Annotated in this window: 117 protein-coding genes and 1 tRNA gene (1 of these 118 running past the window's edge); 64 read left to right on the top strand and 54 right to left on the bottom strand. The window is 68.5% G+C overall.

Annotated features, from left to right (window positions below; all coding sequences use genetic code 11):
- From lepB to OVA30_RS07635, 3 genes are all read right to left on the bottom strand, one after another.
- A protein-coding gene (gene lepB / locus OVA30_RS07645; RefSeq protein WP_003598773.1) for a signal peptidase I crosses the window boundary here: on the bottom strand, window positions 1–439 show its 5' portion. The gene continues 368 nt to the left of window position 1, outside the view; the window shows 439 of its 807 coding nt (coding positions 1–439); the start codon lies at window positions 437–439; its stop codon lies off the left edge, out of view.
- A gap of 129 nt (window positions 440–568) precedes the next feature.
- A complete protein-coding gene (gene acpS / locus OVA30_RS07640) occupies window positions 569–979 on the bottom strand; it encodes a holo-ACP synthase (protein ID WP_015822743.1) in 411 nt (136 codons plus the stop codon).
- Window positions 976–1,725: a pyridoxine 5'-phosphate synthase gene (locus OVA30_RS07635; RefSeq protein WP_268175082.1), complete on the bottom strand. Its 750-nt coding sequence runs from the start codon at window positions 1,723–1,725 to the stop codon at window positions 976–978. The genes acpS and OVA30_RS07635 overlap by 4 nt, the downstream gene beginning before the upstream one ends.
- Before the next feature lie 142 nt (window positions 1,726–1,867).
- Here OVA30_RS07635 and OVA30_RS07630 point away from each other — a divergent pair, with 142 nt between their 5' ends.
- From OVA30_RS07630 to OVA30_RS07620, 3 genes are all read left to right on the top strand, one after another.
- On the top strand, window positions 1,868–3,283 hold the full coding sequence (locus OVA30_RS07630) for a sensor histidine kinase (RefSeq protein WP_268175081.1): 1,416 nt from the start codon (window positions 1,868–1,870) through the stop codon (window positions 3,281–3,283).
- A gap of 112 nt (window positions 3,284–3,395) precedes the next feature.
- A complete protein-coding gene (locus OVA30_RS07625) occupies window positions 3,396–5,978 on the top strand; it encodes an ABC transporter permease (RefSeq protein ID WP_268175080.1) in 2,583 nt (860 codons plus the stop codon).
- Between the two features lie 217 nt (window positions 5,979–6,195).
- Window positions 6,196–6,963 carry a Bax inhibitor-1/YccA family protein gene (locus tag OVA30_RS07620; protein ID WP_003603916.1) on the top strand — a complete coding sequence of 256 codons (768 nt, stop codon included), beginning with the start codon at window positions 6,196–6,198 and terminating at the stop codon, window positions 6,961–6,963.
- Window positions 6,964–7,122: 159 nt separating this feature from the next.
- On the opposite strand, the gene yidD is transcribed toward OVA30_RS07620, so the two are convergent.
- Both yidD and OVA30_RS07610 read right to left on the bottom strand, forming a co-directional pair.
- A complete protein-coding gene (gene yidD, locus OVA30_RS07615; protein ID WP_268175079.1) occupies window positions 7,123–7,470 on the bottom strand; it encodes a membrane protein insertion efficiency factor YidD in 348 nt (115 codons plus the stop codon).
- Between the two features lie 44 nt (window positions 7,471–7,514).
- Window positions 7,515–7,988, bottom strand: a complete 474-nt coding sequence (locus OVA30_RS07610) for an iron-sulfur cluster assembly scaffold protein (protein ID WP_268175078.1) — start codon at window positions 7,986–7,988, stop codon at window positions 7,515–7,517.
- A gap of 223 nt (window positions 7,989–8,211) precedes the next feature.
- Here OVA30_RS07610 and folE point away from each other — a divergent pair, with 223 nt between their 5' ends.
- The 3 genes from folE to OVA30_RS07595 are packed head-to-tail and all read left to right on the top strand — an operon-like array spanning window position 8,212 to window position 10,518.
- A complete protein-coding gene (gene folE, locus OVA30_RS07605; RefSeq protein ID WP_003603913.1) occupies window positions 8,212–9,021 on the top strand; it encodes a GTP cyclohydrolase I FolE in 810 nt (269 codons plus the stop codon).
- Between the two features lie 19 nt (window positions 9,022–9,040).
- Window positions 9,041–9,463, top strand: a complete 423-nt coding sequence (hisI, locus tag OVA30_RS07600; protein WP_268175077.1) for a phosphoribosyl-AMP cyclohydrolase — start codon at window positions 9,041–9,043, stop codon at window positions 9,461–9,463.
- A complete protein-coding gene (locus tag OVA30_RS07595) occupies window positions 9,460–10,518 on the top strand; it encodes a patatin-like phospholipase family protein (RefSeq protein ID WP_268175076.1) in 1,059 nt (352 codons plus the stop codon). Before hisI ends, OVA30_RS07595 begins: the two co-directional genes overlap by 4 nt.
- Before the next feature lie 52 nt (window positions 10,519–10,570).
- On the opposite strand, the gene OVA30_RS07590 is transcribed toward OVA30_RS07595, so the two are convergent.
- From OVA30_RS07590 to OVA30_RS07580, 3 genes are all read right to left on the bottom strand, one after another.
- Window positions 10,571–11,002 carry a CBS domain-containing protein gene (locus OVA30_RS07590; RefSeq protein WP_056460937.1) on the bottom strand — a complete coding sequence of 144 codons (432 nt, stop codon included), beginning with the start codon at window positions 11,000–11,002 and terminating at the stop codon, window positions 10,571–10,573.
- A gap of 362 nt (window positions 11,003–11,364) precedes the next feature.
- On the bottom strand, window positions 11,365–12,252 hold the full coding sequence (locus OVA30_RS07585) for a transporter (protein ID WP_003603908.1): 888 nt from the start codon (window positions 12,250–12,252) through the stop codon (window positions 11,365–11,367).
- Window positions 12,253–12,493: 241 nt separating this feature from the next.
- Entirely contained in the window at window positions 12,494–13,318 is an 825-nt protein-coding gene (locus tag OVA30_RS07580) for a rhomboid family intramembrane serine protease (RefSeq protein WP_268175075.1), read from the bottom strand.
- Between the two features lie 240 nt (window positions 13,319–13,558).
- Here OVA30_RS07580 and OVA30_RS07575 point away from each other — a divergent pair, with 240 nt between their 5' ends.
- From OVA30_RS07575 to OVA30_RS07550, 6 genes are all read left to right on the top strand, one after another.
- The gene (locus tag OVA30_RS07575) at window positions 13,559–14,179 is read left to right on the top strand and encodes a PAS domain-containing protein (RefSeq protein ID WP_015950924.1); all 621 of its coding nucleotides are present in this window, start codon (window positions 13,559–13,561) and stop codon (window positions 14,177–14,179) included.
- Between the two features lie 208 nt (window positions 14,180–14,387).
- Window positions 14,388–15,011 (top strand): PilZ domain-containing protein, encoded by a 624-nt coding sequence (locus OVA30_RS07570; RefSeq protein WP_003603905.1) that lies wholly within the window; start codon window positions 14,388–14,390, stop codon window positions 15,009–15,011.
- A gap of 449 nt (window positions 15,012–15,460) precedes the next feature.
- Window positions 15,461–16,120, top strand: a complete 660-nt coding sequence (locus tag OVA30_RS07565) for a transglutaminase-like cysteine peptidase (protein WP_253395760.1) — start codon at window positions 15,461–15,463, stop codon at window positions 16,118–16,120.
- Window positions 16,121–16,326: 206 nt separating this feature from the next.
- The gene (locus OVA30_RS07560; RefSeq protein ID WP_268175074.1) at window positions 16,327–17,031 is read left to right on the top strand and encodes a transglutaminase-like cysteine peptidase; all 705 of its coding nucleotides are present in this window, start codon (window positions 16,327–16,329) and stop codon (window positions 17,029–17,031) included.
- Window positions 17,032–17,152: 121 nt separating this feature from the next.
- The gene (locus tag OVA30_RS07555; protein WP_268175072.1) at window positions 17,153–18,268 is read left to right on the top strand and encodes a two-component system sensor histidine kinase NtrB; all 1,116 of its coding nucleotides are present in this window, start codon (window positions 17,153–17,155) and stop codon (window positions 18,266–18,268) included.
- A gap of 200 nt (window positions 18,269–18,468) precedes the next feature.
- Entirely contained in the window at window positions 18,469–19,428 is a 960-nt protein-coding gene (locus tag OVA30_RS07550; protein WP_012253702.1) for a Tim44 domain-containing protein, read from the top strand.
- Window positions 19,429–19,581: 153 nt separating this feature from the next.
- Here the strand turns inward: OVA30_RS07550 and OVA30_RS07545 are convergent, their stop codons facing one another.
- From OVA30_RS07545 to OVA30_RS07525, 5 genes are all read right to left on the bottom strand, one after another.
- On the bottom strand, window positions 19,582–19,788 hold the full coding sequence (locus OVA30_RS07545) for a Trm112 family protein (RefSeq protein ID WP_003604638.1): 207 nt from the start codon (window positions 19,786–19,788) through the stop codon (window positions 19,582–19,584).
- A gap of 57 nt (window positions 19,789–19,845) precedes the next feature.
- Window positions 19,846–20,514, bottom strand: coding sequence for an LON peptidase substrate-binding domain-containing protein (locus tag OVA30_RS07540; protein ID WP_003604639.1), 669 nt, complete (start codon window positions 20,512–20,514; stop codon window positions 19,846–19,848).
- A gap of 85 nt (window positions 20,515–20,599) precedes the next feature.
- Window positions 20,600–21,508 carry a thioredoxin family protein gene (locus OVA30_RS07535; RefSeq protein ID WP_268175071.1) on the bottom strand — a complete coding sequence of 303 codons (909 nt, stop codon included), beginning with the start codon at window positions 21,506–21,508 and terminating at the stop codon, window positions 20,600–20,602.
- 235 nt (window positions 21,509–21,743) lie between these two features.
- Window positions 21,744–22,259 carry a hypothetical protein gene (locus OVA30_RS07530; RefSeq protein WP_268175070.1) on the bottom strand — a complete coding sequence of 172 codons (516 nt, stop codon included), beginning with the start codon at window positions 22,257–22,259 and terminating at the stop codon, window positions 21,744–21,746.
- Between the two features lie 71 nt (window positions 22,260–22,330).
- Window positions 22,331–23,320 (bottom strand): glutathione S-transferase family protein, encoded by a 990-nt coding sequence (locus tag OVA30_RS07525; protein ID WP_268175069.1) that lies wholly within the window; start codon window positions 23,318–23,320, stop codon window positions 22,331–22,333.
- 169 nt (window positions 23,321–23,489) lie between these two features.
- Here OVA30_RS07525 and OVA30_RS07520 point away from each other — a divergent pair, with 169 nt between their 5' ends.
- Entirely contained in the window at window positions 23,490–24,608 is a 1,119-nt protein-coding gene (locus OVA30_RS07520; protein ID WP_268175068.1) for an NADH:flavin oxidoreductase/NADH oxidase, read from the top strand.
- Window positions 24,609–24,762: 154 nt separating this feature from the next.
- On the opposite strand, the gene OVA30_RS07515 is transcribed toward OVA30_RS07520, so the two are convergent.
- Complete coding sequence (locus OVA30_RS07515; protein ID WP_268175067.1) at window positions 24,763–25,536, bottom strand: phosphodiester glycosidase family protein; 774 nt, start codon at window positions 25,534–25,536, stop codon at window positions 24,763–24,765.
- A 229-nt stretch (window positions 25,537–25,765) separates the two neighbouring features.
- Here OVA30_RS07515 and OVA30_RS07510 point away from each other — a divergent pair, with 229 nt between their 5' ends.
- Window positions 25,766–26,320 (top strand): hypothetical protein, encoded by a 555-nt coding sequence (locus OVA30_RS07510; RefSeq protein WP_268175066.1) that lies wholly within the window; start codon window positions 25,766–25,768, stop codon window positions 26,318–26,320.
- Window positions 26,321–26,372: 52 nt separating this feature from the next.
- Here the strand turns inward: OVA30_RS07510 and OVA30_RS07505 are convergent, their stop codons facing one another.
- A complete protein-coding gene (locus OVA30_RS07505; protein WP_268175065.1) occupies window positions 26,373–26,780 on the bottom strand; it encodes a DUF4174 domain-containing protein in 408 nt (135 codons plus the stop codon).
- Window positions 26,781–26,872: 92 nt separating this feature from the next.
- Here OVA30_RS07505 and OVA30_RS07500 point away from each other — a divergent pair, with 92 nt between their 5' ends.
- The 6 genes from OVA30_RS07500 (at window position 26,873) to OVA30_RS07475 (ending at window position 33,554) form a co-directional block, all read left to right on the top strand.
- On the top strand, window positions 26,873–27,889 hold the full coding sequence (locus OVA30_RS07500) for an NADP-dependent oxidoreductase (protein WP_238508068.1): 1,017 nt from the start codon (window positions 26,873–26,875) through the stop codon (window positions 27,887–27,889).
- Between the two features lie 234 nt (window positions 27,890–28,123).
- Window positions 28,124–28,693, top strand: coding sequence for a single-stranded DNA-binding protein (gene ssb / locus OVA30_RS07495; RefSeq protein ID WP_268175064.1), 570 nt, complete (start codon window positions 28,124–28,126; stop codon window positions 28,691–28,693).
- Between the two features lie 376 nt (window positions 28,694–29,069).
- The gene (locus OVA30_RS07490) at window positions 29,070–29,675 is read left to right on the top strand and encodes a helix-turn-helix domain-containing protein (RefSeq protein WP_003603578.1); all 606 of its coding nucleotides are present in this window, start codon (window positions 29,070–29,072) and stop codon (window positions 29,673–29,675) included.
- A gap of 72 nt (window positions 29,676–29,747) precedes the next feature.
- Window positions 29,748–30,107: a hypothetical protein gene (locus OVA30_RS07485; RefSeq protein ID WP_012253692.1), complete on the top strand. Its 360-nt coding sequence runs from the start codon at window positions 29,748–29,750 to the stop codon at window positions 30,105–30,107.
- A 76-nt stretch (window positions 30,108–30,183) separates the two neighbouring features.
- A complete protein-coding gene (gene panC, locus OVA30_RS07480) occupies window positions 30,184–31,041 on the top strand; it encodes a pantoate--beta-alanine ligase (RefSeq protein WP_268175063.1) in 858 nt (285 codons plus the stop codon).
- 410 nt (window positions 31,042–31,451) lie between these two features.
- Window positions 31,452–33,554 carry a TonB-dependent siderophore receptor gene (locus OVA30_RS07475; RefSeq protein ID WP_268175062.1) on the top strand — a complete coding sequence of 701 codons (2,103 nt, stop codon included), beginning with the start codon at window positions 31,452–31,454 and terminating at the stop codon, window positions 33,552–33,554.
- Window positions 33,555–33,617: 63 nt separating this feature from the next.
- Here the strand turns inward: OVA30_RS07475 and OVA30_RS07470 are convergent, their stop codons facing one another.
- From OVA30_RS07470 to OVA30_RS07460, 3 genes are all read right to left on the bottom strand, one after another.
- Window positions 33,618–35,456, bottom strand: a complete 1,839-nt coding sequence (locus tag OVA30_RS07470; protein ID WP_268175061.1) for an NADPH-dependent assimilatory sulfite reductase hemoprotein subunit — start codon at window positions 35,454–35,456, stop codon at window positions 33,618–33,620.
- A 191-nt stretch (window positions 35,457–35,647) separates the two neighbouring features.
- Window positions 35,648–37,423: a diflavin oxidoreductase gene (locus tag OVA30_RS07465; protein ID WP_268175060.1), complete on the bottom strand. Its 1,776-nt coding sequence runs from the start codon at window positions 37,421–37,423 to the stop codon at window positions 35,648–35,650.
- Between the two features lie 112 nt (window positions 37,424–37,535).
- Window positions 37,536–38,039 (bottom strand): Lrp/AsnC family transcriptional regulator, encoded by a 504-nt coding sequence (locus tag OVA30_RS07460; protein WP_003603570.1) that lies wholly within the window; start codon window positions 38,037–38,039, stop codon window positions 37,536–37,538.
- 264 nt (window positions 38,040–38,303) lie between these two features.
- Between OVA30_RS07460 and OVA30_RS07455 the strand changes: the two genes are divergently transcribed.
- The 4 genes from OVA30_RS07455 (at window position 38,304) to OVA30_RS07440 (ending at window position 42,733) form a co-directional block, all read left to right on the top strand.
- Window positions 38,304–39,113 (top strand): phosphoadenylyl-sulfate reductase, encoded by an 810-nt coding sequence (locus OVA30_RS07455; RefSeq protein ID WP_012752798.1) that lies wholly within the window; start codon window positions 38,304–38,306, stop codon window positions 39,111–39,113.
- Window positions 39,113–40,042, top strand: coding sequence for a sulfate adenylyltransferase subunit CysD (gene cysD / locus OVA30_RS07450; protein WP_003606413.1), 930 nt, complete (start codon window positions 39,113–39,115; stop codon window positions 40,040–40,042). The genes OVA30_RS07455 and cysD overlap by 1 nt, the downstream gene beginning before the upstream one ends.
- A complete protein-coding gene (cysN, locus tag OVA30_RS07445; protein WP_268175059.1) occupies window positions 40,042–41,448 on the top strand; it encodes a sulfate adenylyltransferase subunit CysN in 1,407 nt (468 codons plus the stop codon). The genes cysD and cysN overlap by 1 nt, the downstream gene beginning before the upstream one ends.
- Window positions 41,449–41,692: 244 nt before the next feature.
- A complete protein-coding gene (locus tag OVA30_RS07440) occupies window positions 41,693–42,733 on the top strand; it encodes an alginate O-acetyltransferase AlgX-related protein (RefSeq protein WP_268175058.1) in 1,041 nt (346 codons plus the stop codon).
- Here OVA30_RS07440 and OVA30_RS07435 read toward each other — a convergent pair.
- Window positions 42,645–43,592, bottom strand: coding sequence for a YihY/virulence factor BrkB family protein (locus OVA30_RS07435; protein WP_012253683.1), 948 nt, complete (start codon window positions 43,590–43,592; stop codon window positions 42,645–42,647). The genes OVA30_RS07440 and OVA30_RS07435 overlap by 89 nt on opposite strands.
- Before the next feature lie 107 nt (window positions 43,593–43,699).
- On the opposite strand from OVA30_RS07435, the gene OVA30_RS07430 reads away from it, so the two are divergent.
- The 3 genes from OVA30_RS07430 (at window position 43,700) to OVA30_RS07420 (ending at window position 48,999) form a co-directional block, all read left to right on the top strand.
- On the top strand, window positions 43,700–44,590 hold the full coding sequence (locus OVA30_RS07430) for a DMT family transporter (protein WP_041928995.1): 891 nt from the start codon (window positions 43,700–43,702) through the stop codon (window positions 44,588–44,590).
- Between the two features lie 162 nt (window positions 44,591–44,752).
- On the top strand, window positions 44,753–46,441 hold the full coding sequence (locus OVA30_RS07425) for an acyl-CoA dehydrogenase family protein (RefSeq protein ID WP_268175057.1): 1,689 nt from the start codon (window positions 44,753–44,755) through the stop codon (window positions 46,439–46,441).
- Between the two features lie 146 nt (window positions 46,442–46,587).
- The gene (locus tag OVA30_RS07420) at window positions 46,588–48,999 is read left to right on the top strand and encodes a putative bifunctional diguanylate cyclase/phosphodiesterase (protein WP_268175056.1); all 2,412 of its coding nucleotides are present in this window, start codon (window positions 46,588–46,590) and stop codon (window positions 48,997–48,999) included.
- A 34-nt stretch (window positions 49,000–49,033) separates the two neighbouring features.
- Here OVA30_RS07420 and OVA30_RS07415 read toward each other — a convergent pair whose 3' ends face one another.
- Both OVA30_RS07415 and OVA30_RS07410 read right to left on the bottom strand, forming a co-directional pair.
- A complete protein-coding gene (locus tag OVA30_RS07415) occupies window positions 49,034–49,213 on the bottom strand; it encodes a hypothetical protein (RefSeq protein WP_012253679.1) in 180 nt (59 codons plus the stop codon).
- A gap of 85 nt (window positions 49,214–49,298) precedes the next feature.
- Window positions 49,299–50,570 carry a glycosyltransferase family 4 protein gene (locus tag OVA30_RS07410; RefSeq protein ID WP_268175055.1) on the bottom strand — a complete coding sequence of 424 codons (1,272 nt, stop codon included), beginning with the start codon at window positions 50,568–50,570 and terminating at the stop codon, window positions 49,299–49,301.
- A gap of 214 nt (window positions 50,571–50,784) precedes the next feature.
- Between OVA30_RS07410 and OVA30_RS07405 the strand changes: the two genes are divergently transcribed.
- The 5 genes from OVA30_RS07405 to OVA30_RS07385 all read left to right on the top strand — a co-directional run bounded on the left by OVA30_RS07405 (window position 50,785) and on the right by OVA30_RS07385 (window position 55,913).
- Window positions 50,785–52,089 (top strand): glycosyltransferase, encoded by a 1,305-nt coding sequence (locus OVA30_RS07405; RefSeq protein WP_268175054.1) that lies wholly within the window; start codon window positions 50,785–50,787, stop codon window positions 52,087–52,089.
- Between the two features lie 228 nt (window positions 52,090–52,317).
- Window positions 52,318–52,674 (top strand): phasin, encoded by a 357-nt coding sequence (locus OVA30_RS07400; protein WP_003597202.1) that lies wholly within the window; start codon window positions 52,318–52,320, stop codon window positions 52,672–52,674.
- 164 nt (window positions 52,675–52,838) lie between these two features.
- Entirely contained in the window at window positions 52,839–53,579 is a 741-nt protein-coding gene (locus OVA30_RS07395; protein ID WP_268175053.1) for a phasin family protein, read from the top strand.
- Window positions 53,580–53,911: 332 nt separating this feature from the next.
- Window positions 53,912–55,378 (top strand): DegQ family serine endoprotease, encoded by a 1,467-nt coding sequence (locus OVA30_RS07390; protein ID WP_003597196.1) that lies wholly within the window; start codon window positions 53,912–53,914, stop codon window positions 55,376–55,378.
- A gap of 283 nt (window positions 55,379–55,661) precedes the next feature.
- The gene (locus OVA30_RS07385) at window positions 55,662–55,913 is read left to right on the top strand and encodes a hypothetical protein (protein ID WP_268175052.1); all 252 of its coding nucleotides are present in this window, start codon (window positions 55,662–55,664) and stop codon (window positions 55,911–55,913) included.
- Between the two features lie 122 nt (window positions 55,914–56,035).
- Here OVA30_RS07385 and OVA30_RS07380 read toward each other — a convergent pair whose 3' ends face one another.
- Window positions 56,036–56,266 (bottom strand): hypothetical protein, encoded by a 231-nt coding sequence (locus OVA30_RS07380; protein WP_003597189.1) that lies wholly within the window; start codon window positions 56,264–56,266, stop codon window positions 56,036–56,038.
- Between the two features lie 91 nt (window positions 56,267–56,357).
- Window positions 56,358–59,426, bottom strand: coding sequence for a glycosyltransferase (locus OVA30_RS07375; protein WP_268175050.1), 3,069 nt, complete (start codon window positions 59,424–59,426; stop codon window positions 56,358–56,360).
- 421 nt (window positions 59,427–59,847) lie between these two features.
- On the opposite strand from OVA30_RS07375, the gene OVA30_RS07370 reads away from it, so the two are divergent.
- Window positions 59,848–61,119, top strand: a complete 1,272-nt coding sequence (locus OVA30_RS07370; RefSeq protein ID WP_042508823.1) for a hemolysin family protein — start codon at window positions 59,848–59,850, stop codon at window positions 61,117–61,119.
- A gap of 8 nt (window positions 61,120–61,127) precedes the next feature.
- The gene (locus tag OVA30_RS07365) at window positions 61,128–61,835 is read left to right on the top strand and encodes a Sir2 family NAD-dependent protein deacetylase (protein ID WP_268175048.1); all 708 of its coding nucleotides are present in this window, start codon (window positions 61,128–61,130) and stop codon (window positions 61,833–61,835) included.
- A gap of 114 nt (window positions 61,836–61,949) precedes the next feature.
- On the opposite strand, the gene OVA30_RS07360 is transcribed toward OVA30_RS07365, so the two are convergent.
- Window positions 61,950–62,696: a peptidase gene (locus OVA30_RS07360; RefSeq protein ID WP_015950899.1), complete on the bottom strand. Its 747-nt coding sequence runs from the start codon at window positions 62,694–62,696 to the stop codon at window positions 61,950–61,952.
- Window positions 62,697–62,819: 123 nt separating this feature from the next.
- A complete protein-coding gene (locus tag OVA30_RS07355; protein ID WP_268175047.1) occupies window positions 62,820–63,716 on the bottom strand; it encodes a transglutaminase family protein in 897 nt (298 codons plus the stop codon).
- Between the two features lie 250 nt (window positions 63,717–63,966).
- On the opposite strand from OVA30_RS07355, the gene OVA30_RS07350 reads away from it, so the two are divergent.
- Window positions 63,967–64,647: a hypothetical protein gene (locus OVA30_RS07350; protein WP_268175046.1), complete on the top strand. Its 681-nt coding sequence runs from the start codon at window positions 63,967–63,969 to the stop codon at window positions 64,645–64,647.
- Between the two features lie 215 nt (window positions 64,648–64,862).
- Here OVA30_RS07350 and OVA30_RS07345 read toward each other — a convergent pair whose 3' ends face one another.
- Entirely contained in the window at window positions 64,863–65,171 is a 309-nt protein-coding gene (locus tag OVA30_RS07345) for a hypothetical protein (RefSeq protein ID WP_041357758.1), read from the bottom strand.
- A 14-nt stretch (window positions 65,172–65,185) separates the two neighbouring features.
- Between OVA30_RS07345 and OVA30_RS07340 the strand changes: the two genes are divergently transcribed.
- Both OVA30_RS07340 and OVA30_RS07335 read left to right on the top strand, forming a co-directional pair.
- Complete coding sequence (locus OVA30_RS07340) at window positions 65,186–65,635, top strand: hypothetical protein (RefSeq protein ID WP_003597179.1); 450 nt, start codon at window positions 65,186–65,188, stop codon at window positions 65,633–65,635.
- A gap of 40 nt (window positions 65,636–65,675) precedes the next feature.
- Entirely contained in the window at window positions 65,676–65,930 is a 255-nt protein-coding gene (locus tag OVA30_RS07335) for a hypothetical protein (protein ID WP_012253666.1), read from the top strand.
- Window positions 65,931–66,029: 99 nt separating this feature from the next.
- On the opposite strand, the gene OVA30_RS07330 is transcribed toward OVA30_RS07335, so the two are convergent.
- From OVA30_RS07330 to OVA30_RS07310, 5 genes are all read right to left on the bottom strand, one after another.
- Window positions 66,030–66,974 (bottom strand): alpha-E domain-containing protein, encoded by a 945-nt coding sequence (locus OVA30_RS07330; protein ID WP_003597176.1) that lies wholly within the window; start codon window positions 66,972–66,974, stop codon window positions 66,030–66,032.
- A 107-nt stretch (window positions 66,975–67,081) separates the two neighbouring features.
- Entirely contained in the window at window positions 67,082–68,521 is a 1,440-nt protein-coding gene (locus OVA30_RS07325) for a circularly permuted type 2 ATP-grasp protein (protein ID WP_003597167.1), read from the bottom strand.
- A 315-nt stretch (window positions 68,522–68,836) separates the two neighbouring features.
- Window positions 68,837–69,583 carry a RadC family protein gene (radC, locus tag OVA30_RS07320; RefSeq protein ID WP_268175045.1) on the bottom strand — a complete coding sequence of 249 codons (747 nt, stop codon included), beginning with the start codon at window positions 69,581–69,583 and terminating at the stop codon, window positions 68,837–68,839.
- 14 nt (window positions 69,584–69,597) lie between these two features.
- Window positions 69,598–70,452 carry a type I methionyl aminopeptidase gene (map, locus tag OVA30_RS07315; RefSeq protein WP_268175044.1) on the bottom strand — a complete coding sequence of 285 codons (855 nt, stop codon included), beginning with the start codon at window positions 70,450–70,452 and terminating at the stop codon, window positions 69,598–69,600.
- A 194-nt stretch (window positions 70,453–70,646) separates the two neighbouring features.
- Window positions 70,647–71,099 carry a GNAT family N-acetyltransferase gene (locus OVA30_RS07310; RefSeq protein ID WP_268175043.1) on the bottom strand — a complete coding sequence of 151 codons (453 nt, stop codon included), beginning with the start codon at window positions 71,097–71,099 and terminating at the stop codon, window positions 70,647–70,649.
- Window positions 71,100–71,231: 132 nt separating this feature from the next.
- Between OVA30_RS07310 and OVA30_RS07305 the strand changes: the two genes are divergently transcribed.
- From OVA30_RS07305 to OVA30_RS07295, 3 genes are all read left to right on the top strand, one after another.
- On the top strand, window positions 71,232–71,498 hold the full coding sequence (locus OVA30_RS07305) for a zinc-finger domain-containing protein (protein ID WP_003597164.1): 267 nt from the start codon (window positions 71,232–71,234) through the stop codon (window positions 71,496–71,498).
- A 16-nt stretch (window positions 71,499–71,514) separates the two neighbouring features.
- A complete protein-coding gene (locus OVA30_RS07300; protein ID WP_268175042.1) occupies window positions 71,515–72,702 on the top strand; it encodes an FAD-dependent oxidoreductase in 1,188 nt (395 codons plus the stop codon).
- A gap of 34 nt (window positions 72,703–72,736) precedes the next feature.
- Window positions 72,737–72,823 (top strand) — tRNA-Leu (locus OVA30_RS07295).
- Between the two features lie 201 nt (window positions 72,824–73,024).
- Here the strand turns inward: OVA30_RS07295 and OVA30_RS07290 are convergent.
- Window positions 73,025–73,294: a hypothetical protein gene (locus OVA30_RS07290; RefSeq protein ID WP_003597162.1), complete on the bottom strand. Its 270-nt coding sequence runs from the start codon at window positions 73,292–73,294 to the stop codon at window positions 73,025–73,027.
- A 269-nt stretch (window positions 73,295–73,563) separates the two neighbouring features.
- Entirely contained in the window at window positions 73,564–73,821 is a 258-nt protein-coding gene (locus OVA30_RS07285; protein ID WP_268175041.1) for a hypothetical protein, read from the bottom strand.
- 331 nt (window positions 73,822–74,152) lie between these two features.
- On the opposite strand from OVA30_RS07285, the gene OVA30_RS07280 reads away from it, so the two are divergent.
- From OVA30_RS07280 to OVA30_RS07270, 3 genes are all read left to right on the top strand, one after another.
- Window positions 74,153–74,401 carry a hypothetical protein gene (locus tag OVA30_RS07280; RefSeq protein ID WP_238508026.1) on the top strand — a complete coding sequence of 83 codons (249 nt, stop codon included), beginning with the start codon at window positions 74,153–74,155 and terminating at the stop codon, window positions 74,399–74,401.
- A gap of 48 nt (window positions 74,402–74,449) precedes the next feature.
- A complete protein-coding gene (locus tag OVA30_RS07275) occupies window positions 74,450–74,578 on the top strand; it encodes a hypothetical protein (protein WP_003597156.1) in 129 nt (42 codons plus the stop codon).
- Window positions 74,579–74,808: 230 nt separating this feature from the next.
- Complete coding sequence (locus OVA30_RS07270; RefSeq protein WP_268175040.1) at window positions 74,809–75,249, top strand: hypothetical protein; 441 nt, start codon at window positions 74,809–74,811, stop codon at window positions 75,247–75,249.
- Window positions 75,250–75,313: 64 nt separating this feature from the next.
- Here the strand turns inward: OVA30_RS07270 and OVA30_RS07265 are convergent, their stop codons facing one another.
- The 3 genes from OVA30_RS07265 to OVA30_RS07255 form a co-directional block, all read right to left on the bottom strand.
- On the bottom strand, window positions 75,314–76,384 hold the full coding sequence (locus OVA30_RS07265; RefSeq protein ID WP_268175039.1) for a phosphatase PAP2 family protein: 1,071 nt from the start codon (window positions 76,382–76,384) through the stop codon (window positions 75,314–75,316).
- A gap of 90 nt (window positions 76,385–76,474) precedes the next feature.
- Window positions 76,475–77,722, bottom strand: a complete 1,248-nt coding sequence (locus OVA30_RS07260) for a GGDEF domain-containing protein (protein ID WP_015950888.1) — start codon at window positions 77,720–77,722, stop codon at window positions 76,475–76,477.
- Between the two features lie 113 nt (window positions 77,723–77,835).
- Entirely contained in the window at window positions 77,836–78,216 is a 381-nt protein-coding gene (locus tag OVA30_RS07255; protein ID WP_015950887.1) for a hypothetical protein, read from the bottom strand.
- A 602-nt stretch (window positions 78,217–78,818) separates the two neighbouring features.
- Between OVA30_RS07255 and OVA30_RS07250 the strand changes: the two genes are divergently transcribed.
- The 21 genes from OVA30_RS07250 (at window position 78,819) to OVA30_RS07150 (ending at window position 92,219) form a co-directional block, all read left to right on the top strand.
- A complete protein-coding gene (locus OVA30_RS07250; RefSeq protein ID WP_268175038.1) occupies window positions 78,819–79,352 on the top strand; it encodes a thermonuclease family protein in 534 nt (177 codons plus the stop codon).
- Window positions 79,353–79,660: 308 nt separating this feature from the next.
- Window positions 79,661–79,942: a hypothetical protein gene (locus tag OVA30_RS07245; protein ID WP_082289311.1), complete on the top strand. Its 282-nt coding sequence runs from the start codon at window positions 79,661–79,663 to the stop codon at window positions 79,940–79,942.
- Between the two features lie 353 nt (window positions 79,943–80,295).
- Window positions 80,296–80,664 (top strand): 50S ribosomal protein L14, encoded by a 369-nt coding sequence (gene rplN, locus OVA30_RS07240; RefSeq protein ID WP_012253654.1) that lies wholly within the window; start codon window positions 80,296–80,298, stop codon window positions 80,662–80,664.
- On the top strand, window positions 80,664–80,978 hold the full coding sequence (gene rplX, locus OVA30_RS07235; RefSeq protein ID WP_003597143.1) for a 50S ribosomal protein L24: 315 nt from the start codon (window positions 80,664–80,666) through the stop codon (window positions 80,976–80,978). The genes rplN and rplX overlap by 1 nt, the downstream gene beginning before the upstream one ends.
- Window positions 80,971–81,537, top strand: coding sequence for a 50S ribosomal protein L5 (gene rplE, locus OVA30_RS07230; RefSeq protein ID WP_003597142.1), 567 nt, complete (start codon window positions 80,971–80,973; stop codon window positions 81,535–81,537). Before rplX ends, rplE begins: the two co-directional genes overlap by 8 nt.
- Window positions 81,538–81,578: 41 nt before the next feature.
- Window positions 81,579–81,884, top strand: coding sequence for a 30S ribosomal protein S14 (gene rpsN, locus OVA30_RS07225; RefSeq protein WP_003597141.1), 306 nt, complete (start codon window positions 81,579–81,581; stop codon window positions 81,882–81,884).
- Window positions 81,885–81,896: 12 nt separating this feature from the next.
- Window positions 81,897–82,292, top strand: coding sequence for a 30S ribosomal protein S8 (gene rpsH, locus OVA30_RS07220; protein ID WP_003597138.1), 396 nt, complete (start codon window positions 81,897–81,899; stop codon window positions 82,290–82,292).
- Between the two features lie 16 nt (window positions 82,293–82,308).
- Window positions 82,309–82,842, top strand: coding sequence for a 50S ribosomal protein L6 (gene rplF, locus OVA30_RS07215; protein WP_012253653.1), 534 nt, complete (start codon window positions 82,309–82,311; stop codon window positions 82,840–82,842).
- Between the two features lie 11 nt (window positions 82,843–82,853).
- Complete coding sequence (gene rplR / locus OVA30_RS07210; RefSeq protein ID WP_003597133.1) at window positions 82,854–83,216, top strand: 50S ribosomal protein L18; 363 nt, start codon at window positions 82,854–82,856, stop codon at window positions 83,214–83,216.
- A 90-nt stretch (window positions 83,217–83,306) separates the two neighbouring features.
- Window positions 83,307–83,885, top strand: coding sequence for a 30S ribosomal protein S5 (rpsE, locus tag OVA30_RS07205; RefSeq protein WP_012253652.1), 579 nt, complete (start codon window positions 83,307–83,309; stop codon window positions 83,883–83,885).
- Window positions 83,886–83,896: 11 nt separating this feature from the next.
- Window positions 83,897–84,091, top strand: a complete 195-nt coding sequence (gene rpmD, locus OVA30_RS07200; protein WP_012253651.1) for a 50S ribosomal protein L30 — start codon at window positions 83,897–83,899, stop codon at window positions 84,089–84,091.
- Window positions 84,092–84,104: 13 nt separating this feature from the next.
- Complete coding sequence (gene rplO, locus OVA30_RS07195) at window positions 84,105–84,614, top strand: 50S ribosomal protein L15 (protein ID WP_003597126.1); 510 nt, start codon at window positions 84,105–84,107, stop codon at window positions 84,612–84,614.
- A gap of 114 nt (window positions 84,615–84,728) precedes the next feature.
- Window positions 84,729–86,072: a preprotein translocase subunit SecY gene (gene secY / locus OVA30_RS07190; RefSeq protein ID WP_003597124.1), complete on the top strand. Its 1,344-nt coding sequence runs from the start codon at window positions 84,729–84,731 to the stop codon at window positions 86,070–86,072.
- Window positions 86,073–86,242: 170 nt separating this feature from the next.
- The gene (locus OVA30_RS07185) at window positions 86,243–86,845 is read left to right on the top strand and encodes an adenylate kinase (RefSeq protein ID WP_003597122.1); all 603 of its coding nucleotides are present in this window, start codon (window positions 86,243–86,245) and stop codon (window positions 86,843–86,845) included.
- A 303-nt stretch (window positions 86,846–87,148) separates the two neighbouring features.
- Entirely contained in the window at window positions 87,149–87,517 is a 369-nt protein-coding gene (rpsM, locus tag OVA30_RS07180; RefSeq protein ID WP_003597120.1) for a 30S ribosomal protein S13, read from the top strand.
- Between the two features lie 169 nt (window positions 87,518–87,686).
- On the top strand, window positions 87,687–88,076 hold the full coding sequence (gene rpsK / locus OVA30_RS07175; protein ID WP_003597118.1) for a 30S ribosomal protein S11: 390 nt from the start codon (window positions 87,687–87,689) through the stop codon (window positions 88,074–88,076).
- Window positions 88,077–88,113: 37 nt separating this feature from the next.
- Complete coding sequence (locus tag OVA30_RS07170; protein ID WP_268175036.1) at window positions 88,114–88,995, top strand: MBL fold metallo-hydrolase; 882 nt, start codon at window positions 88,114–88,116, stop codon at window positions 88,993–88,995.
- Between the two features lie 98 nt (window positions 88,996–89,093).
- The gene (locus tag OVA30_RS07165; RefSeq protein WP_003597114.1) at window positions 89,094–90,113 is read left to right on the top strand and encodes a DNA-directed RNA polymerase subunit alpha; all 1,020 of its coding nucleotides are present in this window, start codon (window positions 89,094–89,096) and stop codon (window positions 90,111–90,113) included.
- Between the two features lie 231 nt (window positions 90,114–90,344).
- Window positions 90,345–90,761, top strand: coding sequence for a 50S ribosomal protein L17 (rplQ, locus tag OVA30_RS07160; protein WP_003597112.1), 417 nt, complete (start codon window positions 90,345–90,347; stop codon window positions 90,759–90,761).
- A 289-nt stretch (window positions 90,762–91,050) separates the two neighbouring features.
- A complete protein-coding gene (locus OVA30_RS07155) occupies window positions 91,051–91,515 on the top strand; it encodes a MarR family winged helix-turn-helix transcriptional regulator (RefSeq protein WP_015822679.1) in 465 nt (154 codons plus the stop codon).
- 245 nt (window positions 91,516–91,760) lie between these two features.
- Window positions 91,761–92,219, top strand: a complete 459-nt coding sequence (locus OVA30_RS07150; RefSeq protein WP_003597110.1) for an NUDIX hydrolase — start codon at window positions 91,761–91,763, stop codon at window positions 92,217–92,219.
- Between the two features lie 210 nt (window positions 92,220–92,429).
- On the opposite strand, the gene OVA30_RS07145 is transcribed toward OVA30_RS07150, so the two are convergent.
- The 18 genes from OVA30_RS07145 to OVA30_RS07060 all read right to left on the bottom strand — a co-directional run bounded on the left by OVA30_RS07145 (window position 92,430) and on the right by OVA30_RS07060 (window position 108,785).
- Window positions 92,430–93,818 carry an AAA family ATPase gene (locus OVA30_RS07145; protein WP_268175034.1) on the bottom strand — a complete coding sequence of 463 codons (1,389 nt, stop codon included), beginning with the start codon at window positions 93,816–93,818 and terminating at the stop codon, window positions 92,430–92,432.
- Between the two features lie 657 nt (window positions 93,819–94,475).
- Window positions 94,476–94,742, bottom strand: coding sequence for a 30S ribosomal protein S17 (gene rpsQ / locus OVA30_RS07140; RefSeq protein WP_268175033.1), 267 nt, complete (start codon window positions 94,740–94,742; stop codon window positions 94,476–94,478).
- Between the two features lie 11 nt (window positions 94,743–94,753).
- The gene (rpmC, locus tag OVA30_RS07135) at window positions 94,754–94,969 is read right to left on the bottom strand and encodes a 50S ribosomal protein L29 (protein WP_003597107.1); all 216 of its coding nucleotides are present in this window, start codon (window positions 94,967–94,969) and stop codon (window positions 94,754–94,756) included.
- 12 nt (window positions 94,970–94,981) lie between these two features.
- The gene (gene rplP / locus OVA30_RS07130) at window positions 94,982–95,395 is read right to left on the bottom strand and encodes a 50S ribosomal protein L16 (RefSeq protein WP_003597105.1); all 414 of its coding nucleotides are present in this window, start codon (window positions 95,393–95,395) and stop codon (window positions 94,982–94,984) included.
- A gap of 33 nt (window positions 95,396–95,428) precedes the next feature.
- Entirely contained in the window at window positions 95,429–96,175 is a 747-nt protein-coding gene (rpsC, locus tag OVA30_RS07125) for a 30S ribosomal protein S3 (RefSeq protein WP_003597102.1), read from the bottom strand.
- An 11-nt stretch (window positions 96,176–96,186) separates the two neighbouring features.
- Entirely contained in the window at window positions 96,187–96,570 is a 384-nt protein-coding gene (gene rplV, locus OVA30_RS07120; RefSeq protein WP_003597100.1) for a 50S ribosomal protein L22, read from the bottom strand.
- Window position 96,571: 1 nt separating this feature from the next.
- Window positions 96,572–96,850, bottom strand: a complete 279-nt coding sequence (rpsS, locus tag OVA30_RS07115) for a 30S ribosomal protein S19 (protein ID WP_003597098.1) — start codon at window positions 96,848–96,850, stop codon at window positions 96,572–96,574.
- Window positions 96,851–96,855: 5 nt separating this feature from the next.
- Window positions 96,856–97,692, bottom strand: a complete 837-nt coding sequence (rplB, locus tag OVA30_RS07110; protein WP_012253645.1) for a 50S ribosomal protein L2 — start codon at window positions 97,690–97,692, stop codon at window positions 96,856–96,858.
- 25 nt (window positions 97,693–97,717) lie between these two features.
- Window positions 97,718–98,014, bottom strand: a complete 297-nt coding sequence (locus OVA30_RS07105; RefSeq protein WP_003597094.1) for a 50S ribosomal protein L23 — start codon at window positions 98,012–98,014, stop codon at window positions 97,718–97,720.
- Window positions 98,011–98,631 (bottom strand): 50S ribosomal protein L4, encoded by a 621-nt coding sequence (gene rplD / locus OVA30_RS07100; RefSeq protein ID WP_003597092.1) that lies wholly within the window; start codon window positions 98,629–98,631, stop codon window positions 98,011–98,013. The genes OVA30_RS07105 and rplD overlap by 4 nt, the downstream gene beginning before the upstream one ends.
- Entirely contained in the window at window positions 98,631–99,371 is a 741-nt protein-coding gene (gene rplC, locus OVA30_RS07095) for a 50S ribosomal protein L3 (protein ID WP_003597090.1), read from the bottom strand. Before rplC ends, rplD begins: the two co-directional genes overlap by 1 nt.
- Window positions 99,372–99,421: 50 nt before the next feature.
- The gene (gene rpsJ, locus OVA30_RS07090) at window positions 99,422–99,730 is read right to left on the bottom strand and encodes a 30S ribosomal protein S10 (RefSeq protein ID WP_003597088.1); all 309 of its coding nucleotides are present in this window, start codon (window positions 99,728–99,730) and stop codon (window positions 99,422–99,424) included.
- A 79-nt stretch (window positions 99,731–99,809) separates the two neighbouring features.
- Entirely contained in the window at window positions 99,810–101,000 is a 1,191-nt protein-coding gene (gene tuf / locus OVA30_RS07085) for an elongation factor Tu (protein ID WP_012253644.1), read from the bottom strand.
- 53 nt (window positions 101,001–101,053) lie between these two features.
- Complete coding sequence (gene fusA / locus OVA30_RS07080) at window positions 101,054–103,129, bottom strand: elongation factor G (RefSeq protein WP_004447767.1); 2,076 nt, start codon at window positions 103,127–103,129, stop codon at window positions 101,054–101,056.
- A 63-nt stretch (window positions 103,130–103,192) separates the two neighbouring features.
- Entirely contained in the window at window positions 103,193–103,663 is a 471-nt protein-coding gene (gene rpsG / locus OVA30_RS07075; protein ID WP_004447768.1) for a 30S ribosomal protein S7, read from the bottom strand.
- A gap of 106 nt (window positions 103,664–103,769) precedes the next feature.
- A complete protein-coding gene (gene rpsL / locus OVA30_RS07070) occupies window positions 103,770–104,141 on the bottom strand; it encodes a 30S ribosomal protein S12 (RefSeq protein ID WP_004447775.1) in 372 nt (123 codons plus the stop codon).
- A gap of 388 nt (window positions 104,142–104,529) precedes the next feature.
- A complete protein-coding gene (locus tag OVA30_RS07065) occupies window positions 104,530–108,009 on the bottom strand; it encodes an SbcC/MukB-like Walker B domain-containing protein (RefSeq protein ID WP_268175031.1) in 3,480 nt (1,159 codons plus the stop codon).
- Between the two features lie 548 nt (window positions 108,010–108,557).
- Window positions 108,558–108,785: a hypothetical protein gene (locus OVA30_RS07060; RefSeq protein ID WP_056460416.1), complete on the bottom strand. Its 228-nt coding sequence runs from the start codon at window positions 108,783–108,785 to the stop codon at window positions 108,558–108,560.
- Window positions 108,786–108,837: the final 52 nt, after the last annotated feature.

Genomic DNA, 108,837 nt, shown 5'->3' with positions numbered 1-108,837 from the left:
TGACCGGCTTGCCGTTGATGTTGAGCACGCCCTCGATCACCTGGATCTTGTCGCCGGGCAGGCCGATCACGCGCTTGATGTAGTCGGTCGCGTTGTCCTTCGGCAGCTTGAACACGGCGATGTCGCCGCGCTTCGGCTCGGCGGCCCAGACCCGGCCATTCGCCTGGAACGGCAGGTACTCGGAGAGCGGCAGGGAGTATTTCGAGTAGCCGTAGGTGTATTTCGAGACGAACAGGTAGTCGCCGATCAGCAGCGTCGGAATCAGCGAGCCCGAGGGGATGTTGAACGGCTGGAACAGCAGCGTCCGCACCACCAGTGCGATCAACAGCGCCTGAACGCCGACCTTCACGGTTTCCCGGATGCTCGCCCAGGTTCCGGGCTCGGCCGTCCGGATCTCCGTCTTGCCCTCGCGATCCAAGCGCGCGCGTCCCATGCTCATGATTGAAACAGCCTCCGGCCCCGCCGTAAGATCGGCAGCCGCGTCCCAGGTGGCCGTGCTGTCCTGCTGGGCGGCGGGTCTAGACTATGCTGCGCCGCCCCGCAACGCGGAGGATGTGCGGTTACAAACCTATGATGTCGCCGTGATCGGCACCGCCTCGATGATCACGAAGGCTTGCGCGAGGGGCGGTTCGTCGGTCAACGTCAGGTGGAGCCGCGCTTCGTGCCCCGCCGGCACCATGCGAGCGAGGTGTTCCCGCGCACCACCGGTCAGGTTGAGCGTCGGCTGGCCGCTGGGCAGGTTGACCACCTCCATGTCGCGCCAGAACACGCCCTGGCTCATACCGGTGCCGAGCGCCTTGGCGCAGGCCTCCTTGGCGGCGAAGCGCCGGGCGTAGGACGGACCGCGCGCGGCACGCCGGTCGCACTTGCCCCGCTCGCCGTCGGTGAAGACGCGGTGGGTAAAGCGGTCGCCGAAGCGTTCGAGCGAGGACTCGATGCGGCGGATGTCGCAGAGATCGGTGCCGATGCCGAGGATCACGGTTCGGCCTTCCGCCGCGCCCGGTCCATCGCCGCACGCATGTCGTGAACCGCCTGCCGCAGGCCGACGAAGATCGCCTCGGCGATCAGGGCATGGCCGATGTTCAGCTCGCGGATCTGCGGCAGCGCCGCCACGGGGCCGACGCTCTCCACGGTGAGGCCGTGGCCGGCATGGATCTCGAGGCCGAGCCCGGCGCCATGCGCGCTGGCCCGCACGATGCGGCCGAGTTCGTGCGCGATTCGTTTCTGATCGCCCTCGATCACCGCCTCGCAATAGGAGCCGGTATGCAGCTCGACCACCGGCGCTTGGAGGGCGTGGGCGGCCTCCATCACCGCCTCGTCGGGCTCGACGAACAGCGAGACGCGGATGCCGGCCTCCGACAGGGTGGCGATGCGCGGGGCCAGATGCGCGCGGCCGGCGATGATGTCGAGGCCGCCCTCGGTGGTGCGCTCCTCGCGCTTCTCCGGCACGAGGCAGGCGGCGTGCGGCTGCGTGGCGAGCGCGATGCGGACCATCTCGTCGGTCGCCGCCATCTCGAGGTTGAGCGGCACCGGTAGCTTCCGCAACGCCGCGATGTCGGCATCGCGGATATGGCGGCGGTCCTCGCGCAGATGCGCGGTGATGCCGTCGGCGCCCGCCGCCACGGCCTCGTGGGCGGCGCGCACCGGATCGGGCGCGAACCCGCCGCGGGCGTTGCGGACGGTGGCGACGTGATCGATGTTCACGCCCAGGCGCAGGGACGACACGGCTGGCTTTCCGATGCTCGGCGGGATCGAAGGGCTGTCGGTGTAGCGGCTGGCGCCGGTGCTTGGAAGGGTCTGGGGAAAGCTGCGGGACGGATCGCGTTTCACGTCGCCCGGACCCATCGCGGCGTGTAGCTCTGACGCGATGCACAAGTTGCTGATTCAGCTCGGCCTTCGCTTCGACGATCCCCACGAGGAGCAGTCGTTCGTGAGGAGCTTCACGCTCGACGATCTCGGCCGCACGCAGGCCGCGATGGTGCTGGGCGCTTTCGTCTTCTGCTCGTTCTCGGCCATGGACTGGATTCTCAGTCCCGATGCCTGGGCCATGGCCACCGCGCTGCGGCTTGCCGTCGCCGTCCTGGTCCTGGTGCCGGCGACCCTCCTGCTCAGCCGGCCGGACGCCCGGCCTTTCGCGGAATGGATCTACCTCGTCTACTGCGTCGTGCCGGGCTGCATGCTCAGCCTGATCTACGTCTTCCTGCGGCCGAGCTTCGATCACGGCGCAGCGGGGCTGATCGTGGTGATCCTGTTCGTCTCGACGCTGCTGCCGCTGCGGGTCTCCTCGTTCGGGGTGTTCGCCGCCCTGACCTGGACCTGCTTTGCCCTGTTCGAGACCATCGCGACACACGACAATCCCGGCTTAGCCCTCGTGAACAATGCCGAGATCGGCGCGGCCTACGCGCTCTCGCTCTACGGGGTCGGGGCACGGGAGTTTCGCGCGCGGCGCCAGTTCCGGACCACGGGGGAGCTGCAGGTCGAGAAGGAGCGCTCGGAGGCGACCCTGGCCGAACTGCGCGCCGCCCAGGCGCAGTTGGTTCAGGCCGAGAAGCTCGCCGCACTCGGCCAGCTCGTGGCGGGCGTGGCGCACGAGATCAACACGCCCATCGGCCTCGCGCTGACGACCTCGACCGCATTCGACCACGACCTCGCCGAACTGCGTCGGACCGTCGCCTCGGGGCAGATCCGCCGGTCCGACCTGACGCGGAGCGTCGATCGGCTGAGCGAGGGCGCGGGTCTGGTCTTCGCCAACCTGACGCGGGCCGCCGATCTGGTTCAGAACTTCAAGCAGGTCGCGGTCGATCAGGCGACGGAGGACCGGCGCCGCTTCGAGATGCGCCCCTGGCTCACCGAGTTGATGAGCACGCTCGATCCGATCCTGCGGCGCAAGGGCCACGAGGTTCGGCTCACCTGTCCCGACGGCATCCTCCTCGATTCCTATCCGGGCGCGCTGGCGCAGGTCGTCAGCAACCTCGCGCTGAACGCCGTGATCCACGCCTTTCCCGAAGGCCGCACCGGCACGCTTCTCGTCGACGTGAGCCGGCTCGGCGACACGCAGATCCGGATGACGGTGCGGGACGACGGACGCGGCATCCCGCCGGAGAATCGGCAGCGGATCTTCGACCCGTTCTTCACCACCGGACGCGACAAGGGCAGCACCGGACTCGGCCTGCACATCGTCTACAATCTCGTCGTCTCGACCCTGCGCGGACAGATCGCCATCGACAGCGAGGAGGGGGTCGGGACAGGGGTGACGATCGACCTTCCGGTGACGGTGCCGTGACCCTGCCCGAGCTCGCATGCATCCGATGCGGCGGTGCGAGCAGTTGCGTGCGCCGCGTCAATGCCCAGATTGGCCCCGCCGGCCCGACCGGTGGCGAAACGCTCGAGCCCGCATGCACGGCACGTTGTCCCAGCCGGATTCTTCGAAGCCGGTCCCCGCCTCCCGTCTGCCGCTGACCCTCCGGCTGGCCTTGCGCGAGCTGCGCGGCGGGCTCTCCGGCTTCCGGGTGTTCATCGCCTGCATCGCGCTCGGCGTCGCGGCGATCAGCGGCGTCACCTCGATTGCCGCCTCGCTCTCGGGCGGGCTCGGGCGCGAGGGCCGGCGGATTCTCGGCGGCGACATCACCTACAGCCTGATCAACCGCGAGGCGACCCCGGCCGAGCGCGCCGTGCTGGAGGGGCAGGCGCCGGTCTCGGAGGTGGCGAGCCTGCGCGCCATGGCGGTGGCGGGCGATGGCGGCGCGGCCCTGGTCGAGCTGAAGGCGGTCGATCCGAGCTATCCGGCGGTCGGCACGGTCGAGACGGACCCGCAGGCGCCGGTGCAGGATCTCATCGCCGAACGGGACGGCGTTTTCGGCGCGGCCGCCGATCCGGCGCTGCTGACCCGGCTCGGGCTCAAACCCGGCGACCGGGTGACGCTCGGCGGCTTTCCCATCGAGATCCGCGCCGCCCTCGTCTCCGAGCCCGACCGGATCGGCTCCGGCATCGGCTTCGGGCCGCGCCTGCTCGTCTCGCTCAGCGCGCTGCGCGCCACCGGCCTGATCCAGCCCGGCAGCCTCAACCGCTTCACCTACCGCCTGCAGATGCCCGGTGCCGACGACGCGCGCCTGACGGCCGTCAACGCGGCGGTGCAGAAGGCGCTGCCCGAGGCCGGCTTCGAAATGCGCGCGCGCGACAACGCCGATCCGCGCTTCGCCAAGGGCATCGAGCGCTTCACGCAATTCCTGACGCTCGTCGGGCTGACCGCGCTCATCGTCGGCGGGGTCGGCGTGGCGAATGCCGCGCGCGCCTTCGTCGATGGCAAGCAGGCGTCCATCGCCACCCTCAAGAGCGTCGGCGCGCCGGGCTCTCAGGTGGTCGCGCTCTACCTGATCCAGGTGATGCTGATCGCTGCGATCAGCACCGTGCTCGGTCTCGCCGTCGGCGCAGCCCTGCCGTTCCTCCTCGACATCGCACTCCGCGACCAGCTTCCGCTGCCGCTCAACCCCGAGATCGCCCCGGCCCGCCTCGCGCTCGCCGCCGCCTACGGGTTGCTGACGGCGCTCGCCTTCGCGATCCTGCCGCTCGGGCGCGCCCACGACGTCTCCGTGGCCGGGCTGTTCCGCGATGCCGTCGATCCGGCCGCGCGCCGTCCGCGCTGGCGCTATCTCGCCGTGCTCGCCGCCGCCCTGCTCGCGCTCGCGGGCCTTGCCCTCGTCACCGCCTTCGACCGGAAGGTCGCGCTGATCTTCATGGCGGCGGCCGCCCTCGCCTTCGGCGGCCTGCGCCTCGTCGCCGCGGGGCTGATGGCGCTGGCCGCGCGTCTGCCGCGGCCGAAGGGGATGGTGCCGCGCATGGCCTTGGCCAACCTCCACCGCCCCGGCGCGCTGACCCCGGCGGTGGTGCTCTCGCTCGGCCTCGGCACGACCCTGCTGGTGACGCTCAGCGCCATCGACAGCAACATCACCCGCGCGCTCGAAAGCTCGCTGCCGGGCCGCGCCCCGAGCCTGTTCTTCCTCGACGTGCCCTCGCGCGAGGCGGACGCCTTCTCCGCCTTCCTCGGCGCCCGCGCGCCCGATGCCAAGATCGAACGGGTGCCGATGATGCGCGGACGGATCACGGCGCTGGACGGCGTACCGGCCGGGCAGATCAAGCCGCCGGAGGACGCCGCCTGGGTGCTCGACGGCGACCGGGGCATCACCTACGCGGAGACCCCACCCGACGGCTCGTCGATCGTCGAGGGCGCGTGGTGGAGCGCGGACGAGGGCCGGACGCCGCTGGTCTCGTTCGATCTCGAACTGGCGCGCGCCCTCGGGCTCAAGGTCGGCAGCACCGTGACCGTCAACGTGCTCGGCCGCCCGATCACCGCGCGGGTCGCCAACCTGCGCAAGATCGAGTGGCGCTCGCTCGGCATCAACTTCGTGATGGTGTTCTCCCCCGGCACCTTCCGCGGCGCGCCGCATGCCGACCTCGCGACCCTGACGCTGCCCAACGGGCCCGACCCGAAGCTGGAGGCGGAGGTGGTTCGCGATGCCGCGAAAGCCTTCCCCTCGGTGACGAGCGTGCGGGTGAAGGACGCGCTCGATGCGGTCAACGACCTCGTGCACAAGCTGGTCCTGGCGATCCGCGGCGCCAGCGTCGTCGCGGTGCTCGCGAGCCTGCTGGTTCTGGCCGGGGCGCTCGCCGCCGGCCACCGCGCCCGGCTTTACGACGCCGTGGTGCTGAAGGTGCTCGGCGCCACGCGGATGCGCCTGCTCTCGGCCTACGCCCTGGAATACGGCGCCCTCGGGCTCATCACCGCGCTATTCGGCATCCTGGCCGGCTCGGCCGCGGGTTGGGTGATCGTGTCCCGGGTGATGCGCCTCGACTTCGCCCCCGACCCCATGGGCGCGCTTGCGGTCGCGGCCTTCGCGGTGGTCTTCGCGGTGGCCGTGGGCCTGACCGGCACATGGCGCATCCTGGGACAGAAGCCGGCTGCCTATCTCCGTCAGTTCTGAAAACGCATCGTCACGATTGAACGAAGGTTTTCATCCCGCTCGAACAACAAAAATCTTCGTTATCCAGGAAGGTTGAAAACGCGGCCGTGCGCTGAAGGCCCACTTGTTTATGGTTCTTCAAGCGAACATATTCGAGCATGAGGCGCGCCCGGTGCGCCAGGGGTCGCGCGTGGACCCCGTCACAACTCCGCGCCGAGAGGTTTCAAGGGAAACTTTCATGGCATTCGACAACAGCCCGTTCCGTGCCGGCGCCCAGCCGCAGGGGTACGCCGGCTCTCAGGTCGAAGTCGACCAGGGCCTGCGCAGCTTCATGCTGGGCGTCTACAACAACATGGTCGTCGGCCTCGGGATCTCGGGTCTCGTGGCGCTCGCCCTCAACATGGCCGCCGTCGCGCAGACCGGTGCCGGCCGTCTCGCTCTGACCCCGTTCGGGCAGTTCCTCTACACCAGCCCCTTCAAGTGGGTGCTGATGCTGGCGCCGCTCGCCTTCATCTTCGTGTTCTCGTTCCGGATGGACCGCATGTCGGCCTCGTCCGCACGGATGATGTTCTGGGCCTTCGCGGCGGTGATGGGCGCCTCGATGTCCACCCTGCTGCTCGTGTTCACGGGCGCCAGCGTGGTGCGGGTGTTCTTCATCACGGCGGCGACCTTCGCGGGCCTGAGCCTCTACGGCTACACCACGAAGCGCAGCCTGTCGGGCATGGGCTCGTTCCTGATGATGGGCCTGATCGGCATCATCATCGCCTCGCTGGTGAACCTCTTCCTGGCCTCTTCCGCGCTTCAGTTCGCGATCTCGGTGCTCGGCGTCCTCATCTTCGCCGGCCTGACCGCTTTCGACACGCAGAAGCTCAAGGAGATGTACCTCTACAGCGGCCTCGATGCCGAGGGTGCGGCCAAGATGTCCGTCAACGGCGCCCTGACGCTGTACCTGGACTTCATCAACATGTTCCAGTTCCTGCTCTCGCTGCTCGGCGACCGCCGCTAAGCGACGACGCAGCGACCGAAACGAGAGAAAGCCCCGGCCGAAAGGCCGGGGCTTTTTCGTGCGCGCATTGGCTGGGGCGCCGGCTCCGTATCCCCGCGGGCCGCACGGCTCGGGGCTAGGGGGTGGCGCGTTACGGACGAGACTCGGGATGAGAAACCGTCAGCGGCGCTCTTCCACCGCCTCGCACACCAGGGGCGGCGGCGCCTCGACACCGCGCCAGCGGCCATAGGACCAGGGCCGGTGCCAGGCGGCCCGCTCCGGCAGGTGTCCGGGAACCAGATCGATGCCGTGCGTACCGAACGGGCCGCAGCGGCAGATGCGGGCAAAGCCGATCCATCCACCGGCCCAGAGACCGTGCCGCTGGATCGCCTCGTCGGTATAGGCCGAGCAGGACGGCCAATGCCGGCACTGGCGGCCGATCAGCCCGGACAGCGTGAGCTGGTAGGCGCGGATCGCTCCGTGCGCCGCCCGGCGAACCACGCGGCTGTCGGCTCCCTCTCGTCGCATCGTCCTCTGTCCAAAAAACCGGTGCCTGCCGTCCGGGACGCGGCTCAGGCCGCCTCGGGCGAACCAGCACCCTTACCGGAATCCTTGCGGGCGGCGATCTGGTCGAGCGCGTCCACCACGGCGTCGAAGGTCAGGAGCGTGGAGGCGTGACGGGCACGAAAGTCGCGCACCGGCTCCAGCACGGCGAGATCGGCCCATTCGCCCTCCGGCGCGGGGCCGTTCTCCTTCAGCATCGCCCGCATCCGGGCGCGCACCGCGCGCAGCTCCTCGGCCGTCGCGCCGACGACGTGGCGGGCCATCAGCGAGGAGGAGGCCTGCCCGAGCGCGCAGGCTTTCACGTCGTGGGCGAAGTCGGCGACCGTGACGCCGTCCGCATCCAAACTGAGATCGACGGTGACGATCGAACCGCACAGCTTGGAATGGGCTGTGGCGGTGGCATCCGGTGTCGCCAACCGGCCGAGGCGAGGAATATCGGCGGCCAATTCCAGGATGCGGCGGTTATAAATGTCGTCGATCATCGCTGACACGCCTTTCGCGGCGCCTGTTCGAGTGAGGTCGCAGGATTCGTTGCGCCAGATACGCATGCCATGCATTGCGCGACGGCGCGATTGCGACGATATAGGCGCGACACCGCCATTCCGCGAGAATGGTACCGTCGACCCCGGTCACGCCCTGGCCCAGGATTCGGATCGTTCGAGGGCGTCGGCACTTGAACGTTTAAGACGCCCGGACGGATCGACGATGTACGCCAAGCCCGACAGCACCACCCTGAAGGCGCGTTTGGCGAAGGCCGGAGATGCCATGGATGCCGCTCTCAAATCCCTGTCCTACGGCATGAGCGACGACGAACGACGCATGAGTGCCGTGGGCCTGCAAGGAATGCGCGGCGCCAACGATCCGGGCCGTCCCGACATCACCCCCGATATCGCGCCCCTGCCCGAATCGGCCCAGCGGGTGCCGAACGAGGTGGCGCTCGGCCGTCCGAGCCGGCAGGAGGCGGAGGCCGCCGTGCGCACGCTCCTGCGCTGGGCCGGCGACGACCCGACCCGCGAAGGGCTGATCGAGACCCCCGCCCGCGTGGTGAAGGCCTACGAGCAGATCTTCGGTGGTTATCGCGCCGACGCGGACGCGCTGCTGGAGCGGGTGTTCGAGGAGGTCGAAGGCTATTCCGACGCCGTGCTGGTGCGCGACATCCCGTTCTACTCCCATTGCGAGCACCACATGGTGCCGTTCATGGGGCTCGCCCACATCGCCTACTACCCTACCAAGGGCGTGGTCGGCCTCTCCAAGCTCGCCCGCGTGGTCGATGCCTTCGCCCGTCGCCTGCAGACGCAGGAGACCATGACGGCGCAGATCGCCGACACGATCGAGAGCATCCTTCAGCCCCGCGGCTGCGCCGTGATGATCGAGGCCGAGCATCTCTGCATGGCGATGCGCGGCGTGCAGAAGGCCGGCGTTTCCACCATCACCACGCAGTTCCGCGGCGTCTACAAGAACGATGCGTCCGAGCAGGTCCGCTTCCTGACCTTCGTTCGGAACCAGAAGGGTTGAGGCCCACGAGCCTCCGACCATGACCGAACCATTCGCTTCCCCCGGCACCCGCGCCGAGGTCGAGGAGGGCGCTAGGCTGACGCCGCGCTTCGGCCCCGACGGACTCGTGGCTTGCATCGCCGTCGATGCGGGAGATGGGCGCGTGCTGATGCTCGCGCACATGAACGCCGAGGCGCTGGCCCGTACCCTGGAGACCGGCGAGGCGTGGTACTGGTCGCGCTCCCGCGGTGAACTCTGGCACAAGGGCGCGACCTCGGGGCAGATCCAACGGGTCGTGGAGATGCGGGTCGATTGCGATCAGGACGCGCTCCTGATCCGGGTCGAAGTGGGCGGCGACGGCGGCTGCTGCCATACCGGCCGCCGCTCCTGCTTCTACCGCGTGGTCGAGCGCGACCCCGCGAGCGGCGCCGTCAACCTCGCTCCGGCCGACCCGGATCGATGAGGATCGAGGCGTCCCGTTCCGCGGTGTCCCATTTTCCGGACGGGACCGTGGAACCGGTGGTGCCGCGTTTCCGCTCCCCCCGCATCGGTCTCGCCCTCGGCGGCGGCTCGGCCCGCGGCTGGTCGCATATCGGCGTGATCGAGGGATTGGAGGAGGCCGGGATCTTCCCCGAAGTGGTTGCGGGCTGCTCCATCGGTGCCGTCGTCGGCGGGGCCTACGCCGCGGGCCGCATCGGTGCCCTCAAGGCGTTCGCGCTCTCGCTCACCCGGCGCCGGGTGGTCGGCCTGCTCGACCCGCGCATCACCGGATCCGGCCTGATCGCGGGCGAGCGCCTGCGCCGCCGCCTCGCACGCGAACTCGACGGTTTCCGCATCGAGGATCTGCGCCTCGCCTTCGCCAGCGTGGCGACCGAACTCGGTACCGGCCACGAGGTGTGGCTGTCCCGCGGTCCCGTGGTCGAGGCAGTGCGGGCGTCCTACGCCATCCCCGGTATCTTCCCACCCGTCGCGCTCGAGGGGCGCCTGCTGATGGACGGGACGCTGGTGAATCCGGTGCCCGTGCGCCTCGCCCGCGAACTCGGCGCCGACCTCGTCATCTGCGTGAACCTCGCCTGCGAGACGCGCGCGCCCGCGACGGTGATCCGTCCCGAGCGGGACGATCCCCTGTTCGACGCTCCCGACGAGCCGGTCGAGCGGGCGATCGAGCAGACGCTGGAGGCCACCGTGCGCCGCCGGGGCCGTTGGGCCCTGCTCAGCGGCGCGAGCCGGCGCCTCATGGGCCGCCGCCGCAGACCGGAGCCACCGCCCTCCGTCGGCCGGCCGAGCCCCGGCGTCGCCCGCGTCATGCTCGACGCGTTCAACATTACCCAGGACCGGATCTCACGGGCACGGCTCGCGAGCGAACCGCCGGACGTCGCGATCCGGCCGCTGCTCGCCGAGTTCGGGCAGTTCGAGTTCCACCGGGCGGCCGATGGCATCGCCCTCGGCCGGCAGGCGGTGCGGGCGGCACTGCCTGAGATCCGGCGCATGATCGAGAGCGCGGCGGCGCGCGGTTGAGGCCGCCGCGGGTGGTGCAGGCGCGAGACCCGAACCGAAGTCAGGCCTGAAGTCAGGCCATCGTGATGTAGTCGCGCATCGCCTGATGCTCGGCTTCGACGGTGGCGATGCGCCGCTTCACCACGTCGCCGATCGAGACGACGCCGACGAGACGCCCTTCCTCCACCACCGGCAGGTGGCGGAAGCGGCCTTCCGTCATCGTCTCCATCACGTCCTCGATGCTGGCGCGCCGGGTGCAAGTCACGACCTTCGTGGTCATGTGATGCGAGATCGGGCGGTCGAGGGCCGAGGCCCCTTCGCTGGCCAGGGCCCGCATCACGTCGCGCTCGGACAGAATGCCGATCACGCGGCCCTCGGCATCGCCGATCACGAGGGCACCGATCCGCTTTTCGGCCAGCAGGTGGATCGCCTCGTCGATGGTGCGATGCGGCGGCAGCGTGACCACCGAGTCGCCTTTCTCTGCCAGGATACGCGCAACGGTCATGAAGTCTCCTCCCAAGGGTGACCGCACCGTCAGCCCGCGGTGCGGGAGCGGATGTGACCGGGTTGACCCCGGTTCTTCCCTGGCGAGTGTGTGGCGCCTTGGTCGCGCTGGCAAGCGTCGGACGAGGCTCTATTGTTCATGAAAGAACAAAAATTCTGAAGAAAAATTCACTTCCGCCATGCGGGGGGGCCCGACCGCAGAGCGCCTGCGATCCGGCCCCGATGCGCCGGCCGGATCGGCGAGGCGTTGCACGGCACCGACGCGTCGGCCGCGGACAGCGCGCAACAAAATAGCCGACCCCGAGGGCGGAGCGCCATCGGAGCCGGCTTCGGGTCGTGCGTTCAGCGCGCGAGAGGCGTCTCTCAGCGCCCGTCGGCCTGACGCCGGGTGATGAGGGTCCGGTTCGGCTCGGCCTCGGCCTTGTTCTGGAGGAACGGGACGATGATGCGCAGCCAGCCGCGGGTTTCCTTGCCGCCGTAATTGCGCTCGGCCACGTCGCGGGTGACGTAGCTCTGCACGTTCATGAAGCCGAAATTGTAGCCGACGAGGCCGCCGACCGCGATCTGCCCCTGCTGCCGGTAGCCGACGACGTTGGTCGCGAGATCGACCGAGCCGAAGGCCACAGGGCCGACCTGCCACTTGCCGAACTTCTTGGTCACGGTGAGGTCAAGGTTGAGGTAGTCGGGATAGAGCACGCCGTTGGGCGAGCGCGGCTCCAGGATGTGGCCGTAAAGCAGGTTGCCCGTGATGGCCCAGTCGTTGGCCGCGTAGGTGAGCGCGAAGCGGTGGCTCAGCGAGGGCGACTGGGTCAGGAAGCGGGTGTCCCAGGGAAGGTAGCCGCCGAGAAGGTAGCTGACGCCGACGCCGGCGCCGAGATCCCAGGCGAGCTGGCCCGCCAGCAGGGGCTGACCCCAGCCGCTGTTGTAGGGGTTGCCGCGCACGCTAGAGGCGGCGATGGGCGCGACGAAGACGAACTGCACCTGCCCGCCGAGAACGGAGAAGGGCGTCGCCCACAGCAGGGTCGGCAGGTTGATGTTGCTCTCGGAATCGAGCGGCGAGGTCTCGCGCACGCCGAAGCTCGAGAGGTTCACGGCGTAGAAGCCCTTCGGGAACGGCGCACCGAACGGCACGCCGACGGTCTGGCCGGGCTGCGCGGCGGAGCCGGCATGGGCGGCGATGCCGCCGAGGCCCCACGCGGTGGCAGTGAGGGCGAGCCCGAGACGGGCGATGACGGCTGCTCGATGTTTCACCGGTGTCCACTCTCCATCAAGAACGAAGCGATCATTTGATGGTTTTGTTTTAATCCGCTTCCGTTCATTTTATCGACGGTCGAGTGGCCGCTTTTATTGCCGCCTCAATTCCAGAAACCTCCAGCGTTGCACCAAAGTCACAGATCGTCTTGGCTGACCTTACAAGTGACTGACAAAACTTCGCTTTATCTCCGACTCCTACTTTCACGGCGGAGACGGCACGGGCGTTCGCGAAACGCCTTTAATGCCGCGCGTGGCGCGCGCCGCGCTCCATCAGCGGCAAGAGGAAGAACCCTGCGGCGAAGCCGCCGAGATGCGCGTCCCAGGCGATCGGCCCTTCGCTGCCCCCGAGCGGCAGGGCCAGGACGCCGAACAGCAGGTTGGTGACGAACCAGACCCCGAGGAACAGCACCGCCGGGCGGTTGCGCAGCAATTCCGGAATCGTCTGCAGCGTCGGCCGCGGCGGCAATTGCCAGGGTGCCCCGGCGACGAAGGACGGCGGAGGCTGGAACACGAAGCGGGCCGCCGCCGCCATGAGGGCCGAGATGCCGGCCGAGGCGCCGACCAGCGGCATCAGGCTGTAGGGATCGACGAAAAGGTGGACCAGGGCGCCGACCACGACGCCGGCGAGCGCCAGCAGGCCGTAGCGCAGGACGCCGTAGCGACGCGCGACCGGGGTGCCGAAGACGGCGAGCCACACCGCGTTGAAGATGAGGTGCACCCACGAGCCGTGCAGCAGGGCGTAGGTCGCGCCGGTCCAGGGCATCGCCGACGGCTCGGCGACGAGGTAGCGGGCGAATTCCTGCCGCGCCGTAGCGATGTCGGGCCTGCCCGCCCCCTCCCCCGCCGCCCGGACGATCTCGGCCGCAGATGCGGGATCGAACGCGGCGGTCCAGCGGGCGGGAATGAAGGCGAGGTTGAGGAGCACCGACAGGTCCAGTTCATCCGGCAGGACGGTGCGGACGACGTGGATCACGGCCAGAACCGCGATCGAGACCGTGACGACTCTCGGCAGGTTGAAGACGGGAACGCGGCCCTGGTGCGGCAGGTCGGGAGAAGCATCCATGCCGCACCATGTCGGGGGGAGGTGCGGCGCCGCAAGGTCCAATCGGCACAGGTTCGGTCAATTGCCGCCGAATTCGTAAATTGCCCGTTAAGGTTAAGGATGGGTTGAGCGAGCGTGCCGGGATGCGACGGCATAGGGTGTGCGGACGAGGACCACGAACGGCGCACGGTGACGCGTTTCGTCCCGTGCCGACCGAAAACCGAGCCCGTTTCAAACCGGGCCGTACCGATGCGGAACATCATGAAGCATCCGACCAGCCGTCAGCTTCACACCTACTGGGACCGGCTGCGCGGAGAGCGGTCCGCGCCCGAGCGCGGTGAGATCGAGCCCGGCGAAATCCGCAACCTGCTCGCCGACAGCTTCATTCTGGAAACCGATCCGGCGCGGCGCTCGAGCGCGGTGCGCCTGGCCGGCACCCGCCTGTGCGCCCTGTTCGGGCGCGAATTGCGGGGAAGCTCCTTCGGCGATCTGTGGGGCGAGCGGCCGCCGGCCTTCTCCGATCCGTGGCAACTCGTCGAAACCGTCACCGGCGATACGGTGGGCGTGGTGGCGGGGCTCACCGGCTTCACCGCGCGGGACGAGACCCTCGATCTCGAACTCCTGCTCCTGCCCCTGCGCCACCGCGGCAAGACCCAGGCCCGCATTCTCGGCGCCCTCAGCCCTCATTGCATCCCGACCTGGCTCGGCAGCCGCCCGATCCTGCGGCTCGAGGCGGTCTCCCTGCGGGTGCTGGAAACGGTCGCGCCGGAGCCTGCCGCGATGCGAACCTTCGTGGACGCCCTGCCCGAGCCCGCCAACGATGCCCGCCCCGTCCGCTTCGGCCACCTGCTGGTTCACGAGGGCGGGCGCAGCAACGCCTGACCATGCGCGGCGCGGAGCCTCGTCCCGGGCGCTGGGCCGGCCTGCCCGGATGGACGGCGCGGCACGACCGCGCTCCCTGTGGCCCGTCTTCGTCGCCCCATCCCGCTTTCGTGACCCGCTCACGATTCAAGTTCGGCGTGTCTGCAAGCCTTTTGTAACCGCAGCGCGGCTATTGATTCGGTTGTGACATCGAGACTGCCGAGCTGACATGACCGAGCTTTCCCGATCCGGGATGGCCCCCACCCTGTCCGACTACGCCGCCGAGCAGCGCCGGCACCAGCGGGTGCGCGCGACTCTGCTCGGTCGCTACATGCTGGCGGACCGGCGCGAATATCCATGCCAGACGGTGGACATGTCCCCCGGCGGCGTCCGCCTGACCTGCGCCGTGATCGGCGCGCTCAACGAGCGCGTGGTGCTGTATCTCGAACAGATCGGCCGGCTCGAAGGGGTGATCGTCCGCCACCCGCCGCGGGGTTTTGCCATGCGGATCAACGCGACGCCGCGCAAGCGCGACAAGATCGCGTCCCAGCTCATGTGGCTCGCCAACCGCGAGAGCCTCGGCCTGCCAGAGGGCCGGACCAACGAGCGCCTCGTGCCGAACCAGCCCGGCGTGACCCTGCGCCTGGAGAGCGGCCGGTTCATCGCCGCCCGGATCATCGACATCTCGATGTCGGGCGTGGCGCTCGCGACCGCCTCGTCGCCGCCGATCGGCGCGCATATCCTGGTCGGCTCCACGCCGGGGCGGGTGGTGCGCTACTTCGAGGGCGGCATCGGCGCCCAGTTCATGCTGCCGATCTCGCCCGACCGTTTTCACGAGGGCATCACGCTCTGACGTGACGGGGGCGACCCCATCGAAGCCCTTGCCGGACCGACACCCCCATCGCGCAGGCCGGCTCCTGAACGGAGTTTTTCGCCGCGTGCGGTCCGAGGTCTGAGGATCACCGGCCCGGGCCAAGGCGCGCGGCTGATCCTGCTCTCCCCAGCCGCCCCCCTCATCCGGATCATCCCAAGACACGTCCTGTCCGCAGCTGAGCGGCGTGACCTGCTCCTCGTCGCGCAACTGCGGGGCGCCGTGGCCGGTGCACTCGTAGGCCGGCGGCATTCAGGGTTTCCCGACCCCTAACGCGATCCCCTGCATTTGCCGCGGATCCGTGAGCCGCAATTCGCCCTCACGCGGGAGCGGATCGTTGCCGGGGCGAATCGATAAAATTGCGCGGATCGGCTTCAGCGCGGCGGAGGAGGTGCGGCGACATCCTGGCCTCGTTCGAAGGAAACGCCACGATGCGCACCACCGGGACGGGTCATTTCAAGTCGGGTCTCCAGATGGGGATGCTGGCGCTTCTGGCCCTCTGCGTCGGCTTCATCGGCGGCGCCGAGGCGCAGACCGCCACCCAGATGGCCGCCCTGCCCGCGACGACCGTCGGCCTCACCCCCGGCGCGGCGGCCAAGCCGATCCTGGCCTGGACCGAGTTCTGCCAATCCTATCCGGCGGAATGCGCCTTCAACCGGGACGAGCCCGCCCGGATCGCCCTCACCCCCGCCATCTGGTCGAGCATCGTCTCGGTCAACCGTCGCGTGAACCGGACGATCGAGCCCATCACCGATCAGGATCATTGGGGCCGCCCCGACCGCTGGGATCTGGCCGAGGACGGCGCGGGCGATTGCGAGGACTTCCAACTCCTCAAGCGCCGGATGCTCGCCGCGGCCGGCCTGCCGCGCCGGGCGATGCGGATGACGGTGGTGATCGACGAGAAGGGCGAGGGCCATGCCGTGCTCACCCTCATCACCGACCGCGGCGACTACATCCTCGACAACAAGACCAACGCCGTGATGCCCTGGCACGAGACCGGCTACGTCTTCATCAAGCGCGAGGGGCAGGACGCCCTGGCATGGGTTTCGCTCGGCGGGGCCAGCTCGCCGGTCACCACGGCGAACCGCTGATCGGCCCTCCGTTTCGCGGTTCGCTCTCGCACGTCTGACGCCGATCGGGCGGGCGGGTGTGACCGGATTACCAGCCTGATCGGGGTTGTCTCACCGTGACACGGATAAGCGGCATTCCGCCTTCATCCTTCCGTCACTTTCGTATTGAGCCGGGCGCCAGCCCGTGCAAGCTTTGCCGGGAAACAGGGGCTGCAGGACGGTCGGCCATGCGGTACGCGGTGCTTCGGAGCGTCGGCGACGGATCGGCGTTCCCCCGCGGGAACGTGAGGCGGCGCCTCCGCCGGGCGGCCCATCTGTCCCTCGTCGGCGCCACGCTGCTGCTCGGCGGCGCCGCAGCGCCGGCCCAGCCGAGCCAAGCCCGCACCGTCGCCAGCCTGCCCGAAGCGGGCACCGCCGCCGATGCCGGCGCGCCGGCCCGGCCCGTGGCCGCCTGGAACGATTTCTGCGCCCGATACCCGTCCGAATGTACGGTCGATCCCTCCGAGCCGGCGCTCGTCGCTCTGACGCCCGCTTTGTGGCACACGCTCACGACCGTGAACCGCCGGGTCAACGCCCGCATCAAGCCGATCACCGACATGGCCCATTGGGGTGTCGTCGATCGCTGGGACTTTCCCGATGACGGCTTCGGCGATTGCGAGGACATCCAGCTCCTCAAGCGCCGGATGCTGGTGGAGCGACGCCTGCCGCGCCGGGCTCTGCGCATGACGGTGGTGATCGACGAGATCGGCGAGGGCCACGCGGTGCTGATGGTGCGCACCGACCGGGGCGACCTGATCCTCGACAACAAGACCAACGCGGTGCTGCCGTGGCAGCGCACCGGCTACAGCTTCATCAAGCGCGAGGGACAGGACGGCCGGGCCTGGGTCGGCCTCGACAACGGCACCTCGCCCGTCACCACCGCCAACCGCTGATCCGGATCGACTTTCGAGCGTTGACGGCCATGCTCCTGCCGCGCTCCGGACCATCCATGAGACGTCCCATCGCCTGCCGGGCCTCGTCGCCTCCCGCCCACTCTCATGTCGGCGGCGCCGCATGACGGTGTCCGCCGCCGCTGCATCACCTGCCCCGGACGGGGGAGCCGAGACCGGCTTCCTCGCCCTGCTGCCGTTGCCCGCGCTCATCCTGGCGGGATCGGAGGCCGGGACGACGATCGCGGGCGTCAACCCCGCTTTGCTGGGGCTGACCGGCTTCGACGAGGCCGCCTTGGTCGGCAGCGGGATCGAGGTGCTCGCCTGCCACCACGGCAGTCACACCGGTTGGACGCCCTTGCGCGAGGCCCTGGCCCGCGGCGCGGCACAGAGCGCCGAGTTGCTGTTCGGCCGCAACGGCGGCGCCTCGTTCTGGGGTGAGATCCACCTCACGGTTCTCCCCGGCGAAGGCTCCCCCCGCTTCCTCGGCCAGATCGTGGACGTGACGCGGCGGCGGGATGCCGAGGACGCCCTCGCCCTGTCGCGGCAGCGGGAGGCGCTCGGCCTGCTCACCAACAGCGTCGCGCACGAGTTCAACAACTTCCTGCAGATCCTGATCGGCTACATCGACGGGCTCAAGCGGCGCCTCGGCGACCGGCCCGAGCCCTTCATCCAGCGGGCCATCATCCGCTCCACCGAGGCATCCGAGCGGGCCGCCGTGCTCACCCGCCAGCTCCTCGCCCATTCCCGGCGGATCGCGCCCGACCTGCGCCCGGTCGATCTCGCCGAGGCGGTGCGGTTCGGGCTCGACCGGCTGCGCCCCACCCTGCCGGCCGGGATCCAGCTCGACCTGTCGATCCCGGACGATCTGCCGCCGGCCCTGTGCAACCCGATCCAGCTCGAACTGGCTCTGGGCCACATCCTCGCCAATGCCTGCGAGGCGATGTCCGGTCAGGGCCGCATCCGCGTGGCGCTGTTCGCCATCGAGCCGGGCGACCGCACGCTCCAGCGCCCGGAGGCCGGGGCCGTCGGTCTCACGGTCTCGGATACCGGGCACGGCCTGTCCCCGGAGATGCTGTCGCGGGCGCTCGCGCCCTTCGCCACCACCCGCGAATCCGGCCGCGGTGCGGGGCTCGCCATCGTGCACGGGCTGATGAAGCGCCAGAACGGCACGATCTCCATCGAGAGCCGGCCCGGCGAGGGCGCGACCGTACGGCTGGTTTTCCCGGCCGCCCGGTGACGCCCGACCCCGCAGGTGCCCGTCTCGAGGCGCCTCGACGCTCGCTTTGCAACATGGGTACGGGCCGAAGCGTGGCGGTTCGTGAGACACTCTTAACTGTTCGAAACTCACCCCTGGATCGGGACTAAAAATCCCGCTCGGACGCCACCATCTTAGGGGGGCAATTGTTCCCCTTCACGCTCACCACGAGGTTTTGACCCATGGCATCCTCCCCCGCGCGCCGTCGGCGCGTCGTGACCCTCCTTGCGCTTGCGGCTTCGCTCGCCCTCGCGGCGCCCGCCGTCGATGCGCGGCCGGGCGGCGGTGGCGGCATGGGCTCGCGCGGCTCGAAGACCTTCAGCGCGCCGCCTTCCACCGCGACCTCGCCGGGCGCGATGGGACCGATCCAGCGCTCGCAGACGAGCCCGAGCCCCGGCTTCAACAATCCCGGCATGGCGGCGCAGAACCGGGGCTCACGCTTCGGCGGCGGCTTTCTCGGCGGCATGCTCGGCGCCGGCCTTCTCGGCGCCCTGCTGGGTGCCGGCTTCTCCGGTGGTCTCGGCGGCATCGGCTCGTTTATCGGCCTGATCTTCCAGATCGGCCTGATCGCCTTCCTCGTGATGATGGCGGTGCGCTTCTTCCGCCGCCGTCAGGAGGGCCAGCCCGCCATGGCCGGCAACGCGCCCCATGCCCGCTCCGGCCTGCCGCCGCAGGGCGGCATGAACCCTGGCGTGAATCCGATGGGTGGTGGTTTGGGCGGCGCCCGTCCGCAGCCCGTCCAGCCGGTCCAGGTCCAGCCGGACGACTTCCAGGCCTTCGAACGCTCCCTTCAGGAGATCCAGAGCGCCTATGGCCGTGAGGATGTGGCCGCGCTGCGGCGTCTCGCGACCCCGGAGATGGTGAGCTATTTCGAGGAAGATCTGCGCGCCAACGCCGCCCGCGGCGTGGTCAACCGGATCTCGGACGTGAAGCTTCTCCAGGGCGACCTGTCCGAGGCGTGGCGTGAGGGCCCGGCGGAGTTCGCCACCGTCGCCATGCGCTTCTCGCTGCGTGACGAGGTGTTCGAGCGCGCCTCCAACCGTCATGTCGAGAACGGCCCGCAGGAGGCCAAGGAGTTCTGGACCTTCGTGCGCGAGCCCGGCGGCCCGTGGCTGCTCTCGGCGATCCAGCAGGGACGGTAACCGTCCCGATCGGTCCAACAAAAAGGGCGTCCGGCGAAAGCCGGGCGCCCTTTTTCTTGTCCGCTCTCTCACATCGGCGGCGTCACAACATCGGCTGTCGCCGCCGAGGGATCGCTTCGCTCCGCCTGCAGCGACGGCGCGTCGCCTAGCCGATCACTCCGTCAGGGAGCGCGCCTCTTCCGGCAGCATGATCGGGATGCCGTCGCGGATCGGGTAGGCCAGCTTGGCGGAGCGGCTGATCAGCTCCTCGCGGGCGGCGTCATATTCCAGCGGCTCCTTGGTCAGCGGGCAGACCAGGAGTTCGAGCAGGCGGGGATCGACCCGGGTCGCTTCGACGGTGGGGGTGGGCGTATCGGCCATGATGTTCGCTTCCGGTGGACGGACTCCGCGACCGCCAAAAGGTCGGGAGCCCTTGTTTTACTGCAGCGTCGGCTCGGAGCCGCTGGCGCGCACCAGCTCCATTTCGGTGACGGCGACGAGCACCTCGGCCCGCGTCTTCAGGTCGGGCGCTTCCAGCATCGCCTGTTTCTCGCGCACGCCGAACGGGCTCATCATGCAGAGCGCGTTGACCAAGGCCTCGTTCGACGCCTCGTCGATGCCGGCCCAATCGACCTGAAGCTCGTTGGCATCGACGAAGTTGCGCAGGGTCTTCAGCACGCTCTCGCGATCGACCGCCTCCTCGCCCGCCCGCGCCTCGAAATCCTGGGCGAAGGCGTCGTAGGAGACTTGGCAGCGGCGATAGGCGGTGGTGACGGAGAGTTCGTTCTCGACCCGGAAGCGGCTGACGCCGGTGAGCGAGATCAGGTAGCGCCCGTCGCCGGTCTCGGCGAACTGGCTGATCCGCCCGGCACAGCCGACCCGATAGAGCCGGGGGCTGAGCAGCGAGCCGGCCCCGTCCGCATCCGGCTGGATCATGCCGATGATCCGCTCGGAGCGCAGCGCGTCATCCACCATGGCGAGATAGCGCGGCTCGAAGATGTTGAGCGGCATCTGTCCCCGCGGCAGGAGCAGCGCCCCCGGCAGCGGGAAGACCGGGATGACGGCGGGGCAATCCGCCGGAGACTTGCAGCTCGGCTGCGGACTCATGCGCGGCTTTCCTGCTGTGGGACCGGATGGGGAGCCCCGCATCCGGCCGCTTCGGTCGCCCCGGCGTTCGCGCGGCGCGTGTGACTCACGAGAACAGCAGCGTCGAGAGCTGGCGGCGTCCCCGGATCGCGGCCGGGTCCATCAGGCCCCAGGCCTCGAAGAACTGGAGCAGTTGCTTGCGCGCCGCATCCTCGTTCCAGCTCCGGTCGGCGCGGGCGATGGCCACGAGCTGATCGACCGCCTCCTCGCGCTTGCCCGCCGCGTTGAGGCCCAGCGCGAGATCGAACCGGGCCTGGAAGTCGTTCGGGTCGGCCTCGATGCGCCTCTGCAGCGCGGCAAGGTCGCCCAGGGTCCCGGCCTGTTCGGCGAGTTCGAGGGCCGCGCGCACGCCCGCGAAGAGCGGGTCGTCGGCCTTGTCCGCCGGCGCCATGGCGAGAACCTGCTTGGCGCTCTCGGTCTCACCGAGTTCGAGCTGAGTCTTGGCCAGCCCGGCGATGGCCTTCAGGTTCTCCGGCTCCTCGCGCAGGACCGCGGCGTAGAGTTCGGAGGCGGCGGGGAGATCGCCCGCGGAGGCGACCGCGGCGGCCTCCTCCAGCACCTGATCGATCTCGGACGGGCCGGCGAGGCGATCGACGAAGGCGCGCACCTCGGATTCCGGCACGGCGCCCATGAAGGCATCCACCGGACGGCCGCGGTCGATCGCGATCACGGCGGGGATCGATTGCAGGCCGAGCTGCTGGCCGATCTGCTGCCAGACGCCGGGATGCTCGTCGATGTTGAGCTTGGCGAGCTTCACCCGGCCGCCCGACGCCCGCACGACCTTCTCGAGGACCGGCGTGAGCTGCTTGCACGGGCCGCACCACGGCGCCCAGAAATCGACGATCACCGGCTGGTTCATCGACTCGGCGATGACATCCTGCCGGAACCCCGCCGTGGTGGTGTCCTTGATGAGGCCGTCGACGGGGGCGCCGGCGGCGGCGTTGGCTTCGAGCATGGAGCCCTCGGAAATTCACAGAACGCACGTCGATGCGGGCAGCGCAGGTTCGTGCGGCGCATCGTTCCGTTACATGGGGCTTGGCGGCGCGGCTGACCAGACGTTTTCGCGTTCGCCGGAGCGCTCTTGCGCCGGACCGGGGCCGGCTCGGCGAAAGAGCGCGTGTCATCACGCGGACGACGCCGCGTGTCCGGTCACCGCACGGCCGGCACGCGCGTCGGGCAGGACCGGCCGTTCAGGGCTTCGGCGGATTAGCCGGGCCGTCCTTCACCCCATCCTTGCCCGGCTCGGCGTCGGCTTTGGTCTCGGTGACGAACACGCCCGCATAGGTCTTGCCCTGCGAGGTCGCCTCGCAGGTGATCATGGTCTTGCCGGGCTCGGGCTTCGAGAACTTGCAGGAACCGACCGCGGGCGCGGGGCTGCGGACGATGCCCTCCTTGTTCTTCATGCCCGGCACGACGAGGCTGATCGGCTGGAGCTGCTCGGTCTCCTCCGTCTGCTCGTGCTGCGTGCCCGCGCCGCTGAAGCTCAGGGATTGTCCGTCCCAGGCGGCGAAGTCGAAGGTCGTGCGCCCGCGCGAGACCGTGTTGACGAGCTGTTCCTTGCAGTTCTGCGTGATGTCGAGACCGCCGATCACCAGCCGCTCGCATCGGCCGGTGATCGTCACCTCGGCCCCCTGCTGGGCCGAGGCCGGGCCGGCGGCGAGCAGGCCGAGTAGGGCGAGAAGCGGTGCGCGCGAGCGGATCGTCATGGCGTGGTGTTCCTCCTGATCGGCATTGGCTGCCGGTTGTCGCTGGGAATATTTCCTGCGGGGGTGCGGGTTCAACCGCCGAAGCGCAGGGCGCGATCGTTGGGCGCAGCGAAATCGAGTTCGGGGCCGAGCGGCACGATCCCGGTCGGGTTGATGCCGGGATGGCTGCCGTAATAGTGGCGCTTGATCTGATCGAGATTCACCGTCTCCGCCACGCCCGGCAGGGCGTAGAGATCGCGGAGATAGTTCGAGAGGTTGGGGTAGTCGGCGATCCGGCGCCGGTTGCACTTGAAATGCCCGACATAGACCGCATCGAACCGCACCAGCGTCGTGAACAGGCGGATATCGGCCTCGGTGAGCACCGATCCGCAGAGGTAGCGCTGCCGGCCGAGCCGGTCTTCGAGCGCGTCGAGCTCCGAGAACAGGGCGGTGAAGGCGTTCTCGTAGGCGTCCTGCTTGGTGGCGAAACCCGCCTTGTAGACGCCGTTGTTGACCCGGTCGTAGACGCGCTCGTTGACGGCATCGATCTCGCCGCGAAGGGCCTCTGGGTAGAGGTCCGGCCCGCCCGCGCCGAAGGCATCGTTCAGCATGCGGATGATCTCGGCCGACTCGTTCGAGACGATGGTCTCGCGCTGCTTGTCCCACAGCACCGGCACGGTGACGCGGCCGGAATAGTCGGGCTTGGCCCGGACATAGATCTCGTAGAGCCGCTTGGCGCCGAACAGCGGATCGGCGGTCGAGCCCGGCACCCCGCCCTCCTCCTCGGCACGGAAGACCCAGCCCTCCTCGCGCATGTACGGCGAGACCACCGAGACGGTGATGGCCTCCAGCCCTTTCAGGCGCCGAACGATCAGCGTGCGGTGCGCCCAGGGGCAGGCGAGCGCGACGATGAGATGGTAGCGTTCCGCCTCACCGATGAACCCGCCCTCCCCCGTCGGGCCGGGGGTGCCGTCGGGCGTGACCCAGTTGCGGAAGGCGGCGGCCGAGCGCTCGAAGCGCCCGCCGGACTTGGCGGTGTCGTAGCCCTTGTCGTGCCACTCGCCCTCGACCAGCAATCCCATCCCGAACGGTCCTTCCGCGTTACGCAACGGGTGAGATGGAGGAGTGCACCGCCGGGGGAAGCCTGCAACACGGATCTCAGGCGTCCCATGCGCGGTTCCGGGCTGGCGGCCGGGGGCAGCGTATCCCAGATAGGCCGCCAATCGCCGTCACCGCGACCGGAGCCTGCCGATGTCCGCCCGCCTGTTCGAGCCCCTGCGCCTGGACGACCTGGAACTCGAGAACCGCATCCTCATTGCGCCGATGTGCCAGTACTCGGCGCTGGCCGGCGCGGCGACCGATTGGCACCTGATGCATCTCGGCCAGCTCGCGCAGTCGGGCGCCGGGCTCCTCACCCTGGAGGCGACGGCGGTCTCGCCCGAGGCGCGGATCTCCCCCGGCGATCTCGGCCTCTACGACGACGCCACCGAGTGGGCCCTAGCCCGCGTGCTCGACGCGGTGCGCGGCTACGCGCCGATCCCGGTGGCGATCCAGATCAACCATGCCGGCCGCAAGGCGTCGAGCCGCGCGCCCTGGGAAGGCGGCGCGCAGATCGCCCCGGACTCCGTCGATGGCTGGCAGACCGAGGCCCCCTCGGCGGTCTCCCACGCGGAGGGCGAGGTGCCGCCGCACGCCCTCGACGCGGACGGGTTGAAGCGGGTGCGCGACGGCTTCGTCGCCACGGCCAAGCGCGCCATGCGCCTCGGCATCGACGCCGTCGAGCTGCACGGCGCTCACGGCTACCTGCTGCACCAATTCCTCTCGCCGCTCTCCAACCGCCGGGACGACCAGTACGGCGGCAGCCTGGAGAACCGGATGCGGTTTCCGCTGGAATGCTTCGAGGCGGTGCGCGAGGTCGTGCCCGCGGGCAAGCCGGTCTGGATGCGGGTCTCGGCGACCGATTGGGTCGAGGACGGCTGGACCCTCGACGAGACGGTGGAACTCGCCCGCGCCCTCGGGCGCTGCGGCGCGGCCGCCATCCACGTCTCCACCGGCGGCCTCTCGACGGCGCAGAAGATCCCGGTCGGGCCGGGCTATCAAGTGCCCTTCGCCGAGCGGATCAAGGCAGAGACCGGGCTCACCACCATCGCGGTCGGCCTCATCACCGAGCCGCGCCAGGCGGAAGGCATTCTCGCCGAGGGCAAGGCCGATGCGGTCTCGCTCGCCCGGGCGATGCTCTACGATCCCCGCTGGCCCTGGCACGCCGCGGCCGAACTCGGGGCGCAGGTGCGGGCACCGAAGCAGTACTGGCGCAGCCAGCCGCACCAGTACAAGGATCTGTTCAAGAGCTCGGCCTTCGGGCAGCGATAGGGCTTTTTTCTCCCATTCTCGAACCTCATCCTGAGGTGCCGCGAAGCGGCCTCGAAGGATCCTCCAGGGATCGCGCGGCCGGCTGGAGGATCCTTCGAGGCCCGCTGACGCGGGCACCTCAGGATGAGGATGTGATGTTGGAAGGCGTTGGTGCCTACCGCCCCACCGCCCCCACCAGCGGCCCGAGCGGCCGGCTGAGGTCCGAGCGGCCGAGGCCGGGCGCGTAGAGGCTCGAGACGCTGCCGTCGAGGAATAGGGCGTTGCGGCAGCCGAAGCTGTCCTTGAACAGGCGGGCGAAGGCGCCGAAGGTCACCGGGCGCTCCGAGATCGCGAACACCGCGACGTGTCCGCCGTCGCGCACGCCGACGCCGTTGCGGATCTTCTGGCTCGGGCCGTCCGCCGAAATCTTCGGGTGGATCTTGCCGTCGATCACCAGCATCGGCCCCGATTGCGTGGCAAAATCCGGCGCCGGCCTGGCGCGCAGGTAGCGTCCGGTATCGAGCACGCCGGCCCGGTCGCCCTTCACGTAGAAGACGCCGTTCGGCTTGAGGTGGAAGTTGCCCGGCCCGTTGGTGGTGGAGGCGCCCTTCAGTTCGCGCCCGTCCTCGACATAGAGCCCGACCGGAGCCTGCCCCTTGTCGTACATGCCGGCATTCATCGCGAAACTGAGGCGCGGGCCCTGCCGATCGGCGAGACTCGACAGCGAGCCGTAGGGCAAGCCGTCGGTTCCGAGCCAGAACAGCCGCACGCGCTCGCGCCGCAGATCGACGGTGCAGACCGTGTAGGGCTGCCCCTCGAACTCGACCGCCTGGCACGGCCCCTTGGCGGCAGGCGCCGGCTGCGCCTGGACGGGTACGGGTGCGAGCGGCCCGAGAACGAAGCCGGAGACCAGGGCAGCGGCGAGAGCGGGAACGGCAAGTCGGCGCATCACGGGCGGGCGGTTCCTGAAGGGGCGGCCCCTGCGGGGCAGGCATGGCCGTATCCGCCCTCCTCGCGCGAAAGCATGGCAGCATTCAAGCCGCCCGCACGACGGGCAGCGTCGTCCGCAGCAGCATCACAGGACGTTTGGGACCAGAGGTCGCAGGGACCGATTTTTCCCGTCACACGTTCAAAGCCAACAGGGGGAGCACTTTTCTCTCTCGGGTGGAGACGATCTGATGAAACGGGTTGTTCTGGCATCGGCGGTGATGGCAAGCGCGCTGATGATGATCCCGGCCACCGCTGATGCCCGTCCGGGCTTCGGTGGCGGTGGCTTCCGCGGCGGCGGGTTCGGTGGCGGCGGGTTCGGTGGCGGCGGCTTCCGCGGTGGTGGGTTCGGCGGCGGTGGCTTCCGTGGCGGCTTCGCCGGCGGCGGTTTCCGCGGTGGTGGGTTTGGCGGCCCGCGTTTCGGCGGCGGATTCGCCGGCCGGGGCGGGTTCTATCGCGGTGCCGGCTTCGGCGGCTGGCGCGGCGGATATGGCGGATGGCGGGGCGGCGGCTGGGGCTACCGGCGCGGCATCGGCCTGGGTGGCGTCGGTCTCGGGCTGGGTCTCGGCCTCGCCGCGGGCGGCCTCTACGGCGGCTATGGTGGTTACGGCGGCTGGGGCGGACCCTACGGCTACACGACGGTCGGCTACGACCCGTATTTCGCCGGTGGCGGCTGCTACACCGTCCCGCGCCTGGCCTGGACGCCCTACGGCTACCGCCGCGTCCTGGTCGAGCGCTGCTACTGATCGCATCGACGACAAGGAAGGGGCCGCTCGCGGCCCCTTTTTCTTGTGCGGGTCAGCGCTGCTTCGCCTCGTCCTGCCGCATCGGCATGGCGTCGATGGTGGAAAACAGGCGCTGCGGCGGAATCGGCTCCTCCGAGGTCAGCTTGGCGCCGCCGTCCTTGCCGACGAGCACAGCCCGGAAAGCGTTGTCCGGGAGGCCGAGATGCCGACGCAGGGCGGAGGCCTCCGCCCCCTTCCCCACCGCCTCGACCGTGACGAGATCGCGCGCGGACGCGCCCGTCCGCCCCGATGCCATCGCCTGCCGCTGCGCCTTCAGCTGCGCATCATCGCCATCCGGCGCGGCCAGCACCAGCACCCGCGATTTCCAGCGATAGCCCGAGAGCGGATCGCCCTCGGCCGCTCCGGCGGACCCAGCCACTGCCAACATCGCCGCGGTCATAGCCGCCGTCTTCCACGCCATCGCGAACCTCCACAGTTGTACCGCCATGCATTGCCGGAACCAGCGCGCGACCCATCTGCCCGGTTCCACCCGAACGAACCCCGGAGGGCTCCATGGCAGTCGTCAACCGTCGGATCGTGCTGGCCGCGCGCCCACACGGCGAGCCGAAGCCCGAACATTTTCGCCTGGAAGAGGGGCGCACGCCCACGCCGCAACAGGGCGAGGTGCTGCTTCGGACCCGCTGGCTCTCCCTCGACCCCTATATGCGCGGGCGGATGAGTGCGGCGAAATCCTATGCCAAGCCGGTCGAGATCGGCGAGACCATGGTCGGCCAGACGGTCAGCGAGGTGGTCGTCTCCGAGAATCCGGCCTTCGCCGAGGGCGATCTCGTGCTGGCCAATGCCGGCTGGCAGGAATTCGCCGTCTCGGACGGCAAGAATCTGCAGCGCATCGACCCCGCCGACGGGCCGCCGAGCCAGTTCCTCGGAATCCTCGGCATGCCCGGCATGACCGCCTATACCGGGCTTCTGGAGATCGGCCGGCCGCAGCCGAAGGAAACCGTGGTGGTGGCCGCGGCCGCGGGGCCGGTCGGCTCCCTCGTCGGCCAGATTGCCCGTATCAAGGGCGCGCGGGCCGTCGGCATCGCCGGGGGCGCGGAAAAATGCGCCTACCTGACCGAGACCCTCGGCTTCGACGCGGCCGTCGACCACCGCGCCGCCGACTTCCCCGACGCGCTGGCCCGCGCCTGCCCCGACGGAATCGACGTGTATTTCGAGAATGTCGGAGGGGCGGTGTTCGACGCGGTGCTGCCGCTCCTCAACGATTTCGCGCGGGTGCCGGTCTGCGGCCTCGTCGCGGGCTACAATCTGAGCGAACTGCCCGCCGGGCCCGACCGCTCGCCGGTGCTGATGCGCGCCATCCTCACCAAGCGGCTGACGCTGCGCGGCTTCATCGTCTGGGATTTTGCCGCGATGCACGGCGATTTCATCAGCGACGTCGGCGGCTGGCTGCGTGCCGGGCGGGTCAAGGCGCGCGAGGACGTGGTCGAGGGCCTGGAAAACGCGCCGGCTGCCTTCGCCGGGATGCTGCGGGGCGCCAATTTCGGCAAGCTCGTCGTGAAGGTCGCCTGAGGCCGGCGCCCGCCTGCGCGGACGGTCTCGGTTCCCTAGGCTACCGCGCCGGAAAGCCGCTTGTCGGGCAACGAGAACAGAGATAGAACATTGACACTGGCCACGGCACTCGGTGGTTAGCGTGCACAAAGGCCGACGACGGCTTGCCGAGACGAGGCGGCACGCTCAAGAGTCGCGGCCATCGCGGGCGTGACCTACAATGCCCTGTGAGATCGGACCGGATGGAGAGATGAGATGGCGGGCAGCGTCAACAAGGTGATTCTGGTCGGCAATCTCGGGCGCGATCCCGAGACCCGGCGTCTGTCCTCGGGCGACCCCGTGGTGAACCTGCGCATCGCGACGTCGGAGTCCTGGAAGGACAAGGCGTCGGGCGAGCGCAAGGAAAAGACCGAGTGGCACTCGGTCGTGATCTACAACGACAACCTCGCCAAGGTGGCGGAGCAGTATCTGCGCAAGGGCTCGAAGGTCTACATCGAGGGCCAGCTTCAGACCCGCAAGTGGACCGACCAATCGGGCGCGGAGAAGTACACCACCGAAGTGGTGCTCCAGCGCTTCCGCGGCGAGATGACGATTCTCGACGGCCGTGGCGGCGGTGGCGGCGGCGACTTCGCGGGCGAGGACGACGGCGGCGGCCAGATCAGCCGCGGCGGCGACCGGAGTGGTGATCGCGGCGGCGACCGTGGCGGGCGCGACGATTACGGCTCGAGCCGCTCCGGTGGCGGTGGTGGCGGCGGCGATCGCCGGCACTCCTCGGGCGGCGGCGCCAAGCCGAACTACGACCTCGACGACGACATCCCGTTCTAGGTTTCTGATCAAGGACGGTTTTGTGAAGGGTCGGCGCGGACAGCGCCGGCCCTTTTTTGGTATCGGGTTACGCCTTGTCTGCCAGTGGCGTGACGTCGCTTCGGATCGGGGCGACGGATACGGAAAGCCGTGACAGCTGGCATCGATGCGGAACGCGCTTCTTCGAGCCAGATATCGCTCGGAATCTCGGCATCGGAGGCTAACACGGGCCGGAACAGTGACTTCGGCTCCGCCATCTCCCGACGATGTCCACCGGTGGAAAAGCTGGCACGGCCGAGCACTTGCGCTCTCGTAACGGCCGTTCCCGGTGGCGGCTTCGAAATCCTGCACCATAATCGTTTCGCGCCGGGACGGCGGAAGGAGAAGCCAGGGATCCATGCTGAACACAGCGTCGAACGCGCCGGTCGCGGAGGAGCGCCCCCTGGAAAAGGCGCTCGGCCATCAGGTCCGCCTGCTGCGGCGGGAGCGCGACCTGTCGGTGGCCGACCTCGGCAGCGCGGCCGGCATCTCGCCGGGCATGATCTCCAAGATCGAGAACGGAGCGATCTCACCCTCGCTCGCTTCGATCAACGCGATCGCCTCGGCCCTCAACGTGCCGATCACCGCCCTTTTCGCCGCCTTCGAGGAGACCCGTGATTGCAGTTACGTGAAGCGCGGCCAGGGCGTACCGATCGAGCGGCGCGGCACCAAGGTCGGGCATCTCTACGAGTTGCTCGGCGCCGGCATCCGCGGCGATGTCGTGGTGGAGCCCTATCTCATCACCCTGCAGGACGAGGCCGAGGCCTATACGAGCTTCCGCCATGTCGGGACGGAATTCATCTACATGCTCACCGGCGAGGTGATCTATCACCACTCGGGCCAGGACTATCACTTGGCGCCCGGCGACGCGCTGATGTTCGACTCGAACGGCCTGCACGGCCCGGCCAAGCTCATCAAGACGCCGATGACCTATCTCTCCGTCATCGTCTATCCGCGGACGTGAGGGCGCCGCGCGATAACGATCCGTTCACCATAAGCTGCAAGGCATCGTGCGACGGAGCGGGAGAGTGATGCGATGACGGCCGGTCGGCAGCGGGTGCGCGGCGCTCTCCTCGCCTTTTCCGGCCTCCTCGGCAGCCCCGTCTTCGCGGCCGACCTGCCGGTGTTCGAGCCCGGTCCGCCCGTGGGGGCGCCATCGGCCCCGCGCTTCTTCCCACGAGGCGACGGGGATGCCGAGGGTGACCGGCCGCCCCGCGCCCTGCCCCGTCGTCTTGTCGGCTGCGCCCCACGCATCGTGCCGGTGCCGACCAACGCGCCGTACGACCCGAGCTATGTCGGCTCGGAATACGGGCTGGGTAAGCCGAGCTATTACGGCTTCCGCCCCGGACCCGGCTACGACGATCCGTTCGACCGGCCCTTGCGCTATTGCCCGTGATGCGGGTCCGCCCCGCTGGCATCCGGCGGCGGGGGCGCTTACCTCTGCGGCGCGTTTCACTGCACCGAGCCGCCCGATGTCCGACACGACCCTCCGCTTCGATACCCTTGAGGCTCTGCGTGCGCAGGTCGATGCGTGGCGGAAGGGAGGCGACCGGATCGTGCTGGTGCCGACCATGGGTGCGCTGCATGCGGGCCATCTCGCCCTGGTGGCGCATGCCAAGGCGATCGGCCGGCGGGCCATCGTCAGCATCTTCGTGAACCCGACCCAGTTCGGCCCGAACGAGGACTTTTCGCGCTATCCGCGGGACACCGAAGCCGATCTCGCCCTGCTCGCCCAGGCCGGCGCCGACGCAGCCTGGCTCCCCTCCGTCGAGACCATGTACCCGACGGGCTTCTCCACCCGCATCGAGCCCGGCCCCGCGGCGGAGGGCCTGTGCGGCACGGTCCGGCCCGGCCATTTCTCCGGTGTCGCCACCGTCGTGACCAAGCTCATCCTTCAGGTGCGGCCCGACATCGCCCTGTTCGGCGAGAAGGACTTTCAGCAGTTGCAGGTGATCCGCTCGGTCATCCGCGACCTCGACCTGGCCGTGACGATCGAGGGCGTTCCGACCCTGCGCGAGGCGGACGGCCTCGCCCTCTCCTCGCGCAACCGCTACCTCGATCCGCGTGAGCGGCAAATCGCGCCGCGCCTGCACGCGGTGCTTGCCGACATCGCCGAGGGCCTCGCCCGCGGCGCCGAGGCGGCCCCGCTCGTCACCGAGGGCATCGCGGCGCTGGAGGCGGCGGGGTTCGGCCCGGTGCAGTATCTCGAGGTCCGAGACGCGCACACGCTCCAACCCGTGGCACGGGCCGACCGAGAGGCGCGGGTGCTGGTGGCGGCCTATCTCGGCAAGACGCGGCTCATCGACAACGTCGCGGTGGTGCCGGCCTAAAGCTCGCCCGCTGCGGATCAGACCGATCCGGGCGATCTCCGTCGGGACGGCGGGGGTTGAGCCACGCGGTCCCCGCAGGCCACCGGCAAGTCAGGCGCCTGTCCGGCCACGAAAGAGACCCCTCAGGCAGGTGCAGGCTTCGAAACGGTGACGACCACCACAGGCGGCATTTGACTGCTCTTATACCATGCACATCAATACATATTTGAAACATACTTCATGAACCGCAGAGTTGATTCGTAGATCTGGAAAAGTTATAAAAGATATCATTTGATTTATACGCGAAACCATCAAACGACAGGCCGGACTCCATCAGAGAAGAGACCGGCCCGATGCGGATTTCGTGCGTCCTCGTACAGCGCCGGCGCACCGCAGCTACGCTGTTGCTGCTGCTTTCGACCACAAGTCTCATGGCCTCCGGTCGCGACGCGCGGGCTCAGGAACACGGGGCCGACGTCACGCTCGACGAACTCACCGTGACCGGCGACGGCAGTACCGCGGTCGGCTACCAGCCGCGGCGCAGCAGCTTCGGGACCGGCACCGAGACGCCGCTGCTCGACACCCCGGCCAACATCGCCGTCGTCTCCCAGGCTGTCCTGCGCGACCAGCGGGTGCTCAGCCTGGATGAGGCCCTCCGCAACGTCAGCGGCATCGCCCAGACCAACAGCCTCGGCGGCACGCAGGAGGGCGTGGTCCGCCGCGGCTTCGGAACCACCCGCGACAGCTCGATCCTGCGGGACGGGCGCCGCACGGTTCTCCAGCAGAACTTCAGCCACAGCATCGAGCGGGTCGAAGTGCTCAAGGGACCGGCCTCGCTCCTCTACGGCATCTCGGAGCCCGGCGGCTTGATCAACCTCGTGTCGAAACGGCCGCTCTTCACGCGGCAGAACAGCCTCGACGTCACGGCGACGAGTTTTGGCGGCGCGATCATCCAGCCGGATCTGACCGGCCCGATCGAGGGGACCAACCTCGCCTACCGGATCGTGGGCGACGTGCAGGACTACGATTACTGGCGCAACTTCGGCACGATCCGCCGCCAGGTCGCGGCGCCGTCGCTGACATGGCGGGGCGACGCCACCACCGTCACGGTCGGCTACGAGTTCGCGCACTACAACGTCCCGTTCGACCGGGGCACGACCTTCGATCCCCGCACCGGCCGTCCCCTGCGGGTTCCGCGGGAGCGGCGCTTCGACGAGGCCGTGAGCCGGGTCGAGGCGATGAGTCATCTCGGCAGCCTCGATCTCGAACACCGCTTCGACGACGACTGGAAGGTGAATGTCGGCTTCAGCGCCAGCAATCTGACCTACGACGACAACCAGATTCGCCCGACCTCCTACAATCCGGCCACCGGCCTGCTCACCCGCCGGGCCGACGCGACCCGCGGCGCCGATTTCAACGCCCAGGTCGCCCGCGTGGATCTGGTCGGCCGGTTCGAGGCGCTGGGCCTGCGCCACGACCTGCTGCTCGGTGCGATGCACGAGCGGGTCGATTACTATCGCCGGGAAAGCTACCGCGGCGCCAACCAGGGCGGCTTCAACGTCTTCAATCCGGTCTACGGCCGGCTCGGCGCCTCCGACCGGCTGTCGCTTCCGGCGAGCAACAATCGCGACCGCCTCATCAACACGAGCCTCTACCTTCAGGACTCGATCCATCTGACCGATCAGCTCATCCTCGTGGCCGGGGCGAGCGCTCAGTTCTACGATCAGCTCGCCTATGCCGGGGTGCCAACCGTCGTCTCGACGGATATCGACGGGATCAAGCCGCTGCCGCGTGCGGGCCTCGTCTACAGGATCGCCCCTCACCTCTCGGTCTACGGCAGCTACACCCAGTCCTTCCGCCCGAACGTGACCGACCTCGACCGCACCGGTCCGCTCCTGCCGGAGGAAGGCGACGCGTACGAGGTCGGCATCAAGGCCGAGCTGGGGGCCGGCTTGCTCGTGACCGGCGCGGTCTTCGACACCGAGAAGACCAATGTGCTCGTCACCCAGGTGGTGAACGGCACCCGCACAGCGACCACCGCCGGCAAGGCGCGCTCGCGCGGCTTCGAACTCGACGTGGCGGGGCAGATCGCACCGGACTGGTCGGTGATCGCGAGCTATGGGTTCACCGACGCCATGGTCACCGAGGATCCGACGCTTGCCGGAAACCGGCTGCTCAACACGCCACGGACGACCGCGTCGCTCTTCCTCACGCATCAGGTCGGGCTCGTGGCCCCGGCCACGACCATGGGCTCGGTGCAGCTCGGCGGCGGCTTCCTCGAACTGGGATGGGGCTCGCGCTATGTCGGAGAGCGGCCGGGCGACGCGACCAACAGCTTCACGCTGCCCGATTACGTCGTGTGCGACGCCTTCCTGAGCTACCGCACCAGCGTGAACGGCCTCCCGGCCGCGCTTCAGCTCAACCTCAAGAACGTCCTCGACGAAACCTATTACCCGTCCTCGGGTGCCAGCAACGTGCTGGTGGCGGTGGGCGAACCCTTCCAGGCGCTCATGACGGCCCGAGTCTCATGGTGAGGCTTGGGCTCAGGGACGGCTCGGAAGGACCGGGCCGTCCCTGACGGTCGAGCATCGGGCCGGTCAGGCGGCCCGCAGCGGCCCCGTGCGCTCGTGGAAGTCCGGGCCGTTGCTGGTCTTGGCCACGAAGCCGGCGCGGATCACGAAATCCCCGAAGTGCTCGCCGGGCTGCCGGTCCTTGGCATAGGCGGCGAAGAGCGGGTCCAGGGTGCCCTTGATCTCGGAGGCGGTGACATCCTCGCGGTAGAGCTTGCTCAGCCGGGAGCCGTCGAAGGCGGCGCCGAGATAGAGGTGGTAGCGCTCGGGGCCGCGGCCGACGAGGCCGATCTCCGAGATGAAGGGCCGGGCGCAGCCGTTGGGGCAGCCGGTCGAGCGGATGGTGATCGGCTCGTCCTGCAGCCCGTGGCGGGCGAGGCTCTCCTCCAGCTCGGAGAGGAGATCGGGCAGGTAGCGCTCGCTCTCGGCCAGCGCCAGACCGCAGGTCGGCAGGGCGACGCAGGCCATGGAGTTGCGGCGCAGGGCCGAAGCCCCACGGGTCAGGCCGTACTCATCGACCAGCGCATCGATCTCGGCGCGCTTGCCCGCGGGCACGTTGGCGATGATGACGTTCTGGTTGCCGGTGAGGCGGAAATCGCCCTCGTGCACCTCGGCGATGCGGCGCAGGCCCGAGAGGAATTGCGGCCCCCCCTCGATGTCCTTGATCCGGCCCGACGGCACGTAGAGCGTGAGGTGGTGGCGCCCGTCCTCGCCCTCGACCCAGCCGTAGCGGTCGCCGTTGCCGTCGAAGGTGAAGGGCTTGGGCGCGCCGAGCTTCTTGCCGATCCGCTTCTCGACCTCGGCCCGGAACACGTCGAGGCCGAAGCGCTCGATCGTGTATTTGAGCCGGGCGTTCTTACGGTTCTTGCGGTTGCCCCAGTCACGCTGGACCGTCATCACGGCTTCCGCCGCCTTCAGCGCATCCTCGGGCTGCACGAAGCCGAGGACGTCGGCCGTGCGCGGAAACGTGTCGGCCTCGCCATGGGTCATGCCCATGCCGCCGCCGACGGTCACGTTCCAGCCGGTGACCCGATTCTTCTTGTCGAGGATGGCGATGAAGCCGAGGTCGTGGGCGAAGATGTCGACCTCGTTCGAGGGCGGCACCGCGACCACTGTCTTGAACTTCCGTGGCAGGTAGGTCTTGCCATAGACCGGCTCGACCTCGGCCGCGTCCTCGCCGCCGACCACGCGCTCGCCGTCGAGCCAGATCTCGCGCCACGCGCCGGTCTTCGGCAGCAGGGTGTCGGAGATGTCCTTGGCGAGTTGGAGCGCGATCTTGTGGGCGCCGGCCTGGGCCGGGTTGGTCGCGGCCATGACGTTGCGGTTCACGTCGCCGCAGGCGGCGATGGTGTCGAGCAGCGCCGAGTCGATCGCCGCCATGGTGCGCTTGAGGTTCGACTTGATGACGCCGTGATATTGGAACGTCTGCCGGGTCGTCGCCCGCAGGGCGCTGCCGGCATAGGTCGTGGCGATGTTGTCGAGGATCAGCCACTGCTTGGGCGTCACGACGCCGCCCGCGATGCGCAGGCGGATCATGAAGCTGTAGGCCTTCTCGAGCTTCTTCTTGGTGCGCTCCGCCCGGATGTCCCGGTCGTCCTGCATGTACATGCCGTGGAACTTGACGAGCTGGCCGTCATCCTCGGAGATCGCGCCGGTGGCGTGCTTGAGGAGCCCGTCGGCGAGCCCGCCGCGCAGGTAGCCGCTGGCGATCTTCAGGTGCTCGTTATGGGCGAGCCCGGCGGCCCGCGCGGCCTCGGCCTCCGTGATGGGAAGCTCGGTCGGCGGCGTCTCGTAGCGGCGCGCGCCGATGCCGGGCGTGTCCACGGCGGGGCCGTCTGGGGTTTCGATCGGCTTGTGGTCGTCCATGGCGGTGATCCGATATCTTCGACCCCCCCCCCTGCGGGGGAGGGTGCCTCGCGGATGCGAGGCGGGAGAGGGGAGCGACGGTGCAGCTTGGCCGCGCCCACCGCGAAATCTCCGGAAGCCGGGTTCCCCTCACCCGACCCCCTCCGGGAGCCACCCTCTCCCGCAGAGGGGAGAGGGCTTACGGCGTGTTCTCAGTAAACGTCCTGCTGGTAGCGCCGGGCGCGTTCCAGCGAGGCGACATGCGCCTCGGCATCGGCGCTGCTGAGGCCCTTCACGCTCTCGAAGGCCCGCACCACCGCGGCGCGCACGTCCTTGGCCATGTTCTTGGCATCGCCGCAAACGTAGAAATGGGCACCGCCGTCGAGCCATTCCACCACCTCGGCGGCATGTGCGTCGATCCGATCCTGCACGTAGATCTTCTCCGGCTGGTCGCGGGAGAAGGCGACGTCGATCTTGGCCAGCGAGCCGTCCTCCAGCGCGTCCTGCCATTCGAGCTGGTACAGGAAGTCGTGGGTGAAGTGGCGGTCGCCGAAGAACAGCCATGAGCGGCCGGGGGCCTCCGTGGCGCGGCGCTCCTGCACGAAGGCGCGGAACGGCGCGACGCCGGTGCCGGGGCCGACCATGATGATGTCGGTCGACGGGTCGGACGGCAGGCGGAAATGCTTGTTCGGCTTCACCCGAACCCGCAGCTTGGCGCCGTTCTTGATGCGGTCGGCGACATGCACCGAGGCGACGCCGGCGCGGGCGCGGCCATGGGTCTCGTAGCGCACGGCGGCGATGGTGAGATGCACCTCGTCACCGACTTCCTTGCGCGAGGAGGCGATGGAATAGGCCCGCGGCGGCAGCGGCCGGGTCACGGTGTTGAGGTGCTCGGCCGTGAGCGTGGTGGGGAAGCGCTCGATCAGGTCGATCAGGTGCCGCCCCTCGATCCAGGCCTTGACCTCACCGCTCTCGACGAACTTCTGGGCGTCGGCGTGCCCGGTCGCCTTGGCGAAGCGCTCGACCGTGGTGGGCGAGAGCGTGGTGATGTCGCGCTCGGCGAGCAGCGCCTTGCGCAGTCCCTCGTCACCCGAGAGCCCGGTCGCGCGCAAAATCTCGTCCACGAGCTGCGGGTCGTTTTCCGGGAAGATCTCCAGCGAATCGCCGGGCTCGTAGGCCGGCGCCCCATCCTCGAATTCGAGGGCGAGGTGGATCGTCTCCTTGTCGGAGCGTGAGGAGTTGAGGTTCACGTGGTCGATCACCTCGACCACAGCCGGCTCGCGGCTGACCTCGCCGTCCTCGTCCTCGGCTCCGGCGCGGAAATCCACCGCCACGACGTTGTCGGCCGGCGCTTCCGCCGGCGCCAGCGCCTTCAGCGTCCCCTTGATCCACTCGGCGGCCGGCTTCTCGAAATCGAGGTCGAGATCCGCGCGGTCGTAGGCCCGCTTGGCGCCGAGCGCCTCGAAGCGCGCGTCGAGCGCCTTCCCGATCGCGCAGAACTCCGCGTAGCTGGTGTCGCCCAGCGCCAGCACGCCGAAGGCGAGGCCGTCGAGGCGCGGCGCGGCATCGGACATCAACTCGCCATAGGCCCGCACCGCGCGGGCGGGCGGCTCGCCCTCGCCCCAGGTCGCGGCGATGGCGATGAGCTTGCCGGCCTTCGGCAGGGTGGCCAGATCGAGATCGGCGAAATCCACGACCTTCGGCTTGAAGCCCTGCTTGCGCGCGAGCTTGCTCACATCGCCCGCGAGCTTTTCGGAATTGCCCGATTCGGACGCGAACAGGATCGTCAGCGGCTCGGCCGCCTTCGGGGGCGCGGCCGGCGCGGCGGCCGCGGCCGCAGGCTGGCCGGCGGCCGCGTCGAGACCGGCGAGGAAGCCCGTCAGCCACGCGCGCTGGATCGGCGTCGCCGCGCCGAGCGCCGCGTCGAGATGGGCCCGCTCCTGATCGCCGAAGGGAGCCGTGCGGGGGAGAAGTGCTTGCCTGGACATTGTGGGTGCCATGTCGTCCGCCGGAGCGCCGCTGTCAACGTCGAAACGTCCGTTTTAAAGAACGCCCCGCAGAGAGAAGAGATTATTCGCTGTTGCGCTGCAAAAAGGAAGTTTATTCTCCGACCACCGCCAGCCGCGGCTCGGCCCGTCCCCGCGGGGGCGGCGCCGGCAACGGCAGGGCGGTCGTCGACTTCACCTTCTCCATCGCGAAGCGCGAGGTCACGTTCTTGAGAGGCAGGGTCGCGATCAGGTTCTTATAGAACGTGTCGTAGGCCGCCATGTCGGCCACGACGACGCGGAGCATGTAATCGACATCGCCGGCCATGCGGTAGAATTCGAGCACCTCCGGCATCGCCGCGATCCGGTCGGCGAATTGCTCCAGCCAGTCCTTGGAATGGTCGGCGGTCTCGATGGAGACGAAAACGGTGAGGCCGAGCCCCAGCTTCACCGGGTCGAGCACGGCCACGCGCCGGTCGATCACGCCGTCGGCTTCAAGGCGCTGAATCCGCTTCCAGCACGGGGTCTGCGACAGCCCGACCTGCTCGCCGATGGCGGCGATGGAGAGCGTGGCGTCCTTCTGCAGGAGCGCGAGGATCTTCAGGTCGATCGAGTCCAAGGGGGCCTCTCCGGAGTTTGTGGCGAGGATGGTCTCACGAGGGCGTCGCCCGGAAAGCCGGGCGACGCGCCCGATCGGGCGCCTCGTTGAGAAGATTCTTTTCTAATTGGGCAACAATCCGCCGCGGCGGCCGTTGCAGGCTCGTTCGCGGCGCAGCGGAGGATTGCGTGCGCGAAAGCACCGCAAGGGCCCCGGCGCCTTGACAGCGTTCGTTATAGCGAACATTTCAGAGCTCCGACAAGCAGGCAATCCGATTTTACGCACATGACCGCTGCTCTCGTCCGAGCGGCCGGGGACCTCGCCGAAGCCATGGCGGGGCTGGACCTCCGGGGGCGCATCCGCCTCGTCGAGGACCGCATCCCGGGCCGGCTCGTCTTCACCACCAGCCTCGGCATCGAGGATCAGGCGCTCACGCACGCGCTCGCCCTGAACAAGGGCCGCACCGAGATCGTCACCCTCGATACCGGCCGGCTCTACCCCGAGACCTACGACGTCTGGACCGAGACGGAAGCCGCCTACGGCATCCGCATCCGCGCCTATGCGCCGGAGCGGGTGGCCGAGGAGGAGTTCGTCGCGCGCGAAGGCATCAACGGCTTCCGCCACTCGGTGGCCGCGCGGCAGGCCTGCTGCGGCTTCCGCAAGGTCGAGCCGTTGGGCCGGGCGCTCACCGGCGCGGCGGCGTGGTTCACAGGGCTGCGCGCCGGGCAATCCGCCAACCGCGCAGACACGCCGCTGGCGGAGGCCGACGAGGGCCGCGGGCTGATCAAGGTCAACCCGCTCGCCGACTGGTCGCGCGCCGACGTCGATCGCTTCGTGCGCGAGAACTTCATTCCCTACAACGCCCTGCACGACCGCGGCTTCCCCTCGATCGGGTGCGCGCCCTGCACCCGCGCCGTCAAGGTCGGCGAGGACGAGCGAGCCGGCCGTTGGTGGTGGGAGCAGGAATCCAAGAAAGAGTGCGGCCTGCACCTGCACAGGCCGGAAGGTGACGTGGCGCCCGGACAGGAGGCCGCCGCCTTCGAGGAGCCGGCCAGCGCCGCGACCTCACGCGAACACAGAAAGGAACTGGTCTGATGAGCGCTGCCGTCGCCGCGCCCGCGCGCACCCGCCTGACGCATCTCCAGCGTCTCGAGGCCGAGAGCATCCACATCTTCCGGGAGGCGGTCGCCGAGGCCGAGAACCCGGTGATGCTCTACTCGATCGGCAAGGATTCGTCGGTGCTGCTGCACCTGGCGCTCAAAGCCTTCGCGCCGGGGCGCCTGCCGTTCCCCTTGATGCACATCGACACGACCTGGAAGTTCCGCGAGATGATCGCCTTCCGCGATCGGCGCGCCAAGGAGCTCGGGCTCGAACTCATCGTGCACACGAATCAGGACGGGCTTGCCAAGGGCGTCGGCCCGGTCAGCCACGGCTCGGAAGTGCACACCGACGTGATGAAGACGCAGGCCCTGCGGCAGGCGCTCGACAAGTACAAGTACGACGTGGCCTTCGGCGGCGCCCGCCGGGACGAGGAGGCCAGCCGCGCCAAGGAGCGCATCGTGAGCCTGCGCAACGGCCAGCACCGCTGGGACCCGAAGCGCCAGCGTGCCGAGCCGTGGCACCTCTACAATTTCAAGAAGCGGCGCGGCGAGAGTTTTCGCGTGTTCCCGCTGTCCAACTGGACCGAATTGGATATCTGGCTCTACATCGAGCAGGAAAACATTCCGATTGTCCCGCTCTACTTCGCCGCCGAGCGCCCGGTGGTGGAGCGCGACGGCCAGCTCATCATGGTCGATGACGAGCGCTTTCCGCTGGAGCCGGGCGAGACCCCGCAACAGCGGCAGGTCCGGTTCCGCACGCTCGGCTGCTACCCGCTGACCGGCGCGGTCGAGAGCCCGGCCGCGACCCTGCCGGAGATCATCGGCGAGACGCTGGCCGCCCGCACCTCGGAGCGCCAGGGCCGGGTCATCGACAAGGACGGCGCCGGCGCCATGGAGCGCAAGAAGCAGGAGGGCTATTTCTGATGACCATCCATCAGTCTCCGGAAGCGTTCGGCTACGACGCCTTCCTGCGTCAGCATCAGAACAAGGAAGTCCTGCGCTTCATCACCTGCGGCTCGGTCGATGACGGCAAGTCCACCCTGATCGGGCGGCTCCTGCACGACACCAAGCAGATCTTCGACGATCAGGTGACGGCGCTCCAGCGCGATTCGCGCAAGCACGGCACGCAGGGCGGCGAGGTCGATCTCGCGCTGCTGGTCGACGGGCTTCAGGCCGAGCGCGAGCAGGGCATCACCATCGATGTCGCCTACCGCTTCTTCTCGACCGACCGGCGCTCCTTCATCGTCGCCGACACCCCCGGCCACGAGCAGTACACCCGCAACATGGCGACCGGCGCCTCGACCGCCGACCTCGCCGTGATCCTGGTGGACGCCCGCCACGGGCTGACCCGCCAGAGCCGGCGCCACGCGCTGCTGGTCTCGCTGCTCGGCATCCGCCGCGTCGCACTCGCCATCAACAAGATGGACCTCGTCGGCTGGTCGCAGGACAAGTTCGAGGCGATCGTCTCCGGCTTCCAGGCGTTTGCCGCGCCGCTGAACTTCACCGAGGTGCGGGCGATCCCGCTCTCGGCCAAGAACGGCGACAACGTCGTCCTGCCGGGCACCGCCGCGACTTGGTACACGGACGTTCCGCTGCTGCGCTATCTCGAAGAGGTACCGGTGAAGTCGGAGGAGCGCGCCGCTGCCTTCCGCATGCCGGTGCAGTGGGTGAACCGCCCGAATTCCGACTTCCGCGGCTTCTCGGGGCTGATCGCCTCGGGCTCCATCGCGCCGGGCGATGCCGTCACCGTCGCGCCTTCCGGCAAGACCTCGACGATCGCCCGCATCTTCACCGCCGACGGCGATCTGGAACGGGCGAGCGAGGGCCAGTCGGTGACGCTGGTGCTGGCCGACGAAGTCGATGCCTCGCGCGGCGCGGTGATCGCGACCTCGGACGCACCGTTGACGCTGACCGACAGCCTCGACGTACGCCTGTTCTGGGCCGCCGAATCCGATCTCGTCCCCGGCGCCAACCTGTGGGCAAAGGTCGGCACGCAGACCGTCAACGCAGTGGTGAAGGCGGTGCATCGCCGGATCGATCCGGAGACGGGGCAGGCCGGCCCGGCCGACAAGCTCGCGGTCAACGACATCGGCGACGTGACGCTGACCCTCGACCGGCAGATCGCGGTCGATGCCTATGCCGAGAACCGCGACACCGGCAGCCTGATCCTGATCGACCGTGAGACGACCGACACGGCCGCGCTCGGCCTCGTGCAGAGGGTCGTGGCCTCCGCTCAGGCGTCCGCGCCGGCCCCGTCCGCGACGGCGTCGCAGGAACCCGCTCGCAGCGGCGGCCTGCTCGCCGGGATCAAGCGGCTGTTCGGCGGATAAGACTCTCACGGTAAAACCCCTCTCCCCTCTGCGGGAGAGGGTGGCCCCCGAAGGGGGTCGGGTGAGGGGCTGGCTCCGCACTGTCCGGAAGCGTCGCTCCCCTCTCCCGCCCGCTGAAGCGGGCACCCTCCCCCACCCAAGTCGGGCCTGCCCGCCTTGGGCAGACGCTTTCGGATCTTGGGCAAGCCCGAGATCCGTGGGGGTAGGGTTTGGCGCCCGGCGTCCGCCCCGCTAGAACCACCCCATGACCTCCGCCCCCGAACCGGCCGCCGATGTGTACGAGGGCCGGGACGGCTGGCTGTTCCTGATTCGCGGCAACAACCGGGTGCTGGAACAATATGGCCGGCCGGGCGTCTCGCGGCGGACGCTGTGGCGCTGGCGGCGGATCATCGAGACCCGCATGCGGCGCTGCGCCCGGCTCGGCGCGACCTATTTCCATGCCCTCGTCCCGGAAAAGCTCACCGTCTATCCCGAGCGGGCCGAGGGGCTGGCTTTCGATCCGGCCCGCGCCCCGGCGCTCCGCCTCGCCCGCTGGCTCACCGGCTCGCCGGGCGTCCGCGCCTGGGTCGATCTCACCGGCGCCTTCCGCGCGGCGAAGGACGGCCCGCCGCTCTACCTGCGCACCGATACCCACTGGACGCATCAAGGCTGCGTGCTGGCCTACCGCACGATCCTGGCGCGGATGGGCGTACCCCCGCGCGACGACATCGAGGCCCGGCGCGAGCGCATCGCCCTCCCCTTCACGGGTGATCTCGGCCTCAAGTTCATGCCTCACCGTTCAGAGTTGGCGGAGGGCAGCGCGATCGCGAGCGAGGCCCGGCGCATCCACGCCAACGGCCTGCTCTTGGAAATGGAAGCGCTCGGGCGCGGCGGCGACGCCCATCTCGGCGCGCATGCGGTGTTCCGCAACGACGATCCGGGGGCCGATCCACGTCGCCTCGTGATCTTCGGCGATTCCTACGCGCAGCACACCCCCCACAGCCCGGTCGCGACGCTCACCGCGCTCTTCGCCGACACCTTTCGCGAGGTGCATTTCCTGTGGTCGACGGGGATCGACTGGCACTATCTCGACGCCGTCCGCCCCGATTTCGTCCTCGGCGAGATGGCCGAGCGCTTCGTGATCGACCTGCCGCCGCACGGCATCCGGATCGAGCGGCTCGCGGAACTGGCCCGCGAGCGCAAGCTGATGGGCGAGATCACGGCAGCGGATTCGCGCTCACCCGCACCGCTTCCGCCTGACGCGCCCGCATCCGTGCCTGAAGCCGCTGACGCCGCGCCGCGATGACCGTGCCGTTGATCTCGCCGCCGAACAGGAACATCGCCGCGAGCCAGTAGAGGAACACGAGGAAGATCATCGCCGTGGCGAGGCCCCCGTAGGTCGAGGCGTAGGCGTTCGAGAAGCGGTCGAGATAGTAGCCGAAGCCGAGGCCGGCGAGGAACCACAGGCACAGCGTCACGACGATGCCCGGCAGCACCGACAGCACCGGCCGGCGCCCGGCCGCGACGAACTTGTGCGCGATCACCAGAACCAGCGCGATCAGGAAGGCGGTGACGCCGATGCGGCCGATGGCGACGGTGAGCGCCAGCGGCTCCAGCCCCGGCGCGACGAAGACGAGCTGGCGCCAGATCAGCGGCCCGAGCACCACGAGCAGCGCGAAGGCCAGCATCGCCAGGGCGCCGCAGACGACGTAGCCGATCGATTCGAGCCGGGTCAGCCACCACGGCCGCGCCTCGCGGATGCCGTAGGCGCGGTTGAGCCCGACCCGCAGCGACTCGACCCCGGAGGACGAGAAGTAGAGCGCCAGCAGCGCGCCGAGGGTCAGCACGCCGCCGCGCTGCTCGGTGAGCAGGCGGTGCACCTCGCCGACGATAGGTTTGGCCACCTCCCGCGGCACCGCGTCGAAGATCAGCGTGCCGGCCTCGTCCGCCAGCGACTTGCTGCCGATCAGGCCGGCCAGCGCCGCGAGCAGAATCAGGAACGGAAACAGCGAGGTCAGCATCGACAGCGCGATGTGGCTGGCGATCGCCCAGCCATCATGGGCGACGAAGCGCTGCGCGGCGATGCCCGTCACGTCGAGGATCTTCTTGAATCGGCTCAAGGGAGGAGATGGCTTCTTCGGCTGAGTCGAGGCGGGCCGCTCCATACGGGCCAATGAACGGTGCGCGTCAATCTCGGGCGCGAGCCGAGCATGGCCGCCCTCAAGTTTCTCCGATTGCCATGAGGTCGGTTGCGTGCTGCCTGCCGGGCGCCATGTCGAGCCTTCTCTCCAGCCTGATCCCGGCCGCCTTCGTCTTGATCTGGGCGAGCGGCTTCGTCGCCGCCCGCTACGTGGCGCCCTATGCCGAGCCGCTGGCCTTCGTCGCCCTGCGGCTGGCCCTGGTCGCGCTCGTTCTGGCCGGCATCGCCAGCGTCCTGCGTGCCCGCTGGCCGCGCAATGCCGCCGGCTGGCGCGACGGGATGGTCGCGGGCGTGCTGATGCAGGGCATCTATGTCGCCGGGGTGTTCTGGTCGGTGCATCGCGGCCTGCCCGCCGGCATCGCGGCGCTGGTCGGCAGCCTCCAGCCGCTCCTCACCGCGGCCGCCTCGCAGCCGCTGCTCGGCGAGCGGGTCGCGCCCCGACGCTGGGCGGGCATCGGGCTCGGCTTCCTCGGCGCGGGGCTGGTGCTCGCGCCGAAGCTCGGGGCGGTCGATGCCGCCGGCATCCCGCTGGAGGCGCTCGCGGTGTGCCTCGCCGCGATGCTGGCGATGACCGCGGGCACGCTGTGGCAGAAGCGCAGGGGCGCGGGCGCCGACCTCGTCACCAATGCCTGCCTGCAATTCATCGGCGGCACCGCCTTCGCGGTCCCGCTCGCTCTGATCGCCGGCGAGACGCATCTGAGCCCGAGCCTGCCCCTCGGCCTCGGAATGGCGTGGTCGGTCCTCGTCAACTCCGTGGGCGGCATCCTGCTGCTGCTGGCGCTGATCCGGCGCGGCGCGGTGGCCGGCGTCGCCTCGCTGCTCTTCCTCGTGCCGCCGGTTTCGGCGGCGATCGCCTACGTGATGTTCGGCGAGGCGCTGACCCCGGTGCAGATCGCCGGCATGGTGGTGGCGGCCGCCGGAGTCGGCTTGGCGAGCGGACCCCAGACACGCGCAACACGGTGAACTGTATGATGAATTCAGCCTAAAGACGGGGGATGCGGCGATGAGAAACCACTATTGTGCCGGCGATCGGGCCTATAAAGGAAGCATCCAACCGGTTTCCTGAGAACCGCGCTCCGTCACGTCAGCCACTTCGGCGCGGAGCGCCTGAGAAGAGAGTCGCACATGGCCGCTTCCCCCGCCGTCCAGCCCGCCAACGACCCGAACGATTTCGTCGCCCTGGCCAAGGACGCCGCCGCGGGCGCCAAAGCCCTCGTCGCCGAGGCGACCGCCCGCGTAAAGGCGCGGGTGACGGGCCCCGAGGGCAAGCTCGACGCGGGCGCGCTGGAGCGCGAGCAGCACGCCGCCCACGGCCTGTCCTGGCTCGCCACCTACGGCGAGGCGGTGCGCGAACTGGCCGACTACGCCGAGCGGCTCCAGGGCGAGGGCAGCTTCGGCGAGACCGAGGCGCTGCTCGTGAAGATCGGCGTCGGCGAGTATCTCGACCAGATGTTCGGCGGCATCCCGATGAGCCAGGGCGAGATGGTCCGCCCGACCGCGCTCGGCTTCACCGCCGCCGAACTCGCTGGCCTGCGGACGCCGGCCATCGACGCCATGGTGGCCGAGGGCAACACGCCCGCCAACCGCGCCGCGCTGGTGGCCAAGATCCGCGAGGCCACGAGCGCGGGTGCGGCGACCATCGGCGCTTCGGGCCTCGACGAGGACATGGAGGCGATCCGCTCCGAGATGCGCCGCTTCGGCAAGGCCGAGGTGGTGGAGCAGGCCCATGAGTGGCACCTGAAGAACGCCTACATCCCGATGTCGATCATCGAGAAGATGGCCGAACTCGGCGTGTTCGGCCTCACCATTCCCGAGGAATACGGCGGCATGGGCATGCCGAAGGCCGCGATGTGCGTGGTCTCGGAGGAGCTGTCGCGCGCCTATATCGGCGTCGGCTCGCTCGGCACCCGCTCTGAGATCGCCGCCGAGCTGATCCTGTGCGGCGGCACCGAGGAGCAGAAGCAGCGCTTCCTGCCGGGCATCGCCAGCGGCGACATCCTGCCGACCGCCGTCTTCACCGAGCCGAACACCGGCTCCGACCTCGCGAGCTTGCGCACCAAGGCCGTCAAGGACGGCGACCAGTGGAAGATCTCGGGCAACAAGACCTGGATCACCCACCCCGTGCGCGCCGACATCATGACCGTGCTCGTGCGGACCAAGCCCGAGGAGAAGGGCCATCGCGGCCTCTCGATGCTCATCGCCGAGAAGCCCCGCGGCACGGACGAGCAGCCCTTCCCGGTCGAGGGCCTGTCGGGCGGCGAGATCGAGGTGCTCGGCTACCGCGGCATGAAGGAGTACGAACTCTCCTTCGAGGATTTCGCGGTGCCGGCCAACAACCTGCTCGGCGAGATCGAGGGCAAGGGCTTCGCTCAGCTCATGCAGACCTTCGAATCGGCCCGCATCCAGACCGCGGCCCGCGCCATCGGCGTGGCGCAGTCGGCCCTCGATATCGGCCTGCGCTACGCCGAGGAGCGGGTGCAGTTCGGTAAGGCGCTGGTCGAGTTCCCGCGGGTGGCCGACAAGCTCGCGATGATGGCGGTGGAGATCAACATCGCCCGCCAGCTCACCTACTTCTCCGCCCGCGAGAAGGACGAGGGCAAGCGCTGCGATCTCGAGGCCGGCATGGCCAAGCTGCTCGGCGCCCGCGTCGCCTGGGCGGCGGCCGACAACGCCCTGCAGATCCACGGCGGCAACGGCTTCGCGCTGGAATACAAGATCAGCCGCGTGCTCTGCGACGCGCGCATCCTCTCGATCTTCGAGGGTGCCGCCGAGATCCAGGCCCAGGTCATCGCCCGGCGCCTGCTGGAGCAGTAGTCAAGGCACAACTCGCCCTCGGCCGGTACTATACTGGTCGAGGGCGATCCATCCTTCAGATCCGGCCTGAATAGCCGGCTCATATACTCCCCCTCAACGAATGATGGCTAGGCCGTGATCCGATCCTCTCGGAGCACGGCTTTCGCTTGCCCATCCCGACCTCAGACGCGTCCGCCGCCGCGCTGGTCCAGCACTGGCGCAGTTGCCGGTCCCGCCCCGGGGCGATGCCGGGTTACGATGCCGTCGTCCTGGGCAGGCTCGGCCGTCTGGCCGACCGCTGCGCCCTGGTCGCCACCCGCGAAGGCCGGGCTGAACGCATCCTCTGGGGTGGCACGGGATTTCGCGACTGGTTCGAGGATGAGATCCGCGACCGGCCGCTCGTGCAGATGCCCGATGAGATCCGCCGGCCGATCGAGGAGATCGGGATCGCCGCCCTGCGCACCGGCGAGCCGGCCGGGGCCCGATGCGACCGAATCACCGACGGCGTCGTCACCACCTGGAATCTCGTCGGCGTCCCGCTCGCCAACGGCAGCGGAACGCCGCTCCTCCTCGTCCATGTCGACAGCGAGGGCGTGCGCACCGAGCTGATGCAGGCGATGTTCGGCGCGACCGGCCAGGGCCTGATGGCGCTCGGCGCGATCCGCGAGGCATCGGGTGCGGTCGCGGACTTCAAGATCGTCGCCCTCAACCAGGGCGCCGCGGCGATTCTCGGGCGGCCGGTCGCGAGCCTGCAATGGCAGCGGCTGGGCGATCTTGTACCCGTTCGGCTCGGCGTGACGCAGCGGCTATCGGGCGTCCTGGGATGCGCCGACCGGGCGACGTTCGAACTCGCCGTACCGCGCGCCGACCGGACGACGCTTCACCTGAAGGTGGAGGCGCAGGCCATCGGCGATCTCGTCGCCGTCGCCATGACCGATGTCGGGGACATCAAGGCGCGCGAGGCGTCGTTCCGGTTCCTGTTCGAGAGCAATCCGCTGCCGATGTGGCTGGTCGATCAGGATTCGGCCCGCTTCGTCGCCGTGAACGAGGCGGCGGTCGCCCATTACGGCTACAGCCGCGAAGCCTTCCTGGCCCGGGGCCTGCAGGATCTGTCGGAAGCCGTCGCGTTTAGTTTTGCCCGCGACGGCCGCCTGCACCGCCATCGTCGGGCCGACGGCTCGTTGATCGACGTGACGCTGTTCGAGCGCAGCCTCGCCTTCGAAGGTCGCCCGGCCGTGCTCGGCGCGGCCATCGACGTCACCGAGCAGCGCCGCGCCGAGGCGCGCATCACCCACATGGCCCACCACGATGCGCTGACGGGCCTGCCGAACCGGGCGCTGTTCACGACCCGCCTCGCGGAGGTGATCGCCGAGCATGCCCGCTCCGGCGCGGGCGCCGCCCTGCTCTGCCTCGACCTCGACAAGTTCAAGCTCGTCAACGACACCCTCGGCCACCCGGCGGGCGACACCCTGCTCCGCGCGGTGGCGGACCGGATCACGGCGTGCCTGCACGGGGAGGATCTGGTCGCGCGCCTCGGCGGCGACGAGTTCGCGGTGCTGCTGCGCACCCCCAACGCCGGAACCGTGTCCGCCGTCGCCGGCCGAATCATCGAGGCGTTGTCACATCCTGTCAGGCTCGGCGACCGGGAGTGCCAGATCGGCGTGAGCGTCGGCATCGCCTGCCTGCCCGAGCACGGAACCGATTCCGATACCCTGCTGCGCCACGCCGACCTCGCTCTCTACCGGGCGAAGGCGGACGGCGGCAGCGTCGCCCATTGTTTCGAGGCGGCGATGGACAGTTGGGACCGGTCCCGGCGCCGACGGGAGGCCGACCTGCACGAGGCCTTCGCCCGGGGCGATCTCGCGCTCGCCTACCAGCCGGTCGTCGGCGTCCGCTCGCGGGCGATCGTCGGGTTCGAGGCGCTGCTGCGCTGGCACCACCCGGTCGAGGGAGCGATCCCGCCGTCTGAATTCGTGCCGCTGGCCGAGGAAACGGGCCTGATCGTGCCGATCGGCGCCTGGGTGCTGCGGCAAGCCTGCGCCGAGGCGAGCCTGTGGGACGATCCGGTTCGGATCGCGGTGAACCTCTCGCCGGTGCAGTTCCGCGATCCCGGCCTCGTTGCGACGGTGCGCGAGGCGCTCGCCTTTTCCGGGCTCGCCCCGCACCGGCTCGAACTGGAGGTGACCGAATCGGTGCTGCTGGCCGCGAGCGAGGCCAACGTCGCGACGCTGCATGCCCTGCGGGATCTCGGCGTACGGATTGCGATGGACGATTTCGGAACGGGCTATTGCTCGTTGAGCTACCTGCAGAAGTTTCCCTTCGACAAGATCAAGATCGACCGTTCTTTCGTAAGCCGGCTCGGCGAGGATCCGCACTCGACCGCGATCGTGCAGGCGGTGATCGGCCTCGGCGCAAGCCTCGGCATCGTCACCGTGGCCGAGGGTGTCGAGACCGAAGTCCAGTTCGCCCATCTGCGAGCCGAGGGCTGCGAGGAGGTTCAGGGCTACCTGTTCGGTCGGCCAATCCCCGCCCCGCAGGCCGTCGCGCCGATCCGGCGGGAGCCGGACGTCGCCGCGTGAGGCGGAAGGGCGGGCGGGTCGCCCGCCCGGCCCCTTACTTCGTGATCTTCACCGAGACCGGATCACTCGACGGGAAGGTCTCCTCCAGCGCCTCGTCGAGGCGCTCGTCCTTATGGTCCTTCTGGTTCTCGGCCAGCGACTTGTCGCCCTTGCCGTCCTGCTGGAAACCTTTGGGCTTGGTCTCGTCGGTCGGCTGCTTGGTGGTCTCGGACATGGGGATCGGTCTCCGTTGTCGGGCGCCGCGTGTCGCGGCCTTCATGCGCACCAACGCGAGGCGGGCGTTCCTGTTGCGTCGCGGCTCAAAGGCCGGCGGATGCCGCGCCGCGCAAGCCCGGCCCCTCGACCGGGCGGAGAGCGGGCGCCTCGCGCATCACGAGGCCGTAGACCTGCTCCAGCCGGTCGAGATGCGCGTCCACGCTGAGCGGCGCCGCCCAGTAGCGCTCGTAGGCGCGCTCGGCCATGCGGGCGGCGAGCGCGTCGTCCGACAGCCGGGTGAGGTGGGCGGCGAGCGCGCCGGCATCGCCGGAGCGGAACCAGAACCCGTTCTCGCCGTCCTCCACCGCCTCGCGCCCGGCGCAGGCATCGGAGACGATGACCGGGCAGCCGCAGGCGAGCGCCTCGTAGACGGTGAGCGGCTGGCCCTCGTACCAGATGCTCGGGAACACCAGGGCGCGAGCGCGCCGCATCAGGGCCTGCACCTCGGGCCCGGTCTTCCAGCCGAGCATCACCGCCTCGGGATAGCGCGCCTTCAGTTCCGCCGCGTTCGGGCCGTCGCCGACAAAGACCGGGCGGAGTCCGGCCCGCCGCGCCGCCTCGGCGAAGACCGGCGCGCCCTTTTCCGTCGAGATGCGGCCGACGAACAGGACATCACTGCGGCCTTCGTGCGCGGGCGGCTGCCGCTCGACCGAGATCGGGTTGTCGATCCGGTGGAACACAGTGCGCGGGGGCAGGAGCGGCGCGATCACCCGCTCTTGGAGCGCGCTGATCGTGACCACGTGACGGAACAGGGTGGGCAGGCCGGCGACGTGTTCCAGGCCGAGATGGCGCACCACCCGCAGGAGCTTGCGCGGGTAGGAGCGCGCGTCGCAATTCGTGTTGAGGCAGGCCGCCGACATCGGGGTGCGGTGGCAGATCCGGTCGGCCGGATATTCGTAGAAGCCGCCATTGGGGCAGACGAGGAAGAACTCGTGCATGGTGTAGAGGCACGGGAGACCGGAGCGCCGGATCGCCGTGCCGATCGAGGGCGAGAGCGCCTTGGCGAAGGCGTGGACATGCACCAGCGTGTCGCGGGGATCGCACAGCGTCAGTTCCGCGGCGAGGCGGGCGGTGGCGCTACGGTTCCAGATCGCCTGGACGGTAAAAGCGAGCTTGTTCGTGGTCGAGGCGATGTCGTCCTGCCCGAGGCAGACCACCCGCGCCCCGCTCTCGGCGAGCCGGGGATCGACCGGGCCGACCGCGGCGAACACCGTAACCCGGTGGCCGCGCTGGCGCAGGCCCACGGCGGAGTCGAGGGCGACCTTGGCTTGGCCGCCATTGATATGGGCATGGTCGAGAACGAGGACGACGTGCACGGCGATTCCCGCTCCCTCGCCACCTCGTGACACGCCCGATGCACGGTGCCCCACGGAGGATCGGTGTTTCGCCGACGTTTACCAGCCGGCAGTTGATCTCCCGTAAACCGTGAGCGGACACGCGCCGCGCCAGGGCGGCCGCACCGCGAGAGCATCGTTTCGTCCGGGAATCGCTTTCCGGGACGGTGCTCGCACTTCCGGACGGGGCGCCTCCATGCACGTCGTGATCCTCGCCGAATTCGCCGCCGCGAGCGGGGGTGCCGAGAAGGTCGCGGTGGAATCCGCCCGCGGGCTCGCGGAGGCCGGCGCAACGGTGACCTACATCCAGGCGATCACCGGACCCGTCGATTCGCTGCTCGACCATCCGCGCCTGCACCGCATCGACCTCGCTCTGCCGGATGTGTGGTCGCTGCCGGCATGGCGCGGCGCGGCATCGGGGATCTGGAACGGCGAGGCCGCCGCGCGGCTTGCCAGCGCGCTCGACAGCCTGCCGGTGCCGCCCGACTGTCTTCACCTGCACCAGTGGACCCGCGCGCTCTCGCCCGCGGTGCTACCGGTGCTGCGCGGCCGCGGCGTTCCCCTGGTGCTGACGCTGCACGACTATGCCCTCACCTGTCCGAACGGTGTCGATTACCGCTTCGATCGGGCCGAGCCCTGCGTGCTCGTCCCACTGTCCGGCGCCTGCCTCGCGGCCGCCTGCGATCCGAAGAGCCGGCTGCACAAGCTGGTGCGGGTCGGTCGCGCCGCCGCCCTGCGGGTCGCGGCGCGAGGGGCCGATCTCGACGTCGTCCATGTCTGCGACGGCAGCCTTGCGCGGGTGGCGGGACGGTCCGGGGCCCTGCGCCTGCGCCATCACCGCATCGACAACCCGGTGCGGGTGGAGAAACGGGCGCCGGCCATGCCGGCTTCGGGCGATGCGATCGTCTATGTCGGGCGCCTGACGCCGGAGAAGGGCGCGGATCTCGTCGCCGAGGCTGCGCGGCGGGCTGGGCTGCCCGCGCTCTTCATCGGGGCCGGCCCGCTCGAAGCACGTCTGCGGGCGGAGGGCGCCGAGGTGCTTGGCTGGCGAAGCCCGGAGGCGGTCGAGGCGATCCTGCGCCGCCGCGCGCGTGCGCTCTGCGCACCCTCGCGCTGGGTCGAGACCGGGCCGCTCACCGTCTACGAGGCGCTGGCCCAGGGGATTCCCGTCGTGGCGTCGCGGCGCTCCGGTGCGGCGGAGAAGGTGGCGGACGGGGAGACCGGCTTCGTCGTCGAGCCGGAGGTGGCGGCGCTGGCCGGCGCCTTCGCAGCGCTCAAGACCGACGCGCTCACCGCCCGCCTCGGCCGGGAGGCCTATGACAGGTACTGGCAGGCCCCGCTGACGCTCGCCGCCCACGCTCTCTCCCTGTTGGCGCTGTATCGGCGGATTGGGGATGAATACAAAATGCGGCAGTGCGATATGAGCCCGGCTGCCGCCGAGCCTGCGGTTGTCCATTCCATGGGCAGCACCCTTGGCAAAGGGCGCCTTCCGACATTATAGTGCCGATCGCCGCGTCGACCCGTGGGACCGTTGCGTAGCCAAACCGCGATTTATAACAAAAGCTTAGTTCAAAACACTCCATAGTTGGATATTGCCGGTCGATGGCTCGAAACTGTCCTTGACTTTTATGTTGCACCGCAACATACGAGGTGCGGGCCGGTTAGCCGCGGGGACGCTCTGTACGCTCCCCGACACCGAATTCTCCCGGTCCGTCTGCAGGAGAGACAGATGAGCACCCAGAGCTTCGAGATCCCCGCCGAGTTCCGTGAGTTCGCCGACAAGAGCGTCGATCAGGCTCGCAACGCCTTCGGCACCTTCCTGAACGGTGCGGTGAAGACCTCCGAGCAGCTCCGGAACTCGGCCACGACCGTCCAGTCGACGCTGAACGCCGCGGTGCTCAAGAGCCTCGACCACACCAAGACCAACGCTGACGCTGCCTTCGACTACGTGCAGCGCGTCGTGCGCGCGAAGGACCCGCGCGAGGCCTTCGAGATCCAGTCCGAGTTCCTGAAGACCCAGTTCGCCGCGTTCCAGGCCCAGGCCAAGGAATACGGTGCCCTCGCTCAGAGCGCCGCCGGCCGCTAATCCGGTCCGGCTGCGGGCTCCGGCCCGTCTGAGGAGCATGAGAGGCCGAATCCGCGATGAGCGGGCTCGGCACACTCGTGCTCCGACGCTATGCTCCGTCGCAGCGCTCCGGGCTCGGCTCGGAACCGCGCTGAGGCAGAGGGTTTCGAACGAGGAGAAGGCCCATGTCGTCGAGCCGCCGCAGGGGACGCCCACCCGGAGCGTCCGCCACTACCCAGCCGCCGACCGTCACCGCGACGCCGGCCGAGGTCGCCGACGCGCTGTTGGCGGAGACGCCGGCCGACAAGGGCCCGGAGCCGGAGACGGACGAGCCTGAGACCGCCGAGGTCCAGGCCGTGGAGGCGGCAGAGCAACCCGCAGACGACGCTGCGGCCGAGGCCGTCGAAGCATCCGGCGAGCCTGCTCCCGCCGAGACGCAGTCCGCTGCGGACGACCAGCCGGCTGATTCTCCCGAGGAGACGGTCACAGCCGTGTCGGAAGAGGCGCCCGCTCTGTCCGTCGAACCGGAAATCGTTGCATCCGATGCAGCCGCAACCGTCGAGACGGCGACCGAGGCGCTTGCCCAGACCGCGCCGCTGCCGGCCCCGGCCGAGGCCAACCCTGAGGCCAAGTCGTCCGACGACGCCCGATCCAAGACACACAGCGTCCGCTTCGGCGCGAACTTCGCTTTCGCGCCCACCCTCGCGCCGCTCACCGAGATAAACGCGAAGCTGTTCGCCTTCGCGCGCGGCGAGGGCGAGGCGGTGCTGGCCCATTTCCAGGCGCTGGCTCAGGCCAAGTCCCCGGCGGAAGCGATTCGCCTCCAGGTCACGGAGATGCAGCGCGCCGCCGACGCCTCATTGAGCTGCTTCAGCGAGATCGTGCGCAGCGCCAACCGCCTGCACGACACCGCCCGCCGGCACTGAAACCAGCACCGGCCGGGACACGAGATCGGGGCAGTCGCCATCGGGCGGCTGCCCCTTTTTCGTCAGTCCGCTTCGCCGGTCCCCCTGGCGGCCATCCGGGGGTGAAAAGCGCCCGGCATCCCGACTCCCGGATGCGCCCGAGCAGAGCCGAAGCCGACCGAGGACAAGGCCTCCCCTGGGGCGGCGCCGGCGTTGAGGCTGGGTCTGACAGCAATGCGGTCGCCATCGCAGACGGCCGACGCCGCATGACGCGGATGCGGCGAGCCCCTCGCGCGCTGCGGTCCCACGGTCTACATAGCCCGCCCCGCTCCAGCGACCTTCGGAGACCTCGCATGCCCTCCTCGCCGCTCCTGCCGGCCTGCCTCGTATCCGTGCTTCTCGCCGCCGCGCCCGCGAGCGCGCAGATGGCGAACACGCCCGGAAAGCCCGCCGCGGAGAAGGCCTCCCCGGACAAGGCGGTGCCCCTGTCGAAGGGCGAGATTCAGCTCTCCTTCGCCCCCGTGGTGAAGCGGGCGGCGCCCTCCGTGGTCAACGTCTATGCCTCCCATGTCGAAAAGCGCTCCGCGCGCTCCAACGCCATGGAGGAGTTCATGCGCCGCTTCTTCGGCGAGGACCGTCCGGGCCGTGGCCCCAGCGGCCTGCCCGGCGAGCGGGCGCAGCGCTCCCTGGGCTCGGGCGTGATCGTCGATGGCTCGGGCCTCGTCATCACCAACAACCACGTCATCGAGAACATGAACGAGGTGAAGGTGGCGCTCGCCGACAAGCGCGAGTTCGAGGCGCAGATCGTGCTGCGCGACCCCCGCACCGACCTCGCGGTGCTCAAGATCAAGGGCCCGGCCGACATCGCCTCGATGCCGATCGGCGATTCCGACCACTTGGAGGTCGGCGATTTCGTCATGGCGATCGGCAACCCGTTCGGCGTCGGGCAGACCGTGACGCAGGGCATCGTCTCGGCGCTCGCCCGCACCCAGGTCGGATCGTCGGACTACCAGTTCTTCATCCAGACCGATGCAGCGATCAATCCGGGCAATTCCGGCGGCGCGCTGGTGGACCTGAAGGGGCATCTCGTCGGCATCAACACCGCGATCTATTCGCAGTCCGGCGGCAGCCACGGCATCGGCTTCGCCATCCCCGCGAGCATGGTCCGCGCCGTGGTGGAGACCGCCAAGAGCGGCGGCAGCCTCGTGCGCCGGCCCTGGCTCGGGGCGCGGGTGCAGGGTGTGACCCCGGATATCGCCGAGAGCGTCGGGCTCGACCGGCCGACCGGTGTGCTGGTGGCGAGCATGCAGGCCAAGAGCCCGGCCGAGGAAGCCGGCCTCAAGCGCGGCGACGTGATCCTCACGGTCGATGGACAGACCGTCGAAGATCCGGAAGCCTTCGGCTACCGCTACGCCCTCAAGGGTATTTCCGGCACGGCCGATTTCGGCATCCTGCGCGGCACCAAGCGGCAGACGGTCCAGATCAAGCTCGGACCGGCGCCGGAGACGCGGCCCCGCGACAGCCTCAAGGTCCGCACCCGTACGCCGTTCGCGGGCGCGACCTTCGTCAACACCTCGCCCGCGGTGGGCGAGGAGCTTCAGGCGGACCTGCCGGACGAGGGCGTGGCGGTGACCACCGTCGAAGACGGCTCGCTCGCCGGCCGGGCGGGCTTCCGCAAGGGTGACGTGATCGTGGCGATCAACGGCATGCCGATCGCCTCGACCAAGGATCTGGAGCGGGTGACGCAACGTAATCTCGGCCTGTGGGAGGTCGCGATCAACCGCGGCGGCGAGGTTCTGACCTCGGTGTTCGGCGGGTAGACCCTGGCTTCCGCTCAACCGTCTCCTTCGGAGCCTCGGTCAGCGGCTCTCCGCCTCTGCGGGCGCGGAGAGAGCGAGGCCGGGTGCGCTGGCGCTCATTCGCAGGCGCGTTCCAGCCCTAAGGTCGCGCTTGAGCTGGCGGGCCGAACGTTCCGTTTCCGATGTTTCGTCGATCACGTGCGACGCAATCCGGTAACCGTACGAGGCAATCCGCCGGCAACCGGGGGCCGGTAGAACCGCCCCACACGAGAGCCGAAGGCTCCGGTCTGGAGGGGCGGACATCATGCGGGACCTGATCAAGATCGCGGCGGCCGGAACGGTGATGGCAGCCTATGCCCTACTCGCGCCGTCCCTCGTCGAAGCGGTGCCGAGCCCGGCCGGAACGGCCAAGGCCTTCACCCAGCGCCTGCCGCAAGCGGGTGGCATGGTTCCGGTGAGTGCCCGGATCGACGACGGAGCGCCGGTTCCGGGACAGTTCGTGGTGACCCGCCGGCCGCTTCTGGTCGGCATCTCGGCGGGCCAAGCCTCCCGATGACCACCGCGGACACATCGCTGCTCGCGGCGGCATTCGTGCTCGGCCTCGGAGCGGCCGTTCTTCTCAACGCCCTGCTGACCTGAGTGACCTTATCGGGCCCCGGCGGGCGTGACGGAGGCGCCTCAGGCGGCCACGCTGGCCAGGGCGTGGCGGTTGCCGTTCAGGCCCGCGCAGAGATCGTCGATCTCCGTCACGTCGAGGGCCTCGCCGCTGCTGGCGGCGATGGTGTCGATCAGGTCGTCTTTGCGAGGGTCGAACGGGTGGCCCTGCATCCGGTAGAATTGATAGTAGCGCAACGCCGCCAGAAGCGTGTCGCGTTCGCGGGCGGTCACGTTGAGGTTCTGCGTGGTCATGGGCTTCCCCTTGGCTTGCAACGAACGCCGAGGCGAGACCGCGCGAGACTCGCCTAGCTTGACCGTTGTAGCCGCTGAGTCGCAGCCCCGTCTATGACATCTGGGGGGATGGCGCGGAGCGCAGCCCGTCCCGGTGATCGACCGGCGCGACCCCTGCCCTCCCCGCCTCGGGCGAGACGTTCGACAGGGCGGCCGCGTCGAGCCCGTAATAATCTTCCAGAATCCGCGGGTAGACGGTCGGCCGGAACGGCTCGCGAGCGGCCCAGAGCGCGTCGATGGGAAGCGCGAGCAGGGCCGCGTTCAGCCGCTGCGGATCATCGGCCAGGGCCGGGTCGAGGCGATGCCCCGCCCCGCTCGCGCGCAGCCGCTCGGCCTGGGCACCGAGATCGAACACCACCGGCGGCACCCCCGCCGCCAGCGCCAGCGAGAGCGTGTAGCAGTAGGTCTCCGGCCAGATCGAGGGGAGCAGGACGAGGTCTGGATCGAGCCGGGCGATCTCGGCGAGCGCCGCCGCATCGCTGCCGTAGAGGCCGGTCTCGCGCACGCCCGCCGCCTCCATCGCGCGGGGCTCGGCGGAGTGGCCGACGATCGTGAACACGATCGGCAATTGCCGCAGCCGGGCGTCGAGGGCGAGGTTGTGGACGACGTCGTAGCCCTTGTGCGCGCCGATCGATCCGATGACCGCGACCCGCAGCGGCCCCTCCCGACGCTGGCGCGCCTTGAGTTCGACGCCAGCCAGCGTCTCCTCGTGCGGGCGCACCGCGATGCGGTCGAGGTGCAGCGTGCTGCCGATTCGATCTGCGAGATCGCCCGTGGGGGCGAACACCGTCCGGGCGCGGTCGAGGAACCCGGCCCAGTCCCGCCGCCGCTCGGCGGGATCGGGCAGCACGATCCCGTCGGCGTCACGATCGAGGCGGATGCAGTCGCGGCAGACGGAGGGCTCCGCCAACCCGCAATAGACGCCGTCGGATCGCACGAGGTTGTTGCGGTGGCAGACCGAGGCGTAGTCGTGCAGCGTCACGTCGTAGCCGGTGCCCGCCTCCTCGACCAGCCGCATCGCCGCGCGAGTCGAGGGGGCATCGAGCCCCGCCAGCGAGTGCACATGCACCATTGCCGGGGCGAGCCAACCGATCAGCTCGGCGAGGAGATCCGCATCCCGGTCGAGGGAGAGCGGATCGAGGATCGAGACGGGGAAGTCGATCCCGCCCGATCCGGGCAGGCAGAGCCTGAACCCGCCGGGCTCGTCGGTGCGCAGATAGACGACGGCGAGACCGGCCTCGGCGAGCCGGAGGCTCAGCGCCTCGATATGGGTCTCGACCCCGCCGCCGAAATCGTGGGTCACGATCAGGGCGACGCCGCGCTCGGCGCTGGCCGTGGCGCGCTTGGCGAAGCGGTAGAGGTCGAGGCGGCGCCGGGCGAAGCGCGCGGGATCGACCTCGATGTGGTTGTGGACCCGTCGCTGGTAATCGGGGTGCTTGGTCAGGATCGCGCGGAAGATGTCCGCGCCCTTGGTCGCGAGCAGCGCGCCGAAGGAGACGCTGCCGGAGTGGAACACGAAAATGTCGTGGGCCAGCACGTTGGTGAAGCCCGCCTTGAGGGCGCGCATGCAGAAATCGTTCTCCTCGCCGTAGCCGCGCCCGAAGGTCTCGGCGTCGAGGAGCCCCACCGCCGCGATCGCCTCCCGGCGCATCGCCATGCAAAAGCCGACGCCGGTCGGCACCGGCGAACTCGTGCGGGCGTTGCAGGCGCGGGTGAACGCGTCGATCTCGGCGGGCGTGATCTCGAGCCGGGCCTGATTGTCGACGTTGGGCCGCGGATAGCTGCAGATCGTGGCGTTGTTCGAAAACGGCGTGACCGTCGCGACCCGGGGGTCGGCGTCGAGGTGCCAGAGCAGGCGGTCGAGCCAGTCGCCGTAGACGACGACGTCGGCATTGAGGAGCACGACGTCCTTGCCCGCGGCGAGTTCGAGGCCGCGATTGCAGGTCCGTACGAAGCCGAGATTCGCCTCGTTGACGAGGTGGGCGAAGAGGCCGCGGCCGCCGAGGTCGGCCAGTGCGGCGCTCAGGCGCGGATCGGGGCTGCAATCGTCGATGACGAGGAGGGCGAAGGGCGTGGCCTGCCTCGCGCTCAGCACCGAGTGGATCGCCCGCAGGGTGTCGTCGTAGCCCTTGTAGACGGGCATGATCAGCACGACCCGCGCCGCCGCGAGGTCGGCGGCGGGCTTCGCCTGTTCCCACTCGGCCGGCGTCGGCGCGACCTGCGGGGGCCAGGTGCCGAGACCGAACGGCGTCGGCCGGAAGCCGCGCGCCCGACCCACCGCGAGGTAGTGGAAGAACGGGTTCACCCCGGCGCCGATCTCCCGCCGGTAATGCTTTCGGTAGAAGCGCACCGAGAAGTCGGGGCTCGGGTCGCGGTCCTCGCGGGCGCCGAAATCGAGGAAATGGCGGACCGGATCGATCCCCGAGCGGCGGATGTCTGGGTTGGTGTCGAGGTAGTGCTCCCGGTCGAAGGCCGCCGCCACCGTCTCGTAGATCTGCGCGTCTGAGGCTTCGGCCGGGTCGGCGGGAAGCAGTGCTGCCTGCGGCTTGGTGCGCCGCGCGGGTGGGGCGGCGGCCTCCGAGGCCTGGAGCCGTCGCGTCGCGGCAAAATGATAGAGCGGGCTGACGCCGAGGCGCCGCATATGCGCGTGGCGCTGCAGATAGGCATCACCCGAGAAGGCGTCGTTCGGGTCGAGCCCGCGCCGCCAGCCCTTGGTCAGGTAGTGGGCGAGCGGGTCCTCGCCTCCCTCGAGACCGGCGAGGCGGGTATAATACGGCGCATCGAAATAGGGCTCGACCACGCCGGCCTGGAGCGCCGGAAAATCCGGACTCGGCTGCGTCGCGACCCGCAGCCGCTCGGTCGGCGAGAGTGCCGCATAGTGGAGAAGCGGGTTGATCGGCGCCCGGTCGGCGAAGTGGCGGTCGGCGTAGAACAGCGTCGAGAACACCGCGGACGGGTCGCGGCCCTCCAGCCAGCCATGGTCGAGGTAGTGCCGAAGCGGGTCGCCGCCGCCGGCAGCCACGTCGGGATAGGCCGAGCGGTAGAAGGCGGGATCGAAGAAGGGGGCGGCCATCGCGGCATCGCGGCGCCTGGGCCGAAACAGCTTCGGCAGCTTGATCACGGCCACATTCCTCGACAACACCAATACCGGGCCCCGCACTGGGATCGGCCCTTCGAATTGCATGGAAAGGAAGTGTGGCGCGGCCGGGGCGACGCCCTTCCCATACAGCATCGTCCCGAAGGGGGGCGGCCGGCTTCCACGAAAATGACGATGCGCGCGCCGATCGGGTGACGCAAGCGCGGTCGCCCACGCGAGAATGCGCCCGAACCTCTTCCCCCATAGCGGGGTTCGGCTCTAAGAGAGCCTCACAACACTCCCGATCACCGTACGGTTGCTTTCCGGGCGCGACGGCGCAGCGGGAGTTTTGTGAGAGACACTCAGCATCGGTGCCGCCTCAGGGGCGGTCAGCAGTGCGGCTTGGCCCCGGGAGGGCACGATTTCGGACGGTCTCTGGTCTTCGGCGGTTGGCCTCGTCGCGGTCATCGCGCTCGTCTTCGCCAACGGCTTCTTCGTCGCGGCGGAATTCTCCCTCGTCGCGGTGCGGCGCAGCCGGGTCGCCGAACTGGTCAACGAGGGCCGGCTCAATGCCAAGGCGCTTCAGCGCGCCACCGACCGGCTCGACGCACATCTCGCCGCGACGCAGCTCGGCATCACGTTGTCCTCGCTGGCGCTCGGCTGGGTCGGCGAGCCGGCCCTGGCCCACCTGATCGAACCGCTGCTCTACTGGTTGCCGGAGAAAGCCGCTGGCCTCAGCGCCCATACGCTGGCCGTGGCTTTGGCCTTTGCCGTCATCACCACGTTGCACATCGTGCTGGGTGAGCTGGCGCCGAAAAGCCTCGCGCTCCAGCGCAGCGAGCGCACGGCGCTGGTGATCGTGCGCCCGCTGACGCTGTTCCTGTTGGTGTTCGGTCCGGCGATCCATCTCCTCAACAGCCTCGGCAACGGGGTGCTGCGGCTACTCGGCCTCAGGCCGGGCGAGGGTGAGGGAAACCTCCCCTCCCCGAAGGAACTCAGCCTGCTCGTCACCGCGAGCCACGAGGCGGGCCTGCTGCACGAGGCGCAGGAGGATGCGGTGGCGCGCATCCTCGCCATCGGCGAGCGGCGCATCCGCGAGATCATGACCCCGCGCAACGAGGTGGATTGGGTCGATCTCGACGATTCGCAGGAGGAGATCATCGAGGCGGTGCGCACCTGCCGCCACGAGCAGCTCGTCGTGAGCCGGGCGCAAATCGACGATGTCGTCGGCGTGCTGCGCAAGCAGGATCTGCTCGACCAGTTCCTCGACGGCAAGCCGCTCGACGTGAAGGGGGCGACCCGCGAGCCCATCGTCGTCCACGAGGGGTTGGCGATCCTCAAGGTGCTGGAGATGTTCCAGACCAAGCCGGTGCGCATGGCGATCGTCGTCGACGAGTACGGCAGCCTGGAGGGCATCGTCACCCAGACCGACCTGCTGGAGGCGATGGCCGGCGAGATCCCCGAGCCCGGCGAGGAGCGGATGGTGGTCGAGCGCGAGGACGGCTCGCTGCTCATCGACGGCATGATCTCGGCGACCGACGCGTTCGACCGCCTCGGCTTTCCGGAGCGACCGCGCTCGGACGACTTCTCCACGCTCGCCGGCTTCTTCATCGTCCAGCTCGGACGCATCCCGACGGAGGGCGATGCGATCGAGACCCAGGGCTGGCGGATCGAGGTCGTCGATATGGACGGGCGGCGCATCGACAAGGTGCTCGCCACGCGCCTGCCGGACGCTTGAGGCGCGCGATGACCAACATCTTCGTTCTGACGGGTGCCGGAATCTCCGCCGAGAGCGGGCTCGGCACGTTCCGCGACACGGACGGCGCCTGGGCCCGGTTCGACCCGATGCGCCTTGCAACACCCGAAGGCTTCGCCGCCGATCCGGTGCTGGTCCACGACTTCTACAATCATCGCCGCCGCGACGCCCGCGCCGCCGCACCGAACCCTGCGCATGCGGCGCTGGCCCGGCTGGAAGCGGGCTTGGCGGCGCGCGGCGGCCGGCTGTTCCTGTGCACGCAGAACATCGACGATCTGCACGAGCGGGCCGGCTCGCGCCACGTCGTGCACATGCACGGCGCGTTGCTGAAGGCCCGCTGCACCGCCTGCGTAACGGACACCGTCTGGCACGAGGATCTCACCGTCGAGACCGCCTGCCCGCATTGCGGTCACAGCGGCGAGATGCGGCCCGACGTGGTTTGGTTCGGCGAGATGCCCCATCACCTCGAAGCGATCGACGAGGCGCTGGCCGAGGCCGACCTGTTCGTGGCGATCGGCACCTCCGGTGCGGTCTACCCGGCGGCGGGCTACGTGGCGCAGGCCCGCGCCTTCGGCATCCCGACGCTCGCCCTTACGCTTGAGGCCGCCGACAATGCCGGCCTGTTCGAGGCGACCCGGCTCGGGCGCGCGAGCGAAACCGTGCCGGCCTTCGTCGAAGAGGTTTTGAACAGCGCCTAATGCGTCTGCGCCGAGAGCCGTACCCGACCCCATTGCATCGGGCTGGCGCCTCTCGGCCCTTGTTGTGACGCGCCTTCTTTCGACGAGCCGGCGTCCCCTTCGTCGGAAAGCGCGCTAGCGCTGCGGCCCGTAGGGCGGGCGCGGAATCGCGCGATGCGCCGCGCGCAGAGCCGCCGACCAGCGTTCGCGCAGATCGTGAAAATAGCTCTCGCCGGCCTCGATGCGATGGCTCACTTCGAGGTCGAGGGCGCCGCGGCGCTGCACGGCGATGTCGATCGGCAGGCCGACGCCGAGATTCGAGCGCATGGTCGAATCCATCGAGACGAGGCCGACCTTCAGCGCGTCGTAGAGGTCGGTCTCGAAGGTCACGGCCCGGTCGAGGATCGGCTTGCCGTATTTGTGCTCGCCGATCTGGAGGAACGGCGCCTCGCGGCTGCACTCGATGAAATTGCCGGCCGAGTAGATCATGAACAGCCGCATCGGCTCGGTGCCGATCTGCCCGCCGAACAGGAACGAGACCTCCATGCGCAGGTTCGCCGCCTCGAACCCAGCCGCCTCGATCTCGCGCACCCGGCGAATCGCCCGGCCGACGAGCTGGGCCGCCTTGAACATCGTCGCCGCGTCCTCGAGCTTGGCTGGCGTCTCGCCCTCGATGTCGTCGACGCCCTCGCGGAGCATGCTGAGCACCGACTGCGTCATGGACAGGTTGCCGGCCGAGGCGAGCATCATCACGCGCTCATTGGGCGTGTTGAACATGTGCAGCTTGCGGAAGGTCGAGATGTTGTCGAGCCCCGCATTGGTGCGGGTGTCGGCGATCATCACCAGCCCGTCCTCGACGAGCACTCCGACGCAGTAGGTCATGGCGGTCGCCGCCTCAGGCAGGGGCCCGTGCGCCGGGCAGGTTCGGGCGGCCCGCATCGCACGCTCCGAGCCGGCCGGGCAAGACAACTTTTCTAAAAGCCGGGTCCAAGGCCCGGTGCCGGCTCAGCCTTGGCCCAAGCTCTGGCCAAGGCTTTGGCTTTGGCTTTGGCTTTGACTCTGCTGACCATGGCCCTGAGACTGCGATTGGGAGTGCACCTGCTCGACGCGCAGGGCCACGTCGAGGGTTTCGGTGCCTCCACCGACCCGGCTGCCGCGGATCGGCGCGGCGCCGAGATAGTCGAGGCCGACGGCGACGCGCACATGCGCCTCGGTCGCGGAGATGCCGTTGGCCGGGTCGAACCCGATCCAGCCGAGGCCCGGCACCAAGGATTCCGCCCAGGCATGCCCCGCCTTCTGGTCGTCGGCGCCGTCGTCGCGGCGGAAATAGCCAGAGACGTAGCGCGACGGGATCTCCAGGTGCCGGGCTGCGGCGAGGAAGATATGCGTGAGATCCTGGCACACGCCCTTCCCGACCTCGAAGGCTTGGGCGGCGCTGGTGCTGGCGCTGGTCGGGCCCGGCTCGAAGGTCACGGCGTCGTGGACGGCGGCGAGCAAGCGGTGCAGCATCGGCAGCGCATCACGTTCCCCCTTGCCCGCGACCTTCTCCGCGAAGGCTTTGAGTTCCGCGCTCGCCTCGGTCAGCGGGGTGTCGCGCAGGTAGAACAGGTCGGGCAGGCGCTCCACCGCGCCGCGCACGACGCCGCTGGTCTCGAAGGTCTCGATCTCGCCGGTCACCCGCACGGTGAGTGCGTCGGTGGGATCGTCGGCGGTGAACCAGTGGACGAGATTGCCGAACCCGTCCTCGCGGGCGGTGAGCCGTCCGTTGACCGAGGGCTCGATCCGCCACTCGCGCACGTGCTGACCGTCATGGTCACGCGGCGTCAGCCGCAGGATCTGTATCAGGCCCCGCGCGGGCTGCTGATAGGTATAGACCGTATCGTGGACGATCCGGATGCGCATGCCTTGATCCTGCCGGGACGACTTGCGGCAAGCTAGGGCAAGGACGGCGCTTTGGAAATCGGGCGGCTTGCTCAAACCTTTGGCAGAACGCGTTTTCTTGGCGGCCTCCGTCACGGAACCGGTCCGGAGCGGTGCTGCGAGACCCTGGTTCGGAGGACGCTCCGGGCGGGGACGCCGGACGCGAACCTTCCCGCGAGCGGCGGAGGACAGGACTGAGCCGGATGTGCGGCCGGCAACGACCCGGAACGATATGACCGGGCGCACCGTTTCTGGCGCCCGAGCCTACAGCTCACGCCGCCGAGAGACGTTTCGACCCAACACCGCGATCACGCATCCCGAAATTTGCACTCCGCTCTCGTCGCCCACTTACGACGAAGCGGAAAATTTTTGCCTTTTCCAAAAACTCGTCGCGTTAATCTGCCGTTCATTGCAGCGTTTTGTTCGATTTCGATGCAGATTTCTTGGAACGGTATTCCGGATCTCTTCGTTCTTGGTCCCGCAACAACCGAAACACTTGGAGGAATACATGCTCAAGCATATTCGCCTTGCCGCTCTCGCCAGCACCTTTGTCATCGGCGGCGCCGCACTCGCGTATGCCCAGTCGTCCTCGACGACCGGAACCGGCGGCTCGTCGGCGGGCGGCGGCACCAGCTCCTCGACGGTCGGGACCGGTGGTTCTTCCGCTGGCTCGGGCAGCGGCTCGGGCTCGACGCTCGGCACCGGTGGCTCGTCGGCCGGCGGCGGCACCAGCTCCTCGACGGTCGGGACCGGCGGATCTTCGGCCGGCAAGAGCGGCAGCGGCTCGTCGACGGGCACGGGCGGCTCCTCGTCCGGCACGTCCGATAGCGCGGGCAAGTCGGGCAGCGCTCCGGGTCATGACAAGAGCGGCCCCGGTAACTCCGAGAACGCTCCGGGCCACAACAAGCGCTAAGCCTCGGCCGGCGTAATTGCGGGCGCGGTTCGGACGAACCGCGCCCGTCTCAGAGCACCTCGCAGAACGTCCGGGCGCCGACCATCGCCGCTCCGGCTGCGGGGTGCATGGGGGTTTTGTGAGAAACACTCATCATCTGAGGAGAGACGCACCATGGCACGTGTGATCCGACCGCTTCTCGGCGCCACACTCGTTCTGGCCGGCATCGCCGCGAGTCAGGCCCAGACCAGCACCGTCAAAACGGGCCCGAACGGTGTCGCCGGCAGCACGACCGTCACGACCGGGCCCAACGGCAAGCCGTGCCGGGTCGTCCAATCCGACGATGCCAACACCTCCGGCACGCTGTCGAGTTCGGTCACGGCCGGCCCCGACGGGGTGAAGAGTTCCACCACCGGCGGCCCGTCGGTGACGACGCGATCGGGCAGCGGCACGACCAGCAGTTCCGCCTCCAGTTCGAGCACCGGCAACGGCAGCACGATGACGACAACCGGTGACGGCGACTGCGTGGTCACTGTACCGAGCAAGAAGTGAGGGTCCGATGAGCATTGCCAAGACGAACACACGTGCGGCGACGGCGCTTGCTGTCCTCGGCCTCGTCCTCGCCCCCGCTTTCGCGCAGGCGCAGGGCAGTGCCACGGCGGGCAGCGCCGGCTCGGCGGCATCCGGCGGCACCTCCGCCTCGACCGTCGGCACCGGCGGCACCTCGACGGGCGCGAACGGCGGCACGGGCTCCTCACTGGCGACCGGCGGCGCTGCGGCCGGCGGCAAGACCATGGACCGCTCGCATGTGAACGAGACCGGAAATGGCGGCCTCAACGGCCAGTCCAAGTCCATGGCCCATGACGGCGGCACGTTCTCGAAATCGCAGACCAAGACCAAGGTCCGCGACGGGGAGAGCGTCGAGTCGCGCACCAAGACCATGTCGCACGAGCCCGGATCGAAACCCGTGAAATCGACGACCACCACGGGCGCGACCACCGGCCAGTGAGGCCGGACCGATTGTCTCTCACCTGACCGCAGGAGGCCCGATGCTGCGCAAACCGACCCTGACCCTACTTTCCGTGCTGGCGTTTGCCGGCGGCATCCTCGGCACCACCTCGGCCGCCATGGCCGATCCGCCCTGGGCGCGCGGCGGAGGACGCGGCTTCCATCACGGTGGTCCGCCGCCCTGGGCGCCCGCCCATGGATGGCGGCGCAAGCACGATTTCGGCGGCTATGGAGGCCGGTCGTATCGCAGCTCCCGGTACAATGACGGGCGGCGATACGACCGGTACGGTTACTGACCGCACGGCGCTTCACTTCGAGCGGCGCTGAAGCTTCAACCGCACCGGCTCTGACGGCGTCCGCTTCATCGAAGCGGACGCCGTTTCAGTTGGTCGCTCTCACACCAGATACTGGTCGCTGATGGCCGCGCCGAGACTGTTGTTCTCGACGATGAAGCCCTGGATGAACTCGTGGAGGCCGGAGGCGAAGACACGCTCGATGTCGGCGCTGCGAAGCTTCGCCCGCAGATTGCTCGCCAGACGCTGACTCTCGCCGCGGCGCCCGTAGGCATCGGCGATCAGATCGAGATGCTCCACCAGCATCCGGTAGCAGCTCGCAAGCGAGCGCGGCATCTCGGGGTTGAGGATCAGCAGGTCCGCCACGAGCACCGGCTTGATGCTCTCGCGGTAGACCCAGTGATAGGCGTTGAAGGCCGAGACCTCGCGCAGGATCGTCGTCCACTGGAAGTAGTCGAGCGAGCCGCCGACCCGCTCCGAGGCCGGCAGCAGGATCTGGTACTTCACGTCGAGGATGCGCGCCGTGTTGTCCGCCCGCTCGATCGCCGTACCGGCGCGGGTGAACCAGTAGGCATCGTTGCGCAGCATCGTCCGGTAGGCCGAGCCGTCAAACGTCAGCGAGACACGCTTCACCCAGTCGAGGAATTGCGTGAACTCGTCGCGCGAGAGGTCGCGGCCCTCGTAGGACCGCAATTCGAGATAGGCGCCGTTGATCGTGTCCCACATCTCGGTGGTGAGCGCCGTGCGGATCGAGCGCGCGTTCTCCCGCGCCGTGGCGATGCAGGAGCGGATCGAGGACGGATTGTGGGGCGAGAAGGCGAGGAAGTTGCAGACCGTGTGCTCGTTGACCGAATCGTAGAGCGTCTTGAACAGCTCGGGATCGCCCGCCGAGGACAGGGCCGAGGCCCACTCGTTCGAGGTGCGCCCGCCATAGCTCGACGGCAAGGCGGCCAGCCGCAGGGCCGCGTCGAGGATGCGGGCCAGAAAATCCGCGCGCTCGGCGTAGCGCGAGAGCCAGTAGAGGTTGTCGGCAGTCCGGGACAGCATGGCGTCAGCTCGCGGGCGCGTTGGCGACCAGGGCGGCAGATGCGCGGTGTTTCATCACCGACGCTGCCCGGCCTGCTTGAAGATTGCAAAAGAATCGGGCGAAGCGCTCAAGCATCGAGCACCCAGGTATCCTTGGTGCCGCCACCCTGGCTCGAATTGACCACGAGCGAACCTTCTTTCAGCGCGACCCGCGTCAGGCCGCCGGGCACGATGCGGATCTCGTCGGCGCCGGCCAGCACGAAGGGGCGCAGATCGACGTGGCGGGGGGCAACGCCCGAGGCGACGAAGGTCGGGCAGGTGGAGAGCGAGAGCGTCGGCTGGGCGATGAAGTTGTCGGGCGCGTGGCGCAGCTTCTTCGCGAACTCGTCGATCTCGCGCCGCGTCGCGTGCGGGCCCACCAGCATGCCGTAGCCGCCCGAGCCGTTGACCTCCTTCACCACGAGGTCCTTGAGGTTGTCCATCACGTAGGAAAAGGCGTCCTTTTCCCGGCAGCGATGGGTCGGCACGTTGTGCAGGATCGGGTCTTCGCCGGTGAAGAACTTCACGATTTCCGGCATGTAGCTGTAGACGGCCTTGTCGTCGGAGATGCCGGTGCCGACCGCGTTCGACAGGGTGACGTTGCCCCGCTCGTAGGCGTTCATCAGCCCCGGCACGCCGAGCACCGAATCCGGCCGGAACACCAGCGGATCGAGGAAATCGTCGTCGAGGCGGCGGTAGATCACATCGACGCGGCGCGGACCTTCGGTCGTGCGCATGTAGACGACCTCGTCCTTGGTGAAGAGGTCGCCCGCCTCCACCAGCTCGACGCCGAGTTTGTCGGCCAGGAACGAGTGCTCGTAGAAGGCCGAGTTGTAGCGGCCGGGGGTCAGCAGCACCACGGTCGGGTCGCGGGTGGCGGAAGCCGGGGCGAGGCTGCGCAGCGTCGCGAGCAGGGCGTCGGGATAATTCTCGACCGGGGCGACGCGGTGGCGCGAGAACAGCTCGGGGAAGAGCCGCATCATCACCTCGCGGTTCTCCAGCATGTAGGAGACGCCGGACGGGGTGCGGGCGTTGTCCTCCAGCACGAAAAAGTCCTTCTCGCCGGTCCGCACGATGTCGATGCCGGCGATGTGGACGTAGAGGTCGTGCGGCACGTCGAAGGCGCGCATCTCCATGCGGTAATGCGGATTGCGGTAGACGAGGTCGGGCGGGATGATCCCCGCCTTGATGCATTCCTCGGCGCCGTAGATGTCGTTGATGAAGGCGTTCAGCGCGGTGACCCGCTGCTTGAGGCCGCGCTCTAGGAAATCCCATTCGGGCTTGGTCAAGACCCGCGGGATGATGTCGAAGGGGATCAGCCGCTCGGTCGATTCGTTGGCGCCGTAGACCGCGAAGGTGATGCCGATGCGCCGGAACAGCATCTCGGCCTGGCTGCGGCGGGTGTTGAAGTGCTCCGGCGGCGTCTTGTCGAGCCAAGACTTGAGGATGTCATAGGCCTCGCGCACGGCCGCCGGTTCGAGCTGCCCCGCCCCGCCCCCATTCATCTCGTCGAACGCCGTGTGCGCCATTCGCGCGATTCCCCCTGATGTCTCGCGTTGCCGGAGCAAGAGGCAGGCCACCCGGAAGGTTTCCTGCCAGTCCTGAAACCGTCTCCACCCCGGCTGCCGCGGCACGAGGCGCCGCCGGCAGGAGATCGCCACAAGCCCTCATCGATGCGAGCGACACGGGACGACCCTCCGGTCGATGTAGCGGACGCCCCGCGCAAGCCTATTCCTGGGAGCGACGCTCCGCTGCAAGTTTGCGCAACCTGTCAGCGAAATGCCTCCGGACACACCCAGCCCTGCGGGTCCCGGCCGGGGTGCACACCCGGACGGCCGGACGCGTCAGATCAGCTTGAGCCCTTTCAGGCTCGCATGTCCGTCACGGCCGAGGATGACGTGGTCGTGCACCACGATGCCGAGGGGATCGAGCACCGAGACGATCTCCCGCGTCATGCGGATGTCGGCCCCCGAGGGGGCCGGGTCGCCGGACGGGTGGTTGTGGGCGAGGATGATCGCGGTGGCGGCGAGTTCGAGCGCGCGTCTGGCCACCTCGCGGGGATAGACCGGCGTGTGATCGACGGTGCCGCGGCCCTGCACCTCGTCGGCGATCAGGTGGTTGCGCCGGTCGAGGAACAGCACCCGGAACTCTTCGCGGCCCGAGAAGGCCATGGTGGCGCGAAGATACTCGATCAGGGCGCTCCACGACGAGAGCAGCGGACGCGCGGCGATGGCGCCGCGGGCCAGCCGCCGGCCGGCGGCCTCGACGAGCTTCAAGTCGGCGGCGACGCCGGCACTGACGCCCTCCACCTCCATGAGCCGGGCGGGCTCGGCGCTGACGACCTCGGCGAAGGAGCCGAACCGATGGATCAACGCCTTGGCGAGCGGCTTCACGTCCCGCCGTGGAATCGACCGGAACAGGGTGAGTTCGAGCAGTTCGTAATCGGCCAGCGCCTCGGCGCCGGCTTGCGCGAAGCGGGTGCGCAGGCGCTCGCGGTGGCCGTGATAGTGCGGGGTCTCGTCGGCCGGCGCGGGACCAACCGCCTCGGCAAGGCCCGGCAGAGCGAGCGGTTCGGTCGGCCGGCGGGCCATCTCCCGGCGGGCCGTCAGTCGGCCTGCGGGCCGTTCGGTTCGAGACCATGCGGCTTGGGCTGATCGAGGCCCTTGGGCGAGAGCGTGAAGATCTCGTAGCCGTCTTCCGTCACCGCCACGGTGTGCTCGAACTGCGCCGAGAGCGAGCGGTCGCGGGTCACGGCGGTCCAGCCGTCGGAGAGCACCTTCACCGCGGGCCGGCCGAGATTGATCATCGGCTCGATGGTGAAGAACTGGCCGGCTTTGAGCGGGACGTCGTAGCTCGCCTCGACGTAGTGCAGGATGGTCGGTGCGTCGTGGTAGACGCGACCGAGCCCGTGGCCGCAGAAATCGCGCACCACCGAGCAGCGCTCGGATTCCGCATAAGTCTGGATCGCCCGGCCGATATCGTTGGTGGAGCCGCCGGGCTTCACCGCGCGAATGCCGCGCATCAGCGCCTCGTAGGTGATCTCGCACAGGCGCTGCGCCTTGCGCGGCACCTCGCCGATATAGGCCATGCGGCTCGAATCCCCGTGCCAGCCGTCGAGGATCAGGCAGCAATCGAGGTTGACGATGTCGCCGTCGCGCAGGGGCTTGTCGTTGGGAATGCCGTGGCAGACGACGTGGTTGATCGAGGTGCAGATCGACTTGCGATAGCCGCGGTAGAACAGCGAGGCCGGATAGGCGCCGTGATCCATCCCGAACTCGAAGGCGAGCTTGTCGAGATATTCCGTGGTCACGCCAGGCTGGGCGGCCTCGACCAGGAGATCGAGCGCCTCCGCGGTCAGGCGGCCGGCGCGGCGCATCCCCTCGAACCCCTCCGGTCCGTGGATCGGCGGCTCCGGGGCGCGGCGCCCGCCTTCGGCGACGGCTTGCTCTTCACGGCTCATGGGGATCGGGCGCTTAGCGAGGGACGTTCGAGGCGGACGCCCTCGTCTTACGCCGCCCCAAGGCCGGCGCCAACCCGAGCGCGCCCGCGCATGAATGCCTTTGGCGCTGTTTCATGGGACGGACCGCACCTCGATTCGTCACGGATCGAACCGGCGGGGCGACCAGCCGGGCGTCGAATCAAATCAATGCGTTCTCACCTTTGAATGCGCTTCGTCATCGGCACAAAGCTCTCGGCTTGTCCGAGCAGGACCGGCGCATCCCTCATCAGTCGTGTCCATCCCGTTGACGAATAGAACCCTTCGGCATCCGACGCCGCGCTGACGAACAGCCTGCCGAGGCCAAGCGCTCGCGCGTAATCCGCCACCATCGCGTCGAGCACCCGGCCATGCCCGTTCCTGCGAAGGGGGGCGGTGATGGCGACGAGTCTGACGATCCCTGTCCCGTTCCCGAGGTCGTCGAGGCGCGTGGTGCCGATGCCCGCTTCATCCCGCATCAAGAGCAGGGCGTGGTGGTTCGGGAAAAGCTCCTCAGGCCGGGCATCGTCATAACCAACACGTCCCCTTTCCTCCCACAACGAGGAACGACGGATGGCATGGTAGACCTGCCGATCGGATGGTTCGGCGACGCGAACAAGAGAATATCGCATTGGGTCAGCGTCTCCCGCGTAAGGTCGCTTCCTCGCATTCGCGGGTCTTCAGACCATCGGCAGATCGAAGCGGGACCCTAGGATTGCCGCCTCGAACGCGCTAGACGGGGACCTCCGTTTCAGGGACGTGCGATGGCTGACAAGGCGGTTCCCCACTTCCACAATCAGGCCGGCGTGACCGTGATCGCGGTGGGCTCGAAGGAGTTCATGTGCATCGGGGCGCTGCCGCCCTTCGATCATCCGCACGTCTTCCTCGACATGGGCAGCGAGACCGAGATCATCTGCCAGTACTGCTCGACCCTGTTCCGCTACGACCCGAAGCTGAAGCCGGGAACCGCGGAGCCGGCCGGGTGCGTGTGGCACGACGAGACGCCCGACAAGACCGCCAAGGCGGCCTGACCGGGCCGGGCCGTCCGTGGCGGCGCTCTCCATCGTCATCGTCGGCGCCGGGATCGGCGGCCTCACCGCCGCGCTTTCGCTCGCCGGAGCCGGCCATTCCGTCACGCTGATCGAGCGTCGCACCGGGTTCTCCGAGGTCGGCGCCGGCCTCCAGCTCTCGCCGAACGCCAGCGCGGTGCTAATCGGCCTCGGGCTCGGCGGGGCCCTGCACCGGGCGGGCGACGAGCCGCCGGGCGTCACCGTGCGTGCGCTGACCACCGGCCGCGTCGTCGGCGGCATCCGCTTGGGTGCGAGCATCCGCGAGCGTCACGGCGCGCCGTACTACGTCCTGCATCGCGCCGACCTGCAGACGATCCTGCTCGATGCCGTGCGCGGGCGCCCCGGCATCCGCCTCTGCGTCGGGCGCGAGGTCTCGGGCCTGGGCGAGACCGAGAACGGCGTCAGCCTGACGGTGCGCAGCATCGATGGCGACCGCACCGAGACCCTCAACGCCGACCTCGTCATCGGCGCCGACGGCGTGCGCTCGAGCCTGCGACAGCATTTCGACACGCGTCCGTTGCGGCTCCACCGCCAAGCGGCGTGGCGGGCGGTGATCCCGCGCGAAGCCGCGCCCGAGGCGCTTCAAGGCGCCGAAACAGGGCTCTGGCTCGGGCACCGGCGGCACGTCGTCCATTACCCGATCAACGGCGGCAAGCGGCTCAACGTGGTGGCGATCGTCCCCGAGCGCGAGGGCGACGAGGATTGGGGCCGGATCGGCGATCCGATGGTCCTGCGCGACCATTTTCCCGATGCGGCCCCGCCGCTGACGGAGCTGCTGACCCTTCCCGATAGCTGGATGGTGTGGTCGCTGGTGGACCGGCCGGCGGTGCGGCCGATGGCGCGGGGCCGGATCGCGCTTCTGGGCGACGCCGCCCATCCGGTGCTGCCGTTCCTGGCCCAGGGCGCGGCGCTGGCCATCGAGGACGCTGCGGTGCTGGCAGCCAGCCTGTCGGCCCAGGCGAGCGTGCCCGAGGCGCTTTCGGCCTACGCCGCGGCGCGCCAGTCCCGCGTGCGGGCGGTGCAGCGGGCCGCCCGCCGCAACGGGCGCTTCTACCATGCCGGCCGGCTGATCAGCTTTGCCCGGGATATGGTGATGCGCCGCGCCGGCCCCGAAGGGATGAGCGCGCGCTACGCCTGGGTCTACGGTTGGCGCCCACCCGCTTGATCTGGCCTCACCGGACCGCTACCGCTGCGCCGATGCGGACGTGGCGAAACCGGTAGACGCACGAGACTTAAAATCTTGCGGCCGCAAGGCTGTGCGGGTTCGAGTCCCGCCGTCCGCACCAATCCATTGAAATTGCAAGTATCGTCAGTGAGATACTGGCAGGCCGGTGTTTTCCCCGCGCTTTCCGCGCAGGCTCGCGAAAGCGGCCTGAACAGCCAGCCTCATCCGCGATCGAAGGCCACCAGAGGGATTTCGAGAGCACCGGGCGGCCTTCTTGGAAGAGCCGGGAGCGGTCCTCACCCCCGGCTCTCTTCAGCCTCGATTACCGGGCCGGACGCTCGCGAACGGTCCGCTCTTCGCGCCGCTCGATGCGCTCCTCACGACGGGCATCGGGATCGACCCCGAGCACGCCGCCGACGGTGCCGGTCGCGGCCCCGACAGCACCGCCCACGACGCCGCCGACCGGGCCGGCGGCGCGGTTGCCGTCTTCGACGCCGCGTTCGGCGCCGCGGATGGTCCCCTGCGCCTGGGCCGTCGCGGACAGGGCGAGCGGGGAAAGAACGAGGGCAGAGACGAGCAATAGCCGCTTCATCGGGTTGGCTCCTGGAATGGGTGCGCGGGCGGTAAGCCGCGCTTCACAGGATTAACGGCCGAGAGGGGCGATGGTGCCGAAAGCCGGGATCGATCACCACCCTGCGGCTTCTGCAAAGAGGCGCCGTTGGGCTTCCGCTTGATGACCTTCTTGGCGCCGGATGCCGTCACCTCGGCGTCCGAGGCGCCCGCGCGGCGCGTCCACTCCACGATAGGGTCCGCGCCGTTCGATTGCAGCCGCGTGGTTCCGGCGAGGACGAGCGACACCTCTCAGCGGGCGGCAGGAGCGGGGTTCGGCTGCGTCGGCTCTCGCGGGGTCGGCTGCGGATTGCCGGAATTCTGAGCCTCGGGGGACGGCGCCGGCTGCTGTTGCTGCGGGCTTCCCGGCTGCCCCTCGTTGAGGGTTTGGTTGGCCTCAGTCTGCAGCTTGTCGGCGGTCTGTTGGGTGATGAGCCCGTAGGAGACGGCCGCGGCGAGCGCCACGGCGATGACCGCGCCGAGCAGGGTTCTCTTGAGCTTGTCCGGCATCAGGGGTGGCCCTTGCATCAGCGCGGCTGTGAGCGCGCCATCTCGGCGAGAGAACAGGGGGCGGGACGATGCGTTCCGGTGATCACGATCGCGGATCGGCACCGGACCTCGACAGGCTCAATCGAACGCCCGGGAGACTTTGCGAGAGGCCAGGACTTGAAGCGGCTTTGCCGTAAAAGGCAGGGCTTCCGCTAAGTTTTGCGGCGACTCGCGCAGGACTATCTTTATGCATCCGAAAAGCGCAGGATGATCTCACCATCGGAAGAGCAACCCTCAGGCTCCGATGGCTGAGGGCAACCATGTCCCCGCCTGGATCACACAGGCGGAGATCATGACCAATATCATTCAAATGAGCGAACACGGCGGCGCGTCGTCGTCCTATCGTCTCTATGATGTCGGAAGTACCGGCGCCGAAGGGCCCGGACGCTTTATCCGCGCCAGAACAGACCCCGAAGCGAAGGCTCATGCCTTGGCGCTCCTCAACGATCATCCCATCGAGCTTTGGGACAGGGCGCGCTTCATCGCTCGCTACTGGCCGGGAAATCTTCCGATGGCGGTCTCGGTGAAGGTCTTCAACTAGCCGCGACACGCCTTTACGATCGCAAGCGAACCCGAAGGAGCCATCGACATGGCCACCGAGAAGAAACGCGGCAACCGCGAGACGAAGAAGCCGAAGAAGTCGACCGCGAAGGTGATCGCCGCCGCGCCCTCTACCAAGAACCTCGTCTCCGCGGCCGTGAAATCCGCCGGCCGCTGATCGGCCGCAGAGCTTTTCGATCCGCACGCCATGTTGCTTCCCCAGTGGGCGAAGGCGTGTGGGCAGGCTGCTCGATACTGGACCCCGGCGATCTAACGCGTTGTTGTCGCCGAGGGCGTAGATGAGCCTCCGCCTCATCCGGTTCGAGCAGCCGCACGATGATGCGCTCTCCACAGCGCTCAGCCGATCCAGGCTCGACGCGGCCGGTCAAGCCGTGCGAGCCTTGCCCGGTGTCGATCACCAAGCCCGAACTTTCCGCGTTGCTCGCCAGCGCGCACCGCGTTCCGGAGCGTGAGCGCATCGCGGCGTTCCTGCGCGATCCGGCAACGGAGATCATCGACAACCCGTTCTCGGCCACCCGCGCCGCCGCGGCGCGCAACACCTGGGCCGGCCGGAATTTCGACTTCCGCGTCATGGGTGTCGAGGCCGCGGGCCTGACGGATCTGCTGAGCGCGCTGGCCGAGCTTCCGGCCTCCGAACCGCTCGTCGAGGACATCGCCCGCTCCGGTCCGCATACCGCGTCGATCGTGCTGAGTGGGGACCGCAGCCGCGTCGTCGGCGTGGCCCTCTACGGCAAGCCCGGCACCGCGCTCCCACGCTTCGTCGCGCCCCGCCCCCGCCGCCGCGCCATTGCCGCGACCCAGCTCGACCTGTTCGCCGATGCGGGGTGAGGCGCCGACGCTCCTTCATCTCCACTAAAGGCCGGTCCGCCCGCCCGATCTCTGGGCGTAAGCGTCAACCCGTCGTCTGGGGACGCGGGAGCGGCCCCACGCCCCTGTCCGGCACCGCTTTGCACGAGGCCCCTGCGCCCGCGACCGAGAACGGCCGCCGGAACCGGTGAGCGGCCACCAGAGCAACCCCCATCAGCGTCCCGGCCAGCACGTCCGGCCCGTAATGTCCGCCCGCGCCGAGCGTGGCGACGATGATCGCACCGTTGAGGAGAAGGGCCAGCGGGCCGACCACCGGCACCGGGGCGAGCGCCCAGGCGGTGAGGACCGCGAGACAGGCGTGGAACGAGGGGAAGGTGACGAGGCCGCGGATCTCCGAGAGCGCGATCGTCGGCAGCGTTCCGTTGCGCAGGGCCTGCAGCGCGTCGAGATGCCAGAGGGCGCCGACCGTTTCGAGATGCCCCTGCGGATAGGCCTGCGGCTCGTAATAGGCGTAGGGCCCGATTGCGGGAAACAAGGCCGAGACCGCGATGGAGGCGAGCAGCGCCAGGCTGAACAGGCGGGCATAGGCCCAGAGGCGCGAGACCCGCGACACCGCGCTCAAGGCGATGACGACGAGCCCGACTTGCGGTCCGCTGGAATGGTAGGCGAGCGCCAGCCACCAGGAGAGATCCGGATGCGCGGCGAGGCCGCCGACCCAGCCGCGCCAATCGAAGCCCATGGCCGCCTCGACCCGCGCCAGGGCGGGATCGGCGAAGGGCATCGCCAGGGTGGCTCCGAGGTAATGCAGCACGGCCGCCGCGGTGGTGAAAGCGGCCAGATAGGCGCTCGACAGGGCCATGGCCCGCAGCTTGGGTTCCGGCTTGACGGCGCTGAACAGGAAGGCGAGCCCGAGCAGGACGGTCACCGCACCGAGCACCGCGAACAGGCCGCTCCAGGCGACGCCGATCCCGGCGATCGCGAGCCAGAGGGCATCGAGGAGAATCAGGCCGCCGACGAGGGCCCAGAGCCGGGGACCGGGCGCCGCGAGGCCCGCACTCAGCCGTCGGAGACGCGGGCCGGCCGATAGGTCGGACGGTGGGTCGGCCCGCGCGTCAGCCTTGCGTGAGCCGGCCCAGCGTTCCTCGTCGAGCAGCATCCGTCGGTCGCTCCTTCCGGCCCGCACCATTCGGCCGCCCCCGGACGAGAAGACGCGGCAGCGCGCGTTTTGTTCGGCAGGTCAGCGACGTCAGACGGAGGGGAGTGTGGCGCGGGCCTCGGCGCCGGCCTGTCGGTTCACGTTCGCGGCGGGCATGAAGCTCTCGACCCGGTTGCGGCCCTCGTTCTTGGCCGCGTAGAGCGCGAAGTCGGCGGCCTTCAACAGGTCGGAGGCCTGGATGCCGAAATCGCGCGTCCGCCCCCGCCCGGCGGTGGTGCCGACGCTGACGGTCACTGGCGTTCCCGCAGGCAGGCCGGGATGGCGGATGGCGAGATCCGTGATGGCCACGCGAATCGCCTCGCCGGCCGACCGCGCCGCGGACGGGTCGGCCTCCGGCAGCAGGGCCACGAACTCCTCGCCGCCGTAGCGTGCGGCCAGACCGCCATGGGCCGCGACGGAGGTTTGCAGCGCCTCCGCCACCGCCACGAGGCACAGGTCCCCCTCCGCGTGCCCGGCGGTGTCGTTCAGGAGCTTGAAGTGATCGAGGTCGATGAGGATGACGCCGAGCCACGCATCCCGCTCGCCGGCGAGGGCCCATGCCGCCTCCAAGCGCTCCGAGAAGTGGCGACGGTTGGACAGGGCCGTGAGCGAGTCGGTTTCGGAGAGCACGGTGAGGCGCGCATTGGCGCGGGCGAGCGCCTCGCCCTGGAGCTTCACCCGCAGGCCGATGAGGAAGGTTTTGCGGGCCTCCCATTCACGGGAGTAGCAAAGCTTCAGCGGCACCAGGATCAGCCCGGAGACCAGCAGGGGTAGGCCGCTGCGCTCCGCGTTGCACAGGCCGAACCCGAGAACGAGGCCGCCATAGAGCGCGAACGAGGCACCACAGAACCACAGGCAGTGCCGGAACGGCATCGGCGCGATCAGCCCGACCACCAGCGGAACGATGGTGGCGATGATGATGTAGACGTCGGCATGCGGGGCGGGTGCGAGACGGGCGCTGTTGAGGACGACGACGATATCGACGAGGGCGGTGGCGAGGACGGCAGCGGAGATGCGCACCGTCGTCGGCCGTCCCCGCAGGGACACGATCGCCGCCAGCGCGACCGGGCAGAAGACACCCAGCGTCATCGCCAGGGGCACGACGAACCCCTCGGGACCGAACACCTCCCGGTCCATGACGAGGGAGAGGACATTGAACAGGGTGAAGATGGCGAGCCAGGACTGCACGTAGCGCCCGCTCTGCCGGGCGGTCTCGGCACGGTACTGCGCTTCGAGCGCGTCCGGAAATTTGAGCCGGTACCAGGGGCGGCTCAGACCGGCTTCGATCGGCTGTAGCATCGATGCGCCAAGTCTAGCCTCTGCTGCGCAAGTGTTAGCGTATCGGAATGCGGTTGCTCAATGCTTAATGTCAGCCGGGGCGAGAGGAAGCCGGCTTTGTTCTTTCGGCAATGTCATTCTTGCGGCGATGTCGAGACCGGGTCACCCGCCGCCCCGTAGCCGCGCCTGGCCGCGGCCCGGTTGACGATCCCGAAGCGGAGGACCGTCTCCTCCAAGTAATCGACCGCCCTGACGAGCTGCCGGCGCGCCCGGTCCCACTCGTCCGCCTCGGCATCGCTTGAGGTCTCGGCCAGGGTGACGGAGGCGATCAGAACACGGTCGCGTTCATCCTCGATCCGCCGGTCGCGCTCGACATGGCCCCGCACATCGGCATCGAAGGCTGCGATGATGGCCCAGGGGAAGTCGTCCTTCCGCCCGCTCGCCGGGAAGCCGGCTGCGAGCCGCCGGGCCTCAGCGGCCGCCCCGCGCACGAGATCTGCCAAGCTCACCGCCACCGTCCGACCCTCTTCGCTCCGGGCCGGCGCGACACCTCGGCCCTGTCTTGCCAACGTCCGCCGCAGCGATCCCGTTCGCAGCCGAGGATACGGGCGACGTCCCGACGCACGGAGTCTTGAGCGTTCCCCCTCCGTGTGCCGGCATCTCATGCATACGACGAGGCCGCCCTCTACGCTTACGCCCGCCGAACGGTTTGGGGGCATCGCCGCTCGGTGGGCGCAAGCGACCGGGAGGCGAACCGACCGGCGCGGCGAAGGATAGGGCCGGCGCGCCGTTCCGACAGGGGCAGGCGGTGCGAGAGTTGGCCGGGCACGTTGGAACGGCCGCTCTTGGTTAAGGACCCCGAAGGCAGGCCCTGCGGCGACAGGCGCGACACCGGCATGCCACCGCGGCATGCCGCAGGCCACGAAAAGGGCATAAGCCATGCTTTAGGTTGCCTGACAGACGCGCTCCCCTGTCGAAGCCCTTCGGGGCGAGAGGGATCGGGCGGTTTGCTCATCACGTGAACGACAAACACGTGAGCGTTTTCGGCAGAGCAATGACCGACGCCTCCGCAGGGGATGCCTCTCCGGGTCGAGCGTCGGAAACTCATGGTGTTTCGATGAGACGAACGGGATTTCTCGGTCTGAGCGTCATCGTCCTCGCCGCATTCGGCGCCATCGGCGCCGGCCACGCCAGCGAAAGCGTGAGCGGTCAGCCGCGGATCTTGAGCGGCGACACGCTGGTCGTCGGCGGGCGCGTCGTCGGCCTCTACGGCGTGGCGGCGCCCGGCCTCAAACAGACCTGCCTGAACGCCAAGGGCCACGGCTATGCCTGCGGTGCCCACTCGGCCAAGGCGCTGGCCGCCCACCTGAAGGATGCCACCGTCACCTGCCAGATTCGCGAGACCGACAGCTACGGCCGTGCGCTCTCCGTCTGCCACCGGGACAAGGAGGACCTGAGCGCCTGGATGGCGGAGAAGGGCCTTGCCATGGCCGAGCGCAACCGGCGCGCCGCCTATGTCGGCGCCGAGACGGTGGCCTGGGGCAAGCGCCTCGGCCTGTGGGCGGGCTCGTTCGAGGATCCGACCGAACGGCCACGGACGAGCTACCTCAAGGCCAGCACGGTGGCCGACGCTCAGCCCGAGGCGCACTGAAAAGCCCCGGTTCAGGCCAAACCCCAAAGCGGACCGGATTTAGCGAGGCGCCAGGACCGATCCAGGCCCGAGCGTGGGCGACAACGGTGTGCATCCGCACGGAACCGGCGGCCGCACGGCCGCCGCACCGCTTGCGACCGGCTCGGTCCGGTGCCACGTAGAAGTCTCCAGGCGCGCGGATGGGGCGGCTGGGGACGTGACCGTGGTGTCGCTCCCTGACACAACCTCCCCGGACTTGTCCGCCGCGCGAAGCTGCGGCCTCAAGCCCGCTGGTTCCGGCGGCCTGCGCCAGGGAGTGATGAGAAGCCATGCGTTGCCCGTTCGCCGTCTCCGCCCTCCTGCTAGCCGGCCTTGCCCTCTCCGGTCCTGTCCTCGCTCAGGATGTGGGTGACACCCGCGTCACCCCGACCGGCCGCACCGTCACCGCGACCGGCCAGACCAAGCCGCCGGCCCCGGGTCAGACGCAGGGTGACATCTCGTCGGTCTCGCAGGAGCAGATGCTCAAGGCCCAGCGCGCCGCGCAGGCGCGCGACAAGGCTTGGGACGCGAAGATGAACAAGACCATGGGCTCGATCTGCAAGGGCTGCTGACCGCCCCTGCCCAAGCCCCGGCGGACGGCGAACGAAGCCTTTCCGATCCCGCTCCGCCGACCCCGGCACCCTGCCGAAAATCCTCCGCGCGACCCTTCCGGCAGCCGCCGGCTCGCGCGAATTCACCCGGCTCCAGGCTTGCACAGCGCCCGCGTCCGTAGTATCGGGCACGCCTTCGCGACAGTCCTTGGGGTGCTCGCATCCCTTCGTACGCGGTGACCGCGCCGGCGTTCCAACGCCGATAGCGCGGTCTCTTACATGAGCCGGGGACTTCAAATCCCCATCAGGCGTCGTCCGCCGGGCAATACCGTCCGTGTGCGGAAACCCGCCTGAAACAAGGAAAGGTCACTCCCGTGATCCAGATGCAGACGAATCTGGACGTCGCCGACAATTCGGGTGCGCGCCGCGTGATGTGCATCAAGGTACTCGGCGGGTCGAAGCGCAAATATGCCGGCGTCGGCGACATCATCGTCGTCTCCGTCAAGGAGGCGATCCCGCGCGGCCGCGTGAAGAAGGGCGACGTCATGAAGGCGGTCGTCGTGCGCACCGCCAAGGACGTGAAGCGCGCCGATGGTTCGGTGATCCGCTTCGACAAGAACGCCGCCGTTCTGATCAACAATCAGAAGGAGCCGGTCGGCACCCGTATCTTCGGACCGGTGCCGCGTGAGCTGCGCGCGCGCAACCACATGAAGATCATCTCGCTCGCTCCTGAGGTGCTGTGATGGCCGCCAAGATCAAGAAGGGCGACACGGTCGTCGTTCTCACCGGTCGCGACGCGGGTCGCTCCGGCGAGGTCATCCAGGTCATGCCGAAGGAGGACAAGGCCTTCGTTCGTGGCGTCAACCTGGTGAAGAAGCACCAGCGCCAGACCCAGAACCAGGAAGGCGGCATCATCTCCAAGGAGGCCGCCATCCAGCTGTCCAACATCGCGGTGGCCGATGCCAACGGCAAGCCGACCCGTGTTGGGTTCCGCATCCTCGACGACGGGCGCAAGGTCCGGTTCGCCAAGACCACGGGGGATCAGATCGATGGCTGAGGCCGACAAGAACGCCTACATCCCGCGTCTGCGCAAGCATTACGACGAGGTTGTCCGGCAGAAGCTGATCGAGCAGTTCGGGTACGCGAACCCGATGCAGGTCCCGCAGATCGAGAAGATCGTCATCAACATGGGCGTCGGCGAGTCCACCGCGGATTCGAAGAAGGCCACCGTTGCGGCGGGCGACCTCGCGCTCATCGCCGGCCAGAAGCCGGTCATCACCCGCGCCCGCAAGGCGATCGCGACCTTCAAGGTCCGCGAAGGCATGCCGATCGGCTGCAAGGTGACCCTGCGCAAGGCTCGCATGTACGAGTTCATGGACCGTCTCGTCACGATCGCGCTGCCGCGCGTCCGCGACTTCCGCGGCCTGAACCCGCGTTCCTTCGACGGCCGTGGCAACTACGCCATGGGCCTCAAGGAGCACCTCGTGTTCCCGGAGATCTCCTACGACAAGGCGGAGCAGACCTGGGGCATGGACATCGTCGTCCAGACGAGCGCCACCACGGACGAAGAGGCCAAGGCTCTCCTCGCCCATTTCAAGTTCCCGTTCCGGCAGTAAGCGGCGGCAACGTCGCTTAGACGCGGACACTGGAGAAAGACATGGCTAAGAAAAGCTCAGTCGAGAAGAACAACCACCGCAAGGATCTGGTGAAGCGCTTCGCCGAGAAGCGCAAAGCCCTCCTCGCCATCGCCAACGACGAGTCCCGTGAGATGGAGGAGCGCTTCGAGGCGCGCCTGAAGCTCGCGGAACTGCCGCGCAACTCGTCGGCCACCCGCATCCGCAACCGCTGCGAGATGACCGGCCGTCCGCGGGCCTACTACCGCAAGCTCGGCATCTCACGCGTGGCTCTGCGCGAGCTCGGCAACCGGGGTCTCATCCCCGGCCTCGTGAAGTCCAGCTGGTAAGGGGAGGCATCCATGGTGAACGATCCCGTGGGTGATATGCTCACCCGCATCCGCAACGGTCAAAGCCGTCGCCGCAACGTCGTCCAGACCCCCGGCTCGCGCCTGCGCGCCTCGGTTCTCGACGTGCTGAAGTCCGAGGGCTACATCCGCGACTACGCGGTGCAGGACCTCGGCAACGGCCGCACCGAGTTCCAGATCGAACTCAAGTACTACGACGGTCGCCCGGTCATCCGGGAGATCAAGCGGGTGTCGAAGCCCGGCCGCCGTGTCTACTCGTCGGTTGGCGAGTTGCCGCGCGTCGCCGACGGCCTCGGCGTCACCATCATCTCGACCCCGCAGGGCGTCATGGCCGATCACGTTGCGCGCGAGCGTAACGTCGGCGGTGAAGTGCTCTGCAAGGTGTTCTGATCCGGAGGACAGCGACATGTCTCGCGTAGGCAAGAAGCCCGTCCCCGTCCCGTCTGGCGTCACCGCCACGGTCACGGGTCAGACGGTGAAGGTGAAGGGCTCGAAGGGCGAACTCCAGTTCGTCGTCCCGTCCCAGGTGGTCGTCGAGTTCAAGGACGGCGCCGTCTCGGTGCAGCCCAAGGACCAGTCGAAGCAGGCCCGCTCCCTGTGGGGCACCTCGCGCGCCCAGGTGGCGAACCTCGTCGAGGGCGTCTCCAAGGGCTTCGAGAAGAAGCTGGAGATCACGGGCGTCGGCTACCGTGCCGCGATGGCCGGTAAGGCGCTCAAGCTCTCGCTCGGCTACAGCCACGACATCGAATACGAGATCCCGGCCGGCATCACGATCGTGACGCCCAAGCCCACGGAGATCGTGGTGTCGGGCATTGATCGGCAGCGCGTCGGTCAGGTCGCGGCGGAGATTCGCGAGTATCGCGGTCCCGAGCCCTATAAGGGCAAGGGCGTGAAATACGCTGGCGAATTCATCTTCCGCAAGGAAGGCAAGAAGAAGTAAGGGGGGCGATCATGTCGAACAAGAACGAAGCCCTCCTGCGTCGCAAGGCGCGGGTCCGTCGGGCCCTCAGAGCTGCCGCCAACGGCCGTCCGCGGTTGTCGGTGTTCCGCTCGTCCAAGCAGATCTACGTCCAGGTCATCGACGACGCCGCGGGCCGCACGCTCGCCGCCGCGTCGAGCCTCGACAAGGATCTCAAGTCCAGCCTCAAGACCGGTGCCGACAAGGCAGCGGCCGAGGCGGTCGGCAAGCTCGTCGCCGAGCGGGCCAAGGCTGCGGGCGTCACCAAGGTCGTCTTCGACCGCTCGGGCTACATCTTCCACGGTCGCGTCAAGGCTCTCGCCGACGCCGCCCGTGAGGGTGGCCTGGACTTCTAAGACGCCGCGTTCCCTCCCCCTCGTGGGGAGGGGACCCATCGAGCGAGCGGGTCGTTCCGATCCGCGTCAGTGAGATAACAGGAATCAGATATGGCACGTGAACGCGAGGGTCGTCGCCGCGACGACCGCGAGGAGCGCGACAGCGAGTTCGTGGACAAGCTCGTCCACATCAACCGCGTCGCCAAGGTGGTGAAGGGTGGCCGTCGCTTCGGCTTCGCGGCGCTCGTCGTCGTCGGCGACCAGAAGGGCCGCGTCGGCTTCGGCCACGGCAAGGCCCGTGAGGTGCCGGAGGCGATCCGCAAGGCAACCGAGGCCGCCAAGCGCGGTCTGATCCGGGTGTCGCTGCGCGAAGGCCGGACCCTGCACCACGACGTCAACGGTCGCCACGGCGCCGGCAAGGTGATCCTCCGCGCTGCTCCGCAGGGCACGGGCATCATCGCCGGCGGCCCGATGCGCGCCGTGTTCGAGACGCTCGGCATGCAAGACGTCGTCGCCAAGTCGCTCGGCTCGTCCAACCCCTACAACCTCGTGCGCGCCACCTTCGACGCGCTCAAGAACGAGGACAGCCCGCGCTCGGTCGCGGCCCGTCGCGGTCTCAAGGTGTCGGCCCTCCAGGCCCGTCGCCGTGACGCCGACCCGGCCGACACCTCCGAAGCGGCCGTCGCGTAAGGGAGGGCAGCATGGCAACCAAGACTGTCCGCATCGAGCAGATCGGCTCGCCGATCCGCCGCGAGGCCTCCCAGCGTGCGACGCTGGTCGGCCTTAAGCTGAACAAGCTGCACCGCGTTTCCGAGCTGGAGGACACTCCCTCGGTCCGCGGAATGATCCGCAAGGTCGCGCACCTCGTGCGCGTCCTCGACGACGCCGCGGCGTAAGGAGGGCTCCACCATGAAGCTCAACGAGATCCGCGATAACGAAGGGGCCACCAAGGCCCGCATGCGCGTCGGCCGGGGCATCGGCTCCGGCAAGGGCAAGACCGGTGGTCGCGGCGTGAAGGGTCAGAAGGCCCGGAGCGGCGTGTCCATCAAGGGCTTCGAGGGCGGTCAGATGCCGTTGCATCGTCGCCTGCCCAAGCGCGGCTTCAACAACATCCACGCCCATGACCTGAACGAGGTGAATCTCGGCCGGGTGCAGCAGGCGGTGGATGCCGGCAAGCTCGACGCGAGCGCCGCCGTCACGGTCGAAGCGCTGGTCAAGGCCGGGATCATCTCCCGTGCCCGCGACGGCGTGAAGCTGCTCGGTGTCGGCGAGCTGACCTCGAAGCTCAGCTTCGAAGTGACCCGCGCCTCCAAGTCGGCCATCGAGGCCGTCGAGAAGGCTGGCGGTTCGGTGACCACGACCTTCGCCGCCGGCGTCGCCCATCGCGGCGCGGCGGAAGGCGCGGTTGCGTCGGCCTGACACCACGATTAAGTCGAACGCCGAAGCGGCGGCCCGTGCTCGCACGCGGCCGCCGCTTTCGCTTTCAGGGACCGTTCGAGACGCGTCCCGACGGCAATTCCTGGGATACGAGACATGGCCTCAGCCGCCGAACAGCTTGCCGCAAACCTGAATTTCGGCGCCATCGCCAAGGCCGACGAGCTTAAGAAGCGCATCTGGTTCACCCTGGGCGCGCTCATCGTGTTCCGGCTCGGCACCTACATCCCGATTCCGGGCATCGACCCGGAACAGTTCGCGCGGAACTTCCAGAACCAGGCCGGCGGCGTGCTCGGCATGTTCAACATGTTCTCCGGCGGTGCCGTCGAGCGCATGGCGGTCTTCGCGCTCAACATCATGCCCTACATCTCGGCCTCGATCATCGTTCAGCTGCTGACCTCGGTCGTGCCGACCCTGGAGGCGCTGAAGAAAGAGGGCGAGTCGGGCCGCAAGGTCATCAACCAGTACACCCGCTACCTCACGGTGGTGCTGGCACTGGTCCAGTCCTGGGGCATCGCCTTCGGCCTTCAGGGCTCGAACGCGGTCATCACCCCGGGCCCGTTCTTCATCCTCTCCACCGTCGTGACGCTGACCGGCGGCACGCTGTTCCTGATGTGGATCGGCGAGCAGATCACCTCGCGCGGCATCGGCAACGGCTCCTCGCTGATCATCTTCGCCGGCATCGTCGCCCACCTGCCGGCCTCGATCTTCGGCGCGCTCGAACTCACCCGCACCGGCGCGCTGTCGCCCGCCGTCCTGCTCGGCGCCGGCCTCGCGGCGGTCGCGTTGATCTACTTCATCGTGTTCATGGAGCGCGCCCAGCGCCGTCTCCTGATCAACTACCCCAAGCGCCAGGTCGGCAACCGCATGTACGAGGGCCAGTCCTCGTTCCTGCCGCTCAAGCTCAACACCTCCGGCGTGATCCCGCCGATCTTCGCGTCGTCGCTGCTGCTGCTGCCGACGACGGTGGCGAGCTTCTCGGCCAACCAGGGCTCGACCGGCATCCTCGGCACGCTGACGGCCTATCTCGGCCACGGCCGGCCGCTCTACATGGTCGCCTATGCCGGCCTGATCATCTTCTTCACGTTCTTCTACACGGCGATCGTCTTCAATCCGCAGGAGACCGCCGACAATCTGAAGAAGCAGGGCGGCTTCATCCCCGGCATCCGTCCGGGCGAGCGGACCGCGGCCTTCATCGACAAGGTGCTGACGCGCATCACGGTGATCGGTGCGGCCTACCTCACCTTCGTCTGCCTCGTGCCGGAGATCGTCGCCTCCTACACCTCGGCGGCGCTCGGCTTCGGCGGCACCTCGCTGCTGATCGTGGTCTCGGTCACCATGGACACGGTGGCGCAGATCCACGGGCATCTGATGGCGCATCAGTACGAGGGCCTCGTGAAGAAGGCCAAGCTGCGCGGCGCCTCCACGACGCGGCGCCGCTGAGGCGCCCCAAGCTGAGGTGCCCCAAGGGGCACCCTTCGACAAAGGTTTGGTGGACGCGCAGGCCGGAATTGCGCATCACAGCAGTGTGACGACGGCGCGGCCTCAGGAAGGTGGGCGCGCCGCCCATGAAGAACGAGCCCGGCGCTGGGCCTTGAGGACGGGGAGAGGCTATGCGGATCATTCTGCTCGGACCGCCGGGTGCGGGGAAGGGTACGCAGTCCGAGCGTATCGTGGAGCGCTACCGCGTTCCGCAGCTTTCGACCGGCGACATGCTGCGCGCCGCGGTCGCCGCCGAGACACCGGTGGGACTGGAAGCGAAGGCGATCATGGAGAGCGGCGGCCTCGTGTCCGATGCGATCGTGGTCGGCATCGTCGCCGATCGGATCGAGGAAGCCGACGCCAAGAACGGCTTCATCCTCGACGGCTTCCCTCGCACGGTCGAGCAGGCCAAGGCCCTTGACGCCATGCTGGCGCAGAAGGGCATCGCCCTCGACGCGGTGGTGGAGTTCGTCGTCGACGAAACCGCCCTCGTCGGTCGCATCGCCAAGCGCGCCGAGGAAACCGCCGCCCGCGGCCAGCCGGTGCGGAAGGACGACACGCCGGAGGTCTTCAAGACCCGGCTCGACGCCTACCGGAAGCAGACCGCCCCGCTTTCCGACTATTACGCCGGCACCGGTCTGCTGCGGAAAATCGACGGCATGAAGCCGATCGATGTGGTGACCGGGGATGTGACCGCCCTCCTCGACGGCTTCCGCGAGACGGCCTCTTCCTAGAGCGTCGCCACGGTGCAGACCTCGAAGCCCGCCTCCGTTCCGACGGGGCGGGCTTTTTCATGCCGCGGCAACGGTCTTGCGGGCCGCTGAGCGCATTCCGGTTTGCAAAGCGTTGACAAGTCGTCAGGCCCGCGCTAGGCGGACCCCCTTCGTCCAAGCGGGATGTGGTTCGGGGCGCCTCATGGAGCGCGCTTTCGGGCCGATTTGTCGTTTTGGGCGGCGCGCAGGGGCCGGCCTCCACCGGACGCGCGCTTTCATCCGACGAGGCGTGGCCGATCGGGCCCGCCACATGGAGAGAACATCTTGGCTCGTATCGCCGGCGTCAACATCCCGACCGCCAAGCGCGTCGTCATCGCGCTCCAGTACATCCACGGCATCGGCCCGAAGAAGGCCGAGGAGATCACCGAGAAGGTCGGCATCCCCGCCGAGCGCCGCGTGAACCAGCTCACCGACGCCGAGGTGCTTCAGATCCGCGAAGCCATCGACCGCGACTACATCGTCGAGGGCGATCTGCGCCGCGAAGTCTCGATGAACATCAAGCGCCTGATGGATCTCGGCTGCTACCGCGGCCTGCGTCACCGCAAGCAGCTCCCGGTCCGCGGCCAGCGCACCCACACCAACGCCCGCACCCGCAAGGGTAAGGCGAAGCCGATCGCCGGCAAGAAGAAGTAATTTTTTGGCATTCGGAGGCCGTGCTTCGCCCGGCCTCCTCCGCGTCGCGCCGGGTGTCCCGTTTCGGGGCCGGCGTGGCGGACCGGTCGTCCAAGGCCGCGCCGCCAAATCCCAAAAGAATCCCGAGCGCCTGGAAGTACGGGCGTGATTGAAGGACGAAAGCGAAAAGATGGCTAAGGAACCGACCCGCGTCCGCCGGCGCGAACGCAAGAACATCGTCTCGGGCGTGGCGCACGTCGCCGCCTCGTTCAACAACACGATGATCACCATCACCGACGCGCAGGGCAACACGATCTCGTGGTCGTCCGCTGGCGCGATGGGCTTCAAGGGCTCGCGCAAGTCGACCCCGTACGCTGCCCAGGTCGCCGCCGAGGACGCGGCCCGCAAGGCCTCCGAGCACGGCATGCGCACCCTCGAGGTCGAGGTCTCCGGTCCCGGTTCGGGCCGTGAGTCGGCCCTGCGTGCGCTTCAGGCCGCGGGCTTCACCGTGACCTCGATCCGCGATGTCACCTCGATCCCGCATAACGGCTGCCGGCCGCGCAAGCGCCGCCGCGTCTGATCGCACGACACCGGAGCATCCCCGAGCGGAGAAGCCCATGGCGGACGGATCGAAGCCCCTACCCGGCGCGCTGCGTTGGAACCTCGGCGACCTCACGGTCACCGCGCTCAACGACGGCTGGTTTCAGGGCTCCCTCGATCTCGTCACGGGCGTCCCTCGGGACGAGGCCGGCGCGCTCCAGCGCGCCGGCTTCCGTCCGGAGGCTCCGGTCGTCACGCTCAACGCGTTCCTCGTCACCGGTGCCGGCCGCAAGCCGGTGCTGATCGATTCCGGGTATGGCCATTTCGGCCCCGACACCATGGGCCGGTTGCCCGCCGCCCTCGCGCTCGCCGGCGTCGCGCCGGAGGAGATCGAGACGGTGCTTCTGACCCATCTCCATCCCGACCATGCGGGCGGGCTAGTGAAGGCGGATGGTAGCGCGGCCTACCCGAACGCGGAACTCGTCGTGCATGCGGCGGAAGCCGCGCATTGGCTTCCCGATGCGGCTCTGTCGCGGGCGCCGGACGAGGCGAAGCCGTATTTCGAGAACGCCCGCAAGGCGGTGGCGCCCTACGGCGCGCGGCTGCGCAAGCACGAAGGTGGCGAGCTGGTATCCGGCATCACTGCCGTTCCGCTGCCCGGCCACACGCCCGGCCATTGCGGCATGCGGATCGTATCGGGGGACAAGTCCCTGCTGATGTGGACCGACGTGGTGCATATGCCGGCGATCCAGTTCAAGCAGCCGGAGGCGGGTGTCGCCTTCGATGTGGACGGGGATCAGGCGCGGGCGACCCGCAAGCGCGTGCTCGACGAGGTGGCGACGGAGAAGACCCTCATCGCCGGCTCGCATCTCGAGTTCCCGGCGCTGGGATACGTGACCCGCGACGGCGCGGGCTACCGCTTCGTTCCCGCTCTCTGGGTGGCGGGCGAGACGGCTTAGATTTTTTGGGACCGGTCCGGATGCTCCCCGAGCATTCCAGGGCCGGCCGTAGCGCTTTCCGGGACGCCGGCGGCGTGGGTTTGGCAAGAGGTAGGACCGTGGTCATTCAGAAGAACTGGCAAGAGCTCATCAAGCCGAACAAGCTGCAGGTGACGGCCGGCGACGATCCCAAGCGGGTCGCCACCGTCGTGGCCGAGCCGCTCGAGCGCGGCTTCGGCACGACGCTCGGCAACAGCCTGCGCCGCGTGCTGCTTTCCTCGCTTCAGGGCGCTGCCGTCACCTCCGTCCAGATCGACGGCGTGCTGCATGAGTTCTCGTCGATCCCCGGCGTGCGTGAGGACGTGACCGACATCGTCCTCAACATCAAGACCATCGCGATCCGCTCGCAGACGGATCAGCCCAAGCGCATGACCCTGCGCAAGACGGGCCCGGGCCTCGTCACCGCGGGCGACATCGGCGCCGTCGGCGACATCCAGATCCTGAACCCCGACCTCGTGATCTGCACCCTGGACGACGGGGCCGAGATCCGCATGGAGTTCACCGTCGCTACCGGCAAGGGCTACGTCCCGGCCGAGCGCAACCGCCCCGAGGACGCGCCGATCGGCCTGATCCCGGTCGATGCGCTCTACTCCCCGGTGACCAAGGTCAGCTATCGCGTCGAGACCACCCGCGAGGGCCAGGATCTCGACAAGGACAAGCTGACGATGACGCTCGAGACCAACGGCGCCGTGTCGCCGGAGGATGCGCTGGCCTACGCCGCCCGCATCATCCAGGACCAGCTCCAGGTCTTCGTGAACTTCGAGGAGCCCCGCAAGGAAGAGGCCGCGCCGCTCGCGCCGCAGCTCCCCTTCAACCCGGCGCTGCTCAAGAAGGTGGACGAGCTCGAACTGTCGGTCCGTTCGGCGAACTGCCTGAAGAACGACAACATCGTCTATATCGGCGACCTCATCCAGAAGTCGGAGGGCGAGATGCTGCGCACCCCGAACTTCGGCCGCAAGTCGCTCAACGAGATCAAGGAAGTGCTCGCCGGCATGGGCCTGCACCTCGGCATGGACGTTCCCGGCTGGCCACCGGAGAACATCGAGGATCTCGCCAAGCGCTTCGAAGAGCACTACTGAGGCGAGGCCGCCTCGGGCTGGACTTAGCGGCGCTGCACGGCGTCGTTTGTTCGGCCCGCCTCGACCCGGTGCTGAGCCGCTGGGTCGGCGCGACCTCCCGCCCCAGCAAAGCCGGGGCGGGCACTCCCAAAACGATCCCGCCGCTGGGTTACGCGGATTTTCTGAAAACAGCCCGCAGGGCACTCGGCCGTACCGTGGCACGGCGGCCGAGACTGAGAAGGACCAGCCACCATGCGTCACGGCTATCGCGGTCGCCGCTTCAATCGCACGACCGAGCATCGTAAGGCGATGTTCGCCAACATGTCCGCCGCGCTGATCAAGCACGAGCAGATCGTCACCACCTTGCCGAAGGCCAAGGATCTGCGTCCGGTCATCGAGAAGCTGATCTCGCTCGGCCGCACCGACAGCATCCACGCCCGCCGCCTCGCCATGGCCCAGATCCGCGATGCGGACATGGTCAAGAAGCTCTTCTCGGTGCTCGGCCCGCGCTACCAGTCGCGTCCGGGTGGCTACTGCCGCATCATGAAGGCCGGCTTCCGCTACGGCGACAACGCGCCCATGGCCGTCATCGAGTTCGTGGATCGCGACGTCGACGCCCGCGGTAAGGATTCCGGCCCGACTTCGGTCGAGACGGCCGAAGCCGCCTGAGGTCGGCTCCCCCGCTTTACAGGGGAACGCATGACATGATGATCGATGCGAAAGGCGGCCCGACGGCCGCCTTTTTGCGTGTTCGGCCGGGAGCGGTAAAAAAGCGAGTGTTCGAACCGGCGGTGGAGAAACCGCTGGGGAGCCGACACTGGGACAATTGGGCATGTGCCTTGCTGTATTGCATCCGCTATCGTCGGGTGCGCGGCAGGGTTGAGGATCACCGGTAGGCCGGCGCCCCTTCCCCGGTGCGGCAGGCCGGAAGGCGTTGTCGAACGGCAGGATGTGAACCGTGAATGCTCCCAACGAGAGCGCAGAGGTACTGAGGGATCCGCTGCTGCTGGACAACCAGCTCTGCTACGCGCTCTACGCCGCGGCCCACCGGATGACGAAATCCTATCGGCCGATGCTGGAACGGATGGGGCTGACCTACCCGCAATATCTTGTGCTTCTCGTGCTCTGGGAGAACGACGGCGTCACCGTGTCCGAGATCGGCCGGCGCCTTCGTCTCGATTCCGGCACGCTCACGCCGGTGCTGAAGCGGCTGGAGACGAGCGGATTGCTCAATCGCAATCGTCGTCAGTCCGATGAGCGCGAGGTCGAGATCGCGCTGACCGATCAGGGCCGGGCGCTTCGCTCGGAGGCGATCGCCGTACGCCAATCCGTCATGTGTCAGCTCAACATGTCGGAGCCGGAGATTCAGGCGATGCGGGCCGACCTGAATGCCCTCATCGAAAACCTTTCGACGGCGGGCTGACCGAGCCGGCGTGCCTCGGTTCGCAGCCATTTTGCCGGGTAAATTTCGGTTGAGTAGCGGCCTAAGATTCCGGTAGTGACCCCCTGTCGCTCATCGTCCGGATGCGACGGCAGCCTCGATCGCAGCGACGTGCCTTCCCGTCATCATTCTTTCAAGGAAGTTTGGCCTTGTCTGTGCCCGCTCGGGACAGGCCCGGCGGCAAGCGCTAAGCGCGAACCGCGCCGGCCGCAGGGCGTTTCAGCAGCATGACGGCCGGCCCGATCGATAGCAGCCGCGAAGCGCGGCCCCAGGTCGGCGTGTTGCCGATGCGCCGGACACCGGAGGGTGGCACGGAGGTTCTGCTCGTCACCTCGCGGGAGACGCGCCGCTGGGTCATCCCGAAGGGCTGGCCGATGAAGGGGCGCAAGCCCTTCGAGGCGGCGGCCCAGGAGGCCTATGAGGAGGCCGGTGTCGTCGGCCGAGTCGGCAAGCAACCGATCGGCTTCTATCTCTACGAGAAGCGCCTGAAGAACCGCGACGCGGTTCTCTGCCAAGTGAAGGTGTTTCCGCTCGAGGTGCGCAAGCAGCTCAAGAAGTTTCCCGAACGCGGCCAGCGCGACGCCCGCTGGTTCACGCCCTCGGAAGCCGCCGACATGGTGATCGAGGCCGGTCTCGCCGGCCTGATCCGCGCCGCCGGAAACCGCGATCCGAAGCGGAAGGGCTGAGCGGCGGTTCTGCGCCCATCCTCAGTGCCGTGTCGGGGCGCCTACGGGCGCCTGTAGCGGGCGGAGCGTAGTTTCTGCACATGCCGCCAGCCTGAGTGAGCAAGCGCCTCACACGCCCCGTCCAGCCATCGCAGGACGGGCGCTGCCGATGCCGGCCCTACCATCCCCGTTCCCTGGTCCATGACTGACTTCAGCGGCCGATCGGCAGATCTAGAGGTCGTCACAGCAGCTGTCGAAGGGCGGCGCCTGCTTGCCGGCACGCTCGGGCGCGCCGGACGCCAGGCCGACGATGCGGCGACCGATGCGGTTGCGGCTTCCGACGGCCTCGCCGAGGACGGATTCGACCGTCGCGACCGTGATCCGATTGCCCGTCCCCGCGGCGATCGTGGCTTGGGCGAGACGACGGACCATCTCCTTGATGAAAGCCGCACTCGCTCCTTCCGATCGGGTGACGATGGCATCGATCGCCCCTTCCTCGAAATCGATGGACTCTCCGTAGAGGCTGACAAGCCGGGTACGGCAGGCCGCGTCGGGGTTTGCGATCTCGATCGCCTCGTCCACACGGCCAGGGCGCGAGGCGAGCGCCTCCTCGATTTCCTCCGGCCGGTTGGTGGTGAGGATGAACAGCACGTCGGCGTCGTCGCGCAGGCCGTCCATCTCGTTGAGCAAACGGTTGAGGAGCACCTCCGTCTTCGGACTGTTCATGCCCTCGCGGGAGCGGCCGACCAGATCGACATCCTCCAGCACGACGATGCTGGGTTGGAGAGTGCGTGCGAGCAGCATGTAGCGATCTAGGTAGACAACCTCCTCTGCCGTGATGAGCACCGTCGTGCGCTCGGGTAGGTTCGAGGCGATGTACCGGATCACATGCGTCTTGCCGGTGCCGGGCGGCCCGTACAGCAGAAGTCCCTTCCGCGTCGATTGCCCGAGCCGCTTCAGCGCGTCGCGATGCCGGTCGAACTCGAAGACGTGCCGGTCGAGCCGAGCCATCGTCGCGGTTTCGAGGATCACGGCCTCGCGCGGGATGAAGGGAAGCTTGTGCACCTGCATGGCCGCCTTCATGCCGGAATAGTCCGATCCGGATTCGAAGGAGAGAACTTTGCCGCGATAGAGCGTCGAGTTCGCACCGGCCGACTGAACGGCGGCGAGGAAGCCGCGCGCGAAGGCCAGCGAAGCCGGATCCGGCAGCGTCGCGATTTCGACCTGGGCGAAGGTTCCTTCACCGTATTTGGTATAATGCGAGAGCAGGACTGCGACGGGGCGCTGCTCAACGTGGAACAGCCACAAGCCGTTGTTGAGGGCGGCGAAAGGCTCCGCCTCGCCGACATCCATGTCCTGATACTGCAGCGGCGTGACGGAGATCGTGTACTGACCCTGACGGACCAGCAGACTGGAAATCGTCAGCGGCAGTTGGTCGTAGATTTGGTGCACACCCAGCAGCACAGAGGCGACCGAGCCGATCTCAGCCACAACGGTCGCCTGAAGGTCAGGCAGCAGATGGGCGCCGAACTGCCGGCGAGAGCTCGTGATGCCGTTGACCTGCTCGGCTCCGAAATGCGCGACGAGCGCTTCCCAGGCTTGGTCGAAGTTGCGGGACATTCCTGCGCTCCTTCAGGGGCCGCCGCACCTTCGCAGGGCCCTTCAAAGAGCGTGTCGATCGAGCGGCGAAAAACAGCACCCGAGCAGGTGACAAAACCGATCGCTCCAAACAGCGATCATTGAAACAAAAGACCTAGTCGATCCTCTGCATGACATCGCGTCTCGGAAGAACATTTTGAGATCCCGACTGATCTGTCGATACGCTTGGATGTGTCCCCTCGCCCTTCGCGTGCTTGCCGACCCCCGCTTCAAGGCCTGCGCGCGACCTTCCAAAAGGGCAAAGCTTCCGTGGGTTCTCGAGACCTCGCCCATTGGCGCAAGCAGCGCCAGGAAATCCCCACTCGGCCGAGCTTTGGCCGATGGCGGTCGCACTGTCGAGCCGATTAGAACGCGAACGATGCCGGGCTCTTGGGAGCACGGTCGCCTCCCGGTAGCTCCCGCCCAAGCCATACCTCTGTACGGCCTACCGCTGCGGCAGGGCCGGTGATCCACGCTTCAGCCTCACCAGGGACGGCAGAGCCGACCAAGCGTGGCACCGTGACCGTCGTGGCCGAGGAAGCATGCCGCGGACATGCAGTGCCCGTTTCAGCGGGCGAACGAAAACGGGCGCGGAGCTTTCGCTCCACGCCCGCACCGTCACTGTTATGGGTCAGGCTTTTAAGCCCCCGTGCCGGCCGCTTCGGCCGCCGCAGCCTGGTCCTCGACCAGCTTCCAGGTCTTGGTCTTGGAGTAGGGACGGGACTCTTCGATGAACACCGTCTGGCCGATCTTGGCCGCATTGGCCTCGTCGTGCGCATGGTAGTTCTTCGAACGGCGAACCGTCTTCTTCATCACCGGGTGGGTGAAGCGACGCTCCACCTTCACGACGATGGTCTTATCGGTCTTGTCGCTGACGACGACGCCTTGAAGGACGCGCTTGGGCATGTGGAATCTCCTCAGGCCTTGGCCGCGTCCAGCGTCTTCTGACGCTGCAGCGTGCGGACACGGGCGATGTCGCGGCGGACCTCACGGACCCGGGCGACGTTCTCAAGTTGGCCCGTCGCGCCCTGGAAGCGCAGGTTGAACTGCTCCTTCTTCAGGCTGATGAGCTCGTCGGAAAGCTGATCCGCCGACAGAGCGCGCAGATCAGACAGTCTCTGGTCGGACTTCATGATCTCTTCCTATCAATCAGCGATGCGCTGGATGACGCGGGTGCGCACCGGCAGCTTCGCGGCTCCGAGGCGCAGGGCCTCGCGGGCGATGTCCTCGGCAACGCCATCCACCTCGAACATGATGCGGCCGGGATGGACCCGGGCCGCCCAATATTCCGGCGCACCCTTACCCGAGCCCATGCGGACCTCGGTGGGCTTGGCGGTGACGGGCAGATCCGGGAACACCCGGATCCACACCCGGCCCTGACGCTTCATCTCGCGGGTGATCGCGCGGCGGGCCGCCTCGATCTGCCGCGCGGTGATGCGCTCGGGCTCCAGGCACTTGAGGCCGAACTGGCCGAAGTTCAGCTCGAAGCCGCCCTTGGCCGCGCCACTGATGCGACCCTTGAACTGCTTACGAAATTTGGTCTTCTTGGGTTGCAGCATGGCAGCCTCTCAAGATTTCTGCTTGATCGAGCGTCAGGCGTGCGACGGCTCGCGGCGGCCGCGGCCACCCCGGTCGTCACCGTCACGCTCGCGGCGCCCGCCGGAACGGCCACCCTCTTCCTGGGCCTTCTTGTCCTGCGCCATCGGGTCGTGCTCGAGGATCTCGCCCTTGAACACCCACACCTTGATGCCGCACGTCCCGTAGGTCGTGAAGGCAGTGGCGGTGCCGTAATCGACGTCCGCACGAAGCGTATGCAGGGGCACGCGGCCCTCGCGGTACCACTCGGTGCGGGCGATCTCCGCGCCGCCGAGACGGCCGGCGCAGTTGATGCGGATGCCCTCGGCACCGAGACGCATGGCCGACTGCACGGCGCGCTTCATGGCGCGACGGAAGGCGACACGGCGCTCGAGCTGCTGCGCGATCGACTCCGCCACCAGGGTGGCATCGATCTCGGGCTTACGCACCTCGACGATGTTGATGGTCACGTCGGCCTTGGTCATCGTGCCGACGAGCTTGCGCAGCTTCTCGATGTCTGCGCCCTTCTTGCCGATCACCACGCCCGGACGACCCGAGTGGATGGTGACGCGGCACTTCCGGTGCGGGCGCTCGATGACGATCTTCGAGACGGCGGCCTGCTTGAGCTGCTTCATGAGGGCAGCGCGGATGGCCACGTCCTCATGCATCAGCTTGGCATACTCGCCCTTCTCGGCGAACCAGCGGGAATCCCAGGTCCGGTTGATGCCGAGACGCAGGCCGATCGGATTGATCTTCTGACCCATCGGTAAACTCCTCAGGCCGCTTCAGCGCGCACTTCGCGAACCACGATCGTGAGGTTCGCAAAGGGCTTCAGGATGCGCGCGCCGCGACCGCGGGCACGGGCGTGGAAGCGCTTGAGCACCAGCGCCTTGCCGACGAAGGCCTGGGAGACGACGAGATCGTCCACGTCGAGATCGTGGTTGTTCTCGGCGTTGGCGATCGCACTCTCCAGGCACTTCTTCACATCGCGGGCGATGCGCTTGCGGGAGAATTCGAGATCGGCAAGGGCCGTATCGACCTTCTTGCCGCGGATCAACGCCGCCACGAGGTTGAGCTTCTGGGGCGACACGCGGAGCATCCGCGCGACGGCCTTCGCCTCGTTCTCGGGGAGCGCGCGGGGGGTGGCAGGCTTGCCCATCTCAGCGCCTCTTTGCCTTCTTGTCGGCCGCGTGACCGGGGAAGGTGCGGGTCGGCGAGAACTCGCCGAACTTGTGACCGACCATCTCCTCGGTGACGTAGACCGGGATATGCTTGTGTCCGTTGTGCACACCGAAGGTGATGCCCACGAACTGCGGAAGGATCGTGGAGCGACGGCTCCAGATCTTGACGACCTCGTTGCGGCTGCCGCCGCGGGCGGCGTCGGCCTTCTTGAGGAGGTAGCCGTCGACGAACGGCCCTTTCCAGAGGGAACGTGCCATGGCTGTTACTTCTTGCGGTTATGGCGGCTGGACAGGATGAAGGTGTCGGTCCGCTTGTTGGACCGGGTCTTCTTCCCCTTGGTGGGCACGCCCCAGGGCGTGACCGGGTTCCGGCCGCCCGAGGTACGACCCTCGCCGCCGCCGTGCGGGTGATCCACCGGGTTCATGGCGACGCCGCGAACGTGCGGACGCTTGCCGAGCCAGCGGTTACGGCCGGCCTTGCCCAGCGAGATGTTCATGTGGTCCGGGTTCGACACCGCACCCACGGTCGCGAAGCACTGACCGTGCACGAGGCGCTGCTCGCCCGAGTTCAGGCGCAGCGTCACGTAGCCCTGGTCGCGTCCGACGATCTGAGCGTAGTTGCCAGCGGAGCGGGCGATCGCGCCGCCCTTGCCGATCTTCAGCTCGACGTTGTGGACGATGGTGCCCACCGGCATGGAGCCGATCGGCGCCGCATTGCCCGGTTTCACGTCGACGCTCTCACCGGCGATCACCTTGTCACCCGGCGACAGACGCTGGGGGGCGAGGATGTAGCTCTGCTTCCCATCGGGGAAGGTGATGAGCGCGATGAACGCCGTCCGGTTCGGATCGTACTCGATCCGCTCCACCGTCGCGGGAACGTTGAGGTTCTCGCGACGCTTGAAGTCGACGTTGCGCAGGACCCGCTTGTGACCACCGCCGCGGAAGCGGACGGTGATGCGGCCCAGGTTGTTGCGGCCGCCCGAGGAGCTCTTGCCCTCGGTCAGCGCCTTCACCGGCTTGCCCTTGTAGAGCTCACGGCGATCGACGAGCACGAGCTGGCGCAGGCTCGGCGTGACCGGTTTGAATGTCTTCAAGGCCATCGGCTTGATCCTAACGCTTCAAGTCTCAGAGGCCGGTCGTGACGTCGATCGTATCACCCTCGGCGAGGGTCACGATCGCCTTCTTCACGTCCGAACGCTGCCCGCGCTGCCCGCGGAAGAACTTCTTCTTGCCCTTGGTCGTGAGCGTGTTCACGCCCGTGACCTTGACGTCGAACAGACGCTCGACCGCTTCCTTGATCTGCGGCTTGGTGGCCTTCGGGGCAACCCGGAAGACGACCTTGTTCTGCTCGGTGAGGTTGGTCGCCTTCTCCGTGATCACGGGGGAGACGATGATGTCGTAGTGGCGCGGATCGGCACTCATTTGAAACGCTCCTCCAGCGCATCGACGGCGGCGCGCGTCAGCACGAGCGTGTCGCGACGCAGGATGTCGTAGACGTTGATACCCTGGACGGGCAGCACATCGATCTTCGGAATGGCGCGGGCGGCGCGGCCGAAGTTCTCGTCCACTTCAGAGCCGCCGATGATCAGCGCGCTCGACAGACCGAGCTTCTCGAAGCGCTCGATCATGGCCTTGGTCTTGTGGTTGTCGACCTTGATGTCGTCGACGACGATCAGGGTCGACGCCTTGGCCTTGGCCGAGAGGGCGTGCTTGAGCGCCAGCGCGCGGACCTTCTTGGGAAGGTCGTGGCTGTGGTCGCGCACCACCGGACCGAAGGCCCGGCCGCCGCCGCGGAACTGCGGAGCGGAGGCAGCGCCGTGACGGGCGTTGCCGGTGCCCTTCTGCTTGTACAGCTTCTTCGACGTGCGATCGACGTCCGAGCGGTTCTTGACGGCGTGCGTGCCGGCGCGCCGCTTGGCGAGCTGGTAGCGCACCATCCGCTGCAGGATGTCGGCGCGCGGCTCGAGGCCGTAGATCGCCTCGTTGAGCTCGACCGAGCCGGCGGAGCCGCCGTCGAGCGTGGTGATATCGAGTTTCATCACGCGTTCTCCTCGGACGCCGGAGCCTCGGGGGCCGCCTCGACCTGGGACGCGCCGGCAGAGCCGTTCTCACGGAACTTGCCCGGCAGCGGCACATCGGCCGGCAGCTTGCGCTTGACCGAGTCGCGAACCTGGATCCAGCCGCCGGCGACACCGGGGACGGCGCCTTCGACGAGGATGAGGCCGCGCTCCGGATCGGTGCGAACGACCTTGAGGTTCTGCGTGGTCACACGCTCGACACCCAGGTGACCCGGCATCTTCTTGTTCTTGAAGGTCTTGCCCGGATCCTGACGGCCACCGGTCGAACCGATCGAACGGTGGGAGATCGACACGCCGTGGGTGGCGCGCAGACCGCCGAAGTTCCAGCGCTTCATACCGCCGGCAAACCCCTTACCCGTGCTGGTGCCCGTCACATCGACGAACTGGCCCGGGATGAAGTGGTCGGCCGTGATTTCGGCACCGACCGGGATCAGCGCGTCCTCGGACACGCGGAACTCGGCGAGCTTCTTCTTGGGCTCGACCTTGGCGACCGCGAAGCGGCCGCGCTCGGCCTGCGACACGTTCTTTACCTTGGCCTTGCCGACGCCGACCTGGAGGGCGACGTAGCCATCCTTCTCGGTCGTGCGGTGTGCCACAACTTGGCACTGATCAATCTGGAGCACAGTGACGGGCACATGCTCGCCAGCGTCTGTAAAGACGCGGGTCATGCCGACCTTCCGTGCGATGACGCCTGAGCGCATAGGTCTCTCCCTCGCGCGATGAAACGGTAAGCTCTAAATCCGACGCGGACTTAGAGCTTGATCTCCACGTCCACGCCAGCGGCGAGGTCGAGCTTCATCAGCGCGTCCACGGTCTGCGGCGTCGGGTCGACGATATCGAGCACCCGCTTGTGCGTGCGCATCTCGAACTGCTCGCGCGACTTCTTATCGATGTGCGGCGAACGGTTCACCGTGAACTTCTCGATATGGGTCGGCAGCGGGATCGGGCCCCGGATCTGCGCGCCGGTCCGGCGCGCGGTCGAGACGATTTCCTTGGTGGACGCATCGAGGATGCGGTGATCGAACGCCTTAAGGCGAATGCGGATGTTCTGACCGTTCATGACCTGACCTCGGCGGAAACGTTGAGGAGCGGGCGCGAGGGCCCGCCCCTCTTACGTCCCCTGTCGATGATGCTTGCGGTTAGTCGTTGATGGCGGCGACGACGCCGGCACCGACGGTGCGACCACCCTCGCGGATGGCGAAGCGCAGCTTCTCTTCCATGGCCACCGGCACGATCAGCACCACGTCCATGGTCACGTTGTCGCCCGGCATCACCATCTCGGTGCCCTCGGGCAGCGTGCACACGCCGGTCACGTCCGTCGTGCGGAAGTAGAACTGCGGGCGGTAGTTGGTGAAGAACGGCGTGTGGCGGCCGCCCTCTTCCTTGGTCAGGATGTAGGCCTCGGCCTTGAACTTCGAGTGCGGCTTGACCGAACCCGGCTTGCACACGACCTGGCCGCGCTCCACGTCCTCGCGCTTCGTGCCGCGCAGCAGCACGCCGACGTTGTCGCCCGCCTGACCCTGGTCGAGCAGCTTGCGGAACATCTCGACGCCGGTCACCGTCGTCGTCGTCGTCGGACGGATGCCGACGATCTCAACCGACTCACCGACCTTGACGATGCCGCGCTCGACGCGACCCGTCACCACCGTGCCGCGGCCCGAGATCGAGAACACGTCCTCGATCGGCATCAGGAACGGCATGTCGATCGGACGCTCCGGCTGCGGGATGTACTCGTCCACGGTCGCCATCAGCGCCAGAACGGCTTCCTTGCCGATCTTGGGCTCCTTGTCCTCGAGCGCCATCAGGGCCGAGCCCTTGGTGATCGGGATGTCGTCGCCGGGGAAGTCGTACTTGGAGAGGAGCTCGCGCACCTCCAGCTCGACCAGCTCCAGGAGCTCCTCGTCATCGACCATGTCGACCTTGTTGAGGAACACCACCAGCGCCGGCACGCCGACCTGACGGGCGAGCAGGATGTGCTCGCGGGTCTGCGGCATCGGGCCGTCGGCGGCGGACACGACCAGGATCGCGCCGTCCATCTGGGCGGCACCGGTGATCATGTTCTTCACATAGTCGGCGTGGCCGGGGCAGTCGACGTGCGCGTAGTGGCGGTTGGTCGTCTCGTACTCGACGTGGGCGGTCGAGATCGTGATGCCGCGCGCCTTCTCTTCCGGCGCCTTGTCGATCTGGTCGTAGGCCGTGAAGGTCGCCCCGCCCGACTCCGCCAGAACCTTCGTGATCGCCGCCGTCAGCGACGTCTTGCCGTGATCCACGTGCCCGATCGTGCCGATGTTGCAGTGCGGCTTGGTACGGGAGAACTTTTCCTTACCCATCAGGGCCTCCTAATCGTCAGTGTCGTTGATCGAGGAAGTTTGACGCGTTCGCGTCAGGCGTACTTGGCAATGACCTTGTCGGCCTCGCCGCGCGGCACTTCCTCGTAATGGTCGAACTGCATCGTGAAGTTGGCGCGTCCCTGGGAGAAGGAGCGCAACTGGTTCACGTAGCCGAACATGTTGGCCAGCGGCACCATCGCGTTGATGACGTTGGCGTTGCCGCGCATGTCCTGGCCCTGGATCTGGCCGCGGCGGGAGTTGAGGTCGCCGATGACCGAGCCGGTATACTCTTCCGGCGAAACCACTTCGACCTTCATCACCGGCTCGAGCAGAACCGATCCGCCCTTCTGCAGCGCCTCGCGGAAGGCGGCGCGGGAGGCGATTTCGAAGGCCAGCGCCGAGGAGTCGACGTCGTGGTAGGCGCCGTCGATCAGCTCGACCTTGACGTCGACCACGGGGAAGCCGGCGAGCACGCCCGCGCCGAGGACCGAGTTGAGGCCCTTTTCGACGCCGGGGATGTACTCCTTCGGCACCGCGCCGCCGACGATCTTCGACTCGAAGGCGAAGCCGGCGCCCGGCTCGTTCGGCTCGACCACGAACTTCACCCGGGCGAACTGACCAGTACCACCGGTCTGCTTCTTGTGGGTGTAGTCGATCTCCTGACGACGGGTCAGCTTCTCGCGGTACGCCACCTGCGGCTGACCGATATTCGCGTCGACCTTATAGGTACGGCGCAGGATATCGACCTTGATGTCGAGGTGGAGCTCGCCCATCCCGCGAAGGATGGTCTGGCCGGATTCCTGGTCGGTCGAGACCCGGAAGGACGGATCCTCGGCGGCGAGCTTCGAGAGCGCGATGCCGAGCTTCTCCTGGTCGGCCTTCGACTTCGGCTCGACGGCGATCTCGATGACGGGCTCGGGGAACTCCATCTTCTCGAGGATCACCGCGTCCTTCGGATCGCACAGCGTGTCGCCGGTGCGGGTGTCCTTGAGACCGGCCAGGGCGACGATGTCGCCAGCGAAGGCTTCCTTCACGTCCTCACGGTTGTTGGCGTGCATCAGCAACATGCGGCCGACGCGCTCTTTCTTGTCGCGCGACGAGTTGATGACGTTGGCGCCCGATTCGACCTTGCCGGAATAGACGCGGCAGAAGGTGATCGTTCCGACGTGGGGATCGTCCATGATCTTGAAGGCGAGCATGGAGAAGGGATCGCTGTCGGTCGGGTGGCGGACCACCTCTTCCTCGGTCTTGAAGTCGAGGCCCTTGATCTCGCCGCGGTCGGCGGGAGACGGCAGGTAATCGACGACGGCGTCGAGGAGCGGCTGCACGCCCTTGTTCTTGAAGGCCGAGCCGCAGAGCACCGGATGGAAGGCACGAAGCTGCACCGCCTTGCGCACGAGCTTGCGCAGGGTCTCCTCGTCCGGCTCCACGCCGTCGAGGTAGGCGGTCATCGCGTCGTCGTCGAGCTCGACGCAGGCCTCGATCATCTTGGTGCGGTACTCGACCGCCTGATCGGCGAGGTCGGCCGGGATCTCCTCCTCGGAGAAGTTGGCGCCGAGCGCCTCACCCGACCAAACGATGGCCTTCATCTTGATGAGGTCGATCACGCCCTTGAAGCTGGACTCGGCACCGATCGGCAGCTGCAGGCAGACGGGCTTACCGGCGACGCGGCCGATGATGTCGGCGACGCACTTGAAGAAGTCGGCGCCGATCTTGTCCATCTTGTTGACGAACACGACGCGCGGCACGTCGTACTTGTCGGCCTGACGCCACACGGTCTCGGTCTGGGGCTCGACGCCCTGGTTGCCGTCGAGCACGCAGACGGCGCCGTCGAGCACGCGGAGCGAGCGCTCCACCTCGATGGTGAAGTCGACGTGGCCGGGGGTGTCGATGATGTTCAGGCGCTTGTCGCGCCAGAAGCAGGTGGTCGCAGCCGAGGTGATCGTGATGCCACGCTCCTGCTCCTGCTCCATCCAGTCCATCGTCGCGGCGCCCTCATGGACTTCGCCGATCTTATGGGACTTGCCGGTGTAGTAGAGGATCCGCTCGGTCGTCGTGGTCTTGCCGGCATCGATGTGAGCCATGATGCCGAAGTTACGGTAGTCCTCGATCGCATGCGTGCGGGGCATCGGGGTCTCTCCGGGAGAAAGCGGGCTTGGAGCGCGGCCCGGTGGCCGCGCTCGACAGGCGAATTACCAGCGGTAGTGCGAGAAGGCGCGGTTGGCCTCAGCCATCCGGTGGGTGTCTTCACGCTTCTTGACCGCGTTGCCGCGGTTGTTGGCGGCGTCGAGCAGCTCGGCGGAGAGACGCTCGATCATGGTCCGGTCGTTGCGGCCGCGGGCGGCCTGGATCAGCCAGCGGATCGCGAGAGCCTGACGGCGCTCGGTGCGGACTTCGACGGGAACCTGGTAGGTCGCGCCACCGACGCGGCGGGAGCGGACCTCGATCGCCGGGGCGACGTTGTCGAGCGCGGCGCGGAACACCTCGATCGGGTTGGCGCGGGCGCGGTTCTCGACGATGTCGAACGCGCCGTAGACGATCCGCTCGGCGGTCGACTTCTTGCCCTCGTACATGATGGAATTCATGAACTTGGTCAGGACGACGTCGCCGTACTTGGCGTCCGGGATGATCTCGCGCTTCTCGGCAGAGTGACGACGGGACATCTGTTTGCTCTCAGATTAATCGACTTAAGCACCTCGCGCAGGCCGCCTTGAGCGTAAACGCCGGCGACATCCTTGCGAGGCCGTGGAAATGGCCGTCCGGAGATTCTTACTTCGGACGCTTTGCACCGTACTTCGAACGGCGCTGCTTGCGGTTCTTGACGCCCTGCGTGTCGAGCACGCCACGCAGGATGTGGTAGCGCACACCCGGAAGGTCCTTCACGCGGCCGCCGCGGATCATGACCACGGAGTGCTCCTGAAGGTTATGCCCCTCACCGGGGATGTAACCGATCACCTCGAAGCCGTTGGTCAGGCGCACCTTGGCGACCTTACGAAGCGCCGAGTTCGGCTTCTTCGGGGTCGTGGTGTAGACGCGCGTGCAGACGCCGCGCTTCTGCGGGCAGGCGTTGAGCGCCGGCACCTTGTTGCGCGCCTTCTGCGCCTTGCGCGGCTGGGCGATCAGTTGGTTGATCGTCGGCATCCTGTGCCCTCTTCATCCGGCCGCGCAGGGCGGCCACCGTCTGAAACCTGTCGAAGCCCCTTGCGGAGCGGCCGGGCCCCGGGCGAACCCGCGGCAAAACGAATAGCGCCAGAGGCCGATCAAGGCCTTTGACGATGGTGAGGCAGAGGATCACGCCGTGAACGACGCGTTCTTACCCGCTGATCTGACGAATACGTCAGGGTGTGATGCCGGTATCGGTCTGACGACGGTCGCCGAAGCCCCTGGCTTCGACCCGAAAGCGACTCTCGATCCACCGGAGTGGCGCGCTTCTACGCGGGGTGGCCGGGCCCGTCAATGCCCGGAGAGGATAAAGTTCGATGAACGGGCGTCCGATCTGCGTTCCGGACGGTGATCGGCGGCTCGGCAGTTATTCGGCGGCGCTGGGCAGGCGGAACGCGTCGATTCCGCGCCGGTCCGGGTTGATTTCGGCCAGCGCCCGCTTGGCGGTTTCCAGCGGATGCTCGGCCTCGATTCGCACCGAGCCGAGATCCGGGCTTTTGTACACGGTGACGACCGTATCCATCACTTCGGTCAGCGTCGTGCGCTTGTCCTCGGGCGCTGCGATGAGGAGCTGCAGCCCCCAGGCGCGGAAGAGATCGACCAGCGACTGGCTGTTGCGCACGTCGAGTTTCGAGAAGGCTTCATCCAGAAGGCAGAGCCCTAAGCCCGGCGTCTCGTCGCCCGGGCGATCACCGGGATAATAGGCCGAGGCCATGGAGGCGGCGATCGCGACGTAGAACGGCGCCTGCGCCTCGCCGCCCGAACCGCGCAAAGCCCGGCTCGACAGGGTGGTGCGGTTGCCCGCCCGGTCGCGCATGCCGATCTCGTAGACGAAGTAGTTGCGGTAATCGGCCAGCCGCGCCGCGTTCTCCTCGCCCTCGATCAGCGCCGTGATCTCCGCGAGTGCGGCCGCGAGCGGGCTGTTATCCGGTCCGCCCTCAGCACCGTTGTCGGGACTTGGCAGCACCGCCTGCGCCGCATCGGGCGAGCGCGCGACTTCCGTGGCCAGCGCGTGGACGGCGGCGTAGCGGCGGTCCACCTCCGCCTCGAAGGCGTAGGTCTGGCCGGTGAAGGTCTGAGACGCCAGCCGCTCGTTGAGGGCGTCGAGCCGGGCACGCATCCGCTCGAACTTGTCGGCGAGCCGCGTCAGCAGATCCTCGGTCATCAGGCGGCGCATCTCGGCCTCCGCCCGGAGCGACTGGTCGCGGTAGCGGCGCAGTTCGTGTCCCGCCACCTCGTCGCGCTCGCGGGTCGCCCAGGCATAGCCGAACGAGGCCGGCTGCTCGCCCGAACCGAGCGGGTTCTCGACGCGCCACGCGGCGCAATACTCGGCAAGATCCCGCTCGGCGGCGCGACCCTGGTTGCGTACGCTGTCGGCGGCCTCGCGGGCGGAAGCGCGGGCCTGCGAGGCCAGCGAGGCCAGCGCCTTGGTGTCGAGCGCGGCCCGGTCGGCACGCGCGGCGGCGATCCCGGCCACCGTGTCCGGCACGTCGGCGGGAACGGTGCCGGTGAGGCGGATGCGGACGGTGTCGCCGGAGGTCCAGCGCTTGAGCGCCGTGCGGTAGGCCAGGAACGCAGTGCGCGCCGCCTCGCGCCCCTGCGTGACACGGGCCTTCAGCCCCGCCTCCTCCGCGAGAGCGGCGTCGCGCTTGGGCTCCAGCACCTGCACGAGTTCGGTGAGATAGGCCGAGCGCTCCTTCTGAAGCTCCTTCAGCTCCGCCTCGATCACGCCGGCATCGGCGCGGGCGACAGTCTCCTGCTCGGTGGAGAGGCTGCGGCGGCGGCCCTCGATGGCGTCGGCCTCGGCGCGCAGGGCTTCGAGATCGATCGGCGCTTCCGCCAGCCGGCTCCGTAGCAGCGCGGCGATGCGGGCGGCCTCGCGCATCACCGTGGCCTCGGCCCGCAGGGTCCGCGCCTCCTCGCGCGCCTCGTCGAGGCGGCGGCGGGTCTCGGCGGTGGGCCCGCGCTGGCCGCGGGTCATCATCAGCGGCACGGGACGCACCACCGAATAGGCCATGCCCGAAGTCGAGCGCCCGCTCGGCGCCACGGCGCGGCTCATGTTCCGGAGCGCCGCATCGTCGGGCGCGAGGTCGTAGCCGCCGAGTCGCGCGGCGAGAAAGGCCTCGGCGTGGTCGCTGTCGGTCTCGATCAGGCCCATCGGCCCGTCATCGAAGCGCCGTGCGGCGCGCCGCGCCGTATCGGTGGTCTTCACCAGGAGACAGCGAAAGAACTGGTTCTTTCGGGACTCGAGCAGAGCGAAGGCGCGGTCCAGCCGGTCGGGCTCGACCACCAGGGCCTCGCGGGCGCGGCCGAGCAGGCCTTCGAGCGCCGGGCCCCATTTTGGATCGACGATCTCGGCGAGTTCGCAGATCGGCGCCGCCTCGATGCCGAGCCGGCCCAACTCATCGCGGAACGCCTCCGTGTCGGAGGACAGGCGCGCGGCCGAGGAACGGCCGGCATTCACCTGCCCATCGAGGCCACGGACCTCGTTCTCGCGCTCGCGGGCCTTGAGGGCGAGGTCTTCCGCTTCCTCTTCCAGGGTGCCGGACACGTCCGGCATCTGCGCCAGCCCTTCGAGCAGACCTTTCAGCGGCCCGTCGACCCGGAGAATGTCCTCCGGCGGCGCCTCGCGGCGAAGGCCTGAGCGGGCGCAGGCCTCGACGATGCGGGCCGCCTGAAGATCGATCCGGCGCAAGGGACCGGCAATGGCGCTGAGGCGGCCGGCATCCTGCACGAGGCCGACGATCCCGGCGAGGCGGTTGGTCAGGTCGCGCCGGTCGCGGGCGACCATGGCGAGACCGGCATGGGAGGCCGCGAGCCGCGCTTCCGCGACGCTGCCGACGATCAGCGCCTTTCGGGCGGCGATCTCGGTGTCGATCTCGCGCACGAAGCCCTGGCTCGTCGCCACGCTTTCGCGGGCGATGCGCAGGCGCTCCGATGTCTCGGCGAGCAGGCGGCGGGCCTCCGCATGGTCGAGAATGCGGCGGCGCAGATCCGCACCGGCGGCGCGCATCTCGTCGAGGGCGGCGGTGAGGCTCGCCCGCGCCCAGCCCTCGTAGCGTGCGCAGATGCGCGAGAGGTGGGCGAGGCGCTTCTCCAGTTCCTCGATGGTCTCCAGCAGGCGCCGCCACGTCTCGATCGACTGGCGGATGCGGGCGACATCGAGCGGCTCGGCCTCCAGCACGAAGCTGCGCACGAAGGCGCTGGTGTCGAAGATCGGCTTGAACGCCACCGCGTTGGAGAAGGTGCGCAGGAACTGGCGCGGATCGGGCACGGCCGCCCCCTCGCGCAGGGTCGCCAGCACGGCGGCGGTGAAGCGCTCGCCGGAGGTGCGGAACTCCTCGAACGTATCGGCCCGGCGGCGGAGGTCGGCGGCGATCTCGGCCCAGGGCGCGACGAAGCTGCCCTCGCTCGTCTCGCGCACGTAATCGGCGATCTCGAAACGGTGGCCGACGGCGATGAAGCGCGAAAGCGTCTCCTCCTTCGGCTCCTCGGAGCGGGCGGCGAGCGCCAGCCCGACCGTGACGATGCGGCCGCTCGCGGGGTTCTCGAACACGAGCGCGATGAGGGTTTCGCAGGCCTCGCGCGTCGGGCGCCCGCCCTCGGCCGGGTCGCTGATCCAGCCGAGGCAGTAGTCGCGCACCGTGCGTGCGCTGCGACCCGAGGCGGAGGCGTTGAGCGCGAGCCGGCTCGCATTGTTGCCGGCCAGCACCGTGCCGACCGCGTCGAAGATCGTCGACTTGCCGGCCCCCGTGGGACCGACGAGCGCCGCCGCGCCCCGAATCCGGATCTGCTCGCGCCGGATGAGGTACCAATTCGAGATCGCAATGTCGGTGAGGCGGTACACCAGCCCGGCCGCTTATCCCGAGGTTGAACGAGAGACAGCGCAATGGACGCTACGCCTCGCACACGCAAGGGCGGGATCGCGGCGGGCCGCGGACGCCGCCCGACCGGCACAATCTGAGGATGCCCAACAGCCGAAGCACGACCGCTCCAAGCGGCCAACGGCATCGATACAGCAATCACCGACCCGTGATTTGACGGGGCCGCGTCGATCCGAGACCAGAGCCACTCGGCTGAGCGTCGGGCCCCGACGCGCGAAACAACGGTCGCAGATCTCCTGCAACGGCAGGTTCATAAAACCCGTTCGATTACTGCCTTTCAACGCCCCCTGCGTACTCTGACACATACGAGAAACACTGATTTTGACGCAAACCCAATACGATCCGTGCGATACGGTGAAATGCGCTCTCCGACCGTCCAGAACTCCGATCGTTGAAATGTCCGCCCGCCGTCCACGCCTGACTTACGGTGTTCTGTTTATCGTCGCCTCGATTGTTCTATGGGGCACGGCATCATGGGTTGCAGGCAGTATCATCTGGGTCTGAGACCGGCTTAGACGTCTTTCCTGCAAGCGATGTAGCCTCCCACAACATAACCGCCTTGCAATGCGCAGAGGGAGGCGGCGATCATCAACAGGTCGGCCAGCACCAACTGGCCACTGTAGAAGTGATAAATGATCCGCGCGATGATGACAAAGAAACTCGCGACGGCAAGCATCCCCCAGTGATAAAATAAGCCGATCAGTATACCGGCAATAACGAGAAGCGGGATCGCTAGCACGGGATCATGACCCTATCCTGCCGGATCGGCATCTGAGAGCCTTTTTGACGAA

The sequence above is a fragment of the Methylorubrum sp. SL192 genome (assembly GCF_026672325.1).
Taxonomy (GTDB): domain Bacteria; phylum Pseudomonadota; class Alphaproteobacteria; order Rhizobiales; family Beijerinckiaceae; genus Methylobacterium; species Methylobacterium extorquens.
The sequence above is the reverse complement of the archived record's forward strand: the minus strand, read 5'-3'. Positions and strand labels throughout refer to the sequence as shown.

What these genes read in the sequence shown, in the direction of transcription:
- rplQ (WP_003597112.1), top strand. Translation starts at nt 90,345, where the DNA reads ATGCGTCACGGCTATCGCGGTCGCCGCTTCAATCGCACGACCGAGCAT.
- OVA30_RS07365 (WP_268175048.1), top strand. Translation starts at nt 61,128, where the DNA reads ATGACCAACATCTTCGTTCTGACGGGTGCCGGAATCTCCGCCGAGAGC.
- rpsL (WP_004447775.1), bottom strand. Translation starts at nt 104,141, where the DNA reads ATGCCGACGATCAACCAACTGATCGCCCAGCCGCGCAAGGCGCAGAAG.
- OVA30_RS07310 (WP_268175043.1), bottom strand. Translation starts at nt 71,099, where the DNA reads ATGCGATATTCTCTTGTTCGCGTCGCCGAACCATCCGATCGGCAGGTC.
- rpsN (WP_003597141.1), top strand. Translation starts at nt 81,579, where the DNA reads ATGGCTAAGAAAAGCTCAGTCGAGAAGAACAACCACCGCAAGGATCTG.
- rpmC (WP_003597107.1), bottom strand. Translation starts at nt 94,969, where the DNA reads ATGAAGTCCGACCAGAGACTGTCTGATCTGCGCGCTCTGTCGGCGGAT.
- OVA30_RS07350 (WP_268175046.1), top strand. Translation starts at nt 63,967, where the DNA reads ATGACCGGGCGCACCGTTTCTGGCGCCCGAGCCTACAGCTCACGCCGC.
- OVA30_RS07440 (WP_268175058.1), top strand. Translation starts at nt 41,693, where the DNA reads ATGACCTCCGCCCCCGAACCGGCCGCCGATGTGTACGAGGGCCGGGAC.
- rplD (WP_003597092.1), bottom strand. Translation starts at nt 98,631, where the DNA reads ATGAAACTCGATATCACCACGCTCGACGGCGGCTCCGCCGGCTCGGTC.
- OVA30_RS07550 (WP_012253702.1), top strand. Translation starts at nt 18,469, where the DNA reads ATGGCATCCTCCCCCGCGCGCCGTCGGCGCGTCGTGACCCTCCTTGCG.
- OVA30_RS07280 (WP_238508026.1), top strand. Translation starts at nt 74,153, where the DNA reads ATGACCAATATCATTCAAATGAGCGAACACGGCGGCGCGTCGTCGTCC.
- OVA30_RS07540 (WP_003604639.1), bottom strand. Translation starts at nt 20,514, where the DNA reads ATGAGTCCGCAGCCGAGCTGCAAGTCTCCGGCGGATTGCCCCGCCGTC.
- rpsQ (WP_268175033.1), bottom strand. Translation starts at nt 94,742, where the DNA reads ATGCCCAAGCGCGTCCTTCAAGGCGTCGTCGTCAGCGACAAGACCGAT.
- rplF (WP_012253653.1), top strand. Translation starts at nt 82,309, where the DNA reads ATGTCTCGCGTAGGCAAGAAGCCCGTCCCCGTCCCGTCTGGCGTCACC.
- OVA30_RS07505 (WP_268175065.1), bottom strand. Translation starts at nt 26,780, where the DNA reads ATGGCGTGGAAGACGGCGGCTATGACCGCGGCGATGTTGGCAGTGGCT.
- OVA30_RS07530 (WP_268175070.1), bottom strand. Translation starts at nt 22,259, where the DNA reads ATGACGATCCGCTCGCGCGCACCGCTTCTCGCCCTACTCGGCCTGCTC.
- rpsE (WP_012253652.1), top strand. Translation starts at nt 83,307, where the DNA reads ATGGCACGTGAACGCGAGGGTCGTCGCCGCGACGACCGCGAGGAGCGC.
- OVA30_RS07580 (WP_268175075.1), bottom strand. Translation starts at nt 13,318, where the DNA reads ATGGATGCTTCTCCCGACCTGCCGCACCAGGGCCGCGTTCCCGTCTTC.
- OVA30_RS07325 (WP_003597167.1), bottom strand. Translation starts at nt 68,521, where the DNA reads ATGGCGCACACGGCGTTCGACGAGATGAATGGGGGCGGGGCGGGGCAG.
- rpsC (WP_003597102.1), bottom strand. Translation starts at nt 96,175, where the DNA reads ATGGGTCAGAAGATCAATCCGATCGGCCTGCGTCTCGGCATCAACCGG.
- cysN (WP_268175059.1), top strand. Translation starts at nt 40,042, where the DNA reads ATGACCATCCATCAGTCTCCGGAAGCGTTCGGCTACGACGCCTTCCTG.
- OVA30_RS07360 (WP_015950899.1), bottom strand. Translation starts at nt 62,696, where the DNA reads ATGACCTACTGCGTCGGAGTGCTCGTCGAGGACGGGCTGGTGATGATC.
- rplB (WP_012253645.1), bottom strand. Translation starts at nt 97,692, where the DNA reads ATGGCCTTGAAGACATTCAAACCGGTCACGCCGAGCCTGCGCCAGCTC.
- OVA30_RS07330 (WP_003597176.1), bottom strand. Translation starts at nt 66,974, where the DNA reads ATGCTGTCCCGGACTGCCGACAACCTCTACTGGCTCTCGCGCTACGCC.
- OVA30_RS07170 (WP_268175036.1), top strand. Translation starts at nt 88,114, where the DNA reads ATGGCGGACGGATCGAAGCCCCTACCCGGCGCGCTGCGTTGGAACCTC.
- OVA30_RS07105 (WP_003597094.1), bottom strand. Translation starts at nt 98,014, where the DNA reads ATGAGTGCCGATCCGCGCCACTACGACATCATCGTCTCCCCCGTGATC.
- OVA30_RS07335 (WP_012253666.1), top strand. Translation starts at nt 65,676, where the DNA reads ATGCTGCGCAAACCGACCCTGACCCTACTTTCCGTGCTGGCGTTTGCC.
- rplV (WP_003597100.1), bottom strand. Translation starts at nt 96,570, where the DNA reads ATGGGCAAGCCTGCCACCCCCCGCGCGCTCCCCGAGAACGAGGCGAAG.
- OVA30_RS07595 (WP_268175076.1), top strand. Translation starts at nt 9,460, where the DNA reads ATGAGGATCGAGGCGTCCCGTTCCGCGGTGTCCCATTTTCCGGACGGG.
- OVA30_RS07265 (WP_268175039.1), bottom strand. Translation starts at nt 76,384, where the DNA reads ATGCTGCTCGACGAGGAACGCTGGGCCGGCTCACGCAAGGCTGACGCG.
- OVA30_RS07515 (WP_268175067.1), bottom strand. Translation starts at nt 25,536, where the DNA reads ATGCGCCGACTTGCCGTTCCCGCTCTCGCCGCTGCCCTGGTCTCCGGC.
- OVA30_RS07355 (WP_268175047.1), bottom strand. Translation starts at nt 63,716, where the DNA reads ATGCGCATCCGGATCGTCCACGATACGGTCTATACCTATCAGCAGCCC.
- OVA30_RS07500 (WP_238508068.1), top strand. Translation starts at nt 26,873, where the DNA reads ATGGCAGTCGTCAACCGTCGGATCGTGCTGGCCGCGCGCCCACACGGC.
- OVA30_RS07405 (WP_268175054.1), top strand. Translation starts at nt 50,785, where the DNA reads ATGCACGTCGTGATCCTCGCCGAATTCGCCGCCGCGAGCGGGGGTGCC.
- OVA30_RS07520 (WP_268175068.1), top strand. Translation starts at nt 23,490, where the DNA reads ATGTCCGCCCGCCTGTTCGAGCCCCTGCGCCTGGACGACCTGGAACTC.
- rplR (WP_003597133.1), top strand. Translation starts at nt 82,854, where the DNA reads ATGTCGAACAAGAACGAAGCCCTCCTGCGTCGCAAGGCGCGGGTCCGT.
- OVA30_RS07390 (WP_003597196.1), top strand. Translation starts at nt 53,912, where the DNA reads ATGCCCTCCTCGCCGCTCCTGCCGGCCTGCCTCGTATCCGTGCTTCTC.
- OVA30_RS07435 (WP_012253683.1), bottom strand. Translation starts at nt 43,592, where the DNA reads ATGGAGCGGCCCGCCTCGACTCAGCCGAAGAAGCCATCTCCTCCCTTG.
- OVA30_RS07565 (WP_253395760.1), top strand. Translation starts at nt 15,461, where the DNA reads ATGCGCACCACCGGGACGGGTCATTTCAAGTCGGGTCTCCAGATGGGG.
- OVA30_RS07385 (WP_268175052.1), top strand. Translation starts at nt 55,662, where the DNA reads ATGCGGGACCTGATCAAGATCGCGGCGGCCGGAACGGTGATGGCAGCC.
- OVA30_RS07490 (WP_003603578.1), top strand. Translation starts at nt 29,070, where the DNA reads ATGCTGAACACAGCGTCGAACGCGCCGGTCGCGGAGGAGCGCCCCCTG.
- hisI (WP_268175077.1), top strand. Translation starts at nt 9,041, where the DNA reads ATGACCGAACCATTCGCTTCCCCCGGCACCCGCGCCGAGGTCGAGGAG.
- OVA30_RS07250 (WP_268175038.1), top strand. Translation starts at nt 78,819, where the DNA reads ATGAGACGAACGGGATTTCTCGGTCTGAGCGTCATCGTCCTCGCCGCA.
- OVA30_RS07625 (WP_268175080.1), top strand. Translation starts at nt 3,396, where the DNA reads ATGCACGGCACGTTGTCCCAGCCGGATTCTTCGAAGCCGGTCCCCGCC.
- OVA30_RS07430 (WP_041928995.1), top strand. Translation starts at nt 43,700, where the DNA reads ATGTCGAGCCTTCTCTCCAGCCTGATCCCGGCCGCCTTCGTCTTGATC.
- OVA30_RS07535 (WP_268175071.1), bottom strand. Translation starts at nt 21,508, where the DNA reads ATGCTCGAAGCCAACGCCGCCGCCGGCGCCCCCGTCGACGGCCTCATC.
- OVA30_RS07575 (WP_015950924.1), top strand. Translation starts at nt 13,559, where the DNA reads ATGAAGCATCCGACCAGCCGTCAGCTTCACACCTACTGGGACCGGCTG.
- OVA30_RS07145 (WP_268175034.1), bottom strand. Translation starts at nt 93,818, where the DNA reads ATGTCCCGCAACTTCGACCAAGCCTGGGAAGCGCTCGTCGCGCATTTC.
- rplX (WP_003597143.1), top strand. Translation starts at nt 80,664, where the DNA reads ATGGCCGCCAAGATCAAGAAGGGCGACACGGTCGTCGTTCTCACCGGT.
- rplO (WP_003597126.1), top strand. Translation starts at nt 84,105, where the DNA reads ATGAAGCTCAACGAGATCCGCGATAACGAAGGGGCCACCAAGGCCCGC.
- folE (WP_003603913.1), top strand. Translation starts at nt 8,212, where the DNA reads ATGTACGCCAAGCCCGACAGCACCACCCTGAAGGCGCGTTTGGCGAAG.
- OVA30_RS07610 (WP_268175078.1), bottom strand. Translation starts at nt 7,988, where the DNA reads ATGATCGACGACATTTATAACCGCCGCATCCTGGAATTGGCCGCCGAT.
- panC (WP_268175063.1), top strand. Translation starts at nt 30,184, where the DNA reads ATGTCCGACACGACCCTCCGCTTCGATACCCTTGAGGCTCTGCGTGCG.
- OVA30_RS07475 (WP_268175062.1), top strand. Translation starts at nt 31,452, where the DNA reads ATGGCCTCCGGTCGCGACGCGCGGGCTCAGGAACACGGGGCCGACGTC.
- OVA30_RS07545 (WP_003604638.1), bottom strand. Translation starts at nt 19,788, where the DNA reads ATGGCCGATACGCCCACCCCCACCGTCGAAGCGACCCGGGTCGATCCC.
- OVA30_RS07620 (WP_003603916.1), top strand. Translation starts at nt 6,196, where the DNA reads ATGGCATTCGACAACAGCCCGTTCCGTGCCGGCGCCCAGCCGCAGGGG.
- OVA30_RS07260 (WP_015950888.1), bottom strand. Translation starts at nt 77,722, where the DNA reads ATGCTACAGCCGATCGAAGCCGGTCTGAGCCGCCCCTGGTACCGGCTC.
- OVA30_RS07340 (WP_003597179.1), top strand. Translation starts at nt 65,186, where the DNA reads ATGAGCATTGCCAAGACGAACACACGTGCGGCGACGGCGCTTGCTGTC.
- rpsH (WP_003597138.1), top strand. Translation starts at nt 81,897, where the DNA reads ATGGTGAACGATCCCGTGGGTGATATGCTCACCCGCATCCGCAACGGT.
- rpsS (WP_003597098.1), bottom strand. Translation starts at nt 96,850, where the DNA reads ATGGCACGTTCCCTCTGGAAAGGGCCGTTCGTCGACGGCTACCTCCTC.
- rpsJ (WP_003597088.1), bottom strand. Translation starts at nt 99,730, where the DNA reads ATGAACGGTCAGAACATCCGCATTCGCCTTAAGGCGTTCGATCACCGC.
- OVA30_RS07560 (WP_268175074.1), top strand. Translation starts at nt 16,327, where the DNA reads ATGCGGTACGCGGTGCTTCGGAGCGTCGGCGACGGATCGGCGTTCCCC.
- OVA30_RS07290 (WP_003597162.1), bottom strand. Translation starts at nt 73,294, where the DNA reads ATGAAGCGGCTATTGCTCGTCTCTGCCCTCGTTCTTTCCCCGCTCGCC.
- OVA30_RS07425 (WP_268175057.1), top strand. Translation starts at nt 44,753, where the DNA reads ATGGCCGCTTCCCCCGCCGTCCAGCCCGCCAACGACCCGAACGATTTC.
- fusA (WP_004447767.1), bottom strand. Translation starts at nt 103,129, where the DNA reads ATGCCCCGCACGCATGCGATCGAGGACTACCGTAACTTCGGCATCATG.
- OVA30_RS07455 (WP_012752798.1), top strand. Translation starts at nt 38,304, where the DNA reads ATGACCGCTGCTCTCGTCCGAGCGGCCGGGGACCTCGCCGAAGCCATG.
- OVA30_RS07150 (WP_003597110.1), top strand. Translation starts at nt 91,761, where the DNA reads ATGACGGCCGGCCCGATCGATAGCAGCCGCGAAGCGCGGCCCCAGGTC.
- OVA30_RS07630 (WP_268175081.1), top strand. Translation starts at nt 1,868, where the DNA reads ATGCACAAGTTGCTGATTCAGCTCGGCCTTCGCTTCGACGATCCCCAC.
- OVA30_RS07570 (WP_003603905.1), top strand. Translation starts at nt 14,388, where the DNA reads ATGACCGAGCTTTCCCGATCCGGGATGGCCCCCACCCTGTCCGACTAC.
- rpsK (WP_003597118.1), top strand. Translation starts at nt 87,687, where the DNA reads ATGGCTAAGGAACCGACCCGCGTCCGCCGGCGCGAACGCAAGAACATC.
- OVA30_RS07555 (WP_268175072.1), top strand. Translation starts at nt 17,153, where the DNA reads ATGACGGTGTCCGCCGCCGCTGCATCACCTGCCCCGGACGGGGGAGCC.
- OVA30_RS07415 (WP_012253679.1), bottom strand. Translation starts at nt 49,213, where the DNA reads ATGTCCGAGACCACCAAGCAGCCGACCGACGAGACCAAGCCCAAAGGT.
- rplE (WP_003597142.1), top strand. Translation starts at nt 80,971, where the DNA reads ATGGCTGAGGCCGACAAGAACGCCTACATCCCGCGTCTGCGCAAGCAT.
- OVA30_RS07485 (WP_012253692.1), top strand. Translation starts at nt 29,748, where the DNA reads ATGACGGCCGGTCGGCAGCGGGTGCGCGGCGCTCTCCTCGCCTTTTCC.
- radC (WP_268175045.1), bottom strand. Translation starts at nt 69,583, where the DNA reads ATGGCCCGCCGGCCGACCGAACCGCTCGCTCTGCCGGGCCTTGCCGAG.
- OVA30_RS07465 (WP_268175060.1), bottom strand. Translation starts at nt 37,423, where the DNA reads ATGTCCAGGCAAGCACTTCTCCCCCGCACGGCTCCCTTCGGCGATCAG.
- OVA30_RS07285 (WP_268175041.1), bottom strand. Translation starts at nt 73,821, where the DNA reads ATGCCGGACAAGCTCAAGAGAACCCTGCTCGGCGCGGTCATCGCCGTG.
- OVA30_RS07245 (WP_082289311.1), top strand. Translation starts at nt 79,661, where the DNA reads ATGCGTTGCCCGTTCGCCGTCTCCGCCCTCCTGCTAGCCGGCCTTGCC.
- tuf (WP_012253644.1), bottom strand. Translation starts at nt 101,000, where the DNA reads ATGGGTAAGGAAAAGTTCTCCCGTACCAAGCCGCACTGCAACATCGGC.
- OVA30_RS07400 (WP_003597202.1), top strand. Translation starts at nt 52,318, where the DNA reads ATGAGCACCCAGAGCTTCGAGATCCCCGCCGAGTTCCGTGAGTTCGCC.
- secY (WP_003597124.1), top strand. Translation starts at nt 84,729, where the DNA reads ATGGCCTCAGCCGCCGAACAGCTTGCCGCAAACCTGAATTTCGGCGCC.
- rplC (WP_003597090.1), bottom strand. Translation starts at nt 99,371, where the DNA reads ATGCGCTCAGGCGTCATCGCACGGAAGGTCGGCATGACCCGCGTCTTT.
- rpsG (WP_004447768.1), bottom strand. Translation starts at nt 103,663, where the DNA reads ATGTCCCGTCGTCACTCTGCCGAGAAGCGCGAGATCATCCCGGACGCC.
- OVA30_RS07470 (WP_268175061.1), bottom strand. Translation starts at nt 35,456, where the DNA reads ATGGACGACCACAAGCCGATCGAAACCCCAGACGGCCCCGCCGTGGAC.
- yidD (WP_268175079.1), bottom strand. Translation starts at nt 7,470, where the DNA reads ATGCGACGAGAGGGAGCCGACAGCCGCGTGGTTCGCCGGGCGGCGCAC.
- map (WP_268175044.1), bottom strand. Translation starts at nt 70,452, where the DNA reads ATGAGCCGTGAAGAGCAAGCCGTCGCCGAAGGCGGGCGCCGCGCCCCG.
- OVA30_RS07275 (WP_003597156.1), top strand. Translation starts at nt 74,450, where the DNA reads ATGGCCACCGAGAAGAAACGCGGCAACCGCGAGACGAAGAAGCCGAAG.
- ssb (WP_268175064.1), top strand. Translation starts at nt 28,124, where the DNA reads ATGGCGGGCAGCGTCAACAAGGTGATTCTGGTCGGCAATCTCGGGCGC.
- cysD (WP_003606413.1), top strand. Translation starts at nt 39,113, where the DNA reads ATGAGCGCTGCCGTCGCCGCGCCCGCGCGCACCCGCCTGACGCATCTC.
- OVA30_RS07525 (WP_268175069.1), bottom strand. Translation starts at nt 23,320, where the DNA reads ATGGGATTGCTGGTCGAGGGCGAGTGGCACGACAAGGGCTACGACACC.
- OVA30_RS07590 (WP_056460937.1), bottom strand. Translation starts at nt 11,002, where the DNA reads ATGACCGTTGCGCGTATCCTGGCAGAGAAAGGCGACTCGGTGGTCACG.
- OVA30_RS07380 (WP_003597189.1), bottom strand. Translation starts at nt 56,266, where the DNA reads ATGACCACGCAGAACCTCAACGTGACCGCCCGCGAACGCGACACGCTT.
- OVA30_RS07510 (WP_268175066.1), top strand. Translation starts at nt 25,766, where the DNA reads ATGAAACGGGTTGTTCTGGCATCGGCGGTGATGGCAAGCGCGCTGATG.
- rpmD (WP_012253651.1), top strand. Translation starts at nt 83,897, where the DNA reads ATGGCAACCAAGACTGTCCGCATCGAGCAGATCGGCTCGCCGATCCGC.
- rplP (WP_003597105.1), bottom strand. Translation starts at nt 95,395, where the DNA reads ATGCTGCAACCCAAGAAGACCAAATTTCGTAAGCAGTTCAAGGGTCGC.
- OVA30_RS07395 (WP_268175053.1), top strand. Translation starts at nt 52,839, where the DNA reads ATGTCGTCGAGCCGCCGCAGGGGACGCCCACCCGGAGCGTCCGCCACT.
- OVA30_RS07305 (WP_003597164.1), top strand. Translation starts at nt 71,232, where the DNA reads ATGGCTGACAAGGCGGTTCCCCACTTCCACAATCAGGCCGGCGTGACC.
- OVA30_RS07185 (WP_003597122.1), top strand. Translation starts at nt 86,243, where the DNA reads ATGCGGATCATTCTGCTCGGACCGCCGGGTGCGGGGAAGGGTACGCAG.